This window comes from Streptomyces sp. NPDC050743, assembly GCF_044456925.1.
Classification (GTDB): Bacteria; Actinomycetota; Actinomycetes; order Streptomycetales; family Streptomycetaceae; genus Streptomyces.
Map to the genome: position 1 here is coordinate 1 of NZ_JBITGJ010000010.1, position 115,343 is coordinate 115,343.

92 protein-coding genes, 1 tRNA gene, 1 rRNA gene and 1 pseudogene (1 of these 95 running past the window's edge) are annotated in these 115,343 nt (G+C 71.2%); 63 read left to right on the forward strand and 32 right to left on the reverse strand.

Annotated elements, in window-relative coordinates:
• The 3 genes from rrf to ACIBJF_RS13315 all read left to right on the forward strand — a co-directional run.
• Positions 1–88 (forward strand): 5S ribosomal RNA (gene rrf / locus ACIBJF_RS13305); the annotation flags it as partial.
• A 116-nt stretch (positions 89–204) separates the two neighbouring features.
• The gene (locus ACIBJF_RS13310) at positions 205–867 is read left to right on the forward strand and encodes a DegT/DnrJ/EryC1/StrS family aminotransferase (RefSeq protein ID WP_356305285.1); all 663 of its coding nucleotides are present in this window, start codon (positions 205–207) and stop codon (positions 865–867) included.
• A gap of 84 nt (positions 868–951) precedes the next feature.
• Positions 952–1,027, forward strand: a tRNA-Thr gene (locus tag ACIBJF_RS13315).
• Positions 1,028–1,080: 53 nt separating this feature from the next.
• Here ACIBJF_RS13315 and ACIBJF_RS13320 read toward each other — a convergent pair.
• Positions 1,081–3,840 (reverse strand): SpoIIE family protein phosphatase, encoded by a 2,760-nt coding sequence (locus ACIBJF_RS13320; protein WP_399173822.1) that lies wholly within the window; start codon positions 3,838–3,840, stop codon positions 1,081–1,083.
• A 409-nt stretch (positions 3,841–4,249) separates the two neighbouring features.
• Here ACIBJF_RS13320 and ACIBJF_RS13325 point away from each other — a divergent pair, with 409 nt between their 5' ends.
• The 10 genes from ACIBJF_RS13325 (at position 4,250) to ACIBJF_RS13370 (ending at position 19,173) form a co-directional block, all read left to right on the forward strand.
• Complete coding sequence (locus tag ACIBJF_RS13325; protein ID WP_399173823.1) at positions 4,250–9,709, forward strand: HAMP domain-containing protein; 5,460 nt, start codon at positions 4,250–4,252, stop codon at positions 9,707–9,709.
• A gap of 299 nt (positions 9,710–10,008) precedes the next feature.
• Positions 10,009–10,689 (forward strand): two-component system response regulator, encoded by a 681-nt coding sequence (locus tag ACIBJF_RS13330; RefSeq protein ID WP_399173824.1) that lies wholly within the window; start codon positions 10,009–10,011, stop codon positions 10,687–10,689.
• Between the two features lie 124 nt (positions 10,690–10,813).
• Complete coding sequence (locus ACIBJF_RS13335; RefSeq protein ID WP_399173826.1) at positions 10,814–13,543, forward strand: DNA translocase FtsK; 2,730 nt, start codon at positions 10,814–10,816, stop codon at positions 13,541–13,543.
• A gap of 279 nt (positions 13,544–13,822) precedes the next feature.
• Complete coding sequence (locus ACIBJF_RS13340; RefSeq protein WP_399173827.1) at positions 13,823–14,668, forward strand: RodZ domain-containing protein; 846 nt, start codon at positions 13,823–13,825, stop codon at positions 14,666–14,668.
• Positions 14,669–14,763: 95 nt separating this feature from the next.
• Complete coding sequence (gene rimO / locus ACIBJF_RS13345; protein WP_399173828.1) at positions 14,764–16,236, forward strand: 30S ribosomal protein S12 methylthiotransferase RimO; 1,473 nt, start codon at positions 14,764–14,766, stop codon at positions 16,234–16,236.
• Positions 16,233–16,991, forward strand: coding sequence for a CDP-diacylglycerol--glycerol-3-phosphate 3-phosphatidyltransferase (pgsA, locus tag ACIBJF_RS13350; RefSeq protein ID WP_399173829.1), 759 nt, complete (start codon positions 16,233–16,235; stop codon positions 16,989–16,991). Before rimO ends, pgsA begins: the two co-directional genes overlap by 4 nt.
• Complete coding sequence (locus ACIBJF_RS13355; protein ID WP_399173830.1) at positions 16,988–17,533, forward strand: CinA family protein; 546 nt, start codon at positions 16,988–16,990, stop codon at positions 17,531–17,533. The genes pgsA and ACIBJF_RS13355 overlap by 4 nt, the downstream gene beginning before the upstream one ends.
• Positions 17,534–17,642: 109 nt before the next feature.
• Entirely contained in the window at positions 17,643–18,017 is a 375-nt protein-coding gene (locus tag ACIBJF_RS13360; protein ID WP_053666341.1) for a helix-turn-helix domain-containing protein, read from the forward strand.
• 195 nt (positions 18,018–18,212) lie between these two features.
• Entirely contained in the window at positions 18,213–18,683 is a 471-nt protein-coding gene (locus ACIBJF_RS13365) for a Dps family protein (protein ID WP_399173964.1), read from the forward strand.
• 211 nt (positions 18,684–18,894) lie between these two features.
• Positions 18,895–19,173 (forward strand): hypothetical protein, encoded by a 279-nt coding sequence (locus tag ACIBJF_RS13370; RefSeq protein WP_399173831.1) that lies wholly within the window; start codon positions 18,895–18,897, stop codon positions 19,171–19,173.
• Here ACIBJF_RS13370 and ACIBJF_RS13375 read toward each other — a convergent pair.
• From ACIBJF_RS13375 to ACIBJF_RS13385, 3 genes are all read right to left on the reverse strand, one after another.
• Positions 19,121–19,885 (reverse strand): SDR family NAD(P)-dependent oxidoreductase, encoded by a 765-nt coding sequence (locus ACIBJF_RS13375; protein ID WP_399173832.1) that lies wholly within the window; start codon positions 19,883–19,885, stop codon positions 19,121–19,123. The two genes, ACIBJF_RS13370 and ACIBJF_RS13375, sit on opposite strands and share 53 nt — an antisense overlap.
• A gap of 94 nt (positions 19,886–19,979) precedes the next feature.
• Positions 19,980–20,825 (reverse strand): Fpg/Nei family DNA glycosylase, encoded by an 846-nt coding sequence (locus tag ACIBJF_RS13380; RefSeq protein ID WP_399173833.1) that lies wholly within the window; start codon positions 20,823–20,825, stop codon positions 19,980–19,982.
• 81 nt (positions 20,826–20,906) lie between these two features.
• Positions 20,907–25,898, reverse strand: coding sequence for an ATP-dependent helicase (locus ACIBJF_RS13385; protein WP_399173834.1), 4,992 nt, complete (start codon positions 25,896–25,898; stop codon positions 20,907–20,909).
• Positions 25,899–26,066: 168 nt separating this feature from the next.
• On the opposite strand from ACIBJF_RS13385, the gene ACIBJF_RS13390 reads away from it, so the two are divergent.
• The 3 genes from ACIBJF_RS13390 to ACIBJF_RS13400 are packed head-to-tail and all read left to right on the forward strand — an operon-like array spanning position 26,067 to position 28,194.
• On the forward strand, positions 26,067–26,993 hold the full coding sequence (locus ACIBJF_RS13390; RefSeq protein ID WP_399173836.1) for an AraC family transcriptional regulator: 927 nt from the start codon (positions 26,067–26,069) through the stop codon (positions 26,991–26,993).
• Between the two features lie 50 nt (positions 26,994–27,043).
• On the forward strand, positions 27,044–27,889 hold the full coding sequence (locus ACIBJF_RS13395) for an AzlC family ABC transporter permease (protein WP_399173965.1): 846 nt from the start codon (positions 27,044–27,046) through the stop codon (positions 27,887–27,889).
• Positions 27,886–28,194, forward strand: a complete 309-nt coding sequence (locus ACIBJF_RS13400) for an AzlD domain-containing protein (protein WP_365333661.1) — start codon at positions 27,886–27,888, stop codon at positions 28,192–28,194. The genes ACIBJF_RS13395 and ACIBJF_RS13400 overlap by 4 nt, the downstream gene beginning before the upstream one ends.
• A 93-nt stretch (positions 28,195–28,287) precedes the next feature.
• On the opposite strand, the gene ACIBJF_RS13405 is transcribed toward ACIBJF_RS13400, so the two are convergent.
• Positions 28,288–29,232, reverse strand: coding sequence for a hypothetical protein (locus tag ACIBJF_RS13405; RefSeq protein WP_399173837.1), 945 nt, complete (start codon positions 29,230–29,232; stop codon positions 28,288–28,290).
• An 81-nt stretch (positions 29,233–29,313) separates the two neighbouring features.
• Between ACIBJF_RS13405 and ACIBJF_RS13410 the strand changes: the two genes are divergently transcribed.
• Positions 29,314–29,508, forward strand: coding sequence for a DUF3046 domain-containing protein (locus ACIBJF_RS13410; protein ID WP_351805807.1), 195 nt, complete (start codon positions 29,314–29,316; stop codon positions 29,506–29,508).
• 116 nt (positions 29,509–29,624) lie between these two features.
• Positions 29,625–30,872, forward strand: coding sequence for an AI-2E family transporter (locus ACIBJF_RS13415; RefSeq protein WP_399173838.1), 1,248 nt, complete (start codon positions 29,625–29,627; stop codon positions 30,870–30,872).
• Positions 30,873–30,992: 120 nt separating this feature from the next.
• On the opposite strand, the gene ACIBJF_RS13420 is transcribed toward ACIBJF_RS13415, so the two are convergent.
• On the reverse strand, positions 30,993–31,739 hold the full coding sequence (locus ACIBJF_RS13420) for a hypothetical protein (protein ID WP_399173839.1): 747 nt from the start codon (positions 31,737–31,739) through the stop codon (positions 30,993–30,995).
• Positions 31,740–32,051: 312 nt separating this feature from the next.
• On the opposite strand from ACIBJF_RS13420, the gene recA reads away from it, so the two are divergent.
• From recA to ACIBJF_RS13435, 3 genes are all read left to right on the forward strand, one after another.
• Positions 32,052–33,176 (forward strand): recombinase RecA, encoded by a 1,125-nt coding sequence (gene recA, locus ACIBJF_RS13425; RefSeq protein ID WP_399173840.1) that lies wholly within the window; start codon positions 32,052–32,054, stop codon positions 33,174–33,176.
• A gap of 3 nt (positions 33,177–33,179) precedes the next feature.
• Positions 33,180–34,019 carry a recombination regulator RecX gene (recX, locus tag ACIBJF_RS13430; RefSeq protein ID WP_399173841.1) on the forward strand — a complete coding sequence of 280 codons (840 nt, stop codon included), beginning with the start codon at positions 33,180–33,182 and terminating at the stop codon, positions 34,017–34,019.
• 215 nt (positions 34,020–34,234) lie between these two features.
• Positions 34,235–36,763, forward strand: coding sequence for an ABC transporter permease (locus ACIBJF_RS13435; protein ID WP_399173842.1), 2,529 nt, complete (start codon positions 34,235–34,237; stop codon positions 36,761–36,763).
• Positions 36,764–36,775: 12 nt separating this feature from the next.
• On the opposite strand, the gene ACIBJF_RS13440 is transcribed toward ACIBJF_RS13435, so the two are convergent.
• The 8 genes from ACIBJF_RS13440 to ACIBJF_RS13475 form a co-directional block, all read right to left on the reverse strand.
• On the reverse strand, positions 36,776–37,207 hold the full coding sequence (locus tag ACIBJF_RS13440) for a rhodanese-like domain-containing protein (protein ID WP_399173966.1): 432 nt from the start codon (positions 37,205–37,207) through the stop codon (positions 36,776–36,778).
• A 110-nt stretch (positions 37,208–37,317) separates the two neighbouring features.
• Positions 37,318–37,851 carry a cysteine dioxygenase gene (locus ACIBJF_RS13445; protein WP_399173843.1) on the reverse strand — a complete coding sequence of 178 codons (534 nt, stop codon included), beginning with the start codon at positions 37,849–37,851 and terminating at the stop codon, positions 37,318–37,320.
• 77 nt (positions 37,852–37,928) lie between these two features.
• Entirely contained in the window at positions 37,929–38,015 is an 87-nt protein-coding gene (locus ACIBJF_RS13450) for a putative leader peptide (RefSeq protein WP_313960178.1), read from the reverse strand.
• A gap of 76 nt (positions 38,016–38,091) precedes the next feature.
• Positions 38,092–39,699, reverse strand: a complete 1,608-nt coding sequence (locus ACIBJF_RS13455; protein ID WP_399173844.1) for an FAD-dependent monooxygenase — start codon at positions 39,697–39,699, stop codon at positions 38,092–38,094.
• Positions 39,700–39,875: 176 nt separating this feature from the next.
• A complete protein-coding gene (locus ACIBJF_RS13460; protein WP_399173846.1) occupies positions 39,876–40,838 on the reverse strand; it encodes an amino acid ABC transporter permease in 963 nt (320 codons plus the stop codon).
• Positions 40,835–41,500, reverse strand: coding sequence for an amino acid ABC transporter permease (locus ACIBJF_RS13465; protein WP_399173847.1), 666 nt, complete (start codon positions 41,498–41,500; stop codon positions 40,835–40,837). Before ACIBJF_RS13465 ends, ACIBJF_RS13460 begins: the two co-directional genes overlap by 4 nt.
• A 75-nt stretch (positions 41,501–41,575) precedes the next feature.
• Positions 41,576–42,412: a glutamate ABC transporter substrate-binding protein gene (locus ACIBJF_RS13470; RefSeq protein ID WP_399173848.1), complete on the reverse strand. Its 837-nt coding sequence runs from the start codon at positions 42,410–42,412 to the stop codon at positions 41,576–41,578.
• 74 nt (positions 42,413–42,486) lie between these two features.
• Complete coding sequence (locus ACIBJF_RS13475) at positions 42,487–43,263, reverse strand: amino acid ABC transporter ATP-binding protein (protein ID WP_399173849.1); 777 nt, start codon at positions 43,261–43,263, stop codon at positions 42,487–42,489.
• 289 nt (positions 43,264–43,552) lie between these two features.
• On the opposite strand from ACIBJF_RS13475, the gene ACIBJF_RS13480 reads away from it, so the two are divergent.
• Entirely contained in the window at positions 43,553–44,239 is a 687-nt protein-coding gene (locus tag ACIBJF_RS13480) for a response regulator transcription factor (protein ID WP_351805831.1), read from the forward strand.
• A gap of 9 nt (positions 44,240–44,248) precedes the next feature.
• The gene (locus tag ACIBJF_RS13485; protein WP_399173850.1) at positions 44,249–45,652 is read left to right on the forward strand and encodes an ATP-binding protein; all 1,404 of its coding nucleotides are present in this window, start codon (positions 44,249–44,251) and stop codon (positions 45,650–45,652) included.
• Positions 45,653–45,801: 149 nt separating this feature from the next.
• Here ACIBJF_RS13485 and ACIBJF_RS13490 read toward each other — a convergent pair whose 3' ends face one another.
• Positions 45,802–46,800 carry a TAXI family TRAP transporter solute-binding subunit gene (locus ACIBJF_RS13490; protein ID WP_399173851.1) on the reverse strand — a complete coding sequence of 333 codons (999 nt, stop codon included), beginning with the start codon at positions 46,798–46,800 and terminating at the stop codon, positions 45,802–45,804.
• 150 nt (positions 46,801–46,950) lie between these two features.
• Here ACIBJF_RS13490 and ACIBJF_RS13495 point away from each other — a divergent pair, with 150 nt between their 5' ends.
• Complete coding sequence (locus ACIBJF_RS13495) at positions 46,951–47,379, forward strand: MazG nucleotide pyrophosphohydrolase domain-containing protein (protein WP_399173852.1); 429 nt, start codon at positions 46,951–46,953, stop codon at positions 47,377–47,379.
• Here ACIBJF_RS13495 and ACIBJF_RS13500 read toward each other — a convergent pair.
• The 3 genes from ACIBJF_RS13500 to ACIBJF_RS13510 form a co-directional block, all read right to left on the reverse strand.
• Complete coding sequence (locus tag ACIBJF_RS13500; RefSeq protein WP_399173853.1) at positions 47,376–48,818, reverse strand: hypothetical protein; 1,443 nt, start codon at positions 48,816–48,818, stop codon at positions 47,376–47,378. The genes ACIBJF_RS13495 and ACIBJF_RS13500 overlap by 4 nt on opposite strands.
• 222 nt (positions 48,819–49,040) lie before the next feature.
• Positions 49,041–49,484: a MarR family winged helix-turn-helix transcriptional regulator gene (locus ACIBJF_RS13505; RefSeq protein ID WP_399173854.1), complete on the reverse strand. Its 444-nt coding sequence runs from the start codon at positions 49,482–49,484 to the stop codon at positions 49,041–49,043.
• Positions 49,485–49,554: 70 nt separating this feature from the next.
• The gene (locus ACIBJF_RS13510; RefSeq protein ID WP_399173855.1) at positions 49,555–49,914 is read right to left on the reverse strand and encodes a DUF6204 family protein; all 360 of its coding nucleotides are present in this window, start codon (positions 49,912–49,914) and stop codon (positions 49,555–49,557) included.
• Positions 49,915–50,155: 241 nt separating this feature from the next.
• Here ACIBJF_RS13510 and ACIBJF_RS13515 point away from each other — a divergent pair, with 241 nt between their 5' ends.
• Positions 50,156–50,905, forward strand: coding sequence for a PP2C family protein-serine/threonine phosphatase (locus tag ACIBJF_RS13515; RefSeq protein WP_399173856.1), 750 nt, complete (start codon positions 50,156–50,158; stop codon positions 50,903–50,905).
• Positions 50,906–50,923: 18 nt separating this feature from the next.
• Here ACIBJF_RS13515 and ACIBJF_RS13520 read toward each other — a convergent pair whose 3' ends face one another.
• A complete protein-coding gene (locus ACIBJF_RS13520) occupies positions 50,924–51,595 on the reverse strand; it encodes a protein-L-isoaspartate O-methyltransferase (RefSeq protein ID WP_399173857.1) in 672 nt (223 codons plus the stop codon).
• A 34-nt stretch (positions 51,596–51,629) separates the two neighbouring features.
• Between ACIBJF_RS13520 and ACIBJF_RS13525 the strand changes: the two genes are divergently transcribed.
• Positions 51,630–51,908 carry a hypothetical protein gene (locus ACIBJF_RS13525; protein WP_399173858.1) on the forward strand — a complete coding sequence of 93 codons (279 nt, stop codon included), beginning with the start codon at positions 51,630–51,632 and terminating at the stop codon, positions 51,906–51,908.
• Between the two features lie 46 nt (positions 51,909–51,954).
• Here the strand turns inward: ACIBJF_RS13525 and ACIBJF_RS13530 are convergent, their stop codons facing one another.
• On the reverse strand, positions 51,955–52,380 hold the full coding sequence (locus ACIBJF_RS13530) for an SRPBCC family protein (protein WP_399173859.1): 426 nt from the start codon (positions 52,378–52,380) through the stop codon (positions 51,955–51,957).
• 113 nt (positions 52,381–52,493) lie between these two features.
• On the opposite strand from ACIBJF_RS13530, the gene miaB reads away from it, so the two are divergent.
• Entirely contained in the window at positions 52,494–54,023 is a 1,530-nt protein-coding gene (miaB, locus tag ACIBJF_RS13535; protein WP_399173860.1) for a tRNA (N6-isopentenyl adenosine(37)-C2)-methylthiotransferase MiaB, read from the forward strand.
• A 139-nt stretch (positions 54,024–54,162) separates the two neighbouring features.
• Entirely contained in the window at positions 54,163–54,876 is a 714-nt protein-coding gene (locus tag ACIBJF_RS13540) for a class III extradiol dioxygenase subunit B-like domain-containing protein (RefSeq protein ID WP_399173861.1), read from the forward strand.
• Positions 54,877–55,048: 172 nt separating this feature from the next.
• Here the strand turns inward: ACIBJF_RS13540 and ACIBJF_RS13545 are convergent, their stop codons facing one another.
• Both ACIBJF_RS13545 and ACIBJF_RS13550 read right to left on the reverse strand, forming a co-directional pair.
• Complete coding sequence (locus ACIBJF_RS13545) at positions 55,049–55,342, reverse strand: antitoxin (RefSeq protein WP_399173862.1); 294 nt, start codon at positions 55,340–55,342, stop codon at positions 55,049–55,051.
• 24 nt (positions 55,343–55,366) lie between these two features.
• The gene (locus ACIBJF_RS13550) at positions 55,367–55,651 is read right to left on the reverse strand and encodes a hypothetical protein (protein ID WP_399173863.1); all 285 of its coding nucleotides are present in this window, start codon (positions 55,649–55,651) and stop codon (positions 55,367–55,369) included.
• Between the two features lie 182 nt (positions 55,652–55,833).
• Between ACIBJF_RS13550 and miaA the strand changes: the two genes are divergently transcribed.
• The 6 genes from miaA to hflX all read left to right on the forward strand — a co-directional run bounded on the left by miaA (position 55,834) and on the right by hflX (position 64,473).
• Positions 55,834–56,769, forward strand: coding sequence for a tRNA (adenosine(37)-N6)-dimethylallyltransferase MiaA (gene miaA / locus ACIBJF_RS13555; RefSeq protein WP_399173864.1), 936 nt, complete (start codon positions 55,834–55,836; stop codon positions 56,767–56,769).
• 266 nt (positions 56,770–57,035) lie between these two features.
• Positions 57,036–57,578 (forward strand): hypothetical protein, encoded by a 543-nt coding sequence (locus ACIBJF_RS13560; protein ID WP_399173967.1) that lies wholly within the window; start codon positions 57,036–57,038, stop codon positions 57,576–57,578.
• A 131-nt stretch (positions 57,579–57,709) separates the two neighbouring features.
• Positions 57,710–58,585 (forward strand): diaminopimelate epimerase, encoded by an 876-nt coding sequence (gene dapF / locus ACIBJF_RS13565; RefSeq protein WP_399173865.1) that lies wholly within the window; start codon positions 57,710–57,712, stop codon positions 58,583–58,585.
• A 282-nt stretch (positions 58,586–58,867) separates the two neighbouring features.
• Positions 58,868–61,123 carry a RelA/SpoT family protein gene (locus tag ACIBJF_RS13570; RefSeq protein WP_399173866.1) on the forward strand — a complete coding sequence of 752 codons (2,256 nt, stop codon included), beginning with the start codon at positions 58,868–58,870 and terminating at the stop codon, positions 61,121–61,123.
• A gap of 141 nt (positions 61,124–61,264) precedes the next feature.
• Positions 61,265–62,824: a M1 family metallopeptidase gene (locus tag ACIBJF_RS13575; protein WP_399173868.1), complete on the forward strand. Its 1,560-nt coding sequence runs from the start codon at positions 61,265–61,267 to the stop codon at positions 62,822–62,824.
• Between the two features lie 158 nt (positions 62,825–62,982).
• Positions 62,983–64,473, forward strand: coding sequence for a GTPase HflX (gene hflX, locus ACIBJF_RS13580; RefSeq protein ID WP_399173869.1), 1,491 nt, complete (start codon positions 62,983–62,985; stop codon positions 64,471–64,473).
• 174 nt (positions 64,474–64,647) lie between these two features.
• On the opposite strand, the gene ACIBJF_RS13585 is transcribed toward hflX, so the two are convergent.
• A complete protein-coding gene (locus ACIBJF_RS13585; RefSeq protein WP_399173871.1) occupies positions 64,648–65,871 on the reverse strand; it encodes a trypsin-like serine peptidase in 1,224 nt (407 codons plus the stop codon).
• A gap of 396 nt (positions 65,872–66,267) precedes the next feature.
• On the opposite strand from ACIBJF_RS13585, the gene ACIBJF_RS13590 reads away from it, so the two are divergent.
• From ACIBJF_RS13590 to ACIBJF_RS13605, 4 genes are all read left to right on the forward strand, one after another.
• On the forward strand, positions 66,268–67,704 hold the full coding sequence (locus ACIBJF_RS13590; RefSeq protein WP_399173968.1) for a diaminobutyrate--2-oxoglutarate transaminase family protein: 1,437 nt from the start codon (positions 66,268–66,270) through the stop codon (positions 67,702–67,704).
• Between the two features lie 281 nt (positions 67,705–67,985).
• Positions 67,986–69,941 carry an IucA/IucC family protein gene (locus ACIBJF_RS13595; protein ID WP_399173872.1) on the forward strand — a complete coding sequence of 652 codons (1,956 nt, stop codon included), beginning with the start codon at positions 67,986–67,988 and terminating at the stop codon, positions 69,939–69,941.
• A 68-nt stretch (positions 69,942–70,009) separates the two neighbouring features.
• Positions 70,010–70,810, forward strand: coding sequence for a GNAT family N-acetyltransferase (locus tag ACIBJF_RS13600; protein WP_399173873.1), 801 nt, complete (start codon positions 70,010–70,012; stop codon positions 70,808–70,810).
• Positions 70,811–71,040: 230 nt separating this feature from the next.
• Entirely contained in the window at positions 71,041–73,032 is a 1,992-nt protein-coding gene (locus ACIBJF_RS13605; protein WP_399173875.1) for an ATP-dependent DNA helicase, read from the forward strand.
• A gap of 114 nt (positions 73,033–73,146) precedes the next feature.
• On the opposite strand, the gene lexA is transcribed toward ACIBJF_RS13605, so the two are convergent.
• Positions 73,147–73,926 carry a transcriptional repressor LexA gene (lexA, locus tag ACIBJF_RS13610; RefSeq protein ID WP_399173876.1) on the reverse strand — a complete coding sequence of 260 codons (780 nt, stop codon included), beginning with the start codon at positions 73,924–73,926 and terminating at the stop codon, positions 73,147–73,149.
• A 565-nt stretch (positions 73,927–74,491) separates the two neighbouring features.
• On the opposite strand from lexA, the gene nrdR reads away from it, so the two are divergent.
• On the forward strand, positions 74,492–75,043 hold the full coding sequence (gene nrdR / locus ACIBJF_RS13615; protein WP_399173877.1) for a transcriptional regulator NrdR: 552 nt from the start codon (positions 74,492–74,494) through the stop codon (positions 75,041–75,043).
• A gap of 164 nt (positions 75,044–75,207) precedes the next feature.
• Entirely contained in the window at positions 75,208–78,096 is a 2,889-nt protein-coding gene (locus ACIBJF_RS13620; RefSeq protein WP_399173878.1) for a vitamin B12-dependent ribonucleotide reductase, read from the forward strand.
• A gap of 59 nt (positions 78,097–78,155) precedes the next feature.
• Here ACIBJF_RS13620 and ACIBJF_RS13625 read toward each other — a convergent pair whose 3' ends face one another.
• Complete coding sequence (locus tag ACIBJF_RS13625; protein ID WP_399173879.1) at positions 78,156–78,686, reverse strand: TerD family protein; 531 nt, start codon at positions 78,684–78,686, stop codon at positions 78,156–78,158.
• 152 nt (positions 78,687–78,838) lie between these two features.
• Here ACIBJF_RS13625 and ACIBJF_RS13630 point away from each other — a divergent pair, with 152 nt between their 5' ends.
• The 3 genes from ACIBJF_RS13630 to ACIBJF_RS13640 all read left to right on the forward strand — a co-directional run bounded on the left by ACIBJF_RS13630 (position 78,839) and on the right by ACIBJF_RS13640 (position 81,175).
• Positions 78,839–79,444: a YdbC family protein gene (locus ACIBJF_RS13630; protein WP_399173880.1), complete on the forward strand. Its 606-nt coding sequence runs from the start codon at positions 78,839–78,841 to the stop codon at positions 79,442–79,444.
• Positions 79,445–79,597: 153 nt separating this feature from the next.
• Positions 79,598–80,257 carry a histidine phosphatase family protein gene (locus ACIBJF_RS13635; RefSeq protein WP_399173882.1) on the forward strand — a complete coding sequence of 220 codons (660 nt, stop codon included), beginning with the start codon at positions 79,598–79,600 and terminating at the stop codon, positions 80,255–80,257.
• A 12-nt stretch (positions 80,258–80,269) separates the two neighbouring features.
• Positions 80,270–81,175: an ADP-ribosylglycohydrolase family protein gene (locus tag ACIBJF_RS13640; protein ID WP_399173884.1), complete on the forward strand. Its 906-nt coding sequence runs from the start codon at positions 80,270–80,272 to the stop codon at positions 81,173–81,175.
• A 370-nt stretch (positions 81,176–81,545) separates the two neighbouring features.
• On the opposite strand, the gene ACIBJF_RS13645 is transcribed toward ACIBJF_RS13640, so the two are convergent.
• Positions 81,546–83,093 carry an MFS transporter gene (locus ACIBJF_RS13645; RefSeq protein WP_399173885.1) on the reverse strand — a complete coding sequence of 516 codons (1,548 nt, stop codon included), beginning with the start codon at positions 83,091–83,093 and terminating at the stop codon, positions 81,546–81,548.
• 182 nt (positions 83,094–83,275) lie between these two features.
• On the opposite strand from ACIBJF_RS13645, the gene ACIBJF_RS13650 reads away from it, so the two are divergent.
• The 3 genes from ACIBJF_RS13650 (at position 83,276) to ACIBJF_RS13660 (ending at position 85,380) form a co-directional block, all read left to right on the forward strand.
• Positions 83,276–83,899, forward strand: a complete 624-nt coding sequence (locus ACIBJF_RS13650) for a TetR/AcrR family transcriptional regulator (protein ID WP_399173886.1) — start codon at positions 83,276–83,278, stop codon at positions 83,897–83,899.
• A gap of 81 nt (positions 83,900–83,980) precedes the next feature.
• Entirely contained in the window at positions 83,981–84,682 is a 702-nt protein-coding gene (locus ACIBJF_RS13655) for a ribonuclease HII (RefSeq protein ID WP_399173887.1), read from the forward strand.
• Positions 84,683–84,750: 68 nt separating this feature from the next.
• The gene (locus ACIBJF_RS13660; RefSeq protein WP_399173888.1) at positions 84,751–85,380 is read left to right on the forward strand and encodes a hypothetical protein; all 630 of its coding nucleotides are present in this window, start codon (positions 84,751–84,753) and stop codon (positions 85,378–85,380) included.
• 477 nt (positions 85,381–85,857) lie between these two features.
• Here the strand turns inward: ACIBJF_RS13660 and ACIBJF_RS13665 are convergent, their stop codons facing one another.
• Both ACIBJF_RS13665 and ACIBJF_RS13670 read right to left on the reverse strand, forming a co-directional pair.
• Positions 85,858–86,478, reverse strand: coding sequence for a hypothetical protein (locus tag ACIBJF_RS13665; RefSeq protein ID WP_399173889.1), 621 nt, complete (start codon positions 86,476–86,478; stop codon positions 85,858–85,860).
• A gap of 264 nt (positions 86,479–86,742) precedes the next feature.
• Positions 86,743–88,908: a RecQ family ATP-dependent DNA helicase gene (locus tag ACIBJF_RS13670; protein ID WP_399173890.1), complete on the reverse strand. Its 2,166-nt coding sequence runs from the start codon at positions 88,906–88,908 to the stop codon at positions 86,743–86,745.
• Positions 88,909–89,051: 143 nt separating this feature from the next.
• Between ACIBJF_RS13670 and ACIBJF_RS13675 the strand changes: the two genes are divergently transcribed.
• The 8 genes and pseudogenes from ACIBJF_RS13675 (at position 89,052) to ACIBJF_RS13710 (ending at position 101,285) form a co-directional block, all read left to right on the forward strand.
• Positions 89,052–90,614: a DUF4192 domain-containing protein gene (locus tag ACIBJF_RS13675; protein WP_399173891.1), complete on the forward strand. Its 1,563-nt coding sequence runs from the start codon at positions 89,052–89,054 to the stop codon at positions 90,612–90,614.
• Between the two features lie 533 nt (positions 90,615–91,147).
• Positions 91,148–92,368 (forward strand): RNA-guided endonuclease InsQ/TnpB family protein, encoded by a 1,221-nt coding sequence (locus ACIBJF_RS13680; protein ID WP_399173893.1) that lies wholly within the window; start codon positions 91,148–91,150, stop codon positions 92,366–92,368.
• A 511-nt stretch (positions 92,369–92,879) separates the two neighbouring features.
• Positions 92,880–93,563 (forward strand): annotated as a pseudogene (locus tag ACIBJF_RS13685) (glycogen debranching protein); the annotation flags it as partial.
• Between the two features lie 130 nt (positions 93,564–93,693).
• Entirely contained in the window at positions 93,694–94,452 is a 759-nt protein-coding gene (locus ACIBJF_RS13690; RefSeq protein WP_351208985.1) for an NUDIX hydrolase, read from the forward strand.
• Positions 94,453–94,616: 164 nt separating this feature from the next.
• Positions 94,617–97,184 (forward strand): ATP-binding cassette domain-containing protein, encoded by a 2,568-nt coding sequence (locus tag ACIBJF_RS13695; RefSeq protein ID WP_399173894.1) that lies wholly within the window; start codon positions 94,617–94,619, stop codon positions 97,182–97,184.
• Positions 97,185–97,346: 162 nt separating this feature from the next.
• Complete coding sequence (locus tag ACIBJF_RS13700) at positions 97,347–98,234, forward strand: FadR/GntR family transcriptional regulator (RefSeq protein ID WP_365724033.1); 888 nt, start codon at positions 97,347–97,349, stop codon at positions 98,232–98,234.
• Between the two features lie 520 nt (positions 98,235–98,754).
• On the forward strand, positions 98,755–100,302 hold the full coding sequence (locus tag ACIBJF_RS13705; protein ID WP_399173897.1) for an RNA polymerase sigma factor: 1,548 nt from the start codon (positions 98,755–98,757) through the stop codon (positions 100,300–100,302).
• Between the two features lie 122 nt (positions 100,303–100,424).
• A complete protein-coding gene (locus tag ACIBJF_RS13710) occupies positions 100,425–101,285 on the forward strand; it encodes a serine protease (protein WP_399173898.1) in 861 nt (286 codons plus the stop codon).
• Positions 101,286–101,386: 101 nt separating this feature from the next.
• Here the strand turns inward: ACIBJF_RS13710 and ACIBJF_RS13715 are convergent, their stop codons facing one another.
• Positions 101,387–101,617, reverse strand: coding sequence for a hypothetical protein (locus tag ACIBJF_RS13715; RefSeq protein WP_399173899.1), 231 nt, complete (start codon positions 101,615–101,617; stop codon positions 101,387–101,389).
• Between the two features lie 439 nt (positions 101,618–102,056).
• Here ACIBJF_RS13715 and ACIBJF_RS13720 point away from each other — a divergent pair, with 439 nt between their 5' ends.
• From ACIBJF_RS13720 to ACIBJF_RS13745, 6 genes are all read left to right on the forward strand, one after another.
• Entirely contained in the window at positions 102,057–104,180 is a 2,124-nt protein-coding gene (locus ACIBJF_RS13720; RefSeq protein WP_351805913.1) for a DNA topoisomerase IV subunit B, read from the forward strand.
• Positions 104,181–105,131: 951 nt separating this feature from the next.
• Positions 105,132–105,653, forward strand: a complete 522-nt coding sequence (locus ACIBJF_RS13725) for a DUF1453 domain-containing protein (protein ID WP_399173900.1) — start codon at positions 105,132–105,134, stop codon at positions 105,651–105,653.
• Positions 105,650–106,801, forward strand: a complete 1,152-nt coding sequence (locus ACIBJF_RS13730; RefSeq protein ID WP_399173901.1) for a sensor histidine kinase — start codon at positions 105,650–105,652, stop codon at positions 106,799–106,801. Before ACIBJF_RS13725 ends, ACIBJF_RS13730 begins: the two co-directional genes overlap by 4 nt.
• Entirely contained in the window at positions 106,798–107,487 is a 690-nt protein-coding gene (locus tag ACIBJF_RS13735; RefSeq protein WP_390680852.1) for a response regulator, read from the forward strand. The genes ACIBJF_RS13730 and ACIBJF_RS13735 overlap by 4 nt, the downstream gene beginning before the upstream one ends.
• A 69-nt stretch (positions 107,488–107,556) precedes the next feature.
• On the forward strand, positions 107,557–108,105 hold the full coding sequence (locus tag ACIBJF_RS13740; RefSeq protein WP_399173902.1) for a DUF485 domain-containing protein: 549 nt from the start codon (positions 107,557–107,559) through the stop codon (positions 108,103–108,105).
• Positions 108,102–109,694: a cation acetate symporter gene (locus tag ACIBJF_RS13745; RefSeq protein ID WP_399173903.1), complete on the forward strand. Its 1,593-nt coding sequence runs from the start codon at positions 108,102–108,104 to the stop codon at positions 109,692–109,694. Before ACIBJF_RS13740 ends, ACIBJF_RS13745 begins: the two co-directional genes overlap by 4 nt.
• Positions 109,695–109,721: 27 nt before the next feature.
• Here the strand turns inward: ACIBJF_RS13745 and ACIBJF_RS13750 are convergent, their stop codons facing one another.
• The gene (locus ACIBJF_RS13750; protein ID WP_399173904.1) at positions 109,722–110,414 is read right to left on the reverse strand and encodes a response regulator; all 693 of its coding nucleotides are present in this window, start codon (positions 110,412–110,414) and stop codon (positions 109,722–109,724) included.
• Positions 110,415–110,572: 158 nt separating this feature from the next.
• On the opposite strand from ACIBJF_RS13750, the gene ACIBJF_RS13755 reads away from it, so the two are divergent.
• The 3 genes from ACIBJF_RS13755 (at position 110,573) to ACIBJF_RS13765 (ending at position 113,448) form a co-directional block, all read left to right on the forward strand.
• Positions 110,573–111,388 carry an ABC transporter ATP-binding protein gene (locus tag ACIBJF_RS13755; RefSeq protein ID WP_399173905.1) on the forward strand — a complete coding sequence of 272 codons (816 nt, stop codon included), beginning with the start codon at positions 110,573–110,575 and terminating at the stop codon, positions 111,386–111,388.
• On the forward strand, positions 111,378–112,256 hold the full coding sequence (locus ACIBJF_RS13760) for an ABC transporter permease (RefSeq protein ID WP_399173906.1): 879 nt from the start codon (positions 111,378–111,380) through the stop codon (positions 112,254–112,256). Before ACIBJF_RS13755 ends, ACIBJF_RS13760 begins: the two co-directional genes overlap by 11 nt.
• A 133-nt stretch (positions 112,257–112,389) precedes the next feature.
• Entirely contained in the window at positions 112,390–113,448 is a 1,059-nt protein-coding gene (locus ACIBJF_RS13765; RefSeq protein ID WP_399173907.1) for an ABC transporter substrate-binding protein, read from the forward strand.
• A gap of 10 nt (positions 113,449–113,458) precedes the next feature.
• On the opposite strand, the gene ACIBJF_RS13770 is transcribed toward ACIBJF_RS13765, so the two are convergent.
• Positions 113,459–114,139 (reverse strand): response regulator, encoded by a 681-nt coding sequence (locus tag ACIBJF_RS13770; RefSeq protein ID WP_399173908.1) that lies wholly within the window; start codon positions 114,137–114,139, stop codon positions 113,459–113,461.
• On the reverse strand, positions 114,136–115,343 hold the 3' portion of the coding sequence (locus ACIBJF_RS13775) for an ATP-binding protein (RefSeq protein ID WP_399173909.1). It continues 472 nt past the right edge of the window; 1,208 of the gene's 1,680 nt are visible here — the last part of the coding sequence; its start codon lies beyond the right edge, outside the window; it ends in the stop codon at positions 114,136–114,138. The genes ACIBJF_RS13770 and ACIBJF_RS13775 overlap by 4 nt, the downstream gene beginning before the upstream one ends.

Below are 115,343 nucleotides of genomic sequence, written 5' to 3' on the forward strand. Positions count from 1 at the left end.
CGGTTACATTCCGAACCCGGAAGCTAAGCCTCACAGCGCCGATGGTACTGCAGGGGGGACCCTGTGGGAGAGTAGGACGCCGCCGAACAATTCTTATAAAAAGGTCGGATCCTGAACTTCGGTTCGGGGTCCGACCTTTTTACGTTTCGCTTAACGTGTCGTTCACCCTACGCGCCCAGCATCCAGCACATGGGAACTGCTGCAATGCTCAGGGCCGCCGGCGTCGGAGTCGGTGACGAGGTCGTCGTGCCTGCCTTCGGGAATGTCGAGGTCGCCGAGGCCGTGACCCTGGCCGGTGCGCTCCCGGTGTTCGCCGACATAGACCCGGTGACCTACTGCCTCGACCCCGGCGCTGTCGAGGCAGCCGTAACCCCGCGTACGGCTGCGGTCGTTGTCGTACACCGCTTCGGACGGCGGGCCGATGTGCGGCGGTTGCACGCGCTCGGGCAGCGGCACGAGGTGCTGGTGCTGGAGCAGGGCGAGTCCGAGGCGCCGTACGACGAGATAGCGCAGCGCAGGGAGCGCGCCGCCTACCTCGACGCCAAGCTCAGGGGCGTACGGACGCCGGACGGCGGGGACGGGCACACCTACCAGCAGTACGTCGTGCGGGTGCCGGGGAACGGCCGGCCGGACCGGGACGCCTTCGCGATGGCCTTGCGGGCCAAGGGAGTTGAGTGCCGGGTGCCGGTCAAGACGCCCGTGCACCGGCTGCCGGAGTTCCGTCGGTGCGTGTCCCTGCCGGAGACCGAGCTGGCTGCCGACGAGACGCTGACGCTGCCCGTGGACGCCGCGCTCACCAAGCGGGAGATGCAGCGGATCGTGTCGGCGTGCAACGCGCTCGGGGGACTGCTGCAGCCCGCCTACTGAGTGGGTTCCGAACGAATTTGGGAACTCGGGCCTGCTCGGGGTACAGTTTCGTCGTCGCCGCGAGGGAAACCTCGAAAACGACAAGCCCCTATAGCTCAGTCGGCAGAGCGTCTCCATGGTAAGGAGAAGGTCAACGGTTCGATTCCGTTTGGGGGCTCCAGCAGAAAAGGCCTCACCCTTCCGGGTGAGGCCTTTTTCGTGTCTGATGCCGGCTCAGGCGTCCTTGTGGATTCCCGGGACACGCATCGCCAAGATGGCCATGTCGTCCGACGGCGCGTCCGACGCGAAGCGTTCCACCGCGCGCATGATGCGTGCGGCGACCGCACCCGCTGTCAGACCCGTGCACGTCGTGAGGACGTCGGCGAGGCCGTCGTCGCCCAGCATGCGCGTGCCCTCACGGCGTTCCGTGACACCGTCCGTGACGCACAGGAGCACATCGCCGGGGTCGAGGGTGACGGTCTCCTCGTACAGCTCCAGGTCCTCGATCACGCCCAGCAGCGGCTGCGGTTCGGCGGCCGGCGTCACCGTGCCGTCCTGGCGCAGGCGCAGCGGGAGCGGATGGCCGGCGCAGACCACCTTCAGCTCGGCGCTGCCGTCCTCCTGCGGGCGCATCTCGCCGTAGAGCAGGGTCAGGAAGCGGCTGCGGTCGCCCTCGTCGAGGATCGCGGAGTTCAGGCGCTGCAGGACCGCCGGTCCGGACAGGCCCTCGCGGGCCAGCAGGCGCAGGGCGTGCCGGGCCAGGCCGGTGACCGCCGCCGCGTTCGGGCCCGTACCGCACACGTCGCCGATCGCGAAGCCGTAGGCGCCGTTGCCGATCGGGAAGAGGTCGTAGAAGTCGCCGCCGACCTCGTTGCCCTCGCCGGCCGCGCGGTAGATGACCTCCACCTCTACGCCGCCGATCTGCGGCAGGCCCGGCGGGAGCAGGCTGCGCTGGAGGGACTGGCTGATGGCCGTGCGCTCCGAGTACAGGCGGGCGTTGTCCAGGGCGAGCGCGGCCCGGCGGGAGAGGTCCTCGGCCAATTCCAGGATTTCCTGGCGGAAGTGTTCGTCGGTGGGCTTGCCGAGGGTCAGCATGCCGATGACGCGGTTGCGGGCCACGAGCGGCAGGACGACCGTCTCGCCGCCGACCGCGGCGGCCGTGGCGAGGGTCGGGCCGATGCCCGAGGAGATCTGGCGCGTGGGGCCGCCGGACAGGCCGAGGCTGCGCATGGAGGTGCGCAGGGCCGCCTGGTGGGCGACTTCGCCGGGGGTGGTCCAGACGCGGGCGCCGGGGGTTGGTACCGGGTCCGGCGGCGGGACCTTCGACAGCAACGACTTGATGCCGTCGATGAGTTCCTCGTCCTCGTGCAGGACGTACGACAGATACGGCTCGGAGGCCTGGTCGGCGATCGTGTAGACGGCGCACCAGGTGGCCAGCGTCGGGACCGTCATCTGGGCCATCAGGGCCATCGTCTGGTCGCGGTCCAGGGTGCCGGCCAGCAGGTCGGAGGCTTCGACCAGGAAGCTCAGGGAGCCGCGGCGCAGCCGCTCCAGCTCGCCCAGGCGGGCCGACTCGACGGCCAGGGCGATGCGGTCGGCCGCGAACTGCAGGCGCAGTGCCTCCTCGTTGGAGTACCGGCCCGGTGCCTCGGCCGCGACGCCGAGGGAGCCGGTGAGGCGGCCCTCGACCTTCAGCGGGACGGTGACGACCGAGCGCATGCCGGTGCCGGACAGCAGCGGTACGGCGCCGGGTACGGCGGTGAGGTCGTCGTGGACGGCCGGCATGCGTGCGGAGCCGTAGCGGCCGGGGCCGGCCTCGACGGGCACGCGCGCGAAGCGCTGGCGGGCGGAGGGCAGGCCCGTGGAGGCGCGGACCTCCAGTTCGGTCTCGTCGTCGGTGGCCAGCAGCAGGAACGCGGAGTCGCCGTCGAGCATGTCGCGGGCGCGCTCCACCGTGCGCTGCAGGAGGCCGTCGAGGTCGTCCGGGGCGGGGGAGCCGATGAAGACCTCGAAGGGGTCGGTGTTCTGGCCGTCGGAGGACGGGGCCTGGTCGCCGGCCGGGACGCGCGGCGGGCTCTGCAGCACGGCACGCTCGTCGTCGCGGACCAGGAGACAGACGGTGGAAGGTTCGCCGCCGGTGTCGCGGACCCTGAGGTGGGAGGCGTAGACCGTGGCCACCCGGCCGTCGGCGCCGCGGATGCCGTAGCTGCCCTCCCAGCGGGAGAGCTGCAGGGCCTCGGCCACGCCGGTGCTGGTGCCCGGGGTGTGCGGCCAGGCCGCCAGTTCGGTCAGGGGCCTGCCGATCACCTCGGCGGTCGAATAGCCGAACAGTTCTTCGGCGTCCTCGTTCCAGGAGGTGATCGAGCCCTTGCGGTCCACCTGGAGGACCGCGACGCGGACCCGGCCGTCGGCCAGCGGCAGCAGGTCGGCCGGCAGGCACGGGCCGGCGGTGCGGGTGCCGACCGAGCGTTCGGGGAGGTTGAGCTGGAACCAGACGTTCTTGTGGGTGGGCGAGTAGTCCACGCCCCAGCGGGTGGCCAGGGCCGCGCACAGCTGCAGGCCGCGGCCGCCCTCGCGGTCGGGGCTGCCCATGGAGACGGCGGAGTTCTGGAGGGGGACCTCGCGCTCGGGGTAGCGGTCCGAGACCTCGATGCGCACACCGTCCTCGGCGCGCAGGCACAGGACGTCCGCGTGCGTGCCCGCGTGGACGACCGCGTTGGTCACCAGCTCGCTGGTGAGGACCACGGCGTCGTCGACGATGTCGGCGAAGCCCCAGCCCTGGAGGGTGTCGCGGACGAAGGACCGGGCAGTCGCTACGGATCGCCCCACGGGCTCGAAGGTGGCGGCCGCGCGCGCGGTGATCACAGAACTCCTCGACCGGTTGTCTACGTGCAGGGCTGCGTGGCCGGCGGGCTCGCGCCGCTGCTGCGGCATCAGCTCGCCCGTCGGCTGTGGCTCCGGGGGCTGTTCCCCGGGGATGACTCCGGTGGTCATGGTCTGCGGCCGCCCCTCCGATGCCCGCTCGTTCTCGTGCCACCGCCCAAGCCGGTCGGACCGGTGCGGCTGGACAGCCGCATGCAAGGTTACTTACCTTCGCCGTCCGAGCGGATGCCGGTCGCCGGTGTTTACCCCCCATGGTGTGCGGACGATGTGCGAAGCTGCCGAACTGTTATGGCCTGGTTGGGCCGGGGTGAAACACTGGGCAAGCTTCTGATGAAGGTCGGGTCAGCCTGCGTGTGTTCCGTGTACGGCGGGCAGCAGCCTCTGGTGTGGCCGGATCTCGTCTGGCAGAAATACGCAGCAGTAACCGGTACGCGGAAGTAACCGGTATGCCGAAGACCGGCACGCCGGGCCGAAGCGGCCGAGCACAGCAGTAACGGTCTACCCCTCCGGGAGGGACACAGTGGAGTCTGGCGCGGCGACGCGTGGCACGAAGACGCGCGCGAAAGGCGGACCGTCCCTGGGCAAGCGCGGCGAGACCACCGCCGTGGACACGGCTGCCCTGAACCGGCTGCTGGCGGCTCTCGTCTCGATGCGCGACGGGAACTTCCGCAAGCGGCTCACCGTCTCCGGGGACGGTGTGATGTCGGAGATCGCGGCCGTCTTCAACGAGGTGGCCGACCGGAACCTGCATCTGACCGGTGAGCTGTCCCGGGTACGGCGCATGGTGGGCCGTGAGGGCAAACTCACGGAGCGGCTGGAGACGGGGGCCTGCGAGGGCTCCTGGGCGTCCGCGATCGACGCCTCCAACGCTCTGGTCGACGATCTCGTGTGGCCGGTGTCGGAGGTCGGCCGGGTGCTCACGGCGGTGGCCGAGGGTGATCTGTCGCCGCGGATGGAGCTGCGGACGCAGGCACTGGACGGCGGCACCGGGCACCCGCTGCGGGGTGAGTTCCTGAAGGTCGGCCGTACCGTCAACAACCTGGTCGACCAGCTGTCCACCTTCACGGACGAGGTCACGCGCGTGGCCAGCGAGGTCGGCACCGAGGGCAAGCTCGGCGGTCAGGCCAGGGTGCGCGGTATGTCCGGTTCGTGGAAGGACCTGACCGAGTCCGTCAACACCATGGCACGGCAGCTGACCGCCCAGGTGCGCGACATCGCCCTGGTGACGACGGCGGTGGCGCGGGGTGATCTGTCACGCAAGGTGACCGTGCAGGTCGCCGGCGAGATGCTGGAGCTGAAGAACACCGTCAACACGATGGTGGAGCAGCTGTCCTCCTTCTCCGTCGAGGTGACCCGGGTGGCCCGTGAGGTGGGCACCGAGGGCATTCTGGGCGGTCAGGCGCAGGTGCCGGGTGTGGCCGGCGTGTGGAAGGAGCTGACCGACTCCGTCAACACGATGGCGGGCAACCTGACCGCGCAGGTGCGAGGCATCTCGCAGGTCACGACCGCCGTCGCCAACGGCGATCTGTCGCAGAAGGTGACGGTTCCGGCGCGCGGCGAGGTCGCGCAGCTCGCCGAGACGATCAACCAGATGACCGAGACGCTGCGGATCTTCGCGGACGAGGTCACGCGCGTGGCGAACGAGGTCGGCGCGGAGGGCCGGCTCGGCGGGCAGGCGAACGTGCCGGGCGCCGCCGGTACGTGGAAGGACCTGACGGACTCCGTCAACACGGTCTTCCGGAACCTGACCACGCAGGTGCGGGACATCGCCACGGTGACGACGGCCGTGGCCAACGGTGACCTGTCGCAGAAGGTCACGGTCGACGTGGCCGGCGAGATGCTGGAGCTGAAGAACACCGTCAACGGGATGGTGGACCAGCTGTCGGCCTTCGGCGCCGAGGTGACGCGGGTCGCGCGGGAGATCGGTGTCGAGGGTGAGCTGGGCGGCCAGGCGCAGGTGCCGGGCGCGGCCGGTGCCTGGAAGGACCTGACCGACTCCGTCAACACCGCGTTCCGCAACCTCACCGGTCAGGTGCGCAACATCGCCCAGGTGACCACGGCGGTGGCCAACGGCGACCTCTCCCAGAAGGTCACCGTGGACGTCTCCGGCGAGATGCTGAAGCTGAAGAACACCGTGAACACGATGGTGGACCAGCTGTCGAGCTTCGCCGACCAGGTCACGCGGATGGCCCGGGACGTGGGTACGGAGGGCCGGCTGGGCGGCCAGGCCCGGGTGGACGGCGTGTCGGGCACGTGGAAGGAGTTGACGGACTCCGTCAACTTCATGGCCGGCAACCTGACCTCGCAGGTGCGGCAGATCGCGCAGGTGACGACGGCCGTGGCGCGCGGTGACCTGTCGCAGAAGATCGACGTCGACGCGCGCGGCGAGATCCTCGAGCTGAAGAACACGATCAACACGATGGTTGATCAGCTGTCCGCCTTCGCCGACCAGGTGACCCGGGTGGCCCGTGACGTGGGTACCGAGGGCCGCCTCGGCGGTCAGGCGCAGGTGCCCGGTGTGGCCGGTGTCTGGCGGGACCTGACCGACTCCGTGAACGGCATGGCCGGCAACCTGACGGCCCAGGTGCGCAACATCGCGCAGGTCGCGACGGCCGTGGCACGCGGTGACCTCTCCCAGAAGATCACCGTGGACGCGCGCGGGGAGATCCTGGAGCTGAAGAACACGCTGAACACGATGGTGGACCAGCTGTCGTCGTTCGCCCAGGAGGTCACGCGTGTGGCCCGTGAGGTGGGTACGGAGGGCATCCTCGGCGGTCAGGCCGAGGTGCAGGGTGTCTCCGGCACCTGGAAGGACCTCACGCAGTCCGTGAATTTCATGGCGAACAACCTGACGATCCAGGTGCGCAACATCGCCGAGGTCACGACCGCGGTCGCCAAGGGCGACCTGTCGAAGAAGATCACTGTTGACGCGAAGGGCGAGATCCTCGAGCTCGTCACGACGGTCAACACGATGGTTGATCAGCTGTCCAGTTTCGCCGAGCAGGTGACCCGGGTGGCCCGTGAGGTGGGCACCGAGGGCATCCTCGGCGGCCAGGCGCACGTGCCGGGTGTCACGGGCATCTGGAAGGACCTGAGCAACAACGTCAACCTGATGGCCAACAACCTGACCATGCAGGTGCGGAACATCTCCCAGGTCGCCTCGGCCGTCGCCAACGGCGACCTGACGCGTCAGGTGACGATCGAGGCGCGCGGCGAGGTCGCGCAGCTCGCCGACACCATCAACATCATGGTCAAGACGCTGAGTTCGTTCGCCGACCAGGTCACCAAGGTGGCCCGTGAGGTGGGCACGGACGGCATCCTGGGCGGCCAGGCGCACGTACCGGGTGTGGCCGGCACCTGGAAGGACCTCACCGAGTCCGTGAACCAGATGGCGTCCAACCTGACCGGTCAGGTGCGCAACATCGCGATGGTCACGACGGCGATCGCCAAGGGTGACCTGACGAAGAAGATCGACATCGACGCGCGCGGCGAGATCCTCGAGCTGAAGACGACGATCAACACCATGGTTGATCAGCTGTCCAGCTTCGCCGAGGAGGTCACGCGCGTGGCCCGCGAGGTGGGCACGGAGGGACAGCTCGGCGGCCAGGCACGCGTGCGTGACGTCGACGGCACCTGGCGGGACCTGACCGAGTCGGTGAACGAGATGGCCGGGAACCTGACCCGGCAGGTGCGTGCCATCGCGCGCGTGGCGACCGCGGTGACCCGCGGCGACCTGAACCTGAAGATCGACGTCGACGCGTCCGGCGAGATCCAGGAGCTGCAGGACTACATCAACAAGATGATCGCCAACCTGCGCGACACCACGATCGCCAACAAGGAGCAGGACTGGCTCAAGGGCAATCTGGCCCGTATCTCCGGCCTCATGCAGGGCCGCCGGGACCTGGAGGACGTGGCCTCGCTGATCATGAGCGAGCTGACGCCGGTCGTCTCCGCGCAGCACGGCGCGTTCTTCCTGACGATGCCGCTGATGGAGGGCAAGGACGTCGGCGACGGCGAGGACAACTACGAGCTGCGGATGCTGGGCTCGTACGGCTACTCGATGGGTTCCATGCCGACGTCGTTCCGGCCCGGTGAGGCGCTGGTCGGCACGGCCGCCCAGGAGAAACGCGCGATCCTGGTGGAGAACGCGCCCAGCGGCTATCTGAAGATCTCCTCCGGCCTCGGCGAGGCCCCGCCGGCGCAGGTGATCGTGCTGCCGGTGCTGTTCGAGGGCAATGTGCTCGGTGTGATCGAGCTCGCCTCCTTCACGCCGTTCACGCAGATCCAGAAGGACTTCCTCAACCAGATCGCCGAGATGATCGCGACGAGCGTCAACACCATCTCGGTCAACACCAAGACCGAGCAGCTGCTGAAGCAGTCTCAGGAGCTGACCGAGCAACTGAGGGAGCGCTCGGCCGAGTTGGAGAACCGGCAGAAGGCGCTGCAGGCCTCCAACGCCGAACTGGAGGAGAAGGCCGAGCTGCTGGCCCGGCAGAACCGCGACATCGAGGTGAAGAACACCGAGATCGAGGAGGCCCGGCAGGTCCTGGAGGAGCGCGCCGAGCAGCTCGCGGTGTCGATGCGCTACAAAAGCGAGTTCCTCGCCAACATGTCGCACGAGCTGCGTACGCCGCTCAACTCGCTGCTGATTCTGGCCAAGTTGCTCGCCGACAACGCCGAGGGCAACCTCTCGCCCAAGCAGGTGGAGTTCGCCGAGACCATCCACGGCGCCGGCTCCGACCTGCTTCAGCTGATCAACGACATCCTCGACCTGTCGAAGGTCGAGGCGGGCAAGATGGACGTCTCGCCGACGCGTATCGCGCTCGTGCAGCTCGTGGACTACGTGGAGGCCACCTTCCGTCCGCTGACCGCGGAGAAGGGCCTGGACCTGTCCGTACGGGTCTCCCCGGAGCTGCCCGCGACCCTGCACACCGACGAACAGCGGCTGCTGCAGGTGCTGCGCAACCTGCTGTCGAACGCGGTGAAGTTCACCGACTCCGGATCGGTGGAGCTGGTGATCAGGCCGGCCGGCGCCGACGTGCCGGTGGGCATCCGGGAGCAGCTGCTGGAGGCCGGCTCGCTGGCCGATCCGGACGGGCCGCTGATCGCGTTCTCGGTGACGGACACCGGCATCGGCATCGCGGCCAGCAAGATGCGGGTGATCTTCGAGGCGTTCAAGCAGGCGGACGGCACGACCAGCCGCAAGTACGGCGGCACCGGCCTCGGCCTGTCGATCTCCCGGGAGATCGCGCAGCTGCTCGGCGGTGAGATCCACGCGCAGAGCGAACCGGGCCGCGGCTCGACGTTCACGCTGTACCTGCCGCTGCACCCGAGCGAGCTGCCGCCGCAGGGCTACCAGCAGTCCGTGCCCGCGCTGGAGGCGGGCGAGCTGCTGGCCTCGGAGGCCGAGCGGTCCTCGGAGCTGTCCGCCGTGGAGATCGAGACCCCGGCCGAGGTGAAGTCCTACCGCGAGACGCAGAACGGTCCCGCGGCGCTCTTCCGGCGCCGGCGCCGGGGTCTGCCGCAGGGCGAGCAGCGGCCCGAGCCGTGGACGGCGGTGGCGGAGCAGGAGAGCGCGCCGCAGTCCGCGCGCGGGGTGCGGTTCGGCGGCGAGAAGGTGCTGATCGTCGACGACGACATCCGCAACGTGTTCGCGCTGACCAGCGTCCTGGAGCAGCACGGTCTGTCGGTGCTGTACGCCGAGAACGGCCGGGAGGGCATCGAGGTGCTGGAGCAGCACGACGACGTGGCGGTCGTGCTGATGGACATCATGATGCCGGAGATGGACGGGTACGCGACGACCACGGCGATCCGCAGGATGCCGCAGTTCGCCGGGCTGCCGATCATCGCGCTGACCGCGAAGGCGATGAAGGGCGACCGGGAGAAGGCGATCGAGTCCGGTGCCTCCGACTACGTGACCAAGCCGGTCGACCCGGATCATCTGCTGACCGTGATGCAGCAGTGGATGGGTGGAAAGTGACGAGATCGGCGCTCCGGGATGTGAACACCCGGGGAACCCTTGGCGTGGGTCGGGAGTTGTCCACTTGAGGTGAGGGCGAAGGTACGGCTTAAGGTGGCCTGCGAACGTATGGGAATGCCGGATTCCGGGAACCACCCCGGCCCCCGCCGCGTTTCCGGTATGTGCACAGTGACATCGCGGTGACAGGGTGTGGCGACGGGCGGGGTGCGGCTACGATGACCGGCACAAGGACGGGCGGCGAAAGGGAGTCGTCCCCTGGGGCGGCGCCCGGTGTACCGCCGGGGCGAGGAGGGCGGGCCATGGTGCAGAAGGCCAAGATCCTCCTGGTCGATGACCGGCCGGAGAATCTGCTGGCGCTGGAGGCGATCCTCTCTGCGCTCGATCAGACGCTGGTGCGGGCATCGTCCGGGGAGGAAGCGCTCAAGGCACTGCTCACGGACGATTTCGCGGTCATTCTGCTGGATGTCCAGATGCCGGGCATGGACGGATTCGAGACCGCCGCGCACATCAAGCGGCGCGAGCGGACCCGGGACATCCCGATCATCTTCCTCACGGCGATCAACCATGGCCCGCACCACACCTTCCGGGGCTATGCGGCGGGCGCGGTCGACTACATCTCCAAGCCCTTCGACCCGTGGGTCCTGCGCGCGAAGGTCTCGGTGTTCGTCGAGCTGTACATGAAGAACTGCCAGCTGCGGGAGCAGGCGGCGCTGCTGCGGCTGCAGTTGGAGGGCGGCGGCAAGGGCGCGGTCGGCGGCAAGGAGTCCGCCGGGCTGCTCGCCGAGCTGTCCGCGCGGCTCGCGGCCGTCGAGGAGCAGGCCGAGGCCCTGTCCAAGCAGCTGTACGACGATTCGGCGGACGCGGCCGCGGTGGCCACGGCGGCCCATCTGGAGCGCAAACTCACCGGGTTGCGGCGCGCGCTCGACGCCCTGGAGCCGGGCGCCGGCCCGGGCGGCTCTTCGGTGCCGGCGCAGAACTGACGTCCGCCCGGGCGGTGGTTGCCGATGAGCGTGCGTCAGTTCCGGTCTCCCGCAAGGGCGACACGAACGGGTGAAGCTGTGGGCACACGTGTCCGCTGTCGTCTCCCCCGGTAACCTCACACCCATGGCCTCACGTCCCTCCGCAGCCAAGAAGCAGCCCGCCAGGAAGGCGGCCGCTCCGGCGAAGGCTCCGGCGAAGAAGGCCGCAGCGAAGAAGGCCCCGGCCAAGAAGGCCCCGGCCAGAAAGGCCGCGCCGCCGAAGCCGGCGCCCAGCCCCACCGGGGGCGTGTACCGGCTCGTGCGCGCCCTCTGGCTGGGCCTCGCGCACGCCGTCGGCGCCGTCTTCCGCGGCATAGGGAAGGGCGCGAGGAACCTCGATCCGGCCCACCGCAAGGACGGCATCGCGCTGCTGCTGTTCGGCATCGCGCTGATCGTCGCCGCCGGCACCTGGGCCGACCTGAAGGGGCCCGTCGGCGATCTGGTGGAGATCCTCGTCACCGGCGCCTTCGGCCGGCTCGACCTGCTGGTGCCGATACTGCTCGCGGTGATCGCCGTACGGTTCATCCGGCACCCGGAGCAGCCCGAGGCCAACGGGCGGATCGTGATCGGCCTGTCCGCGCTCGTCATCGGCGTGCTCGGGCAGGTCCACATCGCCTGCGGTTCGCCCGCCCGCAGCGACGGCATGCAGGCCATAAGGGACGCCGGCGGACTCATCGGCTGGGCGGCGGCCACCCCGCTGACGTACTCCATGAGCGACGCGCTCGCCGTACCGCTGCTGGTGCTGCTGACGGTCTTCGGGCTGCTCGTGGTGACCGCCACCCCGGTCAACGCCGTCCCGCAGCGGCTGCGCGCGCTCGGCGTACGCCTGGGCGTGCTGCACGACCACGAGGCGGACGAGTTCACCGATGACGACGAGCGGTACGACGACCAGTGGCGCGAGGCGCTGCCCGCGCGCTCCCGTAAGCGCTCGTCCGCCCCCCGGGCGTACGACCCCGACAGCGCCGAGGAGGAGGCCCTCTCGCAGCGCCGTGGCCGCCCCAGGCGCTCCGCGGTGCCCCAGCCGGACCCACAGCGCCGGATGGACGCCGTGGACGTCGCCGCGGCCGCCGCCGCGGCGCTCGACGGCGCGGTGCTGCACGGCATGCCGCCCTCCCCGCTGGTCGCGGACCTCACCCAGGGCGTCAGCGTGGGCGACCGCGAGGAGACCACGCCGGTGCCCACCCCGGCGCCGGCCCCCGCGCCCGCCCCGACGCCGGTCCCGGCCGCGCGCCCCAAGCAGGAGAAGCTCAAGCTCGGGACCGTCCCCGACCTCACCAAGAAGGCCCCCGAGGAGCCGCGCGACCTGCCGCCGCGCGCGGAGCAGCTCCAGCTCTCCGGGGACGTCACCTACGCGCTGCCGGCGCTGGACCTGCTCACGCGCGGCGGCCCCGGCAAGGCGCGCAGCGCCGCGAACGACGCGGTCGTCGCCTCGCTCACCCAGGTCTTCACCGAGTTCAAGGTCGACGCGGCCGTCACCGGCTTCACCCGCGGCCCGACGGTCACCCGCTACGAGGTCGAGCTCGGTCCCGCCGTGAAGGTCGAGCGGATCACCGCGCTGACCAAGAACATCGCGTACGCCGTCGCCAGCCCGGACGTGCGGATCATCAGCCCGATCCCCGGCAAGTCCGCGGTCGGCATCGAGATCCCGAACACCGACCGGGAGATGGTCAACCTCGGCGACGTGCTGCGCCTCGCGGAGTCCGCCGAGGACGACGACCCGATGCTCGTCGCCTTCGGCAAGGACGTCGAGGGCGGGTACGTGATGCACTCGCTGGCGAAGATGCCGCACATGCTGGTCGCCGGTGCGACCGGCTCCGGCAAGTCGTCCTGCATCAACTGCCTGATCACCTCGGTCATGATGCGGGCGACACCGGAGGACGTCCGGATGATCCTGGTCGACCCCAAGCGCGTGGAGCTGACCGCCTACGAGGGCATCCCGCACCTGATCACGCCGATCATCACCAACCCCAAGCGGGCCGCCGAGGCGCTGCAGTGGGTCGTACGCGAGATGGACCTGCGCTACGACGACCTCGCGGCGTACGGCTACCGGCACATCGACGACTTCAACCAGGCCGTCCGCGACGGCAAGGTCAAGCCGCCCGAGGGCAGCGAGCGCGAGCTGCAGCCGTACCCGTACCTGCTGGTGATCGTGGACGAGCTGGCCGACCTGATGATGGTCGCCCCGCGCGACGTCGAGGACGCGATCGTGCGCATCACCCAGCTCGCGCGCGCGGCCGGCATCCATCTGGTGCTCGCCACCCAGCGCCCGTCGGTCGACGTGGTCACCGGCCTCATCAAGGCCAACGTGCCCTCCCGGCTCGCCTTCGCCACCTCCTCGCTCGCCGACTCCCGGGTCATCCTCGACCAGCCCGGCGCCGAGAAGCTGATCGGCAAGGGCGACGGCCTGTTCCTGCCGATGGGCGCGAACAAGCCGACCCGTATGCAGGGCGCGTTCGTCACCGAGGCCGAGGTCGCGGCCGTCGTACAGCACTGCAAGGACCAGATGGCGCCCGTCTTCAGGGAGGACGTCACGGTCGGCACCAAGCAGAAGAAGGAGATCGACGAGGACATCGGCGACGACCTGGACCTGCTGTGCCAGGCGGCCGAGCTGGTCGTCTCGACCCAGTTCGGGTCGACCTCCATGCTCCAGCGCAAGCTGCGCGTCGGCTTCGCCAAGGCCGGGCGGCTCATGGACCTCATGGAGTCCCGCAACATCGTGGGGCCGAGCGAGGGATCCAAGGCGCGTGACGTTCTTGTGAAGCCTGAGGAACTGGACGGCGTGCTCGCCATGATTCGCGGGGAGTCTGAGGAGTAGGGCGAAGGGCCGTCCGGCGGACGCCGGTCACACCGGGTGGCGGGCGCCGTCGTGATCCACCCGTTAGAGAGCGTCGAGCAACCGTTTCCCTTCGTCGTACGTCCAGTTGAGCGAAAGGACAGATGGGCGTCCCACCATGGGCTGCCCGCCTGTCGAATCATAGGAATGTCCGGCCATTCCTATGGTGGACAAGTAAGACCGCCCGGTTGCCCCACCCTTTCGTACCCCCCCTAGACTGAGCTTCCAGCACAGGTGGCTACACGCTCGAAAGGCGCCCCCGTGTCCATCGGCAACTCCCCTGAAGACGAGCGTCCGTTCCAAGACGAGTCCCAGGAAGCCCGTGTCTCCGTGGGCCGCGCCCTGCAGCAGGCGCGGATCGCGGCCGGGCTCACCGTGGACGACGTCAGCACCGCCACTCGTGTCCGTATCGCCATCATCCACGCCATCGAGGCGGACGACTTCGGCCCCTGTGGCGGCGATGTGTACGCCCGCGGACACCTCCGTACGCTGGCGAAGGCCGTCCACCTCGATCCCGCACCCCTGATCGCCCAGTACGACGCCGAGCACGGCGGCCGTCCCGCGCCCACCCCGGCAGCACCCCTGTTCGAGGCCGAACGGATCCGGCCGGAGCGGCGCGGGCCGAACTGGACCGCCGCCATGGTCGCCGCGATCGTCGTGGTGATCGGCTTCGTCGGCTTCACCGCGGTCAAGGGCGGCGACTCGGGCAACGACGCGAAGTCGCAGGTCGCCGGGGGCGGCGGCACGCCCGCGCCGAGCAAGTCCGCCTCGCCCACGCCGAAGAAGGACAAGCCCGCCACACCGACCCCCGAGCCCTCCGACAGCGCCATCGCCGCCGCGCCCCAGGACAAGGTGACCGTCCAGGTCAGCGCGCCCGACGGACGCAGCTGGATCTCGGCCAAGGACCACAACGGCCGGATGCTCTTCGACGGGCTGCTGAAGAAGGGCGAGTCCAAGACCTTCCAGGACAGCTCCAAGATCAACCTGATCCTCGGCGACGCCGGCGCGATCGAGCTGTACGTCAACGGCAAGAAGATCGACGACAACTTCCAGCCGGGCCAGGTGGAGCGCCTCACCTACACGAAGGGCGACCCGGTGGCGGGCTGAGCGGCCCTTGGGGGAGAGCGTGTGTGACGGGGTTGGCCAGGATCGGCCAACCCCGTCGACGTGGGCTGTCGGTGAGACGAAGTACTCTTGAGCCCATGCCTGAACGCCGTACCGTCGCACTCGTCACTCTCGGCTGCGCCCGTAACGAGGTGGACTCGGAGGAGCTCGCAGGCCGTTTGGAGGCGGACGGCTGGCAACTCGTCGCGGACGCCGCGGACGCCGACGTCGCCGTGGTCAACACGTGCGGCTTCGTCGAGGCCGCGAAGAAGGACTCCGTCGACGCCCTCCTGGAGGCCAACGACCTCAAGGACCATGGGAGAACCCAGGCCGTCGTGGCGGTGGGCTGCATGGCCGAGCGGTACGGCAAGGAGCTCGCCGAGGCGCTGCCCGAGGCCGACGGCGTGCTCGGCTTCGACGACTACGTGAACATCTCCGACCGCCTGCAGACCATCCTGTCCGGCGGCGTCCACGCCTCCCACACCCCGCGCGACCGCCGCAAGCTGCTCCCGATCAGCCCGGCCGAGCGGCAGGAATCCGCCGCGTCCGTCGCCCTGCCCGGGCACGGCCCTGCCGACCTGCCGGAGGGCGTGGCGCCCGCCTCCGGCCCCCGCGCGCCCCTGCGCCGCCGCCTCGACGGCTCCCCGGTCGCCTCGGTGAAGCTGGCCTCCGGCTGCGACCGGCGCTGCTCCTTCTGCGCCATCCCGTCCTTCCGCGGCTCCTTCATCTCCCGCCGCCCCAGCGACGTGCTGAACGAGACGCGGTGGCTGGCCGAACAGGGCGTGAAGGAGATCATGCTGGTCTCCGAGAACAACACCTCCTACGGCAAGGACCTGGGCGACATCCGCCTGCTGGAGTCCCTGCTGCCGGAGCTGGCCGACGTCGACGGCATCGAGCGGGTGCGGGTGAGCTATCTGCAGCCGGCCGAGATGCGTCCCGGCCTGATCGACGTGCTGGCCTCCACCCCGAAGGTCGCCCCGTACTTCGACCTGTCCTTCCAGCACTCCGCGCCCGGCGTGCTGCGCGCCATGCGCCGCTTCGGTGACACCGACCGCTTCCTGGAGCTGCTCGACACGATCCGCTCCAAGGCCCCCGAGGCCGGTGTGCGCTCCAACTTCATCGTCGGCTTCCCCGGCGAGAGCGAGGCGGACCTGGCCGAGCTGGAGCGCTTCCTGAACGGCGCCCGCCTGGACGCCATCGGCGTCTTCGGCTACTCCGACGAGGAGGGCACGGAGGCGGCGACGTACGACGACAAGCTCGACGCGGACGTCGTGGCCGAGCGCCTGGCCCGGGTGTCCCGGCTGGCCGAGGAACTCGTCTCGCAGCGCGCCGAGGAGCGCGTCGGCGCGACCGTGCACGTCCTGGTCGAGTCCGTCGACGAGGAAGAGGGCGTGTACGGCCGTGCCGCGCACCAGGCGCCCGAGACCGACGGCCAGGTTCTGCTCACGAGCGGCGCCGGCCTCGGCGTCGGACGTATGGTCGAGGCGAAGGTGGTCGGTACGGAGGGTGTCGACTTGGTTGCCGAGCCGCTGATCGGCTCGCTCGCGTGCGGTGAGGAGGCGGGCAGATGACCGGAGTCCCGGCATCCGCCGCGGGTGGCTCCTCCGGCGCGCACGGCGCCCGGGGTTCCGCCGCCGCTGCCGACGGCGCTCGGTCCGAGGTCTCCGGTTCTGCTCCAGGTCCCGACAACGGCGGCAGGCCCGCGCGCGGTGGGAAGATCGCGGCCGCGGCCGTCAACCAGGCGAGCGTCTGGAACGTGGCCAATCTCCTGACCATGCTCCGGCTGGTCCTGGTGCCCGGCTTCGTGGCACTGATGCTGGCGAACGGCGGCTACGACCCGGCCTGGCGCTCGCTGGCCTGGGCGGCCTTCGCGATCGCCATGATCACCGACCTGTTCGACGGGCATCTGGCGCGCACCTACAACCTGGTCACCGACTTCGGGAAGATCGCCGACCCCATCGCCGACAAGGCGATCATGGGGGCGGCGCTGATCTGTCTGTCGGCCCTGGGCGATCTGCCGTGGTGGGTGACGGCCGTCATCCTCGGCCGGGAACTCGGCATCACGCTGCTGCGTTTTCTGGTCATTCGCTACGGCGTGATCCCGGCCAGCCGTGGCGGCAAGCTCAAGACCCTCACCCAGGGGGTGGCGGTCGGGATGTATGTCCTGGCGCTGACGGGATGGCTGGCCACGCTGAGGTTCTGGGTGATGGCCGCGGCGGTCGTCCTCACCGTCGTCACCGGACTCGACTATGTGAGACAAGCCATCGTGCTGCGCAGGCAGGGAATCGCCGAGCGCGCGGCGGCGTTGGAGGAGAAGGAAGCGTGAGCTCGCCAGCCACCGAACTGGTGCGACTACTGACCGTGAGGGGCGAGACCCTCGCCGTCGCCGAGTCGCTCACCGGTGGCCTGGTGGCGGCGGAGATCACCTCGGTCCCCGGAGCGTCCAAGGTGTTCCGGGGTTCGGTCACCGCCTACGCCACCGAGCTGAAGCATGAGCTGCTGGGTGTCGACGCCACCCTGCTGGCGCAGCGAGGAGCGGTGGATCCGCAGGTCGCGAGCCAGATGGCAGCCGGAGTACGGAAGGTTTTGGGCGCCGACTGGGGCATCGCGACCACCGGAGTCGCTGGCCCCGAACCGCAGGACGGCCAACCCGTCGGGACGGTCTTCGTGGCCGTCGACGGGCCACTGACCGACCGCCCTGGTTCCGCCGGTGGCGGAAAAGTGGAAGCCCTGCGGTTGAACGGCAGTCGTGCGGAAATTCGTATGGAGAGTGTACGGAGCGTACTCGCAGTGCTCCTCGAGCAGCTTGCGGGCGAACAGACCGGTAATGAGCGGGCACAGGATACGGAACGGAACGGGGGGTTTTGATGTTTGCAGCCCTGAGTGAACACGACATCGCTCCCCGCACGGCCGCAGCGCGAGGCGGTACGGTGGGGCGAGAAGGATGCGGCTACGCGGTCCGAGGAGGGAGCCACCGATGATTCTGCTCCGTCGCCTGCTGGGTGACGTGCTGCGTCGGCAGCGCCAACGCCAGGGCCGTACTCTGCGCGAAGTCTCCTCGTCCGCCCGAGTCTCACTCGGCTATCTCTCCGAGGTGGAGCGGGGGCAGAAGGAGGCTTCCTCCGAGCTGCTCGCCGCCATCTGCGACGCGCTGGACGTACGGATGTCGGAACTCATGCGAGAAGTGAGCGACGAGCTGGCGCTCGCCGAACTGGCCCAGTCCGCCGCGGCCACCGAGCCCGTGCCCACGCCGGTCCGTCCGATGCTGGGTTCCGTCTCGGTGACCGGTGTGCCACCGGAACGGGTGACCATCAAGGCGCCCGCGGAGGCGGTGGACGTGGTCGCCGCGTGACGTACGCCCGCGCGGCTTAGCGAACGTGTGAAGCCCCGGCCGGGCTTCTCGGGACGAACCCGGGAAGCGAGGCCGGGGCTTTCTTTTTTGTCGGCCACAGGCGCGATGTGCGTCACTTTTGTGCCCGTTTGCCGGGCTCGGTCGGTGCGGTCATGGTGGAGGGACGTGACGGCGCCGAAGCACCGGAGGAAGCGGATGTACGTCGTGAAGAGCCCGCTGGCCGAGGGAGACCTGAAGACCGTGGCCGAGGCGCTGCAGGGCGCCCTCGTGGACCTGGTGGACCTCTCCCTGGTCGCCAAGCAGATCCACTGGAACATCGTCGGGCCCCGCTTCCGCTCCATCCACCTCCAGCTCGACGAGGTCGTCGCCTCCGCGCGCACCCACTCCGACACGGTCGCCGAGCGGGCCTCGGCCCTGGGCGTACCGCCGGACGGGCGCGCCGCCACGGTGGCCTCCGGCAGCGGCATCGGCACCACTCCGGCGGGCTGGATCAAGGACGGGGACGCCGTCGGGGCGATGGTGGACGCGCTCGGCGCGGTGATCGCCGCGATGCGGGTGCGGGTGGCGGCGACGGGGGAGCCGGATCCGGTGTCCCAGGACATCTTCATCGGGATCACGGCGGATCTGGAGAAGCATCACTGGATGTTCCAGGCGGAGCACGCCTAGGTGCGGTGGCCGGGGTGGGTGCCTGTGCCCGGTGGTTGCCCTCTGCTGGCCTCACCGTCCAGAGGCTGCCGGGCCCGGGCCCCCGGGCCTTCGGCCTTCGCCCTCGTCCTCGGACGCCGGACGGGCCGGTCCTGTGCACCGATGAGTCCGATGTGCGCCTCCCGCGCCGTGCGGGCCGCGCACTAGCGTCCCGCAGGAGGTGGTGACGGCCATGGTGGGGCGGATAGTGCGCTGGACGGTCGGGCTGGGGCTCACGGCCGTGTGGTGGTGGGCCGTGCTGCGGATCACCCTGGGGCAGGGCGCGGGCCTGCTGGAAGCCGCCGTCGCGGCCGGCGGCTGGGGGCTGAGCGTGCTGCCCGTGCACTGCGTCCCCAAGGGGCAGGCCGCGGGTGCGGTGCCGAAGGGGCGCTGGGTGGCCGCCTGGCGTGTGCGGGACGTTACCAGGGCATCGCCACGCCCCCGTTCGGGCGAAGTATCTGACCCGTCGTGAACGCCGAGGCGTCCGAGGCCAGGTACAGCACCGCGTGAGCGACGTCGTCCGGCTCACCGACCCGGCCCAGCGGCGCCATCCTGGCCATCACGCCCTCGGTGTGCGCCTGCGCCTCGCCGTCGTGACGGGCGGTCATCGGGGTGCGGATCCAGCCCGGCGCGATCGCGTTGACCCGGATGCCGTGCCGGCCGACCTCGGTGGCCAGCGTCCTGGTCAACTGGACCACGGCCGCCTTCGCCGCGCCGTAGCAGAGCAGCCCGGGCCCGCCGGTGTCGACCGCGCCGGAGGCCATGGTGACGATGCTGCCCCGCGTGTCATGGGCCAGCATCGAGCGGGCCGCCTCCTGGCAGGCGTACAGCACGCCCTTGAAGTTGACGTTCAGCACCCGGTCGAGATCCTCGTCGCGGGTCTCCAGCACGGCGCTGCTGTGCATGATCCCGGCGATCGCCGCCATCACGTCCAGGCGCCCGCAGGACTGGACGGCCTCGGCGACCCGCGCCCGGTCGGTGACGTCCAGGACACGGGTACGGGCCGTGCCGCCGCGCTTCTCGATCAGCTCCGCCGTGCCCCGCAGGCCGTCCGCGTCCCGGTCGGCGCAGTGCACCGTCGCGCCCGCCTCGGCGAGCAGCACGGCGGAGGCCCGGCCGATACCGCCGGCGGCTCCGGTGACGAAAGCGGTGCGTCCCGTGAGGTCGTACGCCGTGAGGGGCATGTACCGACGGTACGAGCGTTTCTGACGGTCCGTCAATTACTGGGCGGGATCGGCTTGGTGTGCGTGCCACGGGCCAGGGGTGCGGGGCGGGGCGTCAGGTGGTGCGGCGGGGCCGAAGGTCTTGTCGGTGCCGGGGTGAGCCGGGGGCCGGGGCGGGGCCCGCCTGGCAGGTGGGGCACCAGTAGGTGGGGCGTTCCCGGGAGCCGTCGCCCTGGTCGGCCACGCGGACCGGGGTGTGGCAGCGCAGGCAGGGGCGGGGTGCGCGGCCGTAGACGAACAGGTCGTGCCGGTGCAGGCCCGTGGTCTGGCGGACCGGGCGGTCGCGGTTCGCCTCCAGGAGTCTCTTGGCGAGCGCGGGCAGCTTCTCGGCGCGGTCCGCGGGCAGCGCGCCGATCGGCAGCCACGGCGTGACGCCCAGCAGGAAGCACAGCTCGCTCTTGTAGATGTTGCCGATGCCGGCGAGGTTGCACTGGTCGAGCAGGGCCTCGCCGAGCGGGCGGGCGGGGTCGGCGAGGAGGTTGGCGAGGGCGCGCTCGGAGTCCCAGTCCGGGCCGAGCAGATCGGGGCCCAGGTGGCCGACGACCCGCTGCTCCTCGCCCGTGCGCAGCAGCTCCAGGACCTGGAGCCGGTAGCCCACGGCCGTACGGTCGGCGGTGCCGAGGATCGCCCGGATCTGGTGTGCCGGACCGCCCCGCCAGCGCTCGCCGGTGCCGTACACCTTCCAGGCGCCCTCCATCCGCAGATGCGTGTGGAGGGTCAGGCCGCCCTCGAACCGGGTGAGCAGGTGTTTGCCGCGAGGGACCGTGCTGAGCACCGTACGACCCGTGAGGTCGACCGTCGCGTACTTCGGCACCCGGAAGTCGCTGCGGGTCAGCGCCTTGCCCGCGAGGGCCTCGTGCAGCCGCCTCGCGGCCTGCCAGACCGTGTCACCTTCGGGCATGCGTCAAGGGTGCCACGGCCGGGTGAGGCGGGCGTTCGCCGGCGGGGCGTTCATCGGCGCCGGCAGGGCGCTCGTCGGCGGTCATGCTCTCAGGCGCAGGCCGCGCGGTGTGGCCACGAAGCCCGCCGCTTCGAGCAGGGTGCCTATCGGCGAGGTCAGTGCCTGGGCGCCGTTGATCCGCTCGACCGTGACCGTACCCAGGGAGCCCGCGCGGGCCGCTGCGGCCAGCGCCTCGGCGGCCGTACGGAGCCGGGGGTCGTCCGGGGCCGCAGTGTCCGGGCCGGCGGGCCAGGCCAGCAGGGTCTTGCCGCCGCGCTCCATGTACAGCGTGAGCTCGCCCTCCACCAGGACGACCAGCGAGCCCGCCTTGCGGCCCGGCTTGTGCCCGGCACCGGTCGGCGGCTCGGGCCAGGACAAGGCCGCGCCGTACGAGTTGGCGGGATCGGCCGCGGCGAGGACCGCGGCACGCGGGTCGGGTGAGGTTGTGCCCGTACGACCGCCGCCGTACCCCCGGTGCGCCGGTGAGCCGTAGGCGCCGGCTCCGCCCCCGCGGGGGCCGCCGTAGCCGGGCGAGGTGAAGGGATCGGCGAGGTCGCGGGGCGAGACATAGTCGCCGGGGGCGGGCGGGGGGTCTGCCGGCGGCCAGGTGAAGTCGCCGTCGAGGCCGGGGTGGGCGAAACCGGCGTCCGACCCGTCGAAGGCGCCGGTGAAGGGGTGTTCGTGCGGCGCGCCGTCGCTTGCGCCGAAGTCGTTCGGGAACGCCGGTGCGGCAAAGCCGTTCGAGGGAGTCGGGAAGCCGTTGCCGGGGGCCGCGGCGGCCAGGCCGTCGCCGCGCTCGCGGGCGTTGGACACCGCGCGGAGCCGGTCCACCGCGCCGTCCATGGCGAACTGGGCCGCGCCCAGGCCCTCGACCACATAGCCGCGCCGCGCCTGGCCGCTGTCCTCGAACGCGGACAGCACCCGGTACACCGCCGAGAAACCGCCCTCGACCCCCTCCGCGGCGACCGCCCCGCGGGTGACCACGCCGTGCCGGTCCAGCAGGGTGCGGGCCAGCGCGTGCGCGCGCACGGTGGGGTCCGGCTCGGCCGCGGGCAGCAGTGACCAGCGGCCGGCGACCGTCGGCGGGCCGGTACGGGACGCGGTGCGTGCGGCGGCCGTCAGAGAGCCGTAGCGCCCGCGCGGCACGGCGCGCTTGGCGCGGTGGGCGGTCGAGCCCGCCGTACGGCCCGAGCCCAGCAGGGAGCGCATCGGCGCGAGGGTGTCGTTGGTGAGCCGGCCCGACCAGGCCAGATCCCACAGCGCGTCGGCCAGCTCAGGGTCGGTGACGTCGGGGTGGGTGGTGGCACGGACCTGGTCGGCGATCTGGCGGAAGAACAGGCCGTAGCCACCGGAGAGGGCATCCAGGACGGACTGGTGGAGCGCGGTCAGCTCCAGGGGGTGGGGCGGCGGGAGCAGCAGGGGAGCCGCGTCCGCCAGATAGAGGGAGACCCAGCCGTCCTTGCCGGGCAGGGCGCCCGCGCCGGACCACACCACTTCGCCCGCGGCGGTCAGCTCGTCGAGCATCGAGGGCGTGTAGTTCGCCACGCGGGAGGGCAGGACCAGCTTCTCCAGGGCGGAGGCGGGCACGGAGGCGCCCTGCAACTGCTCGATGGCGCGCACCAGTCCGTCGATGCCGCGCAGACTGTGGCCCTTGCCGATGTGCTGCCACTGGGGCAGGAACTCGGCGAGCGCGGCCGGTGGCACGGGCTCCAGCTCATGGCGCAGGGCCGCCAGGGAGCGGCGGCGCAGGCGGCGCAGTACGGCCGCGTCGCACCACTCCTGGCCGATGCCCGCCGGGTGGAACTCGCCCTGCACCACCCGGCCGTTCGCGGCGAGCGGTTGCAGGGCGCCATCGGTGACCGCCACGCCCAGGCCGAAGCGGGCCGCCGCCGTGGCCGACGTGAACGGGCCGTGGGTGCGGGCGTAACGGGCGAGGAGGTCGCCCAGCGGGTCCTTGACCGGCTCGGTGAAGGCCTCGGGCACGCCGACCGGCAGTGCCGTGCCGAGCGCGTCCCGCAGCCGGCCCGCGTCCTCGACCGCCGCCCAGTGGTCGGCGCCGGCGATGCGGACCTTGATGGCCCGGCGGGCGCCGGCCAGCTCGCGCGCCCACTGCTGGTCCGCGCCCCGCGCCACCAGCTCGGCGTCGGTCAGCGGACCGAGCAGCCGCAGCACGTCGGCCACGCCCTCCACGTCCTTGACCCGGCGGTCCTCGGTGAGCCACTGCAGCTCGCGTTCCAGCTCGGTCAGCACCTCGGCGTCGAGCAGTTCGCGCAGCTCCGCCTGGCCCAGCAGCTCGGCCAGCAGCCGGGAGTCCAGGGACAGCGCGGCGGCGCGGCGCTCGGCGAGCGGGGAGTCGCCCTCGTACAGGAACTGGGCGACGTACCCGAACAGCAGGGAGCGGGCGAACGGGGACGGCTCCGGGGTGGTGACCTCGACCAGGCGCACCTTGCGCGACTCGATGTCGCCCATCAGCTCCGCGAGCCCGGGGACGTCGAAGACGTCCTGAAGGCACTCGCGGACGGCCTCCAGGACGATCGGGAACGAGCCGAACTCGCTCGCCACCTGCAGCAGTTGGGCAGCGCGCTGGCGCTGCTGCCACAGCGGGGTGCGCTTGCCGGGGTTGCGGCGCGGCAGTAGCAGCGCGCGGGCGGCGCACTCACGGAACCGGGAGGCGAACAGGGCGGAGCCGCCGACCTGGTCGGTGACGATCTGGTCGACCTCGCCCTTGTCGAAGGCGACGTCCGCCGCGCCGACGGGTGCCTGGTCGCTGTCGTACACCGTGCCGGCCTTCATGGGCTCCTGGTCGAGCAGGTCCAGGCCCATCAGGTCGGCGTCGGGCAGGCGCAGCACGATGCCGTCGTCGGCGTGCATGACCTGCGCGTCCATGCCGTAACGCTCGGACAGGCGGGCGCCGAGCGCGAGGGCCCACGGGGCGTGCACCTGGGCGCCGAAGGGGGAGTGGACCACGACCCGCCAGTCGCCGAGCTCGTCGCGGAACCGCTCCACGACGATCGTGCGGTCGTCGGGGACGTGGCCGCAGGCCTCGCGCTGCTCGTCCAGGTAGGACAGCACGTTGTCCGCCGCCCAGGCGTCCAGACCCGCCGCCAGCAGCCGCAGCCGGGCGTCGTCCTTGGGCAGCGAGCCGACCTCGCGCAGGAACGCGCCCACCGCGCGGCCCAGTTCGAGCGGGCGGCCCAGCTGGTCGCCCTTCCAGAAGGGCAGCCGGCCCGGCACGCCGGGCGCGGGGGAGACCAGGACCCGGTCGCGGGTGATGTCCTCGATGCGCCAGGAACTCGTGCCCAGCGTGAAGACGTCGCCCACCCGGGACTCGTACACCATCTCCTCGTCGAGTTCGCCGACCCGGCCGCCGCCCTTCTTGGGGTCGGATCCGGCGAGGAAGACCCCGAAGAGGCCGCGGTCGGGGATCGTGCCGCCGGAGGTGACGGCGAGGCGCTGGGCGCCCGGGCGGCCGGTGATCTCGCCGGCCACGCGGTCCCACACCACGCGCGGGCGCAGCTCCGCGAATGCGTCGGACGGATAGCGGCCCGCGAGCATGTCGAGGACCGCTGTGAACGCCGACTCGGGCAGTGACGCGAAGGGCGCGGCACGGCGGACCACGGCGAGCAGGTCGTCGAACTGCCAGGTGTCCAGCGCCGTCATCGCGACCAGTTGCTGCGCGAGCACGTCGAGCGGGTTCGCGGGCACCTTCAGGGACTCGATCGAGCCCGAGCGCATCCGCTCGGTGACCACGGCCGCCTGGACCAGGTCGCCGCGGTACTTGGGGAAGACGACGCCGGTGGACACGGCGCCCACCTGGTGCCCCGCACGGCCGACGCGCTGCAGGCCGGAGGCGACCGAGGGCGGGGACTCGACCTGCACGACCAGGTCGACGGCGCCCATGTCGATACCCAGCTCCAGGCTCGACGTGGCGACCACGGCCGGGAGCCGGCCCGCCTTCAGGTCCTCCTCGACCAGGGCGCGCTGCTCCTTGGAGACCGAGCCGTGGTGGGCGCGGGCGATCACCGGGGGCGCGCCCTGCGCCGCGCCCGAGCCGCCCATCAGCTGGGCCGGGGAGTGGTGCTCGTCCAGCGTCTCGCCGGTCGCACGCTCGTAGGCGATCTCGTTGAGCCGGTTGCACAGCCGCTCGGCGAGGCGCCGGGAGTTGGCGAACACGATGGTGGAGCGGTGGGACTGGACCAGGTCGGCGATCCGCTCCTCCACATGCGGCCAGATCGACGGTTTCTCGCCGCCTTCGGCGGCGTCGGCCGCGGGGGAGCCGCCCAGCTCGCCCATGTCCTCGACCGGGACGACCACGGACAGGTCGAACTCCTTGCCGGACTCCGGCTGGACGATCTCCACCTTGCGGCGCGGCGAGAGATACCGGGCCACCTCGTCCACCGGGCGGACGGTCGCCGACAGGCCGATCCGGCGGGCCGGCTTCGGCAGCAGCTCGTCCAGCCGCTCCAGGGAGAGCGCCAGATGGGCACCGCGCTTGGTGCCCGCGACCGCGTGCACCTCGTCCAGGATCACCGTCTCCACGCCCGTCAGCGCGTCGCGCGTGGCCGAGGTCAGCATCAGGAACAGCGACTCGGGGGTGGTGATCAGGATGTCCGGCGGGCGGGTGGACAGGGCGCGCCGCTCGGCCGCCGGGGTGTCGCCGGAGCGGATGCCGACCCTGACCTCGGGCTCGGGCAGGCCCAGGCGCACGGACTCCTGGCGGATGCCCGTCAGCGGGCTGCGGAGGTTGCGCTCGACGTCGACCGCGAGGGCCTTCAGCGGGGACACGTAGAGCACCCGGCAGCGCTTCTTCGGATCGGCCGGGGGCGGGGTCGAGGCCAGCTGGTCCAGGGCGGCGAGGAACGCGGCCAGCGTCTTGCCCGAGCCGGTCGGGGCCACCACCAGCACGTCCGAGCCCGCACCGATGGCCTGCCACGCGCCGGCCTGGGCCGCGGTGGGCGCGGAGAACGCCCCCGTGAACCAGCCGCGGGTCGCGGGTGAGAAGCCGTCGAGGGCCCGGTGTGCGGAGCTGACCATGCGTCCATCCTGCACCCGGCCACTGACAATCGCGCTGACCTGGTCAAACGCCGTGCGGTGGGGAGCTGGCGGGGGCAGGTGCGGAAAGTGAGGCGGTGGCGGCTGCGAGGCAGGGGGCGGGGAGCGGGCCGAGGCCGGTCGCGGGCAGCGGGGACGGAGAATGGGCGTATGGCGGGTGCGGCTGGGCGGGGCGGGGAACGGACGGGCGGGGAGACCGGTGGGCGCCGGCCGGTGGAGCGGGCGCGGCACTGGCGGTACGACGACCTGCCGGGCGTGGACCTGCTGCGGGCCCGGTACATCCACAAGACCTTCGTCCGGCACACCCACGAGCACTTCGTGATCGCGGCCATAGCCGACGGCGTGGAGGTCTTCCACCACCGTGGCTCCGACGTGTCCGCGGGCGCGGGAGCCCTCGCGCTGGTCAACCCGGACACTCCGCACACGGGTCGCGCCGGCATCCCCGAGGGCTGGCGGTACGGCGCGGTCTACCCCTCCCCCGAGGTGGTCGCCGCGATCGCGGCCGAGACCACCACCCTCCGGGGCACACCTGGTTTCGTCAGCCCCGTCCTCGACGACCCCTACACCGTCCGCCTGGTCCACCAGGTGCTCCGCGCCGCCGACGAGGGCAACGCGCTGGCCGCCGACACCCTGCTGCGGATCGCCGTGACCAGGCTGCTGCGGCTGAACGGCGGACCGCTGCCGCAGCGGACGGTCCGCACCGCCGGAGCCGGTATCGCGGCACGCGCGCGTGCGGTGCTGGACGAGCGGATGGTCGACCCGCCGACCCTGGAACGGCTGGCAGCCGACCTCGGCACCAGCCCGTTCGCGCTGCTGCGGACGTTCCGTGACGCCTACGGCATGCCGCCGCACACCTGGCTGACCGACGCCCGCGTGCGCCGCGCGCGACTCCTGCTCGACGCGGGCTCGCCCCCTGCCGAGGCGGCGGTGGCCGTCGGCTTCGCCGACCAGCCGCATCTCAACCGGCACTTCACCCGTATCGTCGGCGTGCCTCCGGGGGCCTACCAGCGCGAGCGCAGGAACGCGGGCGAAACGAGGAACGTGCGCGGGCGCAAGAACGTACAAGACCCGGGGTGAGGGAACTCCGTACCGTCCGGGGCGTGGCACAGCAGACAGCACTCGCAGACATGACCGCCGACGGCGCGGACAAGCCCGACCGGGCCGTCGTACGGGACGCCCTCGGGGTCGGCGTCGCCGTCGGTCTGTCCGGATTCGCCTTCGGGGTGACCTCGGCCGGCAGCGGGCTCGGACTGCTCCAGACCTGCGCGCTCAGCCTCCTCGTCTTCACCGGCGCTTCCCAGTTCGCCCTGGTCGGAGCGCTCGCCGCCGGAGGAAATCCGTTCGCGGCGGCCGCCGGCGCCTTCTTCCTCGGCGTGCGCAACGCCTTCTACGGGCTGCGGCTGTCGCAGCTGCTCGCCCTTCCACGCGCGGTGCGGCCGTTCGCCGCCCAGTGGGTGATCGACGAGACCACTGCGGTCACCCTGGCGCAGCCGACCCGGCGTGCCCGGCGGATCGGCTTCACCGTCACCGGGCTCACGCTGTACGCGCTCTGGAACCTCACGACGCTGCTCGGCGCGCTCGGCGCCAAGGCCATCGGCGACACGCGCGCGTGGGGGCTGGACGCGGCCGGCACCGCCGTGTTCCTGGCGCTGCTCGCGCCGATGCTGAGGACGACCACCGAGCGCGCCGTCGCGGGCCTGGCGGTCCTGCTGGGCCTCGGCCTGCTGCCCGTCCTGCCGGCAGGCGTTCCGGTCCTGGTGGCGGCCCTGGCGGCACCGATCGCTCTCGTCGCCGAGGGGCGGCGCGAGGGGCGTGGCCGACAGGGTGTACGAGGCGGGCCTGGCCGGACGGGTGGACCGGCTGGACCGACCGGATCGGATGGAGTGGCCCAGATGGACCGAATCGACCAGGTTGACCGGATCAATGGAGTGGACGGACCGAACGGCGGCGCGGCAGCGGAGGAGGGCCGGTGAACACCTGGATCGCGATCGGCTTGACCGCCCTCGGCTGCTACGCCGTCAAGCTCGCCGGGCTGCTGGTGCCCGCGGGCGCCATGGAACGGCCGTTCGTACGGCGGCTCGCCGCCCTGCTGCCCGTCGCCCTCCTCGCCGCGCTCACGGCTCAGCAGACGTTCGCCGTCGGGCACGGGCTCGTGCTGGACGCACGGCTCGCGGGGCTCGGCGCGGCCGCCCTGGCACTCGTGCTGCGCGCGCCGTTCCTGCTGGTCGTCGCGGCGGCCGTGGTGGTGACGGCGGGCGTACGGGCGCTCGGCGGATGACGCGGGACCGACGTGGGCCGGCGCGGCTCACACGTCGGTTCCGCGCGCGACCCGTCGGGCCTGGCCGCCGGGCGGGCGGCATGCGGCACCGGTTCAGCCCACGAAACGGCCGTACGCCCGCAGGGTCCGCAGTGCCTCGATCGTCACCAAGGGGCGTGCCTCCAGCGCGGGGGCCGGTGCCCACCGGTGCCACCGGATCGGCCAGCCGCCGTCGTTCTGCTGCTCGGCGGCCAGGTGGTCCAGGGAACGTGCCATCTCGTCGTCCGTGAACCACGCGCGCGCCAGTGACTGCGGAGTCCTGGCGAAGTCGTGCGGGAAGCGGTGCTCCCCGGGGGCGTAGCCGGACGCGACCGGGTACGTGTCGAGCCGGTCCGGGTCCAGGGCCGCGAGCCGCTGCTCCCGCACCAGGCGGCCGAGCCGGTCCGCAGCGGCCTCCGCGCGCGAGCGGTCGGGAGCGGAGTCGAGGAAGGCCACGGCGGCCTCCACCTCGTACGGGTGGGACTTCTCCAGGGACTCCACGGCCTGCCAGCAGAAGTCGGTGGCCCGGAACAGCCAGGCGTGCCACACCTCGTTGCGATGCAGCAGCCCGACCACCGGTCCCGTGGCGAGCAGTTCGCTGGGCGGGTCGTCGACGACCGGGACGAACGGTGCCACCGGATATCCGCGCTGACTGGGATGGATCGCCGGCAGGGCGCCGTCCGCGGCGGAGATCGAGGTCAGATAGCGGCACACGCGCTCGACCCGCTGCCCGCCGCAACGCCCGATGGCGTCCAGGACGCGCAGCGCGTGCGCGGTGTGCAGCGGCTGGCTCACGGGGCCGCGCAGATCGGGCTCCAGCGCGTGCCCGTACCCGCCGTCCTCGTTGCGGTAGGCGTCCAGCGCCGCTTCCACCGCGTCCGGGGTGCCGTGCAGGAAGTGGTACGCGAAGAGGCGCTGCTCCAGCACGCGCGCGGTGAGCCACACGAACTGCTCGGCGCGGAAGAGCGGGGAGCGCGCCGGGGGCGTGGAAGGGAGTGGGGAAGCTCCTGTTTCGGCCATGGGTCAGACCGTAGGACGGAAAGCGGTCTCGGCAAGGGCTTCCCGGCCGGGGCCCACCCCCAGGGGCGGGATACTGGTGTCATGCGGTTGACGGTCTTCTGGCAGCGAATGGCGGAACACTTCGGTCCGGGGTACGCCGAAACCTTCGCGCGCGATCACGTCATGTCCGAGCTGGGCGGGCGCACGGTGCACGAGGCGCTGGACGCCGGCTGGGACGCGAAGGACGTGTGGCGCGTGGTCTGCACGGTCATGGAGGTGCCGGGCGAGCGACGCTGACGCGGCTGCCTGGAACATCCTGATTCGTCCGTGAGGAGATCGGCCGCACAGCACCGATCGGTCACGAAGATCGCAGGTGGGCGCCGGTTGTCGGTGGCGTGGGCGAGACTTGGCCCGTGGCACCCATTGACGAGGACAACGAGCCGCTGACCCAGGACGCGGCACCGAACGGCACGACACCACGCGAGCGGCCCCCGGCCCCCGGCGCCGTCGCCGCGGGCGGCCGCATGCCGCGCTGGCTGCCGCGTGCCATGGTGCTCGCGCTCGCGCTGATCGCCGCGTTCCAGCTCGGCAGCTGGGCCTTTCACCAGCTGACAGGGCTGTTGATCAACGTATTGATCGCGTTCTTCCTGGCCCTCGCGATCGAGCCCGCGGTGAGCCGGATGGCCGCGCGAGGCATGCGCAGAGGGCTCGCCACCTTCTTGGTCTTCCTCGGATTGACGATCGCTGTCGCCGGGTTCGTCACCCTGCTCGGCTCCATGCTGGCCGGGCAGATCATCAAGATGGTCGAGGGCTTCCCGGACTACCTTGACTCGCTCATCAACTGGATCAATGAGACCTTCCACACCGAGCTCCGGCGGGTCGACGTCCAGGAGGGCCTGCTCCATTCCGACTGGCTGCGCAAATACGCGCAGAACAGCGCCGCCGGTGTCCTGGACGTCTCCGCGCAGGTGCTCGGCGGGCTGTTCCAGCTGCTGACGGTGGGGCTGTTCTCGTTCTACTTCGCGGCCGACGGCCCCCGGCTGCGCCGCGCCCTGTGCTCCGTGCTGCCGCCGGCGCGCCAGGCGGAGGTGCTGCGCGCCTGGGAGATCGCCGTCGACAAGACGGGCGGCTATCTCTACTCGCGCGGCCTGATGGCGCTCATCTCCGGCGTCGCCCACTACATCCTGCTCCAGTCCCTCGGTGTGCCGTACGCGCCCGTGCTCGGCGTCTGGGTGGGCCTGGTCTCGCAGTTCATCCCGACCATCGGCACCTACCTCGCCGGTGCGCTGCCGATGCTGATCGCGTTCACCGTCGACCCCTGGTACGCGGTGTGGGTGCTGGTCTTCGTCGTGGTCTACCAGCAGTTCGAGAACTACATGCTCCAGCCCAAGCTGACCGCCAGGACGGTCGACATCCACCCCGCGGTCGCCTTCGGCTCGGTCATCGCCGGCACCGCACTGCTGGGCGCCGTCGGCGCGCTGATCGCCATCCCGGCGGTGGCTACCCTCCAGGCCTTCCTCGGGGCGTATGTGAAGCGCTACGCCGTCACGGACGACCCCAGGGTGCACGGGCACCGCGGCCGGAGCCCGGGCGGTCCCGGGCTGCTCGCGCGCATGCGCCGGCCGCGGGCCGGACAGCCCGAGCCGGAGGAGTCGTCGTAGACGGGCGCGCCCCGGAGGCGGACGTCGCGCGCCGGTGATGGGAGGGGAGCGTGGCGGGCCCGTGCCGCCGCGGGCCCGTCATCGGTACGCCAACGCCTGCCACCGGTACGTCAGCGTCTGTCATCGGTATGTCAGCACCGCCCACGCTCCCGCTCCCGCGACGGCTGCTGCGTAGCAGCCGACCGCCGTGGCCACGATCCGCCGCCGTGTCCGATCGCTCCAGGGCGAGCTGGACAGCAGCCAGGCCAGCGCGGGCAGGACGAGCACGGCGTGCAGGCTCACGCCGTGCAGGGGCTTGAGCGGGGCCGTCGAGTGATAGGCGGCCTCCTGGTGTCCGGTGCGGGTCAGTACGACCCCGCGCGCGATCATCGCCGCCCCGGAGGCCAGCGCCACCAGCAGGATCGCGAACCCGGAGCGGACCGCGAGCGGCATGCCGGCCGGGCCTGTCGGCCGGTGCCGGAAGGACGCGACGGCGAACACCGTGAGCAGGGCGACCAGGACACCGCCGCCCACCGCGAGCGTCATGGCCACCGCCGTGTCGAAGGGGGTCTCCATGTTCAGGTGCGAGGGCACCCGGCGCCAGGCCTGCAGGGTGATGCCGCCGACCTCCACCACGCAGTCGGCGGCGAAGACGAGCAGCAGGGCCGAGCGCAGCCGTGGGCCGACGCGCAGATACGAGGTGACCCATGTGATCGCGATCAGCGTCAGCCCGAAGGACAGCCCGAAGGTGACGGGCTTGCGCCAGGAGACGGGACCGTCCCACGGGCCACCGTCGACCGCGAACACCCCCAGGTGCACGAGACCGGACAGGACGAGGAGCAGCCCCGTCGCATGACAGAGGCGGTCGACGGCGCGCGGATTCTTCATGGGCCAAGGCTCCTGGGAGCGGCCCGCCCGGTCGTCGTCCGGCCGATGACACCCGCCGTACGCCGCCGGGAGTAGCGGCGCCGGGTGCCAGGGCACGGGTTCCGGGCACCGCGTGGCGCGCTTGACACCAAAATCGAACATCCATTCTCATGGAGGCTCAGGCGAGGCTTTGGGCGGTGGATTTCGCCCCGTTCTGCGGGAAGAAGTCCCGTGGTTATCCACAGGCTGGGCCTGCGTCGGGGCGCATTGTCAGTGGCAGGCGTTAGCGTCTTTGACGTGAAGCGATCGACTCAAGCAAACCGGGTGGAACCCATGGCAGGAACCGACCGCGAGAAGGCGCTCGACGCCGCGCTCGCACAGATTGAACGGCAATTCGGCAAGGGCGCGGTCATGCGCATGGGCGAGCGGTCGAAGGAGCCCATCGAGGTCATCCCGACCGGGTCGACCGCACTCGACGTCGCCCTCGGCGTCGGCGGCCTGCCGCGCGGCCGTGTGGTGGAGATCTACGGACCGGAGTCCTCCGGTAAGACGACCCTGACACTGCACGCCGTGGCCAATGCCCAGAAGGCCGGCGGCCAGGTGGCCTTCGTGGACGCCGAGCACGCCCTCGACCCCGAGTACGCGCGCAAGCTCGGCGTCGACATCGACAACCTGATCCTGTCCCAGCCGGACAACGGCGAGCAGGCCCTGGAGATCGTGGACATGCTGGTCCGCTCCGGCGCCCTCGACCTGATCGTCATCGACTCCGTCGCCGCGCTCGTCCCGCGCGCGGAGATCGAGGGCGAGATGGGCGACAGCCACGTCGGTCTGCAGGCCCGCCTGATGAGCCAGGCACTGCGGAAGATCACCAGCGCGCTCAACCAGTCCAAGACCACCGCGATCTTCATCAACCAGCTCCGCGAGAAGATCGGCGTGATGTTCGGCTCCCCGGAGACCACGACCGGTGGCCGCGCCCTGAAGTTCTACGCGTCGGTGCGCATCGACATCCGTCGCATCGAGACCCTGAAGGACGGCACCGAGGCGGTCGGCAACCGCACCCGCTGCAAGGTCGTCAAGAACAAGGTCGCCCCGCCCTTCAAGCAGGCCGAGTTCGACATCCTCTACGGCCAGGGCATCAGCCGCGAGGGCGGCCTGATCGACATGGGCGTCGAGCACGGCTTCGTCCGCAAGGCCGGCGCCTGGTACACGTACGAGGGCGACCAGCTCGGCCAGGGCAAGGAGAACGCGCGCAACTTCCTCAAGGACAACCCCGACCTGGCCAACGAGATCGAGAAGAAGATCAAGGAGAAGCTGGGCGTCGGTGTCCGCCCGGAGGAGCCCGCCGCCGAGCCGGGCGGGGACGCGGCGGTCACCGCTGCCGCCGAGGACGCCAAAACGGTGCCCGCCCCGGCAGCCGCCAAGGCCACCAAGCCCAAGGCCGCCGCAGCCAAGAGCTGACCCGTGACACGACGAACCGACTGGGCCGAGTACGAGTACGCCACCCCCGGTGCCCCACGGGGGAGGGGCACCGGGGGCCGCCCGGGCGGCGGCGGATACCCGGACGACGGTTGCGAGGGTCACGGCGGGCACGACGAGCACCGCGGCACCGGTGGCTACGGGGACACCGGCGGCGCCCACCCGGGCGCCACGGGCGACGAGCCGTACGGGGGAGGCGCGCCCGGCCTCGGCTCGCGCGGCGGCGTCGGCCCGCGGGGCGGCCGACGGCACGGCTTCGGGGACGCGCCCGGTGAGGACGAAGGCGCCCCTTCCTCGTCGAGGGCCGAGCGGGGGGAGTCTTCAGGGGACCCGGCTGAGCGGGCACGGGCGATCTGCCTGCGCCTGCTCACCGGGACCCCGCGCACCCGCAAGCAACTCGCGGACGCCCTGCGCAAGCGGGAGATCCCCGAGGAGGTGGCCGAGGAGGTGCTGTCCCGGTTCGAGGAGGTCGGGCTGATCGACGACAGCGCCTTCGCGGACGCCTGGGTCGAGTCCCGGCACCACGGCCGGGGGCTCGCCCGCCGGGCGCTGGCCCAGGAACTGCGCACCAAGGGGGTCGACTCGACGCTGATCGACGAGGCCGTCTCCCAGCTCGACTCCGAGCAGGAGGAGGCGACGGCCCGCGAGCTCGTGGCCCGCAAACTGCGTGCCACCCGTGGCCTCGACCGTGACAAACGGCTCCGCCGCCTCGCCGGCATGCTCGCCCGCAAGGGCTACCCCGAGGGCATGGCCCTCCGTGTCGTCCGCCAGGCCCTGGAGGAAGAGGGCGAGGACACGGAGTTCCTCGGCGAAGGAGACTTCTGAGCCTTCGGCGCGCAGGGCGGGGAGGCCGCCGGGTTCTCGGAACCCCGCGCCCGCACGGGGGGTTAACCCCCGCCGAAGACGCCGGGCCACCGCAGTGCTCTCCCCGCCGTGCGCGGGCGAGTCTGTACGCACGCTCCGGACCACGACACGCACAGCCGTAGTGGCCGACCGCGTACGACCCAGCCGACGCGTACAACAGAAGAGAGCCCCGCCCGATGATGCTGCGATACGCCCTCCAGACGGTCCGTGCCAGGAAGGCGGGCTTTCTCGGCGCCTTCCTCGCGCTGATGTGTGCGGCCGCCCTGATCACCGCCTGCGGCACCCTCCTCGGCACCGGCCTGCGCGGCACCATCCGCACCGAGCGCTACGCCGCCGCTCCCGTGGTGGTCTCCGGCGACCAGTACGTCCACCAGACCACCGTGAAACACAAGAAGGGCAAGACCAAGGTCAAGCACAAGGCGAAACCCATCGCCGAACGCGCCTGGCTCTCCGAGCGGCTGCGCGCCAGACTCGCCCACGTCCCCGGCGTGGCCCGGGTGGTGCCCGAACTGACCTTCCCCGCCCAGCCGTTGACTGCGGCCGGCACCAGCGGCCGTACCGCATACGGGCACGCCTGGGACTCCGCCGTGCTGACGCCGTACCGGCTGACCACGGGCGGCGCGCCCAGGTTCGACGGCGACCTGGTCATCGACAGCGACCTCGCCGCACGGGCCCGGCTGCGGCCCGGCGACCGGCTCACCGTGCAGTCCACGCGGGCCCCGCGTAGTTACCGCATCACCGGTATCGCCGCCCCCGCCACCGCCGTACACCACCAGACGTCCCTGTTCTTCTCCGCCGCCGAGGCCCGCCGGCTGGCCGCGCACCCGGGGCAGGTCAGTGCGTACGGTGTGCTGCCGGCCGAGGGAACCGACCCCGAGCAGGTGCGCAACGCCGTGGCGCGGGCGCTGCACGGCACCACGGCCCAGGTCAGCACGGGAGACGCCCGCGGGGCAGTCGAGTTCCTGGACGCGGCTGCCGCCCGCACCCGGCTGGTCAGCATGGGCGGCGCCATGGGCGGGACCTCGCTGCTCGTCGCGGTGCTCGTGGTCGTCGGCACCTTCGCGCTCACTGTGCAGCAGCGCCACCGCGAACTCGCCCTGCTCCGCGCCATCGCCGCCACCCGCGGACAGATCCGCAAGCTGCTCGGCCGGGAGGCGCTGATCGTCGGCGCGGCGGCGGGCGCCGTGGGTGCGCTGCTCGGGCTGCCGTTGGGGGGCTGGCTGTACTCCAGGTTCGTCGCCCTGGGCGCCGTACCCGCGACGCTCGAGCACACCGTCAGCGTCTTCCCTCCGCTCGCTGCCCTGGCCGCCACCCTGCTCGGTGCCTGGGCGGCGGCCCGGATCGCCTCCCGCAGGATCGTCCGGATTCGTCCGGCCGAGGCTCTGGCCGAGGCCAGGACCGAGCGGACTCGTCCCGCCTGGGGCAGGATCGTCGCCGGACTGCTGCTTCTGGCCGGCGGAGTCGTCCTCGTCGTCGTCCTCACCGCCCTGCGCACCGAGCCCGCCTCGACTCCCGTGACGTTCCTCGCCATCATCGTCCTGTCCAGCTCCGTCGCCCTGCTCGGTCCCCTGCTCGTCAGGGCGGCCGCGCTGCTGCTCACCGGCCCGCTCCGGCTCACCGGCCATGGCGGCCGCCTCGCCACCGCGAACCTGCGGGGCAACGCCGCCCGGATGGCCTCCGTCGTCACCCCCCTCACCCTGCTCGTCGGCATGACCTGCACCGTCCTGTTCGTCCAGTCCACCCTCGGCGACGCCGCCCGCCGACAGGCCCATGACGGCGTACGGGCCGACTGGGTCGTCGCCGCGCAGGGGCCCGGCGTCCCTGCTGAGGCGGCACAGCGCTTGCGCGCGCGGCACGACACCGTCACCGAAGTGGTCCGCACGACCGTCCGTGTCGGCCTCGACAAGTACCCCGCGCAGGGCGTCACCCCGGCAGGCCTGACCCGCACCTGGGACCCGCAGGTCACCGCCGGCTCCCTCGACCGACTTGCTCCCGGCACGGTCGCCGTCAGTCAACTGGCCGCCGACCAGCAACACTTGGCGCCCGGCAGCACTCTGAAGCTCACCCTCGGCGACGGGACGCCCGCCACGCTCACCGTCGCCGCCGTCTATGCCCGGGGTCTCGGCTTCGGCGACCTCACCTTCGCCCACGACCTCGTCGCCCGCCACGTCGACAACCCGCTCGCCTCCTCCGTCCTCGTCAGCACAACCCGTACACAGACACAACTCGCGGCTACCCTCCGTGAGTTCCCGGGCTTGCGGATTCTTTCACCGGCCGATGCCGACCTCCTGCGGGCCGAACGGCAGCAGACGAACGCCGAGGTCAACTACCTCGCCATGGGACTGGTGCTGGCCTTCACCGCCATCGCCGTCGTCAACACGCTGGCCATGTCGGTCGCGGAGCGTGTCCGTGAGTTCGCCCTGCTCCGCCTCGCCGGCGCGACCCGCCGTCAGGTGCTGCGCATGCTGCGCACCGAAGCGCTGTCCGTCCTGCTCCTCGCCACCTCGCTCGGCAGCGGTATCGCGCTCGCCGTGCTCACCGCGTTCAGCGTCGGGATGACGGGCCGGGCGGCGCCCTCGGTCACGCCCCTGCTCTACGTCACCGTCGTCGGGATCGCCGGTCTCCTCGCGCTCGTGGCCACCGCGGTTCCCGGACGCGCGGCACTGCGGGTCCGGGCGGTGACGGTGGCCACGGCGAAGGAGTAGCAGCAAGGAAGATCAAGTGGGTGAATCCCCGTGTCGGCGCGTCGCAGGCTCCACCGGGAGGCCCTCCGCCCGCCATGCCTGGAAGCCGCCCACGAGGTCCGTGGCCCGGTGCAGGCCCAGTTGCCGGAGGGAGGCGACCGCGAGGCTGGAGGCGTAGCCCTCGTTGCAGATCACCACGACGGGCAGGTCGTGGCCGGTGGCCTCGGGGACGCGGTGGCTGCCCTGCGGATCGAGGCGCCACTCCAGTTCGTTGCGCTCGATGACCAGGGCGCCGGGGATCAGCCCGTCCCGCTCGCGCAGGGCCGCGTACCGGATGTCGACCAGCAGCGCCTCGCCGGTCCGCGCCGCCTCGTGCGCCTCCCGCGCCTCGATGCGCCGGTAGCCCGCGCGCACCCGCTCCAGCACCTCGTCGATGCCGGCCGGCCGCTGACCCACTCCGGCCACCGCTCCCGCGCCACCCGCCGACTGCTCGCCCGCGCCGCCGCTCGCGCTGACCCCGATACCGCCCACCGCCGTCTCCTCCACGCTGCTCGCTGCCGTCTCCTGCGCGCCGCTCACTGCCAGTCCTCCGGGCGCTCGACCTGCTCGAGGCGGAGTACTTGACCCGTGCGGCTGTAGCGGCGGATGCCCGGCAGGGGCGGGTAGTAGGCGTGCACGGAGATCGCGTGCTCGTCGGGGGACTCGTTGAGGACCTCGTGGACATGGTGGCGACCGAAGGTACGGCCCTCGCCCGCGGGCAGGCGGCGTACGCGGTCCACGCCCTCGGCGAGTTCCAGGGTCTTCCAGCCGTCGGTCGGCAGCCGGGCGGCGAGCGAGTTCTCCTTGAGGACACCCGAGGCGGTGAGGAATGCGCCGACCGAGTCGGCGTGGTCGTGCCAGCCGGTGCCGGTGCCGGGCGGCCAGCCGATGAGCCAGGCCTCGCTGCCGCCCGGACCCTGCAGCCGCACCCAGGTGCGGCCCTCCGGGTCGAGTGGAAGGGAGGCGATCAGCTCGGCGTCGGCGGCCGTACGCCGGACGAAGTCGAGGAGGTCCGCCTGGGTGGGCGCCGAGCCGACGGCAGGGGACACGGGAGCGGGGGAGACAGACACGTACACCGTCCTGAAGCCTGAAGAGGGTTCGCGGAACGGGCGCACCGCGGCGCCCGGAAGGGAAGAGGGAGGCGAATTCAGCAGGACGGGCGACACACGCAGCCCGCGTAGCGGACGAGGTCCATGTGGACCCTCCGCCACAGGCGCACGCAGGTGTCTGTCATGGTCCGGAGTACAGCATGCCGGTGTACTCCGGTCAACTCACCGTCACGATGTGGACGGAGGGTGACGGGCTCGCGGTCAGCGGGCGCCGGAGGCCGCCCGGGCCGGCTCCTCCTCGGCCGCGCCGCCCACTGTCGCCTCCGCCGCCGCGTAGAGGTCGGCCGGCCGGACCCCGCTCAGCGCGGTGACCAGGTGGCCGTCGGGGCGCACGAGCAGCACGCTGTGCGCCGGCGCACCCGGGTAGCTCTCGGCGACCAGCAGTTCGGCGCGGTACGGCAGCGCGGTCACGGCCGCCGCGAGCCGGGGCATCACTCCGGCGGAGACCCAGTGCTTGCGGTCCCACACTCCCGTGCCGGGCGCGATCAGCACGACCAGGAGGGCGCCGCGGCCGAGCCGGTCGCGCAGTTGGACGAAGGAACCATCCTCCGCGGTGACCCGCACGTCGGTGACGGGTGCGCCGGGCGGGGTTCCGACCGGGATCTCGCCCTCCAGGCGGCGGGGCGCCAGGGGTGAGTCGGCGTACGCCCCCGGCGCACCGAGCGGCCCGCGCCCCAGGTGACCGTCCGTGAGCAGCGTGTCATGGCCGCGCGCCGCACGCGGGACGATCTGCCGCAGCCCGCCGGTGCCGCGCAGCACCGGCAGCACCTGGTCGGCGGCGCGCAGCCGGGCGGCGACCACCGCGCGCCGCTCGGCCTGATAGCTGTCCAGCAACGCCTCGTGCGGTCCGTGGTGCCAGGCCGGGGCCAGCTTCCAGGCGAGGTTGTCGGCGTCCCTGAGCCCCTCGTCCAGCCCCTGGGTGCCGAGCGCGCCGAGCAGATGGGCCGCGTCCCCGGCGAGGAAGACCCGGCCGACGCGCCATCGGCGGGCCAGCCGGTGGTGCACCGTGTGGACACCGGTGTCGAGCAGGTCGTACGCCGGTGTGGAGCCGTCCGTCCAGCCCGCGAGCGTCTCGCGGATCCGGGCCACCAGGATCTCGGGCGTGACCAGGTCCTTGCCCGGTGGCAGCAGCCAGTCCAGGCGCCACACGCCGTCCGGGAGGGGGCGGGCGGTGACCTCCCCGGCCGAGGGCCCGGACTGCCGCCACGGCGGCGTCCGATGGAGCAACGCCCGACTCCCCCATGGAAGTTCCGCGCGCAGTGCGGCGACCGCGTGCCGCTCCACCGCCGTACGGCCGGGGAAGCGGATGTCCTGGAGTTTGCGCACCGTCGAGCGCGGTCCGTCGCAGCCGACCAGGTAACTGCCGCGCCACCACGTGCCGTTCGGGCCCCGGGTGTGCGCGGTGACGCCGGAACGCTCCTGCTCGATGGAGTCCAGCCGGCTGTCCACGGCCACCTTCACCAGCGGCTCGTCGGCGATGGCCGCGCGCAGGGCGCCGGTGACGACGTGCTGGGCGATGTGCAGCGGGGCGGCGGGGTCCGTCTCCTCGAAGGTGATGTCGCTCATCACCTGCCTGCGCCTGACGGACCGCCAACCGGCCCAGCGCACCCCGTGTTCATCGAGCGCCACTCCGGTCAGCCGCTCCAGCAGGGCGGCCGTGTCCTCGCGCAGGACGACGGTGCGCGCCGGACGGGGTTCGTCCTTGCCGGGGCCCTCGTCCAGGACGACGCACGGCACCTCCTGGCGGGCCAGCGCCAGGGCGAGCGTAAGTCCGACCGGCCCCGCTCCGACGATGATCACCGGGTCCATGACGCGGCGCCCCCTGCCCGTGACGATGCCCTGACGGTGACAAGTGAACAGGAAGGGGGAGCGGGGTGCACGATCACAGAACGTATGCAACCCATTGGCGGAGTTTGCGTCAAGCGACCGAGGGCAGTGGCGATCACGCCACTGCCCCGGGATCTCTCATGTCACCTGAATGAGCGTCAGTTCCCGTGGCCCCCGCTGTGGTGCCCGCCGCCTCCGACGAACGGACCGCTGAGGTCCGCGGCGCCGGCGGCGCCTCCGGCTCCCGTCGCCGCCGTACCCGGGATGCCCGCGGCGTCCTGGGCGCCGAGCACCGCCCCGGTCGACTTCTTGCCGCGGCGCAGCCGGCCCTCCAGCCAGCTCGCGAACGAGGTCAGCGAGTAGTTGAGGATCACGAAGATCACGGCCACCACCGTGAAGGAGGCGATGGTGTTGGCGCCGTAGTAGCCGCTCATCGTGTTCGCCGACGCGAGCAGTTCGGGGAAGGTGAGGACGGCGCCGCCGAGCGCGGTGTCCTTCACGATGACCACCAGCTGGCTGACGATCGCCGGGAGCATGGCGGTGACCGCCTGCGGCAGCAGGATGAGCCGCATCACCTGGCCCTTGCGCAGGCCGATCGCCATGGCCGCCTCGGACTGGCCCTTCGGCAGGGCGAGGATGCCCGCGCGGACGATCTCCGCGAGCACGGACGCGTTGTACAGCACCAGGCCGGTGACGACCGCGTACAGCGGACGGTCGTCGGAACTGACGTTGGTGTACTGGCTGTACAGCTCGTTGCCGAAGATCATCAGGACGAGCACCGGAATCGCGCGGAAGAACTCGACCACGACCGTCGCCGGTATCCGCACCCAGGCATGGTCCGAGAGCCGGGCGATGCCGAAGACGGCGCCGAGCGGAAGCGCGATGACCATCGCCAGGGCCGCCGCCTTCAAGGTGTTCTGCAGACCCGGCCAGATGTACGTCGAGTACGCCTCGCCGCTGAAGAACGGCTTCCACAGCGCCCAGTCCAGCTGGCCCTTGTCGTCCAGGGCCTTGTACACCCACCACAGGACGGCCGCGAGGACGACGAGGAAGCCCGCCGTGTACAGGACGTTGCGCCGCTTGGCGCGAGGGCCCTGGGCGTCGTACAGGATCGAACTCATCGCTTCACCGCCACCTTCTTGCCCACCCATCCGAGGATCAGACCCGTCGGCAGGGTCAGGCAGCAGAAGCCGAAGGCGATGACCGCCGAGATCGGCAGCAACTGCGCCTCGTTCTCCACCATCTTCTTCATCAGGAGCGCCGCTTCCGCCACGCCGATCGCGGCTGCCACGGTCGTGTTCTTCGTCAACGCGATCAGGACGTTGGTCAGCGGGAGGACTGTCGCGCGGAAGGCCTGCGGCAGCACGATCAGGACCAGCACCTGGGTAAAGCTCAGGCCGATGGCCCGGGCGGCCTCCGCCTGGCCGACCGGCACCGTGTTGATGCCGGCACGGATCGCCTCGCACACGAAGGCCGACGTGTAGACGACCAGTCCGAGTACGGCCAGCCGGAAGTTGGTCGTGTCGACCTGCTTCGAGCCCATGTCGATGAGCAGCGTCTGGTTGAGCCCGAGCGAGGCGAACAGGATGATCACCGTGAGCGGGATGTTCCGCACGATGTTCACGTAGACGGTGCCGAAACCGCGCATCAGCGGCACCGGGCCCACCCGCATGGCGGCCAGCAGGGTGCCCCAGACCAGGGAGCCCACGGCCGAGAGCAGCGTGAGCTGCACCGTCGTCCAGAAGGCGCCCAGCACGTCGTACTTGTCAAGAAAGTCGAACACGATCTCCCGCGCTTCCGCGTGTAGGGATGCCCGGGTGCGCCGCCCTCAGGGACGGCGCACCCGCCGGGCGTTTCCTCAGCTCTTGATGTCGCCGATCTTCGGGGCCGGCTCGTTCTTGTAGTCGGCCGGGCCGAAGTTCTTCTTCACGGCCGCCTCCCAGGAACCGTCGGAGACCATCTCCTCAAGGGCCTTGTTGATCTTGTCCTTGAGGGCGCTGCCCTTCTTGACGCCGATGCCGTAGTTCTCGTTGGTCATCTTGAAGCCGCCGAGCTTGAACCTGCCCTTGAACTGGGACTGGGCGGCGTAGCCGGCGAGGATCGAGTCGTCCGTGGTCAGGGCGTCGATCGCCTTGCTCTGCAGACCGGTCAGGCACGCCGAGTACGTCGGGTACTGCTGGAGCTGCGCCTTGGGGGCCAGCTTGTCGTGCACGTTCTGCGCCGAGGTCGAGCCGGTCACCGAACACAGCTTCTTCTTGTTCAGGTCCGACGGCGACTTGATGGAGTTGTCGTCCGCGCGGATCAGCACGTCCTGGTGGGCCAGCAGGTACGGGCCGGCGAAGTCGACCTTCTGCTGACGCTCCGGGGTGATCGAGTAGGTGGCGGCGATGAAGTCGACGTCCCCGCGCTGCAGCATGGTCTCGCGGTCGGCGCTCTTCGACTCCTTCCACTCGATCTGGTCCGCGCTGTAACCGAGCTTCTTGGCGACATAGGTGGCCACGTCGACGTCGAAGCCCGCGTAGCCCTGCGGGGTCTTCTGGCCGAGGCCCGGCTGGTCGAACTTGATGCCGATGGTGATCTTCTGGCCGCCGCCGGAGGAGCCGTTGTCGTCCTTCTTGCCGCCGCCGCACGCGGTGGCGCCCACGGCGAGCGCGAGTACGGCGGCCGAGGCGGCGGTGACCTTGCGGAGCTTCATGGTGAACATCCTTTGATGGGGTGCGGAACGAGGTCCGTTTGAAAAGGCAACCCAGGGGCGCGGGGCGGCCTGCGTCAGTGGTGCAGGATCTTGGACAGGAAGTCCTTGGCCCGGTCGCTGCGCGGGTTGCTGAAGAACTGGTCGGGCGCAGCCTCTTCGACGATCCGGCCGTCGGCCATGAAGACCACACGGTTTGCAGCCGATCGTGCGAAGCCCATCTCGTGGGTGACGACGACCATCGTCATGCCCTCACGGGCGAGCTGCTGCATGACCTCGAGGACCTCGTTGATCATCTCGGGGTCGAGGGCGGAGGTCGGCTCGTCGAAGAGCATGACCTTCGGGTCCATCGCCAGCGCCCGCGCGATCGCGACGCGCTGCTGCTGGCCGCCGGACAGCTGGGCGGGGTACTTGTCGGCCTGGGTGCCCACGCCGACCCGGTCGAGCAGGGACCGGGCCTTCTCCTCGGCCTGCTTCTTGTCCGCCTTGCGGACCTTGAGCTGCCCGAGCATCACGTTCTCGAGCACGGTCTTGTGCGCGAAGAGGTTGAAGGACTGGAAGACCATCCCGACGTCCGCCCGCAGCCGGGCCAGCTCCCTGCCCTCCTGGGGCAGGGGCTTGCCGTCGATGGCGATGGTGCCCGAGTCGATCGTCTCCAGGCGGTTGATGGTGCGGCAGAGGGTCGACTTTCCGGACCCGGAGGGCCCGATGACCACGACGACCTCGCCGCGGGCGATCGTCAGGTCGATGTCCTGGAGCACGTGCAACGCGCCGAAGTGCTTGTTGACGCTCTTCAGGACGACCAGTTCGTCGGACGTGACCACGTCTTCCTTGGTCACCGATACATTGGCCATCGCTCTCGGGCTCCGTCCTCCTCGGTTTCGGTGGACAGTAGTGAGCGGCTGTGACCTGCGTCATCACATCTGAGGGAGATCTGAGCATCACGATCCGATAGCAATCGGACACGCGTCGTAGCACTTGCCGCGCCGGTGCGTATCGGGCGGATAACGGAAGCGACGGGCAACCGGAAGCCCCTTGACGCCGTCCTTGTCCATCGGCGTCACTGCCATGGTGCACGCGCGCGTGAGCTATACGGCGCACACGAACCGAGACCGTACGACCGCTGAACCGGAGGGGGCCGGGATGAGACTGCTGCTCGTCGAGGACGACAACCACGTCGCCGCCGCCCTGTCCGCCGTACTCGCGCGGCACGGTTTCGACGTCACCCACGCGCGCAGCGGCGAGGAGGCGCTGCAGGCGCTCGTCCCCGAGGGCAACGGTTTCGGCGTGGTCCTGCTCGACCTGGGCCTGCCCGACCAGGACGGCTACGAGGTCTGCGGCAAGATCCGCAAGCGCACCAGCACCCCGGTGATCATGGTGACGGCCCGCTCCGACGTCCGCTCCCGCATCCACGGGCTCAACCTGGGCGCCGACGACTACGTGGTGAAGCCCTACGACACCGGGGAACTGCTCGCCCGTATCCACGCCGTCAGCCGGCGCACCGTCCAGGAGGACCCGGCGACCGGCGGCGAGACGGCCCTGATCCTCGGTCCCGTACGCATCGAACTGCCCACCCGGCAGGTCACCGTCGACGGTTCGGTCGTCCAACTGACCCGCAAGGAGTTCGACCTGCTCGCCCTGCTCGCGCAGCGCCCCGGAGTGGTCTTCCGGCGCGAGCAGATCATCAGCGAGGTCTGGCGCACCAGTTGGGAGGGCACCGGCCGCACCCTGGAGGTGCACGTCGCCTCCCTGCGCGCCAAACTGCGGATGCCCGCGCTGATCGAGACCGTACGCGGCGTCGGCTACCGGCTCGTCGCCCCGGCCGCCTAGCGGGGACGGGTGCGCACACGGCTCCTGCCGCTGCTCATCGTCCTGATGGCGGCCGTCCTCCTCGCCCTCGGGCTCCCGCTGGCCATCAGCGTGGCCGCCGCACAGCAGCAGAAGGTCGTCGTCGACCGCATCGACGACACGGCACGCTTCGCGGCGCTCGCCCAGTTCGTGACCGACGGGCCCAGCGGATCGCGCCGCACCAGCACCGACGAGCGCCTGGAGGCGCTGCGCAGCGAACTCGGCAGCTACTACGGCGTCTACGGCATCCGCGCGGGCGTCTTCTACCGCAACGGCTCGGCGATGGCCAACGCCCCCGACGACTGGTTCGTACCGCGGAAGGGGGAGGTGCGGGACGCCTTCGAGGAGGCGCTGCTCAGCCGGCGCAGCCATGATCCGCGGCAGGTGTGGCCCTGGCAGCGCAGCCGGCTGATCGTGGCGTCACCGGTGATCCGGGACGGGGACGTCGTGGCGGTCGTGGTCACCGACTCGCCCACCGGGCAGATGCGTTCGCGGACCCTGCGCGGCTGGCTGATCATCGGGGCCGGCGAGATCGCGGCGATGCTGCTGGCCGTCGGCGCGGCCCTGCGGCTGACCGGCTGGGTGCTCAGACCGGTTCGGGTCCTGGACGCCACCACCCACGACATCGCCACCGGACGGCTGAAGTCGCGGGTCGCGGTCGGCGGCGGGCCGCCGGAACTCAGACGGCTCGCGCGTTCGTTCAACGAGATGGCGGACAACGTCGAGGATGTGCTGGAGCAGCAGCGCGCCTTCGTCGCGGACGCCTCGCACCAGCTGCGCAACCCGCTCGCGGCGCTGCTGCTGCGCATCGAACTGCTCGCCCTGGAACTCCCCGAGGGCAACGAGGAGATCGCCTCCGTCCGCACCGAGGGCAAGCGCCTCGCACAGGTCCTGGACGACCTGCTGGACCTGGCGCTGGCCGAGCACGCCGAGGCGGACCTGAAGCTGACCGACATCGGCGCCCTGGCCGAGGAGCGGGTCGCCGCCTGGTCGCCGGCCGCCGAGGCCAAGGGGGTCGGGCTGGCAGGGGACTGTCCGCCCACGACCGCCTGGGCGGACCCGATCACTCTGTCCAGCGCCCTGGACGCGGTGATCGACAACGCCGTGAAGTTCTCCCCCGAGGGCGGCACGGTGGAGGTCATCGTCGCCGCCGACGGCGACAGATCCACGGTCGTCGTCACCGACACGGGGCCCGGCCTCACGGACGAGGAACTCGCGCGCGTGGGCGACCGCTTCTGGCGCAGCGGCCGCCACCAGAACATCAAGGGCTCGGGCCTCGGCCTGTCCATCGTGCGGGCGTTGCTCACGGCGGGCGGAGGCTCGATCGACTACGCCCACCATGAGCCGCGGGGGCTGCGGGTGACGGTGACCGTGCCGAGGCAGAGGGAGACCTGATCGGGGCGGCACGGCTGGTGCCGGGTGCCTGGGTCCAGGGGCTGTGGGCGGGGGGACTCGGCGCGCTGGGCGCGGCGCCGGCCCGCGCGTGACGGCCCCGGCCCGCGCGTGACGGGCAGGCCCGCCAGGGTTCCAGGCTGCCCGCCGAGCTAGGGCTTCACCGAGCGGTAGTAGCGACGGGCGCCCTCCTGGAGGGGCAGCGGGTCCGTGTAGACGGCGGTGCGCAGATCGACCAGTTGGGCCGAGTGGACATGGGCGCCGATGTCGTCGCGGCTGTTGATGACGGTACGGGTCACCCATTCGGTGAGACGGGGGTCCATGTCCGTACGGGTCATCAGGAGGTTGGACACGGCGATCGTCGGGACCTCGTTGCCCTGCTGCACGGCCGGGTAGGCCGACTCCGGGATGTTGGTGGCCCGGTAGTAGCGCGCCTCCTCGCCCTGGTTGTGCAGCTTGGTGACCAGGTCGCCCTCGATCGGCACGAACTTGAAGGCGGACCTCTGGGCCAGCGCGACGAGTCCCTTGGTGGGCAGGCCGCCCGACCAGAAGAAGGCGTCGATCTTGTGCCGCTCCAGCCGGTCGGGCCCGGTGTCGATGCCGTCCGCGACCGGCGTGATGTCCTTACGGGAGTCGATGCCGGCGGCCTTGAGCACCCGGTCGGCGATCAGCCGCACCCCGGAGTCGGGCAGCCCGGTCGCCACCCGCTTGTGCCGCAGGTCCGCGACGTTCTTGATGTCCGAGTCACTGCGCACGACGAGATGGACGTAGTCGTCGTAGAGCCGGGCCACCCCGCGCAGCCGCCCGGCACCGCTGCCGTGCCGCAGCTCGTACGCCTCCACCGCGTCGGCCGCGGCGATGGTGAAGTCGGCCTGGCCGGTCGCCACCCGCTGCACGTTCTCCTGCGAGCCGGCGCTGTTCAGCAGCTTCACCTTCAGATCGGGCATGTCCTTGGCGAACTCGGCGCGCAGCCGCTCGCCGTACTCCTGGTAGACCCCCCGGGACGTCCCCGTGCTGAAGACGATCGTCCCGCTCGGCGGCTTGTCGCCGAGCGGCAGCAGCCACCACAGCAGCAGCCCGAGCACCACGGCACCGACGGCCGCGGCCGGCAGCGCCCGGTGCCTGCTGATACGGGGGAACACCTGGGACATGCGGCGATCCTGCCAGGCCGGGCGCGGCGCTGACCAGGGCAGGGGCACTCCGGAACGGGCAAGGAGCCCAAACCGGGACAGGAAGGGGGGTGCTCCGGGACGGGCAAGAGGGCCGCGGGCTGTGTCAGTGGTGGCCGTTAGAGTCGTCGCATGAGCACTTCGCCCGCCGACCTCGTCCGAGAGTTCCACCGCGCCTTCGGCCTCGACGCCCGCACCACGCCGACGGAGGTGGACCCCGAACTGGCCGCTCACCGTGGGGAACTGCTCGCCGAGGAAGCCGCGGAGGTCGCCGAGGTCGCGGTCGACGGCCCGCTGGACAAGCTCGCGCACGAACTGGCGGACGTGGTCTACGTGGCGTACGGCACGGCGCTGGTCCACGGCATCGACCTCGACCAGGTGATCGCCGAGATCCACCGCGCCAACATGAGCAAGCTCGGCCCGGACGGACAGGTCGCCCGCCGGGCCGACGGCAAGGTCCTCAAGGGCGAGCACTACCGGGCGCCGGACGTGTCGTCCGTCCTGCGCGGCCAGGGCTGGATACCGGCGGCTGAGGACAGTTCCTCGCAGGCGAGCGCCTAGAAGGTGCCGCCCGCCAGCCTCCACTCGCGGTTCAGGGCGCCCAGCGGAATGCTGCGCTGGATGACCGGTGTGCCGAAGACGGACAACTGGAGCCGCAGGGTCCCGGACAGATCGACCCCGCCGTACACGCCCCACGCGCCCGCGGCTCCCGCCCCGCCGCCGGTGGAGGCGGTGACCGTGCCGGAGGCCTCGCCCCGCAGGTACGGGGCCAGGTCGGCGGTGACGCCGACGGTGCCGTAGAGGCCCACCGAGGCCTCGGCGCCGAGTGCCGTCTTCACGTTCCCGGCGGTGGTGACGGAGGTGCGCACGGGCGTGCTCGTCATGTCCGAGGAGCTGACCGGCGTCCAGCCCCTGGCCGGGCCGAAGGTGCCGCCCGCCTTGAAGCCGCCCTTGAGGTTCTGCTCGACGTCGACGGTGACCCGCCCGTCGCCGCTGATCTGGACGTACGCGGTCAGGTCGAGGTTGACGACGACGGGGACCGGGCCGACCTGGAGGACGGGGTCCGCGTGCAGCTTGGCGAACGGGATCCGCAGCGGGGTGCCGGTGGCCGCGGCGGCCCTGCCCTCGACCGTCCAGCCGGAGGTCCAGTCGCCGGAGACGCCGAGGTAGGCGGATCCGGGCGGGGCGTCGCTGCCGGCGCCGCCGTAGGCGAAGTCGACCTGCGGGGCGACCTGGACGAAGCCGTGCACCGAGGCGGTGGCGGAGGCCGGGGCGTCCTGGGCCGTCGGTATGCCGGCGCTCACGTCGAGCCGGAGGCTGCCGAGCGGCACCGTGGCGCCCTTGGGGCCGGCGTGCGCGTGGCCGGTCGTCGCCCAGGACACCTTCACACCGGGCAGCAGCTTGTCCACGGCGAAGGAGGACGGGTCGACCGGTACGGCGCCCTTGGCCGTCTCGTCGCCGAGCAGTGCGTTGAGGGTGGCCGGTTCCGTCTGCACCTCGGTGCCGCCGTCCCTCTCGCCGATCACCTTGGTGACCTTGGCGAGCAGCCCGTCCGGTGCCCCGGGCGCGGGCGCACTGGCGATCACATCGCCGACGGCGGCCTTGTGCGGGGCGCCCGAGGGAGTGGGGGAGGCCGCCGGCGCAGAGGGGGAGGAGCTTCCGCGCGGAACCGGCCTGCCGGGCTTGTCCGGCCTGTTGGTGAGGATGGCCCGCCGGGTGCGGCTGTCGTACGAGCCGATGGCCAGCGCCGTCCTGTGGGCCCGCTGCCCGGAGCCGGCCGGCCCCGCCGTGGCGGACGCGGCGGTCGTCGTGGTGGCGGGCGCTGCGGCGACGGCGAGGGAGTGGTCCGTGCCGTCGGCGGGCCGGTCGGCGGCCTCGACTCGTCGGTCGTGCCCCGCGGTGGCCGACGGTTCGGCGTGCGAGGCGGTCGAGGAACAGGCCGCGACGAGGAAGAGGGTGGTCACGGTGAAGGCGGGCAGCAGGGCACGTCTGTGCCGCATGCGTCTGCGCATGGTCGGTCCTGTGTGGAGTGGGGGATGGCAGAGAGATACCGAACAGGTTGGCTACCTGTCGGTAGAACCGGTCGGTAACTCGTGATGAGCCATGAGCATGCCATGTCATCGAGCCGGGGCCCCTCACGATTCGGCCACATCTCAAGATGGCCTGGAACATGGTGAGTTCACGTCACCGCAGGGCCGCAAAGGAGGACGTGGAGGTGGGGCTCAGAGGCCGGCCAGGCCGGTGCTGCCGAGGCGGGTCAGCAGGGACGACAGCTGTGCGATGTCCTCGGCGTTCAACGCCGGGGCGGCGAAGACCTCGATGGCGGTCTCCTCGGCCGTCGCCAGCATCTCCTTCAGCCGCCGCCGGCCCGTCCCGGTCAGCGACGCGTAGGCCACGCGCGCGTCCCGGGTATCCGCCTCACGGGTCACCAGCCCGATCCGCTCAAGTGGCACCAGCCCGCGCGTGACCCCGGAGGCCGTCAGGCCCAGTGCCTCGGCGAGGTCGACCCGCCGCATGCGGCCGCCGGGCGCCTGGCTCAGCCGGAGCAGCAAGGTGAAGTCGGCGAGGCTCACGCCGTGCAGCCCGCTCAGCCGGGAGTCGAAGCGCCGCACGAGCGCCGCCTGGGCACGTACCAGTCGCAGTGCCGCGTCCAGGGCGTCACTCATGGCCGCTCACTGCCAGCTCCCGGTGTCCTCGCCGTACCTCACTCATTGCCAACTCCTTGAGTACTCAAGTTTATGCGCCGTTGGAACGCGCCGCGCGTCGCTGCCGCTTGCCCATCGGCGCCTGGGAGAGGTCGTCGGCGGTGGAGCGGAGGTTCTTGAAGCCGTAGCCGCGCTCGGTCAGCCAGGCCTTCGCCGCCTCCTCGGCTCGCTCGGTCGCCTCCAGGACGTCCTCCTCTTCCTCCCCGGTGTCGGAGAAACGGAAGACGAAAGCCGGCCGGGCGGCGATGTCGTAGGTGAGGTTGCCTTCGGGGGTGAACGCGGCGCGCAGTACGTCGTGTTCGGCGGCGTCGGCCAGCAGCGCGGCCCGCTGCGTGTCGGTGAGGCCGTCGAAGACGCCGCGGACGGTGATCCGGAAAGTGCGAGTGCTCATCCCGCGACCCTAGGCACAGCGGGCGCCGGACTCCACCGGGTTTCTGCAGGCGCCGGGACCTCCCTGGCACCGCCACTCACCTGAGCCGTCCATCGACCCGAACCGGACGGCCGAGGTTCGGCTGCCCAGGGCGGGGAAGCGCCGCGGCGCGGCTCGGCTCTTCCGGCGAGCGCCTACCCTGGAGCCGCAGGCAGCGAGCCGACCGACTGCCGTGGCCCGTCCGGGAAGGCGGTGGCGTTCCATGCGGTACGTGGCGGTGAGCGCGCTGAGCCATCCCGGGCTGCTCCGCGAACGGAACGAGGACAGCCTCGTGATCGGGCCCTGGACCCTGTGCGCCACGGTGACGGAGAGTCCGCAGACCCTGGTCTTCCCGCTCGGCACGCCCCTCGTCGTCGCCGTCGCCGACGGGCTCGGCGGCCATCCCGGCGGCGACGTGGCCAGCGCCCTGGTCGCCCGCCGGATCGCGTCCGTCGGCCCCGGCCTGAGCAGCGAGGACGCCGTCCGCGACGCGTTGAACGCGTGCAATCGCGCCGTGTACGCGGCCGCCGGCGGCGAGGAGGAGACCGAGCTCACCGCCATGGGGACGACGGTCGCCGGCATCGTCGTGCAGCCCGACTCGCTGCTGGCCTTCAACGTCGGCGACAGCCGCGTCTACGCGGCGTCCCGCGACGGGCTGCGCCAGGTGAGCGTCGACGACAACCCCCCGCTCGAACCCGGGCAGCACACCACGTCCATCGTCACCCAGTGCCTGGGCGGCAGCCCCTCGTACCGCGCCGTCCGACCCCATGTGACGGCCAAGGCCCTGTCTCCCGGCGACCGCTGGCTCATCTGCACCGACGGTCTGACCGATCCCCTGCCGGCGGATGTGCTCGACGAGGTGATGCGGGAGCACGACGACGGCCGCGCTGCCTTCGAGCTGTGGAAGGCCGCCATCGCCGCGGGCGGCCCCGACAACATCACGCTGGCTGTCGTACGCGTCTCCGACGAATAGCCCACGGCCGGGGAACACTCACGACGGGAACTCCCCCGACGAAAAGCCGTATCGACCCTGCAACCGCACGAAGCACGCCGAGGCCACAACCCGCAGCCGCGCCAGCCCCGACGCGGAGCGCTCGAAGCAGACCACCAGCTCATCGCCGCCCGGCCCGATCGGCTGCACCAGGCGGCCGCCCGGGCGCACCTGTGCGACCAGCGGCGCGGGCACCTCCGGGAACGCCGCCGACACGAGGACGGCGTCGTACGGAGCCCGGTCCGGCACACCGCCGCTGCCGTCGCCGACCCGCAGCTCCACGTTCCGCACGCCATGACGCGCGAGATTCACGCGCGCCCGGCGGGCTATGTCCGGCCGCATCTCGATGCTGACCACGTCCGCGGCCAGCCGGGCGAGCAGCGCGGTCTGGAAGCCCAGACCCGTACCGACCTCCAGGACGTGCTCCGACCCGTCCAGACCAAGACCCTCGATCATCATGGCGGAGAGCGAGGGCTGCGTGGTGACCTGCCCCTGACCGATGGCGACGGGTACGTCCCGGTAGGCGGCAGCCCGCTGATCGGCCGGGACGAATCCCGCCCGGGGCGTCGTCCGCACGGCCTCGAGCAGTCGCTCGTCCCCGACCCCGGCGGCCACGAGGGCCCGCACGAGATCGTCCGGTTCTCCGGGTACGGAGTTCACGGCCTGGTTCACCGCACCACCAGGTGGCGACGCCTACGGTGGAGACATGACCGAGATCGTCGTCTACGAACTCGACAGGCCTGTGGCAAAGCGCTCCACCACAGGACCGACGAGTGGCGCGGAACGGCACGTCCGCAAGGTGCACGCGGCACCGGCGGCACCCGGGTCGCACACGGCCGCGGGACCGCGGACCCTCTGCGGCAAGGACACCTTCGCCATGGAGACGACCGGCTGGAAGCCCTCCGAACACCCGGGTGCGCCCTGGTACCCCGAGGAGCACGCCTCGGTGGTCTGCCCGGACTGCGATGCCGTGATGGAGACCTGACCGGCGCACCGGCCGCCCGCCGCCGCGCCCACCGTGTTCCGGCCGCTCACCCGCGCTCCACGTACTCCTTGAAGTGCTCCAGATCGCTGCGGACGAGCCGTTCGATCGCGTTGGTCTGGGCGAACCCCTTCGGCCCGCCGAAGGTGTCGCGGAGCGTGCCGGGGTCGTACTCCAGCCGTGCCTGGATCCGGGTGTGGTTCTGGTCGATCGGCTGGACCGAGAAGGAACCCGTCAGCTCGGGAGCGCTCGTGGTGAGCCACTCCATCACGCGCTCACCGCGGTCGGTCACCTCGGCCTCGACCTCCCGGGCCCCGCCACCTGCCTCGACCTCCAGACGCGCTCGGCCCCCCGCCTCCGTACGCGCGTCCCGCAGGCCGTCCACGAAGCGGGGATAGTTCTCCACCCGGTGAAGGGTCTCCCAGGCCCTGTCGACCGGAACGTCGACGTCGACGTGCAGCTCAAGGGTGCTCATGGCTCACCTCCACGTGCAGCTCATGACGCATGGCCTTCCGCTTACAGTGTGCGCCCGGCAAGGCCGGACAGGAGCGGGGACAGGGCCCTTCCGGCAGCGCCTACCCTTGACGCATGACCAGCAGCAGCGACCGGAGCCCCGCAGTGGACGTTCAAGCACCCAAGACCTACGAAGTGCGCACCTACGGGTGCCAGATGAACGTCCACGATTCCGAGCGGTTGGCCGGCCTGCTCGAAGACGCCGGGTATGTGCGGGCCCCCGAGGGCTCCGACGGGGACGCGGACGTGGTCGTGTTCAACACCTGCGCCGTGCGGGAGAACGCCGACAACCGGCTGTACGGCAACCTCGGCCGGCTCGCGCCGAAGAAGGCCTCGCGGCCCGGCATGCAGATCGCGGTCGGCGGCTGCCTCGCGCAGAAGGACCGCGACACCATCGTGAAGAAGGCGCCCTGGGTGGACGTCGTCTTCGGTACGCACAACATCGGCAAGCTGCCGGTCCTGCTGGAGCGCGCCCGCGTGCAGGAGGAGGCGCAGGTCGAGATCGCCGAGTCGCTGGAGGCCTTCCCGTCCACCCTGCCGACCCGGCGCGAGAGCGCCTACGCGGCCTGGGTGTCGATCTCCGTCGGCTGCAACAACACCTGCACCTTCTGTATCGTCCCGGCCCTGCGCGGCAAGGAGAAGGACCGCCGGCCCGGCGACATCCTCGCCGAGGTGGAGGCGCTGGTCGCCGAGGGTGTCTCCGAGATCACGCTGCTCGGCCAGAACGTCAACGCCTACGGCTCCGACATCGGCGACCGCGAGGCCTTCAGCAAGCTGCTGCGCGCCTGCGGCAAGATCGAGGGCCTGGAGCGGGTCCGCTTCACCTCCCCGCACCCCCGTGACTTCACCGACGACGTCATCGCCGCCATGGCCGAGACCCCGAACGTGATGCCGCAGCTGCACATGCCGCTGCAGTCCGGCTCGGACACCGTCCTGAAGGCGATGCGCCGCTCCTACCGGCAGGAGCGCTACCTCGGGATCATCGAGAAGGTGCGGGCCGCCATCCCGCACGCTGCGATCACCACCGACATCATCGTGGGCTTCCCCGGCGAGACCGAGGAGGACTTCGAGCAGACCCTGCACGTGGTGCGCGAGGCGCGGTTCGCGCAGGCCTTCACCTTCCAGTACTCCAAGCGCCCTGGCACCCCGGCCGCCACCATGGAGAACCAGGTCCCGAAGGAGGTCGTCCAGGCGCGCTACGAGCGGCTCGTCGCCCTCCAGGAGGAGATCTCCTGGGAGGAGAACAAGAAGCAGGTCGGCCGCACCCTGGAGCTGATGGTCGCCGAGGGCGAGGGCCGCAAGGACGGCGCCACGCACCGGCTCTCCGGCCGTGCCCCCGACAACCGGCTCGTCCACTTCACCAAGCCGGAGCAGGAGGTACGCCCCGGTGACGTGGTCACCGTCGAGGTGACCTACGCCGCCCCGCACCACCTCCTCGCCGAGGGCCCCGTCCTCTCCGTGCGCCGCACGCGCGCGGGGGACGCCTGGGAGAAGCGCAACGCCGCCGAGGCCGCCAAGCCGGCCGGCGTCATGCTGGGCCTGCCGAAGATCGGGATGCCGGAGCCGCTGCCGGTCGCCACGGGAAGCGGCTGCGGCTGCGACTGAGGGCCGGGCGAGGAGCATCTCGTGCCGGCATGCCGAGTTGCGTCCCGGTGAGCGACCCGCGGCACGGGCTCGTCCCTCCCGGCGTGCTCATCGAGGACTGACTCCGCCGGCGGCGGTCGTACGGCGTACCCTGCCGATCATGCTTGTCGCCGCCGCAGTCTGTCCCTGCCCTCCGCTGCTCGTGCCCGAGGTGGCCGCGGGCGCCGCTCCCGAGATGGACGCCGCGCGCTCGGCCTGTACCGACGCGCTCGGTGTGCTCGCCGCCGCCCGCCCGGACCTCCTGGTGGTCGTCGGTCCCGCCGAGCAGAGCGGACGCGGATCGTTTCCGCAGGGCACTTCGGGGTCCTTCCGCGGCTTCGGGGTCGACGTGGAGGTACGCCTCGGCCCCGCCGAGGACACCGTCTCCGGGCGCGAGCTGCCGCCGTCGCTGGCCGTCGGCGCCTGGCTGCTGGAGCGGACCGGCTGGGCGGACGCCCCGATCGAAGGACTCGGTGTCGGGGAACCGCTCGCGTCCGAGCGGTGTATCGAAGCCGGAAGGGAGATCGGCGCCCGGGCCGGGCGGGTGGCGCTGCTGGTGATGGGGGACGCCAGCGCCTGCCGCACGGTCAAGGCGCCGGGTTACCTGGACGAGCGGGCGGCACCCTTCGACGCGGAGGTCGCGCGGGCGCTGGGCGCGGCGGACGTGGCGGCCGTCCAGGCGCTGGACGCCGAGCTGGCGTACGAACTGAAGGTCTCCGGCCGGGCCCCCTGGCAGGTCCTGGCCGGCGCCGCCGAGGGCGCGAACCTCGGCGGCGCACTGCTGTACGAGGACGCGCCGTACGGCGTGGGGTATGTGGTGGCCACCTGGTCCTAGTGGGGTGCCGGCCCCCGGGTCCTTGCGGGCCGGGGACTCCGGCGCTCGCGGAAACGGCGGACGGCCGGGAGCTGCCCTGCTCCACGGCCCTCCGCCGACCCGCCTGCCGTGCGGCCGCGTGCCCTTCGGGGGGGCTCGCCGCCTCCGCTCGGACCCATGCCGTCCAGGGGATTCAGGAAGCCGGAGGCGGGCCCTCCGGCGGGGTGGGCCGGGTGGGGGGCGTCGGATGGCCACCGGCCCTCTCCGGGCCGTGACCTTCCTTGTGCGCGAGTCGGTCGACCGCGTGCTTGGCCTTGCCGGTGCCCGCGTGGATCTTGTCGCTGTACTTGTGCTTGGTCCGCTCGTCCACGGCCTTCGCGGCCTTGTCGATCCCGTGCTGGACCTTGCCCCCGTGCTGTCGCGCGAGATCTGACACCTTGTCCCTGGCCGGGCCGAGCTTGGCCTTCATGTTGTCCATCAGACCCATGGTCCACCTTCCCTCGCGGGGCAGTTACCTGTGGGCGCCCTCGCTGTCGGCGGCCTCCTCGGCGGACTGCTGCTTGGGGATGCCGGAGCCGTCGGACGCGTCGTCCGCGGTGTCCTCCGACCGCGCCGCCGCGTCCTCGTTCCCGTCCCCGGCCGTCCCCGTCGCCTCCGCCGACCCGGCCGCCTTCGCCTCCGCCGAACCGGGTTCCTCCGCCTCGGCGCCCGGCTCCGCGCCGGCCTGCGCCTCGGCGGCCGCCGACACCTCCGGAGTCGTCTTCGACCTGCCGAGGAGTCGTGCAAAAACGCCCATATCCACTCCATACGGTACTCGTGCGGGCGAATTCCCGCGTTACCCGGTGCGTACGGTTGCGCCGCCCGGGTCACCGCCTCCGGCGGACCGGAGGCGGCACCTCGCCACGGGCAACGACCCGGGACCCCACCCGTCACGTAACTCGTTCGAGGCGCCGCCAGGAGGTTTGCGAGACTGGTGCGGTGAGCAGTCCATCCTCCCCTCGCGTCATCGCCGTCGTCGGACCCACCGCGGCCGGAAAGTCCGATCTCGGCGTCTTCCTGGCCCAGCAGCTCGGCGGGGAGGTCGTCAACGCGGACTCCATGCAGCTGTACCGGGGGATGGACATCGGCACCGCCAAGCTGACGCCCGAGGAGCGCGGCGGCATCCCGCACCACCTGCTGGACATCTGGGACGTGACGGTCACCGCCTCCGTCGCCGAGTACCAGAAGCTGGCCCGCGCCCGGATCGACGCACTGCTCGCCGAGGGCCGCTGGCCGATCCTGGTCGGCGGTTCCGGCCTGTACGTCCGCGGCGCCGTCGACAACCTGGAGTTCCCCGGCACCGACCCCGAGGTCCGCGCCCGCCTGGAGGAGGAGCTGGCGCTGCGCGGCTCGGGCGCGCTGCACGCCCGGCTGGCCGCCGCCGACCCGGAGGCCGCCCGCGCGATCCTGCCGAGCAACGGCCGCCGTATCGTCCGGGCGCTGGAAGTGATCGAGATCACCGGCCGGCCCTTCACCGCCAACCTGCCGGGCCACGACTCCGTGTACGACACCGTCCAGATCGGAGTCGACGTGGCTCGTCCGGAGCTGGACGAGCGCATCGCGCGCCGGGTCGACCGGATGTGGGAGGCGGGCCTCGTGGACGAGGTGCGCGCACTGGAGGCGGAGGGGTTGCGCGGGGGGCGCACGGCGTCGCGTGCGCTGGGTTACCAGCAGGTGCTCGCGGCAATCGCCGGGGAGTGCACGGAAGCGGAAGCGCGGGCCGAGACCGTACGGGCGACCAAGCGCTTCGCGCGCCGTCAGGATTCGTGGTTCAGGCGCGACCCCCGGGTGCACTGGTTGAGTGGGGCCGTGGCCGACCGCGGGGAACTTCCGCACCAGGCCCTGGCGTTGGTCGAACGACCGGTTACAGCCTGATCACGTCATGGCATCGGGATGCGCCGCGGGTCATCGCGGCCTTCGGTGCCGTGCCATCATCGAGCTTCGATCGACCAAGTGGAGCCTAGTTGGGAGGGCGCGTGGCGATGGAGGCCGGCCCTCGCGACACCGCACAAAGTGCCGAACATGTCACCACAGCGGGTGACGAACCGGAGCCGGGCGGCGGGCGTCTGACCGACGACTGCCTGGACGAGGACCGTCTGACCGAAGAGCGTCTGAACGGCGACCGCCTGGCCGGCCACCGGCTGCCCGAAGGCCGTCACATCGAGGACCGGCCGGCGGAGGCTGACGGTCGGCTGCCGGGGGACCGCTTCACCGACGACCGGCTCGACGACCGGCTTGCCGAAGATCGGCTCACGGCGGACCCGCTCACCGACGACGGCCTCGACGAGACGCCGGACGGCGTGACCGACGACGGGCCGGAGCCCGAGGAGATGTACGCGGGCGGTCCGGAGGTCGAGGTCGAACTGCGCCCGCAGCGCCGGCTCCGCCTCTGGCAGCTGGCTCCCATCGTGGGACTGTCCGCCGTCGGCTCCCTGATGTTCGCCTTCCCGCTCGCCTTCGACTTCGGCGACAGCGGCGCCGTCATCGCCATGCTCGGCCTGCTGATCTGCTCCTGCGCCGCCGGCTGGGGCATGATGGCCGCCCGCCGCGTGGGCTACACCTGGCCCGGCCTGCCGGCAAGGGGCTCCGGCCGCCGCCCGGACTGGCGGGTCGTACTCGGATACGTACTCCTGGTGGCCGTGGTCGTGATCCTCGCCGTCTGGCGGGTGGCAAGGCTCCGCTGAAGCGCCCCTGAAAGGGGCGCGGGGAACCGCGTGACCAACCACGGACAACCCGCGCCGTCCCACGCCTCGGCACCACCCCACCTCCCATCGGCCGAACCCGGCGGAGCGCTCCCGTCCCTTACGATCGAGGAATGAGCACGCGCACGCGGATCCCCTTCCTCAAGGGTCACGGCACCGAGAACGACTTCGTGATCGTCCCGGACCCGGAGAACGCCCTCGACCTGAGCCCGGCCGCCGTCGCCGCCCTGTGCGACCGCCGGGCCGGCATCGGCGGTGACGGGGTGCTGCACGTGGTGCGCTCCGCCGCGCACCCGGAGGCAGGGGCTATGGCGGCCGAGGCCGAGTGGTTCATGGACTACCGCAACGGCGACGGCTCGGTCGCCGAGATGTGCGGCAACGGAGTCCGTGTGTTCGCGCGCTACCTCCAGCACGCCGGACATGTGGGCGAAGGCGACCTCGCGATCGCCACGCGCGCGGGAGTGAAGACCGTCCACATCGCCAAGGACGGTGACATCACCGTCGGCATGGGCCGCGCCCGCCTGCCGGAGGGCGAGGTCACGGTGAGCGTCGGCGAGCACAGCTGGCCCGCGCGCAACGTGAACATGGGGAACCCGCACGCGGTCGCCTTCGTCGACGACCTCGCGCAGGCCGGCCACCTGTACGACCCGCCGCCGTTCAGCCCGGCCGCCGCCTACCCCGACGGGGTCAACGTCGAGTTCGTCGTCGACCGGGGCCCTCGCCATGTCGCCATGCGCGTGCACGAGCGCGGCTCCGGCGAGACCCGCTCGTGCGGCACGGGCGCATGCGCCGTCGCCGTGGCCGCCGCCCGGCGCGACGGCGCCGACCCGGCCGTCACGGGAACCCCGGCCACATACACCGTCGACCTGCCCGGCGGCCGTCTGGTCATCACCGAGCGGCCGGACGGCGAGATCGAGATGACCGGACCCGCCGTGATCGTCGCCGAGGGCGAGATCGACGGCGAATGGCTGGAAAACGCCGTCCGCTGAGCCGGCGTCACCACGACGAGGACGCCCCGCGGCTCCCGGATCAGCGGTTTCCGGTGCCCGGGGCGTTCGAAGTCCGAGAAGATCCCGTGGCAGTTGGCGCAAACCCCAAACCTCCTTTTCATCGCTCGAATGGGTGATCCGTTTCACGCTCGGCGAGAGGCGGTCGGTCGCACGTGGTGGGCTCGATAGCATCAAGCACCGGCACGGACGGGGGAACGTCGCCATCCCTGAGCCGCGTACGCCCTGGGGCCCCGTCCGCCGGTCCACGAGCCGGAGGTGCCCATGAGTGCGGAGGCCACGAACCCTGCGACCCCTGGCCCGGTAGCGCCCAAGGCGTCCGCGGCGGCCACCGCCCCCGCGGTGCCCAGGGCGGATCGCAGGAAGTCCCGGCCCCGGATCGACCTGCGCAGGCTCGGCCGGGCCGCGCTGCTCGGCCCCGCCGTCCGCGGCAAACTCCCCGACGCCATCAGCCATGTCGTGGAGGCGCACCGCGCCCATCACCCCGACGCGGACCTCGACCCGCTGCGCCGCGCCTACGTCCTCGCGGAGTCCTCGCACCGCGGCCAGATGCGCAAGAGCGGTGAACCGTACATCACCCATCCCCTCGCCGTGACCCTGATCCTCGCCGAACTCGGCGCCGAGACCACGACCTTGACCGCCTCCCTGCTCCACGACACGGTCGAGGACACCGATGTGACGCTCGACCAGGTACGGGAACAGTTCGGCGAGGAGGTTCGTTATCTCGTCGACGGCGTCACGAAACTGGAGAAGGTCGACTACGGAGCCGCCGCCGAACCGGAGACCTTCCGCAAGATGCTCGTCGCCACCGGCAGCGACGTGCGCGTGATGTCGATCAAACTCGCCGACCGCCTGCACAACATGCGCACCCTCGGCGTGATGCGCCCGGAGAAACAGGCGCGGATCGCCAAGGTCACCCGCGACGTCCTCATCCCGCTCGCCGAACGCCTCGGCGTGCAGGCACTGAAGACCGAGATGGAGGACCTAGTCTTCGCCATCCTGCACCCCGAGGAATACGAGCACACACGCGAACTCATCGCCGAGAACGCCGCCCGCCCCGACGACCCGCTCGCCGAGGTCGCCGACGAGATGCGCGGAGTGCTGCGCGAGGCGGGCATCCAGGCCGAAGTCCTCATCCGCCCGCGCCACTTCGTCTCCGTCCACCGCGTGGCCCGCAAACGCGGACAGCTGCGCGGCACCGACTTCGGCCGCCTGCTCGTGCTGGTGAGCGAGGACGCCGACTGCTACGGCGTCCTCGGGGAACTGCACACCTGTATGACGCCGGTCGTCTCGGAGTTCAAGGACTTCATCGCCGTACCGAAGTTCAACCTGTACCAGTCGCTGCACACCGCCGTCGCCCGTCCCGACGGCCAGGTCGTCGAAGTCCTCATCCGCACCCACCAGATGCACAAGGTCGCCGAGGCCGGCGTCGTCGCCCTCGGCAACCCGTACGCCCCCGCTTCCGACGCCCCGGCCTCCGACTCCTCCGCCTGCGACGCCCCCGCCGACGGTGAGCGCGCCGACCCCACCCGGCCCGGCTGGCTCTCCCGGCTCCTCGACTGGCAGCAGGCCGCCCCCGACCCCGACACCTTCTGGTCCACGCTGCGCGAGGACCTGGCCCAGGACCGCGAGATCACCGTCTTCCGCCCCGACGGCGGCACGCTCGGCCTGCCCGAGGGCGCCACCTGCGTGGACGCCGCGTACGCCCAGTACGGCGAGGACGCGCACGCCTGCATCGGCGCCCGCGTCAACGGCCGCCTGGCCACCCTCAGCACCGTCCTGAAGGACGGCGACACCGTCCAGCTCCTGATGGGACAGGACCCGGCCTCCGAGCCCTCCCGCGAATGGCTGGAGCACGCCCACACCCCGGCCGCCCGCATCGCCATCCAGCGCTGGCTGGCGACGCACCCCGGCGGCGGCACCGGTGCGCAGGACATGACCGGCACCCGCGCCGAGACCGCCGAGGACGCCGCCCCCGCGCGGCGCGCCGACGTCGCCCAGGGCACCGCCGCGTCCCGCCCGGCGGACGCGGCCGCCGCCGAGGGCACCCCCACGACCCGGTCGCGGCGCGCCGACGTCCTCGTGGACCGGCCGGGGGCCTCCGTACGGCTCGCCCGGTGCTGTACCCCCGTACCGCCCGACGAGATCACCGGCTTCGCGGTACGCGGGGGAGTGGTGACCGTGCACCGCGGGGAGTGCGCCGCGGTGGCGCACATGAAGGGCAAGGGGCGCGCGGAGATCGGCGTGCGCTGGGGGGACACCACCGAGTGCCGGGTCACCCTGGTCGCCGAATCGTTCGGTCGCCCCCATCTGCTCGCCGACCTCACCGAGGCCATCTCCTCGACGGGCGTCGACATCGTCTCGGCGACCGTGGAACCGCCCAGCCAGCAGCGGGTACGGCACACGTACACCCTCCTGCTCCCCGACGCGGCCCGCCTCCCGGCCCTGATGCGCGCCATGCGGGACGTCCCCGGCGTGTACGACGTGGCCCGCGCCCAGCATCAGGCTCCGGGCTCCTGAGGGCGCCCCACGGGACCGGCGCCGGAGCCGGATCGAGGGGCCGCCGCGCGTGGATCAGAAGGCCCCCGGAACCGAACCCGATCGGGTGGGCCGGGTGCGAGCCGCCGTCGGAGCGCGGGAACGCCCTGGTAGCGGTGGTGCATGCTGCTCAACCCCCGTGTCGGCCTTCGCGCCCGCTCCGCGTCCCGGACCCAGCCCAGGAACCAGTCCCGGACCCAGCCCAGGGTCTCCCGGCACCGGACGGCGGCCCTGCTCGCCTCCGCCGTCTCCGTCTGCCTCCTCGCCGCCGCGGCCCCGGCCGAGCCCTTCGGCATCGGCGACCGGCTCTACCCGGACCTCGGCAACCCGGGCTACGACGTGGCGTCGTACGACCTGTCCTTCACCTACCCCGGCACCAACGACAAGCCGCTCCAGGCCGTCACCACCATCGACGCCTGGACCACCGCCGACCTGGACCGGATCAACCTCGACTTCACCCACGGCACCGTGCGGTCCGTCGAGGTCGACGGGCGTCCCGCGACCTTCACCAGCGCCGGCGAGGACCTGGTCGTCACCCCGGCTCACGGCATCGCCGAGGGCAACTGGACTCGCATCACCGTGCGGCACACCAGCGATCCCGTCTCCGCCAAGGACCAGGAGGGCGGCTGGGTGCGCACCTCCGACGGCCTCGTCTTGGCCAACCAGGCCGACGCCGCCCACCTGGTCTTCCCGTGCAACGACCACCCGTCGGACAAGGCGATGTTCACCTTCCACATCACCGCCCCGAACGGCTACACGGCCGTGGCCAACGGTCTGCCCGCCGGAGCGGACCGGGTCGGCCGCACCACCACCTGGACCTACCGCACCCAGCACCCCATGGCCACCGAACTCGCCCAGGTGTCCATCGGCCGTTCCGCCGTGCTGCACCGCGAGGGACCGCACGGGTTGCCCATGCGCGACGTCGTGCCCGGCACCGACGCCAAGGCCCTCGAACCCTGGCTCGCCAAGACGCCCGGCCAGATCGCCTGGATGGAGAGCAAGGTCGGGAAGTACCCCTTCGAGACGTACGGCGTGCTCATGGCACAGGCCTCCACCGGGTTCGAACTGGAGACACAGACCCTCTCCCTCTTCGAGAAGAACCTGTTCACCGAGCCCGCCTACCCCAAGTGGTACGTCGAGTCGATCATGGTGCACGAGCTGTCCCACCAGTGGTTCGGCGACAGCGTCAGCCCCCGCACCTGGTCGGATGTCTGGCTGAACGAGGGCCACGCCACCTGGTACGAGGAGCTGTACGCCGAGGAGACCGCGCACCGGCCCATGAAGGACCGGATGAAGGCCGCCTACAGCGCCTCCGACCGCTGGCGCGAGGCCGGCGGCCCGCCCGCCCGGCCCAAGCCGCCCGCCCGCGGCCAGAAGATCGGCATCTTCCGGCCCAACGTGTACGACGGCGCCGCCCTGGTCCTCTACGCCCTGCGCCAGGAGATCGGCCGACCGGCCTTCGAGCGGCTGGAACGGACTTGGGTCCGCGAACACCGGGACTCCACCGCCACCACCGCCGACTTCGTCCAGCTGGCCTCGACCGTCTCCGGCCGCGACCTGAGCGGGTTCTTCAAGGCCTGGCTGTACGGCGAGAAGACCCCGCCGATGCCCGGCCACCCGGACTGGAAGCAGCAGGCACCGGCCAAGACCGCCGGGCGCAAGGCGCCGCGGAGCGCGCGATAACACGGTGACGAGACGGGCCGCCTCGTGCGACCATCTTCGGGTCGGCGCGAGACGGACCGGGAATCTCCCGGGGTACTCATACGTTGACTACACACGTGCGGTCCAGAAGGACCGCCCCACCCGACGCCGTAACGGCATCCCATCGACGTAAGGATCCAATGACCTCCTCTTCTTCCCCTTCCCAGGACGCCAAGCGCCTCGCGCACGCCTATCCCGAGGGTTTTCGGGCCGATGCCCTGATGGAAGAGGACGACGCCTGGAGCTACGAGATCGACGGCGAGCGGGACGGCGACCAGTTCGACCGCTCCGAGCGCGCGGCCCTGCGCCGTGTGGCGGGCCTGTCCACCGAGCTGGAGGACGTCACCGAGGTCGAGTACCGGCAGCTCCGCCTGGAGCGCGTCGTGCTCGTCGGGGTGTGGACCACCGGCACCGCGCAGGACGCCGAGAACTCCCTCGCGGAGCTGGCCGCCCTCGCGGAGACGGCGGGCGCGCTCGTGCTCGACGGCGTGATCCAGCGCCGCGACAAGCCCGACGCGGCCACCTACATCGGCTCCGGCAAGGCCCAGGAGCTGCGTGACATCGTCCTCGACAGCGGCGCCGACACGGTCATCTGCGACGGTGAGCTGAGCCCCGGCCAGCTGATCCAGCTGGAGGACGTCGTCAAGGTCAAGGTCATCGACCGTACGGCCCTGATCCTGGACATCTTCGCCCAGCACGCCAAGTCCCGAGAGGGCAAGGCGCAGGTCGCGCTCGCCCAGATGCAGTACATGCTGCCCAGGCTGCGCGGCTGGGGTCAGTCGCTGTCCCGGCAGATGGGTGGCGGCAGGGGCGGCCTCGCCACGCGCGGCCCCGGTGAGACCAAGATCGAGACGGACCGGCGACGGATCCGCGAGAAGATGGCGAAGATGCGCCGGGAGATCGCGGACATGAAGACCGGCCGCGAGATCAAGCGCCAGGAGCGCCGGCGCCACAAGGTGCCGTCCGTCGCCATCGCGGGCTACACCAACGCCGGCAAGTCCTCCCTGCTCAACCGCCTCACGGGCGCCGGCGTCCTGGTCGAGAACGCCCTGTTCGCGACCCTGGACCCGACCGTCCGCCGGGCGGAGACCCCGAGCGGCCGGCTCTACACGCTGGCGGACACCGTCGGCTTCGTACGCCACCTGCCGCACCACCTGGTCGAGGCGTTCCGCTCCACCATGGAGGAGGTCGGTGACGCCGACCTGATCCTGCACGTGGTGGACGGCTCGCACCCGAACCCGGAGGAGCAGCTCGCCGCCGTGCGTGAGGTGATCCGGGACGTCGGCGCCACCGACGTGCCCGAGATCGTCGTGATCAACAAGGCGGACGCGGCCGACCCGCTGGTCCTTCAGCGGCTGCTCAGGGTCGAGAAGCGCTCCATCGCCGTCTCGGCCCGCACCGGCCGGGGCATCCAGCAACTGCTCGCCCTGATCGACAACGATCTGCCGCGCCCGTCGGTCGAGATCGAGGTTCTCGTGCCGTACACGCACGGCAAGCTCGTCGCCCGCGCCCACACCGAGGGCGAGGTGATCTCCGAGGAGCACACCGCGGAGGGCACCCTGCTCAAGGTCCGGGTGCACGAGGAACTGGCAGCGGACCTGGCGCCCTACGCACCGGTCTCCGCGGCCTGATCCAAGGCCGCACCGCACAAAAGGCCCGCTCCCTCTCTTCGAGGGGCGGGCCTTTCAGCGCCCTGCGAGGGGCGGGGGCCGCATTGATATGGCTTCGCCGCGTGGGCGCGGGCAACCACCGACTACGGTCAGTCGCCGACGCGCCCCCTACGGCGAAGCGCGACGCTTGCGCCCTTACTGCCCGGCGAACTTCTTGCTCACCGACTCGTACACACCCTTGGCCACGGACCCCAGCCGCGGACCGGCCAGCCAGCCCGAGGTCACCGGGCCGATCGACGTGTTGGACACGAGCGCAGGCTTGCCGTCGGAACCCGTCTCCACCCAGCCACCGCCGGAGGAACCCGCGGTCATCGTGCAACCGATCCGATACATCGTCGGAGCCGACTGCTCGATGGACAGCCGGCCCGGCTTGTCCTCGCACTGGTAGAGCAGCTGACCGTCGAACGGAGCCGCCTCCGGGTAGCCGGACGCCGTGATGCCGTCGACCTTCGGCACCGCCGGAGCGTCGAAGTTCACCGGCAGCGCCCCGCCGACGGTCTCCTCCAGCGACCTGCCGCCGTTGCCCTGCTCCGGCGTCACATGGATCACCGCGAAGTCGTAAGGGGCGCCGTTGCCGCCGGTCTCACCGCCCTGGTCGATCCACTGCTGCGAGGTCCGCGCCGCATCGGCCCACCAGACACCGTACGGGGCGATCTCGGACCGGCTGGCGTTCTGCAGCTGAGCGACCGACTTGCCGGAGTTGTTGTACGACGGCACGAAGGCCATGTTGCGGTACCAGCCGCCGTTCTTGCCGGCGTGCACACAGTGACCCGCCGTCCAGACGAGGTTGGACTTGCCCGGGTGCGCCGGGTCCTCCACCACCGTGCCCGAGCACACCATGTGACCCTCGGGGGAGTCGAAGAACACCTTGCCCGAGGTGGCCGCGTTGGTGTGGTACGGCGGCGTGACCGCCTGGGCCTTCACCGGCTGCGGGGTCGGGTCCGTCACGCCCTGGTCACCGGAGATGTCGTTGTCGTCGACACCCTTGTTCGGGTCGTTGGCGTGGCGCATCCGGTCGGGGTCCCACAGGCCCTTGATGATCGGGTTGATGAAGTCGTTGGCCTCGCGCAGCCAGTCTTCCTTGTCCCAGTTCTTCCAGGCGCCGTTCTTCCACTTGTCGATGTCGATCCCGTGCTCCTTGAGCCTCTGCTTGAGGTCGTCCGGGATCCTGATCTTTCCGTCGCCGGCGCCGACCGCGGCCGCCGAGGCGGTCGGCTTGTCGTCGGCCTTGTCGCCGCCGTTGCAGGCGGTGGCGGTCAGTGCCAGCGCCGAGGCGAGGGCGACCGCCGCCAGGGCGGGGGAGGTGCGGCGGGAGCCCCTCCCTCGCCGAACAGTGAACGACGGCCGTATGGATCGCATGCTGTGATTCCCCCTGCTGTGAAGGTACTCGGCGCTTCGGCCGGGCCACCGGCCGGGAACTCATGGGGAGTTCATGCCGGTCTCCCGACCGTCTAGGAACGGCATCACACACTATGCGCTCGCTGTGGGGGACTTCCGACGGAACGGCAACGGTTCGGCCACAAGCCGTCTGACCAGGCCAACCATCCCAGGAGTGCCCGAATTGACGGCCGCTCACCGATACGGTCCACCGGGCTGCCGTCATCCCGTCCTGGGAACGATTTCGCGGAAAACCGTAACTCGTCGAACGGTCCGCGGTTGTAGCGGTGGGGGGCCAGCTGTCTGTATGCGGTCCCCGGGGATCAACTCGCCTCTGGACAGCGGGGAGGACAGCGAGCCGTGGCCGTTACGGAGTCGATGCCTGGGGGCATGCACGGGGAAACGCCTGCCGTGCACGAGGGAATCCTCAGACGTCAGTCGGCGCGTGAATCCTCCGCCCGCACCTACGCCCGGGCCCTGCCCATCGTCCCGGTCCGGGCACGGGGGCTCACCATCGAGGGCGCCGACGGCCGCCGCTATCTGGACTGTCTCTCCGGCGCCGGAACGCTCGCCCTCGGTCACAACCATCCGGTCGTACTGGAAGCCATCCGCGGGGTCCTCGACTCCGGCGCTCCTCTCTCCGTCCTCGATCTGGCGACCCCCGTCAAGGACGCCTTCATCACCGAGCTGTTCCGCACCCTCCCGCCCGGCCTCGCCGACCGCGCCCGTGTCCAGTTCTGCGGCCCGGCCGGTACCGACGCCGTCGAGGCCGCCCTCAAACTGGTCCGGGCCGCGACCGGCCGCACCGGCATCCTCGCCTTCACCGGCGCCTACCACGGCATGACCGCCGGCGCCCTGGCCGCCTCCGGTGGAGCCCATGACGTCCAGGTGGCCCGCCTGCCCTATCCGCAGGACTACCGCTGCCCCTTCGGCATCGGCGGACCGCGCGGCGCCGAACTCGCCGCCCGCTGGACCGAGTCCCTCCTCGACGATCCCAAGTCGGGCGTGCCACTTCCCGCCGGGATGATCCTCGAACCCGTCCAGGGCGAGGGCGGAGTGATTCCCGGCCCGGACGACTGGCTGCGCCGTATGCGCCGGCTCACGTCGGACCGGTCCATCCCACTGATCGCCGACGAGATCCAGACCGGGGTGGGCAGGACGGGCGTCTTCTGGGCCGTCGACCACAGTGGCATCACCCCCGACGTCATGGTTCTGTCCAAGGCCATCGGCGGCAGCCTCCCGCTGGCCGTGATCGTCTACCGCGACGATCTCGACGTCTGGCAGCCCGGCGCCCACGCGGGAACCTTCCGAGGCAACCAGCTCGCCATGGCCGCAGGCACCGCCACCCTCACCTTCGTACGGGAAAACGGGCTCGCCGAACGGGCGGCCGACCTCGGCTCCCGCATGCTCAGCCAACTCGGGGAACTGGCCGACACGTTCGCGTGCGTGGGCGAGGTGCGGGGGCGGGGGCTGATGATCGGGGTCGAGCTGGTGGACCCGGCGCGCGCCGGATCCGAGCCCGTCGACCACCACCCCGCGCCCCCGGGGCTGGAACCCGCCCACACCCCGTGTCCGGCCGCGCCCGAGCTCGCCGTGGCAGTACAGCGGGAGTGCCTCCAGCGCGGCTTGATCGTCGAACTCGGCGGCCGCCACTCGGCCGTGGTCCGGCTGCTTCCCCCGCTCACGATCAGCGAGGAGCAGGCGACAGCCGTCGTGGACCGCCTGTCGGACGCGGTGGCCGCGGTCGCCCGCAGTCACGAACAGCACGGCCCACACCCCGGCGGACACCACGGCCCTGGCCAACGCCCGGGCTGAGCCCGCACCCACACCACCCGCCCCTCGACGCCGGTACCGGCCTTCCGAAGCCCGACCCTTCTCATCCAACCGCACCCCCTTCCAAGGACGTTCAGGCCGAAACGGCCTCCCATGACACACCCACAGCCCTCTCGCCCGCCCTCGCCCCTCCCGCCGACCTGGCCCTCCGGCACGGCCAAGCCGACCGTCGACGCCGCCGAGGCAACTGTCGGCCACGCGGGAGCGGCGTCCGAGCGACGGCACGAGCCCAGCACCACCCCAGCCAGCCACGAGGAGCCGTCATGAACGCCACTCCCCCTCCCGACGGCAGCGCCGGCAATCCCGACGAACAGGGAGACTCCGGTACCCCGGCCTCGCCCGTGCCGCTCGTCGAGTCGGTCCCCCAGCAGAAGAGGCGCACCGCGGATCTCACCCGAGTGACCGAGCCCGGCGCCGACCTGCTGGAACATCCCGACCCGCACATCGCGGCCCAAGCCGCGGCCGTGGAGAACCTGCTGCGCTGCTGGGTACGCGAGACCGACCTCGCCGCCCCCACCGATGGCACTCTCCGCCTCCCGCTCCCGGCCAGCGGCATCTCCCTGCTCGTACCGGTCCGCTACTGGTCGCCGACCGGCACGCACCGCTTCGGCCCACCGCGCCTGACCGGCACCCGCGATGCCGCCCGGGCCGTCGACGCCGTCACCTTGGCGGCGCTGCTCGCCCGGGAGGCATCCGGTGACACGGCCGGCACCTCTCGGGTCCCGGACTCCAGTGCAGCCGGCCCCCACGACGACGGCGATCTCGTGGCCCGGGTGGCCGACTCGCTCCGCCGCACCGTGACCTTCATCCGCGACCGGCGCGAGCACCCCACCGACGGCCCCGACCTCTTCCTCTCCGCCGAGCAGGCCCTCCTCCTCGGACACCCCCTGCACCCGACCCCCAAGAGCCGGGAAGGCCTGACCGAGGCAGAAGCCCGCCGCTACTCACCAGAACTGCGCGGCTCCTTTCCCCTGCAATGGATGGCCGTCGCCCCCGCTCTCCTCGCAACCGACTCGGCCTGGACCGAGCGCGGTCGTCCCGTCCCCGCCGACCACCTCACCCGGCGCCTCGCCGAAACCGCCCTTCCCCTGCCCGACGGCCATGCCGCCCTGCCCCTGCACCCGTGGCAGGCCCGCGACCTGCGCCATCGCGAACCCGTCGCCGCCCTGCTCGACTCCGGTCTCCTCCGTGACCTCGGTCCCCTCGGCCCCGCCTGGCAGCCCACCTCCTCCGTGCGCACGGTCCACCGGTCCGGTGCTCCCGCGATGCTCAAGCTGTCGCTGGGTCTGCGCATCACCAACTCCCGCCGGGAGAACCTGCGCAAGGAACTCCATCGGGGAGTCGAGGTGCACCGGCTGCTGCGCACCGGCCTGTGCAAGCAGTGGCAGGCCGTACACCCCGGCTTCGACATCGTCCGCGACCCGGCCTGGCTCGCCGTCGACGACCCGCACGGCCGGCCCGTGCCCGGACTCGACGTGGTGATCAGGCACAACCCGTTCGGCCCGACCGACAACGTCGGCTGTGTCGCCGGACTCGTCTCGCCCCGGTTCCTTCCCGACCCGGAGAGCAACCCCTCGATCCAGCAGTCGACGTGGCCCATGCGCTCCCGGCTGGCCCAGCTCGTCGCCGCCCTTGCCGCACGCACCGGGCGGCCCGTGGGAGCCGTCGCGGCGGAGTGGTTCCTCCGCTACCTCGAGCAGGTCGTCCGTCCCGTGCTCTGGCTGGACAGCGAGGCCGGCATCGCCCTCGAAGCCCACCAGCAGAACACCCTGCTGCTGCTCGACGGCCACGGCTGGCCCGCCGGCGGCTACTACCGCGACAACCAGGGCTACTACTTCCGCGAGTCCCGGCGCACCGAACTGGATGCCCGGCTGCCCGGCATCGGTGAGCGCACCGACACCTTCGTCTGCGACGAGGTCGCCGACGAACGCTTCGCCTACTACCTCGCCGTCAACAACGTGCTGGGTCTGATCGGCACGTTCGGCTCCCAACGCCTGGCCGACGAGCGACTCCTCCTCGCGGCCTTCCGCCGCTTTCTCACCGACGTCGCCACAGGACCCGACGCACTGCGCACCTCCCTGCCCCGCCACCTGCTCGACTCGCCCGTGCTGCGCTGCAAGGCCAACCTGCTGACCCGGCTGCACGGCCTCGATGAACTCGTCGGCCCGGTCCACACCCAGTCCGTCTACGTCACCATCGCCAACCCCCTTCACTCCTGAGCGAATCGGACCTTCGCCCCGCACTTCCGAGGACCATGACCCACCTCGACTCCTGAGAGGAGCGCACCTTGCCTCCCACCGACGCGAACGCCGGCCCGAGCCCTGTCCACCCGGGCGACCCCGCCCACACCGGCGCCCCCGCCCACGCGCGCATCGTCGGTCCCCGAGCGCACAGCATGGGTGTCCGGAGTGCCCCGTTCACCGGGTTCGCCATCGATGACGACGACGGGGACTGCGAGGACACGCTGGACCTGCATCTGCCCGCGGAGTTCCTCGCACTCTTCACCGGAGGCACGGCCTACCTCCTGGACCAGCTCCCCACCTGGGGCCCGGTGGCCACTCGCGTCGGCTCCTTCCAACTGGTTCCCGTCCGCATCGATGAAGACCTGCCGCTCATCCATCACTGGATGAACGACCCCGCCGTCGCGGAATTCTGGAAGCTGGCCGGGCCCCGGAACCGGACGGAGGACCACCTGCGCGCTCAACTCGACGGCGACGGACGCAGCCTGCCGTGTCTCGGCATGCTGGACGGCACACCGATGAGCTACTGGGAGATCTACCGGGCGGACCTGGATCCGCTGGCCCGCCACTACCCTGCCCGTCCGCATGACACCGGGATCCACCTCCTCGTCGGCGATGCCGCCGATCGAGGGCGAGGGCTGGGATCCACCCTGGTCCGAGCCGTGGCCGACCTGATCCTCGACCGGCGGCCCGGGTGCTCACGGGTCGTAGCGGAACCCGATCTCGGCAACACCCCCTCCGTCGCGGCGTTCCTGAGCGCCGGCTTCCGGTACGCGGACGAGGTCGACCTGCCCGGCAAGCGGGCCGCCCTCATGATCCGGGACCGAGTCCTGCGCGATGTGCTGTAGCGCCCAGTGACGACGCGTTGACATTCGGTACACGGCTCGGGGTGCCACCAACCTGTCCGTCCGTCCCGAACCGTCCCCTTGAGCCGCCACCACTGTCCGAGCCATCGGCCCTGCCCAGCTCTCCCTCGCCCTCCGCCGCCCACGCCACTCAGGAGCCCGGCCGTGATCCCGCCCTCCCTGCCCGTCGTGATCGCCCGTTTGTCAGTGCCGGGTCGTAGGGTGGTCGGGCTATGACGAAGCCCTCACTCCCCGAACTCCTGCATGCCGCTGTCGCCGCTGTCGGCGGCACGGAGCGCCCCGGCCAGGTGACCATGGCCGAAGCGGTCGCCGAGGCGATCGACGACGGATCCCACCTGCTGGTCCAGGCCGGCACCGGCACCGGTAAGTCGCTCGGCTATCTCGTGCCCGCGCTGGCGCACGGGGAGAGGGTGGTCGTCGCGACGGCCACTCTGGCGCTGCAGCGCCAGCTCGTGGAGCGCGACCTGCCCCGTACGGTCGAGGCCCTGCACCCGCTGCTGCGCCGCCGCCCGGAGTTCGCCATGCTCAAGGGCCGGTCGAACTATCTCTGTCTGCACCGCCTGCACGAGGGCATGCCGCAGGACGAGGAGGACGGCCTCTTCGACCAGTTCGAGGCCGCCGCGCCCACCAGCAAGCTGGGCCAGGACCTCCTGCGGCTGCGGGACTGGTCGGACGAGACGGAGACCGGCGACCGGGACGACCTCACTCCGGGTGTGTCGGACCGCGCCTGGGCGCAGGTGTCGGTGTCGTCGCGAGAGTGTCTGGGCGCGTCGAAGTGCGCCTACGGCGCCGAGTGCTTCGCGGAGATGGCCCGCGAGCGTGCCAAGCTCGCCGAAGTCGTGGTCACGAACCACGCACTGCTCGCCATCGACGCCATCGAGGGCGCGCCGGTGCTGCCGCAGCACGAGGTGCTGATCGTGGACGAGGCTCATGAACTCGTCTCGCGGGTCACCGGCGTCGCGACCGGCGAGCTCACGCCCGGCCAGGTCAACCGAGCGGTGCGCCGCGCCGCCAAGCTGGTGAACGAGAAGGCCGCCGATCAGCTCCAGACCGCCGCCGAGGGCTTCGAGCGGCTGATGGAGCTGGCCCTGCCCGGTCGTCTGGAGGAGATCCCGGAAGACCTCGGTTACGCCCTGATGGCGCTGCGGGACGCCGCCCGGACGGTCATCTCCGCGATCGGCGCGACGCGCGACAAGTCGGTGCAGGACGAGGACGCGGTCCGCAAGCAGGCGCTGGCCTCGGTGGAGACGGTGCACGACGTGGCGGAGCGGGTCCTGAACGGCTCGGAGTGGGACGTCGTCTGGTACGAGCGCCACGACCGCTTCGGTGCGTCCCTGCGGGTCGCTCCCATGTCGGTGTCGGGCCTGCTCAGGGAGAAGCTCTTCGCCGACCGCGCCGTCGTCCTCACCTCCGCGACCCTCAAGCTGGGCGGCGACTTCAACGGCGTCGGTGCGTCCCTGGGCCTCGGTCCCGAGGGCGTCGAGGGCGAGGACATGCCGAAGTGGACGGGCGTCGACGTCGGCTCGCCCTTCGACTACCGCAGGCAGGGCATCCTCTATGTCGCGAAGCATCTCTCACGGCCCGCGCGGGACGGCGAGCGTTCCGACATGCTCGACGAGCTGACCGAACTCATCCAGGCGGCCGGTGGCCGCACCCTCGGGCTGTTCTCGTCCATGCGGGCCGCGCAGCTCGCGGCGGAGGAGCTGCGCTCCCGGATTCCCGAGTTCCCGATCCTGCTCCAGGGCGAGGAGACCCTGGGCGAACTGATCAAGAACTTCGCGGCCGCCCCGAAGACCTGCCTGTTCGGCACCCTGTCCCTGTGGCAGGGCGTCGATGTCCCCGGCCCGAGCTGTCAGCTGGTCGTGATGGACAAGATCCCGTTCCCTCGTCCCGACGATCCGCTGATGAGTGCCCGGCAGAAGGCGGTGGAGGACGCGGGCGGCAACGGCTTCATGGCGGTGGCCGCCACCCACGCCGCGTTGCTCATGGCCCAGGGCGCCGGCCGGCTCGTCCGCGCGTCGGGGGACCGGGGCGTCGTCGCCGTACTGGACCAGCGGCTGGCCACGGCACGGTACGGCGGCTATCTCAAGGCGTCACTGCCGGACTTCTGGTACACCACGGACCGTAACCAGGTGCGCAAGTCGCTCGCGGCGATCGACGCGGCGGCGAAGGTGGTGGAAGCGCAGCAGGCCGAGGCGAACTGAGCGTGGGCTGACACGGGCGCATGTCCTGGAGACAGCAGGGCCCCGGAACCGGCGCAGGGGTTCCGGGGCCCGGTCAGGGGGCGAGCCGACCGTAGGGCCCGCCCGCCGCAGGCGTCACACGCGCCGCAGCACCGCGACGACCTTGCCCAGGATGGTCGCGTCGTCGCCGGGGATCGGTTCGTAGGCCGCGTTGTGCGGGAGGAGCCAGACGTGGCCGTCCTCGCGCTTGAAGCGCTTGACGGTGGCTTCGCCGTCGAGCATCGCCGCCACGATGTCGCCGTTCTCGGCGACCGGCTGGCGGCGGACGGTGACCCAGTCGCCGTCGCAGATCGCGGCCTCGATCATGGAGTCGCCGACGACCTTGAGGACGAACAGTTCACCGTCGCCGACGAGCTGGCGGGGGAGAGGGAAGACGTCCTCGACGGATTCCTCCGCGAGGATGGGGCCACCGGCGGCGATGCGGCCGACCAGCGGGACGTACGACGCGGCGGGCTTGCCGGCGGTGTCCGTGGGCTGCACGGTCACGGCCTGGTCCGAGCCGCGGACCTCGTACGCCCGCGGGCGGTGCGGGTCGCGGCGCAGGAAGCCCTTGCGCTCCAGCGCCATCAGCTGGTGCGCGACCGAGGAGGTGCTCGAGAGGCCGACGGCCTGGCCGATCTCCCGCATCGACGGCGGGTAACCGCGCCGCTGTACCGAGTCCCGGATGACCTCGATCACCCGGCGCTGCCGGTCGGTGAGTCCCGAGCTGTCCGCCCGGATACCTGGAGGTCGGCCCGGCAGGGAGCGCTTGTGCCCCTCTGGGTTCGTGGCTTCGTTCATCACGTGTACCGGCTCGACTCGTCCCTGGGAGCGGTCCTGGGCGGTGATGGTGGCATTGTCTGCGGTGGTGGTCACGTCGGCCCCTCTCGATGGTCTCCCTGCTGGACAACGGTAGTTGCTTTCGAAAGGTTGCGCCAAACACACGTTCGAGTGAAAAAGTGCGATTCACCTGACGCGATCATGTGCCTGGGTGTATTGCTGACGCGCCACCTGGCGGGCAAAAGCGCCCATTGTTGTACTCTTCACCGCTGGATTGCCGACCTTGTGGGCCGCCACCCCAGTCTGCCATCCGGAACCTGCTCGTCCGGGCTCCGGGTTCCTTCTGTGCCGGAGTCCCACGCGTCCTCCGTGCGGCGCCCACGGTATCCCCGTAAGCCTCACATCGATACGGCTCTGCACCCGCGTGTCTCCGTGCGCCCCTCCGCGGACCCCGTGTCCGCCTCCGTTCCTCGCGACACGCGAGTTGGCCTCAATGTATGAGCCAATCCCCACATCTAGTGGTTGGATGGCTACGCCAGCCCAGAAGTTGTGGTCCCCCGGGTCTGAGACGGCTCCGCGATCGCCTATGCTTAGGGCTGCTTCGCGGGGCTCCTGTGGCCCGGTGAGGTTTTTGAGTCTGCTGTGAGGAGGGTTGGAGATCATGCACTGCCCCTTCTGCAGGCACCCCGACAGCCGCGTGGTCGACAGTCGTACGACCGACGACGGCACGTCGATCCGCAGGCGCCGCCAGTGCCCCGACTGCTCCCGTCGTTTCACGACCGTGGAGACGTGCTCGCTCATGGTGATCAAGCGGTCCGGGGTCACCGAGCCTTTCAGTCGTACCAAGGTCATCAACGGCGTGCGCAAGGCATGCCAGGGACGGCCTGTCACCGAGGACGCGCTCGCGCAGCTCGGCCAGCGGGTCGAGGAGGCGCTGCGAGCCACCGGAAGCGCCGAGCTGACCACCCATGACGTGGGGCTGGCCATACTCGGCCCGTTGCAGGAGCTCGACCTCGTCGCCTATCTGCGATTCGCCTCGGTCTACCGGGCGTTCGACTCGCTCGAGGACTTCGAGGCCGCCATCGCGGAGCTGAGGGAGGCGACGCGGGGCCCCGCCGCGGACGACGAAGACGCGGGAGCGGGGAGTCAGGAAGACGACTGCGGGCCCGGCGGGACCACTCAGGTCCGCGTGCCCGCCCACGCCGCCGACTGACCGGCGGGCCGGAATCCGGAGGAGAGCCGGTTTCCGGCCGGGAGGCGGCGACCGAAGACCTGTTGCGGGCGGCAGCTGAGGGTGCCCGCGACACAAGACAGAACACCGTGCCACGGGAACAAACGTGGCACTTCAGGGCGTTTTTGCCCGTACAGGGAGGCGGCATGACAGAGACGGCGAGCGGTCCGGCACGAGGTTCCCGAGCCAAGGGCGCCAAGGCCACCAAGGGGCTGCGTGTCGAGCGCATCCACACCACCCCCGGCGTGCACCCGTACGACGAGGTGTCGTGGGAGCGCCGTGACGTCGTCATGACCAACTGGCGCGACGGCTCGGTCAATTTCGAGCAGCGTGGCGTCGAGTTCCCCGACTTCTGGTCGGTGAACGCGGTCAACATCGTCACCAGCAAGTACTTCCGCGGTGCCGTCGGCACCCCGCAGCGCGAGACCAGCCTCAGGCAGCTGATCGACCGCATCGTGAAGACGTACCGGAAGGCCGGCGAGGACTACAAGTACTTCGCCTCGCCCGCCGACGCCGAGATCTTCGAGCACGAGCTGGCCTACGCCCTCCTGCACCAGATCTTCAGCTTCAACAGCCCCGTCTGGTTCAACGTGGGCACCCCGCAGCCCCAGCAGGTCTCCGCCTGCTTCATCCTGTCCGTCGACGACTCCATGGAGTCGATCCTCGACTGGTACAAGGAAGAGGGCATGATCTTCAAGGGCGGCTCCGGCGCCGGCCTGAACCTCTCCCGCATCCGCTCCTCCAAGGAGCTGCTGTCCTCCGGCGGCAACGCCTCCGGTCCGGTCTCCTTCATGCGGGGCGCCGACGCTTCCGCCGGCACCATCAAGTCCGGTGGCGCCACCCGGCGCGCCGCCAAGATGGTCGTGCTCGACGTCGACCACCCCGACATCGAGGACTTCATCGAGACCAAGGTCAAGGAAGAGGAGAAGATCCGCGTCCTGCGCGACGCGGGCTTCGACATGGACCTGGGCGGCGACGACATCACGTCCGTCCAGTACCAGAACGCCAACAACTCGGTCCGTGTGAACGACGAGTTCATGAAGGCCGTCGAGGAGGGCGGCAAGTTCGGCCTGCGCGCCCGGATGACCGGTGAGGTCATCGAGGAGGTCGAAGCCAAGGCGCTGTTCCGCAAGATCGCCGAGGCCGCCTGGGCCTGCGCCGACCCGGGCATCCAGTACGACGACACCATCAACAACTGGCACACCTGCCCCGAGTCCGGCCGGATCACCGCGTCGAACCCGTGCAGCGAGTACATGCACCTGGACAACACGTCCTGCAACCTGGCCTCGCTGAACCTGATGAAGTTCCTGAAGGACGACGGCAAGGGCAACCAGTCCTTCGAGACCGAGCGCTTCCAGAAGGTCGTCGAGCTGGTCATCACCGCGATGGACATCTCGATCTGCTTCGCGGACTTCCCGACCCAGAAGATCGGCGAGAACACGCGCGCGTTCCGCCAGCTCGGCATCGGCTACGCCAACCTCGGCGCCCTGCTGATGGCCACCGGCCACGCCTACGACTCCGACGGCGGCCGCGCCCTCGCCGGCGCCATCACCTCCCTGATGACGGGTACGGCCTACCGCCGCTCCGCCGAGCTGGCCGCGGTCGTCGGCACGTACGACGGCTACGCCCGCAACGCCGACGCCCACAAGCGCGTCATGGCGCAGCACGCCGACGCCAACGGCAAGGCCGTCCGCATGGACGACCTGGACACCTCCGTCTGGGCCGCCGCCACGGAGGCCTGGCAGGACGTCGTCCGTCTCGGTGAGAAGAACGGTTTCCGTAACTCCCAGGCGTCCGTCCTCGCCCCGACCGGCACCATCGGTCTCGCGATGTCCTGCGACACCACCGGTGTCGAGCCCGACCTGGCGCTCGTGAAGTTCAAGAAGCTGGTCGGCGGCGGCTCGATGCAGATCGTCAACGGCACCGTCCCGCAGGCCCTGCGCCGCCTGGGCTACCAGGAGGAGCAGATCGAGGCGATCGTCGCCCACATCGCCGAGCACGGCAACGTGATCGACGCCCCCGGCCTGAAGCACGAGCACTACGAGGTGTTCGACTGCGCCATGGGCGAGCGCGCCATCTCCCCGATGGGCCACGTCCGCATGATGGCCGCGATCCAGCCGTGGATCTCCGGCGCCATCTCCAAGACGGTCAACATGCCGGAGACGGCGACCGTCGAGGAGGTCGAGGAGATCTACTTCGAGGCCTGGAAGCTGGGCGTCAAGGCGCTCGCGATCTACCGCGACAACTGCAAGGTCGGCCAGCCGCTGTCGGCCAAGAAGAAGGAGACCGAGGAGAAGAAGGCCGAGGAGCCCGCGGCCGTCGAGGCCAAGGTCGAGAAGGTCGTCGAGTACCGCCCGGTCCGCAAGCGCCTTCCCAAGGGCCGCCCGGGGATCACCACGTCCTTCACGGTCGGCGGCGCCGAGGGCTACATGACCGCCAACTCCTACCCGGACGACGGTCTCGGCGAGGTCTTCCTGAAGATGTCCAAGCAGGGCTCGACGCTGGCGGGCATGATGGACGCCTTCTCCATCGCGGTCTCCGTCGGCCTCCAGTACGGCGTGCCGCTGGAGACGTACGTCTCGAAGTTCACCAACATGCGCTTCGAGCCGGCCGGCATGACGGACGACCCGGACGTGCGGATGGCGCAGTCGATCGTCGACTACATCTTCCGCCGCCTGGCGCTGGACTTCCTGCCCTTCGAGACCCGCTCCGCGCTCGGCATCCACTCCGCCGAGGAGCGTCAGCGGCACCTCGAGACCGGTTCCTACGAGCCGGCCGAGGACGAGGTCGACGTCGAGGGCCTGGCCCAGTCGGCGCCCCGCGCCCAGGAGTTGAAGGCGGTTGCCACGCCGAAGGCAGAGGTCGAGGCGGCCAAGCCCGCCCCGAAGCAGGCCCACACCAGCGCCGAGCTGGTCGAGATGCAGCTGGGCATCCAGGCCGACGCCCCGCTGTGCTTCTCCTGCGGTACGAAGATGCAGCGGGCCGGCTCCTGCTACATCTGCGAGGGCTGCGGCTCGACCAGCGGCTGCAGCTGACGGCACGCGGCTTCTGAAGTGAAGTGAGGGGCGCCGGCCATGGCCGGCGCCCCTCACCGCTAGTGGGCCCTGCCCATGACCCGGGTGAAGGTCGCCGGGTCCTCCTCGAAGCCGTGCACGCCGGGACGGAAGGACCACTCCCCGGAGTCGTCACGGACGAATTCCGCGATCGTGGCCGCCGTCGCCCCGAGGACCGAGCCGAAGTCGTCCTGGGCGAGCACGGTGTAGCGGTCCACCCGGATGCGCATGGCCGGATTCAGCACGTTGACGAACGTCTTGTGGCCGAACCGCTGTTGGATGACGACACCGACCACCACGCGCGCGTACCGGCCGTCGAGCCGGTCCAGTTCCAGCGTCATGACCTCGTCCCAGCCGAAGCCCCTGCCGTCGGTGCTGTCGCGGTTGAGGAAGATCGTGCCGTCCGGAGAGCGGCTGTCGAAGTGCACCAGATAGGCCGGGGTCCCGTACGGGTCGTCCGACAGGAACGTTGCGGCGACGAGGTCGAGATCCGTGGGCGGCCGGCCCGCGGGACTGGGGTCCCACTTGAGCCCGACCTCGACCTTGCCGAATCCCTTGCTGAAGCCGGTCAACAGGCCTCCCCTTCCCCCGATGGCTGCCGCACTCCCCAACTCGGGTGTAGTCAGGGCTTTTTCTCCATCGTGCCACGTGCGCGGGGCGCACGCGCGGGCGATCTCCGCCGGAGCGTGACCGACGCCACGCCCGGTGGCCTTACGATGGCGCGGTGCTGGTCAAGTGGATTCGCTGCACCGTGGTGGACCGCCGCGGCTTCGAGCGGGGGCAGCGGAAATGGGCGGGGCTTCCGGGAGAGCCGGGTTTCCGTGGGCAGGGTGGGGGCTGGAGCCGGCGGCGGCCGGGGGTGGCGCACCTCTTCGCCTTCTGGGAGAGCCGTGCCTTCTACGACTCCTTCATGGCCCGCTCGCACGACCGCCTGGCGGCCGCCCAGTCCGGAACGTTCAAGGACGCGCAGGTCAAGCTGTTCGAGTACCGCTTCGATGTGAAGACGGGCTTCGAGCCGCGGTTCACCGACGCCGATCTGATCCGTGTGGCCCTGTGCCAGGTCCACGAGGAGCGTGTCGAGCACTTCACGCTCATGCAGGAGAAGGTCTGGAACCCGGCGATGGCGGGTTCGCCCGGCATGATCCGCGGCATGTTCGGCGAGGCGCCGGGGCAGGAGTTCCTGGTCCTGTCGATGTGGCGGTCGGCGGCCGAGCACGGCAAGTACCGCACCGAGCGCGTGGAGCGTCTCGCGCTGCGTGCCCAGACCGAGGCCGACGTCGCGGCGCTCTCCGGTGACATCGTGGAGCTGGAGCCGTCCTGGACGGTCTGAGACCGCCGTCGTACGTTTGAATACCAAACTCACCTCCCGAAAGTGCGGCTCAGCGTGCCCGGAAGCGGCTTCGGAGGCGGGATTCGTGTGACCTACGCCGTATGGAGCCCGTACGGGTGCTCGACTTCACCTCGTTCGATCTAGGGTTTCGGCATGGCACGACCACGGCGCATCGTCCTTGTCCGGCACGGCGAGTCAACGGGCAACGTCGACGACTCCGTGTACGAGCGCGAGCCGGACCACGCTCTCGCGCTGACCGAGCGCGGCCGGCGGCAGGCGGAGGAGACCGGCAAGGAGCTCCGGGAGCTCTTCGGCAGGGAACGCGTGAGCGTGTACGTCTCCCCGTACCGCCGGACGCACGAGACACTCCGCGCCTTCCACCTCGACCCCGATCTCATACGGGTCCGGGAGGAGCCCAGGCTGCGCGAACAGGACTGGGGCAACTGGCAGGACCGGGACGACGTGCGCCTGCAGAAGGCCTACCGCGACGCCTACGGCCACTTCTTCTTCCGGTTCCCGCAGGGCGAGTCCGGCGCCGACGTCTACGACCGGGTCGGCGGCTTCCTGGAGAGCCTCTTCCGCAGCTTCGAGGCCCCTGACCACCCGCCGAACGTCCTGCTGGTGACCCACGGACTCGCGATGCGACTGTTCTGCATGCGCTGGTTCCACTGGACGGTCGCGGAATTCGAGTCGCTGTCGAACCCCGGGAACGCCGAGGTGCGGATGCTCGTTCTCGGGGACAACGGCAAGTACACGCTCGACCGGCCTTTTGAGCGCTGGCGGGAACCGATCCCGTACTGGGTGAACGGATAGAGTGGCAGAGCGATGACCGCTGACTCCTCTTCCTCCGGGCGCCTGGAGCGCGCCCTGGCGAGCCTGCGCGGACTGGCCGTGGGGGACGCCCTGGGCTCCCAGTTCTTCGTCCCGGTGAACTATCCCCTGCTGAAGCGACGCGAGCTGCCCGCGGGGCCCTGGCAGTGGACGGACGACACCGAGATGGCCTGCTCCGTGGTCGCCGTCCTCGCCGCGCACGGGCGCGTCGACCAGGACGCACTGGCCCGCTCCTTCGCCGAGCACCACGACTTCGACCGGGGCTACGGCCCCGCGGTCAACCGGCTGCTGAGACTCGTCCGGGAGGGCGAGGACTGGCGTGAGCTGGCCGCCGGGCTGTTCGCCGGACGGGGGTCCTGGGGCAACGGAGCGGCCATGCGGATCGCCCCACTGGGCGCCTGGTACGCGGACGATCCGGAGCAGGCGACTCATCAGGCGGAGATCTCGGCCTACACCACCCACCAGCACCGTGAGGCCGTCGTCGGCGCCATGGCCGTGGCCGCCGCGGCGGCGCTGGCCGGCTCACCGGACGGCCCGCCCAGCCCCGAGGCGCTCCTCGACGGCGTCATCGCCCTGGTACCGAAGAGCGCCGTCGGCCAGGGACTCGTGCGTGCCCGGGACATGCTCGACTACGGCGACGCGGTCACCGTCGCGGCGGTGCTGGGCTGCGGACGCCGTACGACCGCCCACGACACCGTTCCCTTCGCCCTCTGGTCGGCCGCGCGCAGCCTGGGCGACTTCGAGGCGGCGTTCTGGACGACGGCCGGGGTCGGGGGCGATGTGGACACCACGTGCGCGATCGTCGGCGGTGTGCTCGCCTCCGGCAAGGCGGGGACACCGCCCGCCGAGTGGGTGGAACGCTCCGAAGCGCTGCCGGACTGGGTGCCGACTGGGCTCTGAAGGATTCGGCGATCGATGCCGGAGCGGTCACTCGGTCGTGATCCCGGGCCGCGCCGGTGGTTGTTGCTTCGGAGCAGGCGAACTCGGAAACTCTCCGTGTCCGCCGGGAACTCTCTGTGACCGCCGCCCGTTCCTCTCATGTCCGTCGTTCGCTGCCGCGAGGCGCGGCAGCGAACGACGGACGGGCAGAGCGCGATGGTCGGAGGGGGGTGTGGAGATGGCCTGCGTGCTGCCGGTGCCGGTGGTGGTTCCCGTACTGGTTCTCATGCGGGCGCTGGTGACCGGGGTGCGGCAGGCCGGACCGTCGCATGTGCCGTCCGTCCCCGGGCGGCGGTCCGGCCGACTGCGGCTCCGCGTGGCCCGGCCCCGGTCAGCCGACGCCCGGGCCCGCCACGCCGGCGAGGGAGTCGAGATCGCTCTTGCGGACCCTGATCACCAGCCAGGAGGTGAGGAACGCGATCCCGGCCATCGCGGCAGCCGGCACGAAGGCGGTGGAGATGCCGTGGGCGAGCACCTCGTGGCCCCAGGGCGCGGGCAGCTGGTGCGTCTTGGCGAAGTGGGCCTGCTGCTCCGGCGAGCCGTTGGCGAGGAACTTCGGCAACTGCTTCTTCGTCTCGTCCTTGGCGGCCGAGCCGAACACGGTCGTCAAGATAGACAGTCCGAGCGAACCGCCCACCTGCTGCATAGCGTTGAGGAGTCCCGACGCGGCACCCGCCTCGTGCTGGGCGACGCCGGACACGGCCGTGACCGTGGCCGTCACGAAGTTCAGGCCCATGCCGAAACCGAACACCAGCATCGGCCCCAGCACGCCGCCGAGGTAGGAGCTGTCCGGCCGGATGAAGGTCTGCCAGACCAGTCCGATCACCACGAGCCCCGTGCCGGCCATCATGAACGGCCGCGGGCCGAGGGCCGGCAGGAAGCGCTGAGACAGGCCGGCACCGACCGCGATCGCGACCGTCACAGGCAGGAAGGCCAGACCGGCCCTGATCGCGCTGTAGCCGAGTACGTCCTGCACGAACAGCACGATGTAGAAGAACATGCCGAACATCGCCGCGGCGAGACTCAGCATGATCACGTATGTGCCCCAACGGTTGCGGTCGCCGAACATCCGGAGCGGGGTGATCGGCTCCTTCGCCCGCATCTCGGTGAGGACGAAGGCGAGCAGCAGCACCAGGGCAGCGCCGAACGAGCCGAGGGTGAGGCCGTCCCGCCAGCCGTTCTCCGAGGCACGGATGAACCCGTAGACGAGCGAGGCCATGCCAGCCGTCGAGGTCAGCGCACCCGTGATGTCGAAGCGCCCGGGATGCCGCTGGGACTCGTTGATGTAGAGCGGCGCGAGCGAGGCGATCAGCACACCGATCGGCACGTTGACGAACAGTACCCATCGCCAGTCGAGCCAGTCCGTGAGCATGCCGCCCGCCAGCAGGCCGATGGCGCCGCCGCCCGCGGACACGGCGGCGAACACACCGAAGGCCCGGTTGCGTTCCGGGCCTTCGGGGAACGTCGTGGTGATCAGTGCCAGCGACGTGGGCGAGGCGATCGCGCCTCCCACACCCTGCAGGGCTCGTGCGGCCAGCAGCTGCCAGGGCTCCTGGGCGAGACCGCCCAGCAGGGAGGCGAAGGTGAACAGCAGGATGCCGGTCATGAAGACCCGGCGACGGCCGAGGATGTCGCCGGCCCGCGCACCGAGCAGCAGCAGGCCGCCGAAGGTGAGCGTGTAGGCGCTGACCACCCAAGTCAGATCGGTGGTGCTGAACTTGAGCGCATCTTGAATGTGCGGGAGCGCGATGTTCACAATCGTCGCGTCGAGTACCACCATGAGTTGGCAGGCCGCGATGACGGTGAGTGCGATGCCGGGATGCCCCTCCCGGCGGGCCACGCCCGGTTTTGGCTCCTGAAGCAGCTGAGAGGTCGTCACTATGGGTCCCCCCTAAGAGTATTAGTGAACGCTCGCGTTCACTGTCGCGCCCACGGTAGTGAGCCCCAACAGTGAACGCAAGCGTTCACTTAATCCTGCGCCCCGCTTCGCGTCCCCCTGTTGCTGCGGCGTGGCGCACCCCTTTCCCCGGAATCCCCGCTTCCCTTGTTGGAGAGACACAGATGGTTACCTCGCGCTGGACGGCCGCTCCCGATCGGGCGGCTTCCCCTCGTCGGCGCGGCGTGGTGCTGGAGCGCGCGATCCTCGATGCCGCGCTGGAGCAGCTCGGCGAGGTCGGCTGGAAAGGCCTGACCATGGAGGGAGTCGCCGCCGGCGCGCAGACCGGCAAGGCCGCGGTGTATCGCCGCTGGACCTCCAAGGAGGACCTCGTGGCGGATGCGCTGGTGGCCGGACTGCCTCGGGTCGAGACGGCCCCGGACCTCGGCAGCGTGCGCGAGGACCTCCTCGCTCTGTGCCGCGAGGTACGGCAGATCATGTTCTCACCCCCGGGTGTCGCGCTGCGCTCGGTGATTCACGAGTGCGACCAGACTCAGGCGGAGCGCTTCCAGGAGGTGATCGTCGGAGGGGTGGTGGAACCGACCGTCAAGCTCCTCGGCGAGGTCATCACGCGTGGAATAGAGCGGGGCGAGGTGCGTTCGGACGCGGCCAGCGGCTATGTCTTCGACGCCATTCCGGCCATGATGATGTACCGCTCGAAAATGTGCGCCAGCGAATGGAGCGATCAAGATCTCGAAGAGATGATCGACCAGCTGATGCTCCCGCTGCTGCGGCCCTACGGAAGGTGATCGCGCGCGACGGCGATCCGTGTGGCGGTGGGCCGACCGGGGTGTCGGGTGACGACCCCGGCGGCGTACCCTAAGGGCGCCATGCCGTACGAACCACCCACTCACACCGTCGAGCGCTCCCTGCGCGCCACGACCGGAGCCAAGGTCATTGCCGGTATCGACGAGGTGGGGCGCGGCGCCTGGGCCGGACCTGTCACCGTCTGCGCCGCGATCACCGGACTTCGCCGCCCGCCCGAGGGGCTGACCGATTCCAAGCTGCTGACGATCAAGCGGCGCACGGAACTGGCGGAGATCCTGCAGACGTGGGTGACGGCCTATGCGCTGGGGCATGCTTCCCCCGAGGAGATCGACGACCTGGGGATGACGGCCGCGCTGCGGCTCGCCGCGGTCCGCGCCCTGGACGACCTGCCGATCCGCCCCGACGCCGTGATCCTCGACGGGAAGCACGACTACCTCGGCGCCCCCTGGCGGGTGCGCACGGTGATCAAGGGCGATCAGTCGTGTGTGGCCGTCGCGGCGGCGTCGGTGATCGCCAAGGTTCGGCGCGACAAAATGATGGCCGAACTGGGTGTCGACCATGCAGACTTTGGATTTGCGGACAACGCCGGGTATCCGTCGCCCGTGCACAAGGCCGCACTGGAGGAGTGGGGGCCCACCCCGCTCCACCGCTTGTCGTGGGCGTATCTTGATGCGTTGCCTCAGTGGCGGCACCTCAAGAAGGTCCGCAGCTGGGCGGACGGAAGCGTTCCGGAAATCGAGGGCCAGCTCGGCTTCGATTTCTGACGGTTCCGCTCGCACTCATGTGCCACCCGGTCGCCCACGCCGCACCAACGTTTGATAAATATCAGCTCATGCCTCTCATTCCCGAGGAGCCTCAGATTCACGAGAGTGCCCAGGGTCCCCGCGCGACTCCGGCCAGCGGCCGTACCGCGCCGACCCCCCGCCCCGTACCCGGCCCCCGCCCCGCGGCTCCGTCCCGCCCCGGTCGTCCCGGTCCTCCGCGGCCGGCGCCGCCGGTGCAGCGCACGCCGCGTGACGTGACTCCGGCCAAGCCGGGCCCGTCCGGCCCGGCCGCTCCCGCCGCGGCGGCCTCCCCGCAGATCCAGCTGATCCCGGCCTCGGCCGAGGGCGCGCTCGACGCCGCCGAGGAGGCGGTGGACCTGCTGCTGGACTCGGGCCGTGCCCCCGGCGACGTGCTCGTGATCACCACCGGGTCCCAGCACCCGTGGGCGGAGCACGAACTGTCCTTCGGTGAAGCTTCCTACTGGGCGCAGCACGACGCCGGTGACGACGTCTTCTACGCGGACGCCGCCGTCGCCTCCCGCGCCGCGTCCCGTCCCGTGGTCGTCGTGGCCGTCAACGGAGGCCCCGCTTCCGCTGCTGCCTCGGCCCTTCCGCTGGCCCACACCCGGGCCGGTGCCCTGCTGATCGTCTGCGGCGACCCGCAGCAGATCAACTCGGTGCTGGGCGCAGGCGTCTGAGCCTTCTCCGGCACCTCGGGGCACCGGGGTGACAAGGGAACCGCTCCGGTGGAACCCGCACGGCGTGGCCTTTGGCATGCCCGCACACCCGCACATCGGGCGGCCGTTCCGCGTGCGGACGGCTTTCCGGCATACACCAAGACGCCGGGCGCGGAGCAGCGGTTGCGGGGTGGACGCCGGATCCCCGGCCCACGCTGCTGGGCCTGCCGAGGCCGGACCGCCCCGAGGAACGCAAAAGCCGATCGTCCCCAGAGGAACGCAGAGGGCGATCGTGCCCGGAGCGACGTGAAGGCCATACCGCGCAAGGCGGAAACGGCCTGTGCCGTGTCGAGCAGGCCGACGCCCACCCGGCGCGGCCTCGTGCGGCGCGGTGTCGTGTCCCGGCGGCCGAGCGGTCGGTGGTCGGCTCGCCGTCCGTGCGGGCAGGGCGGCGGCCGGAAGACGGTCGGGCACTAGCCTGACCTCCTGCCGTGCCCTTCAGCGAGCCGCCGCGCGGCGCAGGACCTCGGAGACCGGGCCGCCGGTGCGCGGCGCGAGCGGCGGGGTCTCGGACGTGGCGAAGGGTTCGGGTGCGGAGTCGGCGTTGGGGCGGCGGCCGCTGCGTCCTTCGCCGAGCACATGCCAGCCGTCGTGGGTCAGCGTGACGTACGCCCCGCACCGCAGCCCGTGCAGCGTGCAGGCGTCACGCAGGCCCCACATCCAGGCGCCGTCCTCCTCCGTCCAACCCGCGTCGCCCTCGCGGCAGTAGATGAGGATGGCCGTGCGCACCGGGGTCCGGCGTCTCAGGTCGTGCGGAATCACCCGGCGCAGCTGCGCGAGCAGCGCGTTGCGGAACATCCAGCCGTCGGCCGGGGCCGGACGACGCGTGAACGACGCGCTGGCGCACAGCCGCTCGTCCGGATCCAGCACTGCCACGATCGCCGTGGAGGGCCTCGGCCGATGGCGGGCGTGCAGCCCGCTGACGACCTCACGGGGGTTGCGCAGCAGAGGGATCCCGGCGGCGGCCCATTCGGCCGGCTCGAGCAGGCGACTGGCGGAAACGGCGGACGCGGAGGTCGACAACGAGGCCGCCGAGGACGAGGCGAATCCGAAGGTCACGTTCCTCCCTTCGGCTACGCGCCCACACTGCGGGCGAGGTCGGATTCGAGGGACCGCGCACCGCAGCAGAGCCCGACCGATCACGGACGAGCCGCGCGGGGAGCGGACCTCAATTCTTCCTGCCGAACTTGGATGCGGCAACGAGCAATTGGGCCACCGACTGTTATCTGGTGGTGCGTGGCTTATATCCCTACCCAAAGGTAAGCCCGATGACGCCTGAGGTGTCAGGCCGTGCCCATACGGTTGCCGACGCGGGGTGCCGGGTCAACCCTGCACGGCCAGGACCAGCGGCAACACCGCTCGTGCGCCTGACTTTCTGAGCAGACGTGCCGCGACCGCGAGGGTCCAGCCCGTCTCTGTGAAGTCGTCGACCAGCAGCACCGGGCCGTCGGCCGCAGTGAGCGCCGAAGCGAGGGCGGGCGGTACCGTCAGCGCACCGTCGAGGGCCTTCAGCCGCTGCGCGCTGTTGCTGCGCGACACCCGCGGCACGTCCTCGGCGTACTCCACGGAGCCGAGCAGCGGCAGGCGGCCGACCTCGGCGATCCGGGCGCCCAGGGAGTGGATCAGCGAGGGCCGGGTTCGCGAGGCGACGGTGACGACACCCACCGGCCGGTCCTGGGCGCCGGCCACACCGGAGGCCCAGCCGCCGGGGCCCTTCGCCCAGTCGGCCAGGACACCGACCACCGCACCTGCCACATCGTCCGGCACAGCGGTGTCCGGCGCCTGGGGCGCGAGGAGCGGACGCAGCCGGTTGCCCCAGCCGATGTCCGAGAGCCGACCCAGAGCCCGCCCCGAAGCGGCCTGTTCACCGGCTGGAATGCGTCCCTTGAGATCGATGCCGATGGCCGGCAGGCCGGTCGGCCACATGCGGCGGGGCTCCACCTCGACGCCGGCCCGGCCCAGGTCACTGCGCGCGGCGTCCACCGCCGCCGTGGATGTGTCGGCGGTGAAGCGGGGTCCGGCGCAGTTGTCGCAGCGGCCGCAGGGCTTGGCGCCCTCGTCGTCCAGCTGGCGCTGCAGGAACTCCATCCGGCACTCGGTGGTGGACGCGTAGGCGCGCATAGCCTCCTGCTCGGCCGCCCGCTGCCGGGCCACCCAGTCGTAGCGCTCGGTGTCGTACGACCAGGGCCGCCCGGTGGCGATCCAGCCGCCCTTGACGCGGCGGACCGCTCCGTCCACGTCCAGGACCTTCAGCATGGTCTCCAGCCGGGAGCGGCGCAGCTCGACCAGGGGCTCCAGCGCGGGCAGCGACACGGGGCCGTCCGCCCGGGCGAGGACGTCCAGGGTGCGCCGGACCAGCTCCTCGGAGGGGAAGGCGAGCGATGCGAAGTACTGCCAGATCGCTTCGTCCTCCTTGCCCGGCAGCAGCAGTACCTCGGCGTGTTCGACACCGCGGCCCGCCCGGCCGACCTGCTGGTAGTAGGCGATGGGGGAGGAGGGGGAGCCGAGGTGGACCACGAAACCGAGATCCGGCTTGTCGAAGCCCATGCCGAGCGCCGAGGTGGCGACCAGCGCCTTCACCCGGTTGGCCAGCAGATCGTCCTCGGCCTGCTGACGTTCGGCGTTCTCCGTCTTGCCCGTGTACGAGGCGACCGTGTGCCCGCGCTGCCGCAGGAACGCGGTGACCTCCTCGGCGGCGGCGACCGTGAGCGTGTAGATGATGCCGGAGCCCGGCAGATCGTCGAGGTGGTCGGCGAGCCAGGCCATCCGGTGCGCGGCGTCCGGCAGCCGCAGCACGCCGAGGCTGAGGCTCTCCCGGTCCAGCGGCCCGCGCAGCACCAGGGCGTCCGAGGTGCCGCCGGTGCCCAGCTGCTCGGCGACATCCGCGGTCACCCGGGCGTTGGCCGTGGCGGTGGTGGCCAGCACGGGGACACCGGGCGGGAGGTCGCCGAGCATGGTGCGCAGCCGCCGGTAGTCGGGACGGAAGTCGTGACCCCAGTCGGAGATGCAGTGGGCCTCGTCCACGACCAGCAGGCCGGTCGCGGCGGACAGTTTGGGCAGCACCTGGTCGCGGAAGTCCGGGTTGTTGAGCCGCTCCGGGCTGACGAGCAGGACATCGACCTCGCCGGCCGCGATCCCGGCCTGGACGGCGTCCCACTCCTCGGTGTTGGAGGAGTTGATGGTGCGGGCGTGGATGCCGGCCCGGGCCGCGGCCTCCACCTGGTTGCGCATGAGCGCGAGCAGGGGTGAGACGATCACCGTGGGTCCGCTGCCTCTGGCCCGCAGCAACGAGGTCGCCACGAAATACACCGCGGACTTGCCCCACCCCGTGCGCTGCACGACCAGGGCCCGGCGCCGCTCGGCGACCAGCGCCTCGATCGCCCGCCACTGGTCCTCGCGCAGCCGGGCCGCGCCCGTGGCATCCCCGACGAGCCGGGCGAGGACGGCGTCCGCCTGCGCCCGGAGATCCGCGTTGCTCGTGTGCTCCATGGGTCCCATACAACAGGACGGGACCGACAAGCGGGCGGACCACTGCCCCGGGCTGTGGACAACCCGGACGGTCTTGTCGTGTCCCTGATCCGACTTGTCCACAGGCTCAACCGGAATCTCAAGATCCGCGAGATCGTCGGCGCATGACGAATCACAGCGAAACCACCGGACCGTTCGAAAACAGCGACATCCCGGGACAGGAGCCGCTCACCGGTCCGTCCGCGCACGACACACAGGTCACGCTGCGCACCCCCGCCGAGCTGGCCGACGCCCTGCCCTACCTCCTCGGCTACCGGCCGGAGGACAGCATGGTGCTGGTGGCCCTGCTCGACAAGGAAGGCCGGGGCAGGTTCGGAGGCCGGGCCCGGCTCGGCATCCCGGCGAACGAGGAGGACTGGGAGGCGGCCGCACGCCAGCTGGCCCACGGACTGGTCACCGGCAGTGCACGGCGCGGAGCCCGGCCCGAACAGATGGTGGCCTACGTCTGCCAGGAACCGGCCCCGGGAGAGTCCGGCCGCGACGTCAAACGCCGGCTCGAGCGGCTGGCCCACCTGCTGCGCACCCAGTGCGGCGAACTCGACGTGCCGGTCATCGAGGCACTGTGCATCTCCGACGGCCGTTTCTGGTCGTACTGCTGCCCGATCGAGAGCTGCTGCCCCGAGGACGGCTCGCCGATGGGCCTGCCCGGCATCTCCGTCCTGGCCGCCGCGGCCACCTACGCCGGCATCCAGGTGCGCGGCACACTCAGGGAGTTGCGTGCCAGGCTGCAGCCCTGGGAGACGACCGCGGCCCTGGAGCAGGAGCTCGCGCTGGACGCGGCCGGTATGAGCCTGGTGCCCCGCATTCTCGACGAGGCGTCCCGCGCGCAGGTGGCGGAGGAGACCCTGGACCTCGCCGAGCGGATCATCCACCGCTTCGCCGTCGCGGCACCGGTGTCCGGCACGCATCCGGCGGACCTGCGCGACGACCGCCTGCTCGCGCACGACGAGGCGGCGACTCTGATCCTCGGGCTCCAGGACCGTACGACCCGCGACCGCGCGGCCGCGTGGATGGAGGGCGACGAGGCGGGGCCGGCCCTCCGGCTCTGGCGGGCCCTGGCCCGCCGCTGCGTCGGACCCTACGGCGAGCACGCCGCGGCCCCGCTGACCCTGGCCGGCTGGGTCGCCTGGTCGACAGGTGACGAGTTGGAGGCCCGTGAGGCGCTGGCCATGGCGCTGGGCGCGGATCCCGACTACCTGTTCGCCCGGCTGTTGCACCAGGCCTGCAACGAAGGCCTCGACCCGGAAGCGATCCGCCGCTGCCTGCGCGCGGACCGTGCGGATCGTGCGAGCTGTACGCCGGTGGAGACCGGCTCACCGTCGCACGCGGAGGAGACGACGGCGCGGGCCGAACTCCCGGCAGGCGAAGACGCGACAGCGACCGCCCGAGCGGACGACCAGATGGGAGCCGAAGTGGGCCGAGGGACGGGCACGCGTCGACGGCGCCGTATGCGGCCTGCCGACGGCGGCGATGCCCCTCGCCCGGCCAGGACGGGCGGACGACGGAGGCCGGCCGGTTCCCATCCCGGCCCGTCGACGGCCGAATCCTCGAGCCCGGGCAGTCGGGCCCTGGGCAGCGCGCGCACGCGTGCGGCGGAACCGGGCGGCACCACGACCGGCGCAGCCCTGTCGAAGAACGACCGGCGCAAGCCCGAAGGGGAGGGGTGATGGCTGTGTGGGGGAGCGCGGGCGGCGGTCCCTGGCGAGCAGGTCCGCCCGAGGAAGACGCCTGGCGTAGCGACGGAAGCTGCGGGAAGCGGCACCCACCCCCGGAGGCCGTTCCGGAACCGACCTCGCGCGAGTCGATGCGACCGCCTTGGTGGTGACGCACTTCTGGGCCGCTTGGCCGGCCGGGTCCATCGGCCGTCCCCGACCGCTCGGGGCGCCTGCGAGGGCCCACCTCGCGTCCCTTGGTGGAAGCGGCTCCTGATCGGCCTGAGCGGCAGCACTCCAACCTCGCGCCGCCATTCGGTCGGCTTCCCCCAGGCGAGCCGTGACCTGGACGAGTGCCGCTCCGTTCACCGGGTTCCTCCGAGGATGCCCCGGCCTTCGGGCCGGGGAGGAATCGGACTCCTGCGGAGCAGGGCAGGGATGGCCGGATCGCCGTCGGGGCGGTCCGGCGTCCACCCCGCACGGCGGTGATGCCGCCCACGATGATCGAGAGCTCTCGACTGTCAGTGCTCTCAGATAGGTTCGGATGCATGACGACAGAGGCGACCACGAAGGACACCGGGCATGCCCGGTACACCTTCCGTGTGCGCCTGTCGAACACGGCCAGGGGCCGGCTCGAAGCCGAGTGGGATCGCTGCCGCTGGATCTGGAATGAGTGCGTCGCGAAGTCCCGGCAGGTCCACGCGCAGAGCCGGGCGACGGGCGAGAAGCTGACGTGTGGTCCGGCTCAGCTCGACAAGATGCTGACCGAGGCACGCAGGGCGACGCCATGGCTGGCTGAGGGCGCGAGCGTGCCTCAGCAGCAGGTGATTCGGGACTTCGCCAGGTCGAGGGCGAAAGCGCTGAAGGACATCAAGGATCGGTTGCCGATGCACCGGCGGGCCGGGATGCCCCGCTTCAAGAAGAAGCGGGAGGCGCGGCCCAGCCTCAACTACACCAGGCGCGGTTTCCGCCTCAAGGACGGCCGCCTGCACCTTGCGGGCCGGATCGTGCTGAGGGTGGTGTGGTCGCGGGACCTGCCGGCCGACCCGTCGAGTGTGCGCGTGTACCAGGACAGCCTTGGCCACTGGTATGTGTCCTTCGTCGTTGCCGCGCAGAGCGAACCGCTCGCCCCCACGGGGCGCGTGCTCGGGGTGGACTGGGGTGTGAAGGAGACCGCCGCCACCACCGACGACGCCTACGATCTGCCGCATGCCGAGCACGGCAGGCGGGCCGCGCAGCGGCTGGCGAGGTATCAGCGGATGATGGCCCGGCGGCGCCGTCCGAAGGGACAGCCCGCATCCGCCGGGTACCGCAAGGCCCAGGCACAGGCGGCGAAGCTGCACAAGAAGGTGGCGAGGCAGCGGGAGGACACCGCCCGCACGTGGGCCAAGTCCGTGATGCGCGGCCACGACGGGGTTGCGGTGGAGGACTTCAGGCCGAGGTTCCTGGCGAAGACCACCATGGCCCGCAAGGCGGCCGATGCCGCCATCGCCGCGACGAAGCGTGCCCTGGTCGAGACGGGCCGCAAGCACGCACGGGACGTCCGTCTCGTGCACCCGGCGCACACCACGATGGACTGTGCCAAGTGCGAAGCGAGAACCAAGCACGCACTGCCTCTGTCGATGAGAACGTATGCCTGCACCGTGTGCGGAGCCGTGTCCCCCAGGGACAAGAACTCCGCCCGCGTGATGCTGGTCCGGGCAGGTTGGAACCCGGACGGTGCCGAGGGCGTAAGACCACCGGAGCCGCCGGCTCCGGCGGCGGCCTGAGCCGTAAATCCCCGCACAGCCCTGGAGGGCGACCGCATCCACTCCCTTCAGGGAGGGGAGCCTTCAACTGAGTGGCGGAACGCCTGGACAGGCCCTGCCGCCGTACGACCCTTGTCCGACGGGGCGTCCCAGGGGCGCCCAGCACGTTCGAGGCGCCGCGAGCGCAGAGGAAGCCACCCCATGCACCAGCAGCCGACTCCGCCCTCCACCGCCGAGGACCAACGCCGGCCCTGGGACAGGCGCGAGTGCTTGCCTCTCGACGGTGCAGACGTCACCGCACGGCAGATCATCGCCGCCCCACCGTCACCCAGGGACCTCGGGGCGAACCCGGTCACAGGCCACGACAGGCCAGCGGCGCCGGATCCAGGATCATGCCAGGTCAGGACACCGGCACCGACTCCGATCCCAGGCCAGGTCCGATCATCGGCATCGGCCCCGGTTCCTGCCCAGGTCAGGTCGCCGGCGCTTGCCCCCGCCGAGGCCCGCCGCTGACGACGCGACGCCGGCCCGGGTCGAGGACCACGGCGGCGGACGTCCGGCCTCGGCCCTGGCACCGGACGGCCGACCCGTGCCGCACCTGAGCTCCGCCGCCGTCCACCTCCTCGACACCGGCCTGCTCGGTTCCGGTCGGCTCGCCCCCGGCCTGCTCGACTCCGTACAGACCGACCACCTCGCTCGGCTGCTCGGCGCCCCGGCCATGGATGCGGGCTGGGGACTGCGGGGCCTTGGTGCCAAGGAGGTGGGACACAACCCGTTCGGTCACTGGACCGGAGCCGTCCGGGTCCACGACACGGCATTCGCCGTCGCCGGACTGGCCGCCGCCGGCTACGAGAAGGAAGCCGGCGGCCTGCTGAGAGGACTGCTGGAAGCGGCGGAACACTTCGGCCACCGGCTGCCGGAGATGTTTGCCGGCACACAGCGCTCCACCGGGAGCGCTCCCCTCCCGCACCCGGCGGCCTGCCGGCCGGCGGCCACCGCGGCGGCGTCCGCGATCATGCTGCTCACCTCGCTCGCGGGCATCCGCCCCGACACCCCCGCCCGAACGGTCACCCTGAGACCCGTGCGCAGCGCGCCGCTCGGTGAACTCGGCCTGATCGGGCTGCGCGTCGCCGGCGCCCCGTTCGCCGTGCGCATCAGTCGGCTCGGGCTGGCCATGGTCGAGGAGGCGGCGGACGGCCTGCAACTGGGAGTCTGACCTCGTACGACCCCACGGAAGCGAGGAACAGGAGCCGGTCCTGCGCCCCACATCAGAACGAAGCGGAACCACCGTCGATGCGCCCGGGGAAGGGAGTGTTTATCGTCAGGAAGACGACTATGATCGCGGCATGCCCTACGACCCGTCAGCCTTTCCGCCCTTTGCCGTCACCGTGGACCTGGTCGTGCTGACCGTGCGCCGCCATGCCCTGTGCGCGCTGGCGGTCCGCAGGGGCGAGCCTCCGTTCCAAGGACGCTGGGCGCTGCCCGGAGGTTTCGTACGGGCCGACGAGGACCTCTCCCAGGCGGCGGCGCGCGAGCTCGCCGAGGAGACCGGGCTGTGCGCACACGACCCCTCCGCCCCCGCCCAGGACAACGGGGCGCATCTCGAGCAGCTCGCCACCTACGGGGACCCCAAGCGGGACCCGCGCATGCGCGTGGTGAGCGTCGCGCACCTCGCGCTCGCGCCCGACCTGCCCGCCCCGCGTGCGGGAGGCGACGCCAGCAACGCGCGCTGGGCACCTGTCGAGGAACTGCTCCAGCAGGGCGGATACGGCCGTGACGGCGAGCCCGTGGCGCCGCTCGCCTTCGACCACGCCCAGATCCTCGCCGACGGGGTCGAGCGGGCCCGGTCCAAGATCGAGTACTCGTCGCTGGCCACCGCGTTCTGCCCGAGCGAGTTCACCGTCGGCGAGTTGCGCCGGGTGTACGAGGCGGTGTGGGGGGTGGCCCTGGACCCGCGCAACTTCCACCGCAAGGTCACCGGAACCCCCGGATTCCTCGTCCCCACCGGAGGAACGACCACGCGCCAGGGCGGTCGGCCGGCGCAGCTCTTCCGGGCGGGCGGTGCCACCCTGCTCAACCCGCCGATGCTGCGCCCCGAGGTCTGAGGCGCGCGGGCGCCCGGCCGCCCGGACGATCAGGTGGGCCGATCGTGCGGGCGGGGTGCCGATTCCCCCGAACGGCGGACGTTATCCGGGTCGATCGGCACCACGTGTGGTAGGGAACCGGGTGATACCCGAAAAAGAGGACATCACGCGCTATCTTGCTGCAGGTGATCCAGGCCTTCGGACTGACCAGCAATCCCCGCAAGGCGCACCCGCCCGCCCTCGACGACGTCTCCTTCGAAGCGCGCCCGGGGCATGTCACCGTGCTCCTCGGAGGCGCCGGCGCGGGCAAGACGACTGCGCTCAGACTGATGCTCGAGCTTCAGCCGGGGCGTGGCATCACCTACTTCAGAGGGCGGCCGTTGCATCGGATCGCCCACCCCGCGCGGGAGGTCGGCGTGCTCCTCGGTGACGTGCCGGGGCATCCGGCCCGCTCGGTGCGCGGACATCTGCGCATGTTGTGCGCGGCGTCGGGACTTCCGGCGCGACGGGCCGACGAGGTCCTCGAAGTGCTCGGCCTCGTCAGCCTTCGTGAGGAACGCCTCGGCACGCTCTCGCGCGGGGTGGACCGCAGACTCGGCCTGGCCTGCGCCCTGCTGCCCGATCCGCACACGCTCGTCCTGGACGAGCCCGCCGACGGTCTCTCCGTCCGTGAGGCGCAATGGCTGCACGGCACGCTGCGAGCCCACGCCGGCCAGGGTGGCACGGTGCTTTTCACCACGGCCGATCCCAAGGAGGCCGCGCGCACGGCCGACCGGGTCGTGACCCTCGACGGCGGCAGACTCGTCGCCGACCAGGCGGCCAGCGAGTTCGCCCGCACCCGGCTGCGTCCGCGGGTGGCCGTCCGCAGTCCGCACGCAGCACGCCTCGCGGCCCTGCTCGCCAAGGAGGCCCGTACCACGCGCCGGTCCGTCGAGGTCGTACGGGAGGGCGGCAATCGCCTTTCGGTGTACGGATCGACGACCGCCGATGTCGGCGAGACGGCCTTCCGCCATGGCATCCCCGTGCACCAACTCGCCGACGAGATCGCCGACATGGGGCCGGGATCCGGTGCCGGGATCGATTTCTCGTCCGGGGTGGCGACCGCCGAGGCGGCGAACGAGTCATACGCGGAGTTGGAACACGCCGGGACCGGTTGCTCGCCCGCGGAGGCCGAGCCGACGGTGCGCGGTTTGCCGACGGTGGAGCCGGGTGCCTCGGGGGTCGTCCTCGCGGCGTCCGTGTCCGGCATCCCGGCGCCCGGTTCGTCGTCGGCCGAACTCGCCGCGTTGGCATTGGACGCGTCCGTGTCCGGGCAGGCCGCTGTGGCGTCTGGCCTCTCGTCGGGCGAGCCGGGCGCCACGGCGTCGGGTTCCGCGGGGAGGGATCGCGTCACCCTGCCGTTCGGCTTCTCGGTGGGAGAGCGGGCGAACGCCCCGGCGGACACGCCGGCGCCGCGGCGGGCCGTGCCCGGCGTTGCCTCGGGCGAGGAACCGTCGGCGGGCGAGCGGGCCCAGGCCCCCAGCGGTGAACAGCCGTCGCTCGGCGAGACGTCCGAGGCCGGGGCGGGAACGGAGCACAGGCAGTCCACCCAGCGCGTACCGGCCGAGGCCGTGCCGCCGGACGACGCGGCCCCGGGAACCGGCGGGACGGCACACGGCGAGATCGGTCCCGTTGGCGAGGACGCGCTCGACGGAGGTGCCGGAGTGGTGCCCGCCGAGGTGCTCGCGGGAGTCGACGGTGGTCGCACCGCCGACACGACGGTCACCACGGACGCCGGGCGCGATGGGGCCTCGGCGGCCCGGGAATCGCAGACCGGGGGCGTGAGCGCTGTTGCAGCGGGCATCTCCGCCCTGCGCACCCGCCTCCCCGGCGCCAGGAACCCCGGCACCGGTCAGCCGCAGGCCACCCCCGCTGCCCGCCCCGACGGTGTACGTTCCCCCGATCCCCTGTCCCCCCTCCCGCCCCCCATCTCCGTCCGCCCCGCCCCCAGCCCCCTGCGCCCCCTTCGTTACGAGATCCGGCGCGCCACCGGCATCGGCGTCGGCTTCGTCACCTGCGGTGCCGTACTGGCGGTGTCCGCGCTCACCGCCGTAGTGCTGGCCAGGATCGGGCACACGCCGCAGGCGCGGCTGTTCGCCGCGTGGCCGCGGGAGTTGCCGCTGCCGCCCGCGGCGCTCGCGGCGGGGCTCCTGGGTGCGCTGGCCTTCGGGGACGAGTTCCGCCACCCCGCCCTCGCCGCGGACCGCGGTACCGTGCCCCGCCGACTGGGACTGCTCACCGCGAAACTGCTCGTCTCCGGAGCCACCGCTGCCATGTTGGCCTTCCTCACCGTGGGCTGCGACGCCGAAGCGCTCTACATCGTCTACGGTCGGGAGCTCACGCAAGTTCCCCCGGACTGGCTCTCGTTGGCCGCGAGTTGGTTCTGTCTGGTCGTCGGTTGCGCATGGGCGGGTGTGCTGGCGGCCGGCGTGTTCCGGTCCACCACGGGAGGCCTCGCCGCCGTACTCGCCGTACCCGTTGTCGTCGTCCCCCTCGTGCACGAAGCGATGCAGGGGCCCGTCCTGCGCCTGGCAGCCGGATTTCCGGTGCGGATGCGCGAGATCTTCCTTCCCCAGTGGCCCTTCGGCGGCGATCGCTACCTGCTCGGGATGGCGCGGGTGCTCGCCCAACCCGTGGGCGGCGCACTGGCGTTGTCGCTGTCGGCGCTGCTGTGCGCCTATCTGTACACGACACTGCGCACCCGGCTCCGGTGACGAGCGTGCGTCCACTTCCGATCCCGCCGTGTGCGCAACTCCATGTGGAAAGCCCATTCCTTTCCGATAAGGCGTCAATTGCGACGGCGTGAGCGATCACCCTTTCGTGTGCTTTTCACCAAAGACCTCAAGGGAGTTGGAGGCGACGCCGACAAAGGATCCGTGAGTACCCTTGCGCACACCATGATGACCGCCGCCCGCTCCACCGACTCCGGTCTGGCCGGCCCGGGCGAACTCGACCGCTATCCCTACGCAGAGCCCCAGGTGGCCGATCGCGTCGGAGCGCCCTCCTGGGAGGGCGCGGATCCCGAGCTGGGCCGCGTCGGCCGGCGTGCCGCGGGCAGCCGCGGACGCGGCCTGCACGGCCAACTCGTTCAACAGCTGGGACAGATGATCGTCTCCGGCGACCTGGGTGCGGACCGCCCGCTTGTGCCCGAGGAGATCGGCCAGCGCTTCGAGGTCTCCCGCACCGTCGTCCGCGAGTCCCTCCGAGTCCTCGAGGCCAAGGGCCTGGTCAGTGCCCGCCCGAACGTCGGCACCCGCGTGCGTCCCGTCAGCGACTGGAACCTGCTCGATCCGGACATCATCGAGTGGCGGGCCTTCGGGCCCCAGCGCGACGATCAGCGCCGCGAGCTGAGCGAGCTGCGCTGGACGATCGAGCCGCTCGCCGCCCGCCTTGCCGCCGGCCACGGACGGGAGGACGTGCAGCAGCGCCTCTGTGACATGGTCGAGATCATGAGCCATGCCATGGCACAGGGCGACGCGCTGACGTACTCGCGCGCCGACAACGAGTTCCACTCGCTGCTCATCCAGATCGCCGGCAACCGCATGCTGGAGCACCTCTCCGGGATCGTCTCGGCGGCCCTCCAGGTCTCCGGCGGTCCGGTCACGGGTTGTGACCGCCCGAACGAGGCGTCGCTCGCGCAGCACGCGCGGATCGTCGACGCGCTGGGCACCGGCGACGGCGCGGCCGCCGAGACGGCCATGCGTCAACTGCTCACGGTCCACCCCGAGGTCGAGCGCGTGGTGCCCGCCCCGCGCGAGCACTGACCCGCACGGTCAGGGCGGTGCGGTCGCCGGTGTGCGGGGTCAACCCGGTTCTCGTGGCACTCGTGTCGGCGCCGGGCTCATTGCCGGCCGCCGCGGGGGCCCCCCCCCCCCCGGGGGGGGGCGGGGGGGGCGCCCCCCGGGGGGGGGCGGCGGGGGGGGCCCCCCCCCCGCCCCCCCCCGCCCGGGGGGGGGGCGGGGGGGGCCCCGCGCCGCGACGGGCCGCCGGGGTCATGCGCGCGACCGGGCGGGACGGCAATGGTGATCTCATCCGCCCGCATTTGACAGCTTTTGACCGCTTACGGGGTGTGACTCGGGCCACGCAGATTGGGCGTAACGCTCGGGGAAACAGCGCGATGACCTAAGAGGTGACAGCCGCGGAGGGAATACGGACGCCATCACAGGCGCTGTGCATCTTCCCGGCCCCCGCCCGCGCCGTCGGCCCATCCCCAGGCCGGTGGTCGGCTCCTGTCCGCAGTGGACGGTGCCGGAAGCCGTTTTCCAACGTTCCGAGAGGTTGTTCGTGTCGGCCAGCACATCCCGTACGCTCCCGCCGGAGATCGCCGAGTCCGTCTCTGTCATGGCGCTCATTGAGCGGGGAAAGGCTGAGGGGCAGATCGCCGGCGACGATGTGCGTCGGGCCTTCGAAGCTGACCAGATTCCGGCCACTCAGTGGAAGAACGTACTGCGCAGCCTCAACCAGATTCTTGAGGAAGAGGGTGTGACGCTGATGGTCAGTGCCGCAGAGCCCAAGCGCACCCGCAAGAGCGTCGCAGCGAAGAGCCCGGCGAAGCGCACCGCCACCAAGACGGTCGCGGCGAAGACGGTGACGACGACGAGGAAGGCGACCGCCACCACGGACGCCCCCGCGGCGCCCGTCGCTCCGGCCGCGGCCGATTCCGCCGAGGAAGCCGCACCCGCCAAGAAGGCCGCGGCCAAGAAGACGACCGCCAAGAAGGCGGCCGTCAAGAAGACCGTCGCCAAGAAGACGGCGCCGGTCAAGAAGACCACGGCCAAGAAGGACGACGTCGAGCTTCTCGAGGACGAGGTTCTCGAGGACACCAAGGTCGCCGACGAGCCTGAGGGCACCGAGAACGCCGGCTTCGTCCTGTCCGACGAGGACGAGGACGACGCGCCCGCGCAGCAGGTCGCCGCGGCCGGCGCCACCGCCGACCCGGTCAAGGACTACCTGAAGCAGATCGGCAAGGTCCCCCTGCTCAACGCCGAGCAGGAGGTGGAGCTGGCCAAGCGCATCGAGGCGGGTCTGTTCGCCGAGGACAAGCTGGCCAACGCCGACAAGCTGGCGCCGAAGCTCAAGCGCGAGCTGGAGATCATCGCCGAGGACGGCCGCCGCGCCAAGAACCACCTCCTGGAGGCCAACCTCCGTCTGGTGGTCTCCCTGGCCAAGCGCTACACCGGCCGCGGCATGCTCTTCCTGGACCTCATCCAGGAGGGCAACCTCGGTCTGATCCGCGCGGTCGAGAAGTTCGACTACACCAAGGGCTACAAGTTCTCCACGTACGCCACCTGGTGGATCCGTCAGGCGATCACCCGCGCCATGGCCGACCAGGCCCGCACCATCCGTATCCCGGTGCACATGGTCGAGGTCATCAACAAGCTTGCGCGCGTGCAGCGCCAGATGCTCCAAGACCTGGGCCGCGAGCCCACCCCGGAGGAGCTGGCCAAGGAGCTCGACATGACCCCGGAGAAGGTCATCGAGGTCCAGAAGTACGGCCGCGAGCCCATTTCGCTGCACACCCCGCTGGGTGAGGACGGCGACAGCGAGTTCGGTGACCTCATCGAGGACTCCGAGGCCGTCGTCCCTGCCGACGCCGTCAGCTTCACGCTCCTGCAGGAGCAGCTGCACTCGGTTCTGGACACCCTGTCCGAGCGCGAGGCCGGTGTCGTCTCCATGCGGTTCGGTCTCACCGACGGTCAGCCGAAGACCCTCGACGAGATCGGCAAGGTGTACGGCGTGACGCGTGAGCGCATCCGCCAGATCGAGTCCAAGACCATGTCGAAGCTGCGCCACCCGTCGCGTTCCCAGGTGCTGCGCGACTACCTCGACTAGGTCACGGTCGTACGACGGCGAAGGCCCGGCTCCCCTCGCGGGAGCCGGGCCTTCGTGCTGCGCGCGAGCCCGAAGTGGATCACTCTGGGTGTTCCGGCATCACCCGAGAGTGAGGAGACTGCATGCGCCGTACCGTTGCCCAGGCACTGATCCGGCCACTGGCCCTGGCGGCCGCCGTGGCCGCCATACCCCTGGTGAGCGCGGTTCCCGTGGCCGCCGACAGCGTCGTGGTCGGCGGCTTTCCGATAGACGTCTCCCAGGCCCCGTGGACGGTCGCCCTGTCCAGCCGTGACCGTTTCGGAGGTACCCGGGCGGGCCAGTTCTGCGGCGGCGTGGCGGTAGCGCGTACGGCGGTGCTCACCGCGGCCCACTGTCTGGCCGAGGACGTCCTCGGGGGGCCCCCGAACCGCGTGCGCGACTTCCGGGTCATCGCGGGCCGCACCGATCTGCTGTCGGGTGAGGGGCAGGAGGTCTCCGTACGCGACGCATGGGTCAATCCGGGGTACGACACCGGCACCAACGCCGGCGACTTCGCCGTACTCACCCTCGCCAAGCCGCTGCCGCAGAGCGCGGTCATCGGCATGGCCGGCGCAGGCGATCCGGCCTACACGCCGGGCACGCAGGCCACGGTCGCCGGATGGGGTGACACGACCGGCGGGGGCGGCTATGCGCGCCGGCTCCATGCCGCACACATGCGCGTGCTGCCCGACGACCTCTGCGCCCGCGCCTATCCGGGCGGTCCCGACGGCACCTACCGGCCCGAGAGCATGCTCTGCGCCGGGGAGACCGGCGGGGGCCCGGACGCCTGCCAGGGAGACAGCGGCGGGCCGCTGGTGGCACAAGGACGGCTGATCGGCCTCGTGTCATGGGGGAGCGGCTGTGGCAGGCCGGGCAGCCCTGGCGTGTACACGCGCGTCTCCGGCGTCGTGAGAGCGCTGGAGGCGGCCTCACAGAGCCGCGAGGCGCCCCACGGACGCTCCTGACGCGCTCGCATCGGGATATGAGCACGGGCGGCCGCTCCTGGACAGGAGCGGCCGCCCGTTCACCGGCCTGTACCGGGGCTGGCTCGTCGTGTGTGCGAGATTCAGCGCTCTTCTTCGGAATCGGGGCTCGGAGCGGACGTCAGCCGCTCCGTCTCGTCCTGTATCTCAGCGGCGATCTTCTTGAGTTCCGGCTCGAACTTGCGACCGTGGTGGGCGCAGAAGAGCAGTTCTCCGCCGCTGAGCAGGACGACGCGCAGGTATGCCTGGGCGCCGCAGCGGTCGCAGCGATCGGCGGCCGTCAACGGGCTCGCGGGGGTCAGAACAGTAGTCACGTCGCCTCTTCTCTAGCTCGACGAGCTGTCGTACCAGGGTCAACATCCAACCAGCCCGAAAACGTTCCCGCTCGTGGCTTTTCCTGGAAAAAATCTTCCGGGGCGGCTGTCTGCTGCCGGTTGGCGGCGAATGTGCCGTAGTGCGTCTCTTGTAGTGCTTACGGTTTCGCGCAGTGTTGTGTTTCGGTCCTCCAGGCCGGGTTGCCTGTTGTTCAGGAGGACGTGCCCGGAGCCTAAATGGTTCATGCCTCGAAGGGAACGTGATATGTACTTCACTCCATCGAGGGATCGAACATGTATGCGAGCCTGGACTAGTCTGAGTTCACGACGAGGGTGGCGTTACACCGGCCCTACCAGGCCTCGGTACCCTCTGAGCGGCGACCGAAGCCGTCCCCTACCCAGTAGGGGGCCAACTGAAATTCAGCGAGGAGCGAACCGCGTGACCGCCGACACGTCCGTGCCGTCCACAGCGCTGCTGGCAGGAGCAGACCGGGACGGTTCCAACTACACCGCGCGGCACCTGCTCGTCCTCGAGGGCCTCGAGGCCGTGCGCAAGCGCCCGGGCATGTACATCGGCTCGACCGACAGCCGCGGTCTGATGCACTGCCTGTGGGAGATCATCGACAACTCCGTGGACGAGGCCCTCGCGGGCGTCTGCGACCGCATCGAGGTGATCCTCCACGACGACGGTTCCGTGGAGGTGCGCGACAACGGCCGCGGCATCCCCGTGGACGTCGAGCCCAGGACCGGCCTGTCCGGCGTCGAGGTCGTCATGACCAAGCTGCACGCCGGCGGCAAGTTCGGCGGCGGTTCGTACGCCGCCTCCGGCGGTCTGCACGGCGTCGGCGCCTCCGTGGTCAACGCCCTCTCCGCCCGCCTCGACGTCGAGGTGGACCGCGGTGGCCACACGCACTCCGTCAGCTTCCGCCGTGGCGTGCCCGGCGCCTTCGCGGCCGACGGCGCCGACGCGAAGTTCGAGGCCAAGAGCGGCCTGCGCAAGACCAAGAAGATCCCCAAGACCCGTACCGGCACGCGCGTGCGGTACTGGGCCGACCGGCAGATCTTCCTCAAGGACGCCAAGCTCTCCCTGGAGAACCTGCACCAGCGCGCCCGGCAGACCGCCTTCCTGGTACCGGGTCTGACGATCATCGTGCGCGACGAGTTCGGCCTGGGCGAGGGTGGCAGCAAGGGCGAGGAGTCCTTCCGCTTCGACGGCGGCATCAGCGAGTTCTGCGAGTACCTGGCGGGCGACAAGCCCGTCTGCGACATCCTCCGCTTCTCGGGCAAGGGCACCTTCAAGGAGACCGTCCCCGTCCTCGACGAGCACGGCCAGATGACCCCGACCGAGGTCACCCGTGAACTGGGCGTCGACATCGCGCTGCGCTGGGGCACCGGCTACGACACCACCATCCGGTCCTTCGTCAACATCATCGCCACCCCCAAGGGCGGCACCCACGTCTCCGGCTTCGAACAGTCCGTGACGGGTGTGTTCAACGACGTGCTGCGCGCCAAGAAGCTGCTGCGGGTGGCCGAGGACAACATCGTCAAGGACGACGCCCTCGAGGGCCTCACCGCCGTCGTGACCGTGCGTCTGGCCGAGCCGCAGTTCGAGGGCCAGACCAAGGAGGTCCTGGGCACCTCGGCGGCCCGCCGCATCGTGAACAACGTGGTCACCAAGGAGCTCAAGGCCTTCCTGACCAGCACGAAGCGGGACGCCGCCGCGCAGGCCCGGGTCGTCATGGAGAAGGTGGTGGCCGCCGCCCGCACGCGCGTCGCGGCCCGCCAGCACAAGGACGCCCAGCGCCGGAAGACCGCCCTGGAGTCCTCGTCCCTGCCGGCGAAGCTCGCCGACTGCCGCAGCGACGACGTCGACCGCAGCGAGCTGTTCATCGTCGAGGGCGACTCCGCGCTCGGTACGGCCAAGCTGGCCCGGAACTCCGAGTTCCAGGCGCTGCTGCCGATCCGGGGCAAGATCCTCAACGTGCAGCGGTCGTCGGTGACGGACATGCTCAAGAACGCCGAGTGCGGCGCGATCATCCAGGTCATAGGAGCGGGCTCGGGCCGCACCTTCGACATCGACCAGGCCCGCTACGGCAAGATCATCATGATGACCGACGCCGATGTGGACGGCTCCCACATCCGCTGCCTGCTGCTCACGCTGTTCCAGCGCTACATGCGGCCGATGGTCGAGGCCGGCAGGGTCTTCGCCGCCGTGCCGCCGCTGCACCGCATCGAGATCGTCCAGCCGAAGAAGGGCCAGGACAAGTACGTCTACACGTACTCCGACCGCGAGCTGCGGGACAAGCTGATGGAGTTCCAGAGCAAGGGCATCCGGTACAAGGACTCCATCCAGCGGTACAAGGGTCTGGGTGAGATGGACGCCGATCAGCTGGCCGAGACCACGATGGACCCGCGTCACCGCACGCTGCGCAGGATCAACCTGTCCGACCTCGAGGCCGCCGAGCAGGTCTTCGACCTGCTGATGGGCAACGACGTGGCGCCGCGCAAGGAGTTCATCTCCAGCTCCGCTGCGACGCTGGACCGGTCGCGCATCGACGCGTAGCCGCTGCGCTGGGCCTCGGCCGATTCGGTCGGCCTGGGGCGGGCTGACCCGGGGGGCCGGGGCGGGCGACGGGGATTGGTGGCCGGCGGAGGGGGACAGTGGTCTGCCTCCGCCGGCCGTGTGCTCCCGGTCGGCCGGGCGGTATTTTGCCGTCGCCCGCGGGCTTCTGCGGTGGCCTGTGGGCTCCGGGGTCAGTCAGCTGGGCTTTCGCCGCCTGGCGGATGGACTACTTCGCCGGTCGCTTGCGGCGGCCGATGGGCCGCGGTCGGGACGCGGCAGACCACGCCTTCGACCGCGACGGCCGGTCGCTGATCGCCGACGCCACATCCTGGCGCCCACCGGCGACGCCGGCTTCACTGTCGACGTGCGTGGGCCGATCGTGCTGGGCCTGGCGGGGCGTGATCCTGCCGGGTCGGACAAGCCCTGTTTCCGCCGGTCGGACAGCCCTGTTCCTGCCGGGTCGGGCAGACCCTGTTCCTGCCGGGCCGGACATGGCCTGATCCCGTCGGGCCGGACAAGGCTTGGTCCGGCCGGGTGCGGTCGGGGCTCCTGGGCGCTCGCGGACGCTTGCGTCGGCTCTCTCCATTCCCGGTATCCCATGCCTCCCAGGCCGAGTCGTCGTGAGCTTTGGGTGGCCCGACGCTTTTGACGGGTACCCGCCAAGCGCGGTGCCGGGCTCCGCGGCCACCCCGTCACCGGCACTGTCTGCCAGGAGCCCGCGCCGCTCCCAGTCAGTGGGCGAAACCCCTGCCCCGACCGACCTCCGCCTCCGCCTCCGCTCCGGCGCGGTATCCACCCGCGGGATCTACACCCGTGGGTGGAGAAGAGCCGTTCCGGGTTTCCACCCGTGATCCACCCCGGCTCCGATCTCCCGACCTGCGCTTTTCCGTAGCTTCGTAGGTGTCGGCAGTACCCGCTCCCGAGGGGACCTTCTCGCTCACGGAGGCTTTCATGTCCGGGCTCGTCAACGCGCTGGCGATCGTGGCCGTCGCCGCCATAGTGATCGTGCGGCAGTTCCGCGCCCGCGCGATCAACACCGACCGGCGCTGGTGGCTGATCCCCGTGGTCCTCGCCGTCTTGGCGCTGCGCGAGCCCGGCATCCTCGACGTCCACCACCGTGCGGAATCCGCCGTGCTGCTCGCCGTGGAGCTGTTCATCGGTGTGGCCATGGGCGCCGGCTGGGCATGGACGACCCGCATCTGGACGGAACCGGACGGCGTCGTGTGGACCACGAGCACCAAGGCGAGCGTTGCGGTATGGATCGTGGGCATAGCTCTGCGCATCGGTGTCTACGCCGTCGGCGCCGCGCTCGGCCTGCGCCAGGACAGCTCCGCCCTGATGTGCGCTCTCGCAGCCACTCTGCTGGTCCGCGGCGGAATTCTGGTCTGGCGGGCGCAGTCCCTCGGCACCGCGAGCCACCCCGCCCCGGCGTACGGTGACGGCATGCGGTCGGTCAGGAGGGAGCGCGCGTGAAGGAGAACGCCTGGACGCGCTGGCCGTCACGGGAGGCGCTCGGCCGCGAGGGAATCTCCCGGCCCCGGCGTTTGATCGCCTGGTCCATAAGGTGCCTGGTGATCGGCATGCTCCTGTGGGGCGCGTACAACCAGAGACACGTCGGCCTCTGGGGCGGACTCGCTGCGATGGCCGGGGTCCTCGTCGCTGCTCTCCTTGCCTGGTCCTTCTTCAGGACCACCTACCAGCACCGGCTGGTGCCCTCCCTGATGCTGATGGGCGCACTCGCGGGCATGGCGGTCGCCGCCGAGGCCACGGGGTTCAGAGGACCGGCCCTCGTGATCTGGTGCGGCTGTGGGATCGCCGCCCTGGAACGGCTGCCGCTCGCGGCCGCGACTCCGGTGACCACGGTGGGCCTGGCCGCATACGCCGCTTTCAGCAACGACGTCTGGCTGACCACGGCCGCCTCGGTCGCGGGCATGGCCCTCGCCGGCTACGTCCTGCGGCTGGACGCCGAAGCCCGCGGCCACGCGCAGCAACTGCTCGCCCAGGAGCGCGCCGCCCGGGCCGCCGAGGCGGAGTCCGCGGCGCTGGCCGAGCGTGCCCGCATCGCACGGGAGATCCATGACGTGCTGGCCCACAGCCTCTCGGCGCAGCTGGTGCACCTGGAGGCGGCCCGGCTGCTGATCGAGAAGGGCGCGGACCGTGACCGCATCCTGGAGCGGGTGGTGGCCGCCCGGGGCATGGCCCGCGACGGACTCGCCGAGACCCGGCAGGCCCTGTCCGCGCTGCGAGGCGAGCTGACCCCGCTGGAGGACTTCCTGAGCGAACTCGTCAGCGGGGCCGACGGCGCCGAGGTCACCGTGACGGGTGAGCGCAGACCCCTGCCGGCCGAGGCCTCCCAGGCCGTGCGCAGGGTCGCGCAGGAGGCGCTGACGAACGTCCGCAAGCACGCTCACGGCGCCAAGGTGCACCTGCGGCTCGACTACAGCGAGCACGAAGTGACGCTGGACGTTCGGGACACGGGCGGGCGGCCGGGCGAACTCACGGGATCCGGAGCCGGGTACGGTCTGCTGGGTATGCGCGAGCGGGCCGAGCTCCTGGGCGGCTCACTGGACGCGCGGCCCGAGGAGGAGGGGTTCGTGGTGACGCTGAAGGTACCTGTATGACGGAGACGGAGGGGGAGAAGAAGCCCGCACGTGTGGTGGTCGCCGACGACCAGACCGTCGTCCGGGAGGGCATCGTGATGCTGCTCGGGCTGCTGCCCGGGGTGGAGGTCGTGGGTGCCGCGGGAGACGGTGAGGAGGCGGTGCGGCTGGTCGGGGAACTGGCCCCGGACGTGGTCCTGATGGATCTCAGGATGCCCCGCTGCGACGGTGTGGAGGCCACCCGGCGGATCCGGGCGCAGTACCCCGGGACCCAGGTCGTGGTGCTCACCACGTACGCGGACGACGAGTCGCTGTTCCCCGCGCTGCGCGCCGGCGCCCGGGGGTATCTGACCAAGGACGCGGGCGGTGACGAGATCGTGCGTGCCGTGGAGAGCGTGCTGTCGGGGGAAGCAGGTCTGGCGCCCAGTGTCCAGCGCCGGTTGCTGGAGCGGCTGTCACAGCCCGAGCCCGGCCCGCCGGCGACCGTCGAGGCGCCGCCCGACGGTCTGACCGCGCGGGAGACCGAGGTGCTGCTGCTGATCGCCGAAGGACTCAGCAATCAGGAGATCGCCCGCAAGCTGCATGTGTCGACCGCGACCGTGAAGACACACATCAACAACCTCTTCTCCAAAACGGGCCTCAAGGACCGGGCGCAGGCGGTGCGTTACGCCTACAGCAAGGGGCTGGTACGGCCGCCCACGCAGTGACTCACCTGATGGGGTGAAGAGCCGGAGGAAGAAGAGTCAGGGATCTTCCCGATCTGTCCATCCTTGGGCATGCAGTCAAGCAATGGCCGTGCCCGTGGCATGGGGGGCGGCCCCGAGAGTTCGTCCGAGAACCGGCAAGACCACGGCGCGCCCGCCCGCGACGTGACGTACGAAGACCCTTGGTACGACGCACTGGCCTCCGGCTGGGGCGAGCTGGAAGGCACCGGCGTTTCGGCGCCGGCGGTGCCACCCGCTCGCCGGGAGGGGAGCGCAGCGGCGGTTCGGGCACGCGATGTGTACGTCGAGGTGCAGCGCAGCGCGGCCTTTCAGGAGGTGCGCACCAGGTACCGGCGGTTCGTCGTGCCGGGAGTCGCCGCCTTTCTCGCCTGGTACGTGGGCTATGTGGTCACCGCCACGACCGCACCGAGGCTCATGGCGCGGCCCGTGGCGGGAGCGGTGAACATGGCCATGCTGGCCGGGCTCGGACAGTTCCTCACCACGTTCCTGCTGACCTGGGCCTATGCCCGGCACGCGCGGCTGCGCCGGGACCGGGCGGCGCTGGAACTGCGCTGGGACACCCAGGAACTGACCCGCGAAGCGCGGGGAGGCGCCTTGTGACCGGCGATCATCAGACGCTGGCGCTGCTGTTGTTCAGCGGTTTCGTGGCCGTCACCCTCGGGATCACGACGTGGGTGAGCCGTCGCCGGCGTGGTTCGGCGGAGGAGTTCTACGCCGGAGGGCGGCTGTTCTCTCCCATGGAGAATGGTTTTGCCATCGCGGGTGACTACATGTCGGCCGCCTCCTTCCTCGGGGTCACCGGACTCATCGCGCTGTACGGGTACGACGGGATGCTGTACGTCGTGGGATTCCTGGTGGCCTGGCTGGTCGTGCTGTTCCTGGTGGCCGAACTGGTGCGCAACTGCGGGCGGTTCACCCTGGCCGACGTGGTGGCCGCGCGGATGAGCGAGCGGCCGGTGCGGATCGCCGCGGGAACTTCCTCGGTCACGGTGTCCGTTCTGTATCTGGTGGCGCAAATGGTCGGCGCGGGCAGTCTGGTGGCGCTGCTGCTGGGGCGGACGAGCGGGGCTGCTCAGGCGTGGGCGGTCATCGGGGTCGGCGCGCTCATGGTGATCTACGTGTCGTTGGGAGGGATGCGGGCCACCACCTGGATCCAGATCGTGAAGGCGGTCCTGCTGCTGAGCGGCACGATCGCGCTGACCGTCCTCGTCCTGCTCCGCTTCCACGGCGACGTCGACCGCCTGCTGCTCACGGCCGCGGACCGCAGCGGTCACGGAAGGGCGTTCCTGGCGCCGGGCCTGAAGTACGGCGGGACCTGGACCGCCCGCCTCGACTTCATCAGCCTGGGACTCGCTCTCGTACTGGGCACCGCGGGACTGCCGCACATCCTGTCCCGCTTCTACACCGTGCCCACCGCGCGGGCCGCCCGCCGTTCCGCCGTGTGGTCCATCGGGCTGATCGGCGGCTTCTACCTGATGACGATCGTCCTCGGCTTCGGGGCGGCCGCGGTGGTGGGGACGGATGCGGTGCGCGGTTCGAACGCGGCCGGGAACACGGCGGTACCGCTGCTCGCTCTCGATCTGGGCGGTGGCGCGGGGTCCACCGGGGGCACGGTGCTGTTCGCGGTCGTCGCCGCCGTCGCCTTCGCCACGATCCTCGCCGTGGTCGCGGGTATCACCCTCGCCTCCTCGGCGTCGGTGGCGCACGACCTGTACGCGTCGCTGCGGCGCTCGGGCGGCAAGGCGCGCAGCGAGGTGGCGGTGGCGCGCTGGGCGGCGGTCGGCATCGGCGTCGTGGCGATCGCGCTCGGTCTGCTGGCCCGTGACCTCAATGTCGCCTTCCTCGTCGGCCTCGCCTTCGCCGTCGCCGCCTCGGCGAACCTCCCGGTGCTGCTCTACTCGTTGTTCTGGCGCGGCTTCACCACCCGGGGCGCGGTGTGGGCCGTATACGGCGGGCTGATCCCGGCGCTCGGACTGGTGCTGCTCTCCCCGGTGGTGTCCGGCAGCCCCACCTCGCTGTTCCCGGACGTCGACTTCCAGTACTTCCCGCTGCAGAACCCGGGCATCGTCTCCATCCCGGTCGGCTTCCTCGCCGGCTGGCTCGGCACCGTCACCTCAGAGGAGGTCGCGGACGAGGCCAGGTACGCGGAGACGGAGGTTCGGTCGCTGACCGGCGCCGGTGCCGTGTAGCCGGTCACCAGCGGCTCGTACGGGTCGCTACGGCGCCACCCAGGCGTACCGGTGTTCCGGTCGGCCGGTGTCGCCGTACTTCAGAGAGAGCCGGAGCCGGCCGGCCTGTTCCAGGTGGCGGAGATAGCGCTGGGCCGTGGAGCGGCTCAGGCCGGTCCTGGCGGCCACCTCGTGGGCGGACAGCGGCTGGTCGGCGCGGTGCAGGACGCCGCAGATCAGATCGGTCGTGGGCTCCGAGTGGCCGCTCGGCAGGCCGGGCGCGGACGGTGCGGGTGACGTCCGCAGCGCACCGAAGATCCGGTCCACCTGCTCCTGCCCCGCCAGGCCGCGGCCGCCGACCCGGTCCACCGTGCGCCGCAGCGCGGCATAGGAGTCCAGGCGGGTGCGCAGGGCGGCGAAGGTGAAGGGTTTGACCAGGTAGTGCAGGGCGCCCAGGCGCATCGCCTGCTGGACGGTCGTCACATCGCTGGCCGCTGTGATCATGATGACGTCGGTGCCGTGGCCCTGCTCGCGCATGCGGTGCACGAGGTCGAGACCCGTCTGGTCCGGCAGATAGTGGTCGAGCAGGACCAGGTCGATGGTGCCTCGTTCGACGGCAGCCAGGGCCTGGGCAGCGCTGTGCGCGCGGGCGGTCACCCGGAAGCCGGGAACCTTCCCCACGTACTTGGCGTTTATCTCGGCGACGCGGAAGTCGTCGTCCACGACCAGGACGTCAATCATCAGGCCTCTCCTCCAAGGCCGCCGGGCGTTAAGCCCGTGTTTCGGCTCCGCAGTTGTAGCGCGAGCAAAAAGAGCACAACAGGCTCTTGCGAGCAAAAGAACGGCTTGCGCTCACAAGACTCCTGCTGTGGCCGGGGCCACACCTACCGTCCCGGGCCATGAGCGCACACACCAGCCCCGCCATCGAGCTGCGGGGCGCGAGCAAGATCTTCAGAACCCCGTCAGGGGGACTGCACACAGCCGTGCGCGGTCTGGACCTCACCGTCGAGCGCGGCGAGTTCGTGGCCGTGGTCGGCCCGACCGGCTGCGGCAAGTCCACCACGCTGACGCTGGTCAGCGGCCTGGAGGAGCCCACCGAGGGCGAGGTGCTGGTGGCCGGCGAGCCGGTCGAGGGCGTCGGCGACAAGGTCGGCTTCGTCTTCCAGCAGGACGCCACCTTCCCCTGGCGCACGGTCCTGTCCAACGTCATGGCCGGCCCCCGCTTCCGGGGCGTGCCGAAGGCCGAGGCCAGGCAGAAGGCCCGGGAATGGCTGGCCCGTGTCGGCCTCGCCGCCTTCGAGGACCGTTACCCGCACCAGCTCTCCGGCGGTCAGCGCAAGCGCGTGGCGCTCGCCGCCACGTTCGTCAACGACCCCGAGATCCTGCTGATGGACGAGCCGTTCTCGGCGCTGGACGTGCAGACCCGGGCACTGATGTCGGACGAACTGCTGGAACTGTGGGAGGGCACGGGCGCCTCCGTCGTCTTCGTCACCCACGACCTGGAGGAGTCCATCGCGCTCGCCGACAAGGTCGTCGTGATGACCGCCGGACCCGCGACCGTCAAGCAGGTCTTCGAGATCGACCTGCCCCGGCCGCGCAAGGTGGAGTCGGTGCGCCTGGAGCCGCGGTTCATCGAGATCTACCGCGAGATCTGGGAGTCCCTCGGCGAAGAGGTCCGCATCACCCGCGAGAGGGGTGCCGCCCGTGTCGCCTGACGTCATGCCCGAGGCCCGGGCCGCACTGGCCAGGACCGAGCCCGTCGACAAGACGAACCGCGCGCAGACCCGCGCCCAGGCCGCCCGCCGCCGCAAGGCCCTCGTCGTCACCGTGCGTGTGCTGCTGCTGGTGGCCGTCCTCGGGCTGTGGGAGGGGCTGTCCCGGGCGAAGATCATCGATCCGTTCAACTTCTCGATGCCGTCGAAGATCTGGGACCAGATCTCGACCTGGGTGATGCACGGAACCGCGCTCGGCTCGCTGGGCGAGCAGATCTGGTACACGCTCTACGAGGCACTGCTCGGCTGGGTCATCGGTGTGGTCGCCGGTGTGCTCCTCGGTATCGCACTCGGGCGGATCAGGTTGCTCGCCGAGGTTCTTGGTCCATACATCAAGGTGCTCAACTCGATCCCCAGGATCGTCCTGGCGCCCATCTTCCTGATCTGGTTCGGGCTCGGCCCGTCCTCAAAGGTGGCCTCCGCCGTCGTGCTCGTGTTCTTCCCGGTGTTCTTCAACGCCTTCCAGGGCGCCCGTGAGGTGGACCGCAACCTGGTGGCCAACGCCCGCATCCTGGGCGCCAGCGACCGCCGGGTGACGCTCCAGGTGGTCATCCCCTCGGCCACCTCGTGGATCTTCACCAGCCTCCACGTCAGCTTCGGTTTCGCCCTGATCGGCGCCATCGTCGGCGAGTACATCGGCGCGACCAAGGGCATCGGCCTGCTCGTCGCGCAGTCGCAGAACACCTTCAACGCGGCCGGCGTCTACGCCGCGATGGTCATCCTCGCCGTCGTCGCCCTCGCCGCCGAGGGACTGCTCACCTTCGCCGAGCGCCGCATCTTCCGCTGGAAGCCCACCGGTTCCGACAGCTGACCGGCCCTTCACCGCCCTCAGCGACCCCACCACCCCTCACCGGGCATCCCCGGCCCCGCCCTGGGCCATCCCCGGCCCCCGGACCAGCCCCCCACGCCTTCCCCGTACCGCCTCTCACAAGGACGTGAACCGCATGCGCAACACCGCCAGATACGCCTCCCTCGCCGCCGCAGGCCTGCTCGCGCTCTCCTCCCTCACCGCCTGTGCCAACGACGCGGCGAGCTCCACGACCGACACCGGGAGCGACTCGGGCGGCGGCAAGGGCGAGACCGTCAAGATCATGGTCGGTGGCCTGGACAAGGTCATCTACCTGCCCGCGATGCTCACCCAGCGCCTCGGCTACTTCCAGGCGGAGGGTCTGAACGTCCAACTCCTCAGCGAGCCCGCCGGTGTCCAGGCCGAGACCGCGCTCGTCTCCGGCCAGGTGCAGGGGGCGGTCGGCTTCTACGACCACACCCTCGACCTGCAGACCAAGGGCAAGTCCGTGGAGTCGGTCGTGCAGTTCTCGCACGCGCCCGGCGAGGTCGAGGTGGTCTCGAACAAGGCGGCCGGCGACCTCACGTCGCCCAAGGACTTCAAGGGCCGGAAGCTGGGCGTGACCGGGCTAGGTTCCTCCACCGACTTCCTCACCAAGTACCTCGCGGTCAAGAACGGCGTGCAGGTCAACGAGTTCAGCCCCGTCGCCGTAGGGGCCGGGCCGACGTTCATCGCGGCCCTCCAGAAGGGGGCGATCGACGGCGGCATGACCACCGACCCGACCGTCGCGACGATCCTGGACAAGAAGGTGGGCAAGGTCCTCATCGACATGCGCACCCCCGAGGGCTCGCAGAAGGCGCTGGGCGGGCCGTACCCGTCGTCGAGTCTGTACATGCAGACGGACTGGGTGAACGGACACAAGGACACCGTCCAGAAGTTGGTCAACGCATTCGTCAAGACGCTCAAGTGGATGTCCACCCACAGCGCCGACGAGATCGCCGCCAAGATGCCCGCCGACTACTCCCAGGGCAGCAAGACGCTCTACGCGCAGGCCATCAAGAGCACGCTGCCGATGTTCACCGACGACGGCGTGATGCCGCAGGGCGGCCCGGAGACCGTCGAGAAGGTCCTCAAGTCGTTCAACCCCAACATCAAGAACGCCAAGGTCGACTTGAGCAAGACGTACACGACCGAATTCGTCGACGCTGCCAAGTAGACGAGTCCGCTCAGACGCGGGTCGCCCACACGTAACGGTGTTCGGGGCGGCCCGCGTCGCCGTACTTGAGGGTCAGCCGCGCCCGCCCGGTGCGCTCCAGGAGCTTCAGATACCGCTGGGCCGTCTGCCGGCTGACCCCCGTCCGCTCGGCGATCTCCTGGGCGGACAGCGGACCCTCGGCGTTCATCAGCGCCTGGCGCACCAGCTCGGCCGTCGTGGGGGAGTGCCCCTTGGGCAGCCCGGGCTCCGACGGCGCGGAGAGGGCGCCGAAGATGCGGTCCACCTCCGCCTGTTCGGCCTCGCCGCCGCCGTCCAGCGTGCGCCGCAGCTGTGCGTACGCCTCCAGCTTGGCGCGCAGACCGGCGAAGGCGAACGGTTTCACCAGGTACTGCAGCGCCCCCTGCCGCATCGCGGCCTGGACGGTCGACACGTCCCGCGCCGCCGTCACCATGATCACATCGGCCTGATGGCCGCGCCGGCGCATCTCCCGGACGACCGCGAGACCGGTGTCGTCGGGCAGGTAGTGGTCCATGAGGACCAGGTCCAGCCGGGGCAGCGTCTCCACCTGCCGCAGCGCCTCGGCGGCGCTGTGTGCCTCGCCGGCCACATGGAAACCCGGCACCTTCTCCACGTACGCGGCGTTGACCCGGGCGACGCGGGCGTCGTCGTCCACGACCAGGACCTCGATCATCGGGTCTCCTCCTCGGTGACGGCAGCGGGCTCGAGGGACTTCTCCAGCACCGCGGGTCGAAGCTCCGGCTCGGTCAGCGCCTCCGGCAGGACCACGGTGAACTCCGCGCCGCCGCCCGCCGCCTCGCCCACCGTCGCGCTTCCGCCCTGCCGTTGGGCGAGCCGGCTCACCAGCGAGAGCCCGAGGCCCCGTTTGCCGTGCGCGGGCGGCTTCTTGGTGGACCACCCCTCCGTGAAGATCAGCTCCCGCTGGTCCGCCGGGATCCCGGGGCCCGTGTCCCGCACCCTGAGGACGACCGTACGGCCCTCGGTGCGCAACTCGACCTCCACGCGCGCGTGCAGTGTGCCGGCGACCGCGTCGAGGGCGTTGTCCACCAGGTTGCCCACGACCGTGACCAGACCCCGCGGATCGATGAGCCGGTCGGGCAGCCTGGTGTGCTCGGACACCCACAGCGCGACTCCGCGCTCGGCGGCGACGGTCGCCTTGCCGACCAGCAGCGCGGCGAGCAGGGGATCCTGGATCTTCTCGGTGACCTGCTCGGCGGTGGCCCGGTGGTCGCCGACCACCTCGCCGACGAACTCCACGGCGTCGTCGTACATCTCCAGTTCCAGCAGTCCGAGCAGGGTGTGCATGCGGTTGGCGTGCTCGTGGTCCTGGGCGCGCAGGGCGTCGATCAGCCCGCGCGTGGAGTCGAGTTCCCGCCCCAGCTGCTCCAGTTCGGTGCGGTCGCGCAGGGTGGCCACGGCGCCGCCGTCGCCGGTGGGCATACGGTTGGCGACCAGCACGCGCTGGCCGCGCACGGTGAGCAGATCGGTGCCGGTCACCCGGCCGGCCAGCACGTCCGTCGTACGGCCCGCGCCGAGCGCCTCGTCCGGGGTCCGCCCGACCGCCTCGTCGCCGATGCCGAGCAGCCGCCGCGCCTCGTCGTTGAGCAGGCGGATACGACCGCCGCGGTCGAGGGCGACCACGCCCTCCCGGATGCCGTGCAGCATCGCCTCGCGCTCCGCGAGCAGCGCCGAGATGTCGGAGAAGGCCAGGTCCCGGGTCTGCCGCTGGACCCGCCGGGAGATCAGCCAGGCGGCCAGCGCGCCCACCGCGAGAGCGCCGCCGGCGTACGCGAACAGGCCCGGGATCGCGCTGATCAGCCGCGCCCGCACGCTGTCGTAGGCGATACCGACCGAGACCGCCCCGATGATCCGGTGAT

What these genes read in the sequence shown, in the direction of transcription:
- ACIBJF_RS13310 (WP_356305285.1), top strand. Translation starts at nt 205, where the DNA reads ATGCTCAGGGCCGCCGGCGTCGGAGTCGGTGACGAGGTCGTCGTGCCT.
- ACIBJF_RS13320 (WP_399173822.1), bottom strand. Translation starts at nt 3,840, where the DNA reads ATGACCACCGGAGTCATCCCCGGGGAACAGCCCCCGGAGCCACAGCCG.
- ACIBJF_RS13330 (WP_399173824.1), top strand. Translation starts at nt 10,009, where the DNA reads ATGGTGCAGAAGGCCAAGATCCTCCTGGTCGATGACCGGCCGGAGAAT.
- ACIBJF_RS13335 (WP_399173826.1), top strand. Translation starts at nt 10,814, where the DNA reads ATGGCCTCACGTCCCTCCGCAGCCAAGAAGCAGCCCGCCAGGAAGGCG.
- rimO (WP_399173828.1), top strand. Translation starts at nt 14,764, where the DNA reads ATGCCTGAACGCCGTACCGTCGCACTCGTCACTCTCGGCTGCGCCCGT.
- pgsA (WP_399173829.1), top strand. Translation starts at nt 16,233, where the DNA reads ATGACCGGAGTCCCGGCATCCGCCGCGGGTGGCTCCTCCGGCGCGCAC.
- ACIBJF_RS13360 (WP_053666341.1), top strand. Translation starts at nt 17,643, where the DNA reads ATGATTCTGCTCCGTCGCCTGCTGGGTGACGTGCTGCGTCGGCAGCGC.
- ACIBJF_RS13365 (WP_399173964.1), top strand. Translation starts at nt 18,213, where the DNA reads ATGTACGTCGTGAAGAGCCCGCTGGCCGAGGGAGACCTGAAGACCGTG.
- ACIBJF_RS13370 (WP_399173831.1), top strand. Translation starts at nt 18,895, where the DNA reads ATGGTGGGGCGGATAGTGCGCTGGACGGTCGGGCTGGGGCTCACGGCC.
- ACIBJF_RS13375 (WP_399173832.1), bottom strand. Translation starts at nt 19,885, where the DNA reads ATGCCCCTCACGGCGTACGACCTCACGGGACGCACCGCTTTCGTCACC.
- ACIBJF_RS13380 (WP_399173833.1), bottom strand. Translation starts at nt 20,825, where the DNA reads ATGCCCGAAGGTGACACGGTCTGGCAGGCCGCGAGGCGGCTGCACGAG.
- ACIBJF_RS13385 (WP_399173834.1), bottom strand. Translation starts at nt 25,898, where the DNA reads ATGGTCAGCTCCGCACACCGGGCCCTCGACGGCTTCTCACCCGCGACC.
- ACIBJF_RS13390 (WP_399173836.1), top strand. Translation starts at nt 26,067, where the DNA reads ATGGCGGGTGCGGCTGGGCGGGGCGGGGAACGGACGGGCGGGGAGACC.
- ACIBJF_RS13395 (WP_399173965.1), top strand. Translation starts at nt 27,044, where the DNA reads ATGACCGCCGACGGCGCGGACAAGCCCGACCGGGCCGTCGTACGGGAC.
- ACIBJF_RS13405 (WP_399173837.1), bottom strand. Translation starts at nt 29,232, where the DNA reads ATGGCCGAAACAGGAGCTTCCCCACTCCCTTCCACGCCCCCGGCGCGC.
- ACIBJF_RS13410 (WP_351805807.1), top strand. Translation starts at nt 29,314, where the DNA reads ATGCGGTTGACGGTCTTCTGGCAGCGAATGGCGGAACACTTCGGTCCG.
- ACIBJF_RS13420 (WP_399173839.1), bottom strand. Translation starts at nt 31,739, where the DNA reads ATGAAGAATCCGCGCGCCGTCGACCGCCTCTGTCATGCGACGGGGCTG.
- recA (WP_399173840.1), top strand. Translation starts at nt 32,052, where the DNA reads ATGGCAGGAACCGACCGCGAGAAGGCGCTCGACGCCGCGCTCGCACAG.
- ACIBJF_RS13435 (WP_399173842.1), top strand. Translation starts at nt 34,235, where the DNA reads ATGATGCTGCGATACGCCCTCCAGACGGTCCGTGCCAGGAAGGCGGGC.
- ACIBJF_RS13450 (WP_313960178.1), bottom strand. Translation starts at nt 38,015, where the DNA reads ATGACAGACACCTGCGTGCGCCTGTGGCGGAGGGTCCACATGGACCTC.
- ACIBJF_RS13455 (WP_399173844.1), bottom strand. Translation starts at nt 39,699, where the DNA reads ATGGACCCGGTGATCATCGTCGGAGCGGGGCCGGTCGGACTTACGCTC.
- ACIBJF_RS13460 (WP_399173846.1), bottom strand. Translation starts at nt 40,838, where the DNA reads ATGAGTTCGATCCTGTACGACGCCCAGGGCCCTCGCGCCAAGCGGCGC.
- ACIBJF_RS13470 (WP_399173848.1), bottom strand. Translation starts at nt 42,412, where the DNA reads ATGAAGCTCCGCAAGGTCACCGCCGCCTCGGCCGCCGTACTCGCGCTC.
- ACIBJF_RS13475 (WP_399173849.1), bottom strand. Translation starts at nt 43,263, where the DNA reads ATGGCCAATGTATCGGTGACCAAGGAAGACGTGGTCACGTCCGACGAA.
- ACIBJF_RS13480 (WP_351805831.1), top strand. Translation starts at nt 43,553, where the DNA reads ATGAGACTGCTGCTCGTCGAGGACGACAACCACGTCGCCGCCGCCCTG.
- ACIBJF_RS13490 (WP_399173851.1), bottom strand. Translation starts at nt 46,800, where the DNA reads ATGTCCCAGGTGTTCCCCCGTATCAGCAGGCACCGGGCGCTGCCGGCC.
- ACIBJF_RS13495 (WP_399173852.1), top strand. Translation starts at nt 46,951, where the DNA reads ATGAGCACTTCGCCCGCCGACCTCGTCCGAGAGTTCCACCGCGCCTTC.
- ACIBJF_RS13500 (WP_399173853.1), bottom strand. Translation starts at nt 48,818, where the DNA reads ATGCGGCACAGACGTGCCCTGCTGCCCGCCTTCACCGTGACCACCCTC.
- ACIBJF_RS13505 (WP_399173854.1), bottom strand. Translation starts at nt 49,484, where the DNA reads ATGAGTGACGCCCTGGACGCGGCACTGCGACTGGTACGTGCCCAGGCG.
- ACIBJF_RS13510 (WP_399173855.1), bottom strand. Translation starts at nt 49,914, where the DNA reads ATGAGCACTCGCACTTTCCGGATCACCGTCCGCGGCGTCTTCGACGGC.
- ACIBJF_RS13515 (WP_399173856.1), top strand. Translation starts at nt 50,156, where the DNA reads ATGCGGTACGTGGCGGTGAGCGCGCTGAGCCATCCCGGGCTGCTCCGC.
- ACIBJF_RS13525 (WP_399173858.1), top strand. Translation starts at nt 51,630, where the DNA reads ATGACCGAGATCGTCGTCTACGAACTCGACAGGCCTGTGGCAAAGCGC.
- ACIBJF_RS13530 (WP_399173859.1), bottom strand. Translation starts at nt 52,380, where the DNA reads ATGAGCACCCTTGAGCTGCACGTCGACGTCGACGTTCCGGTCGACAGG.
- miaB (WP_399173860.1), top strand. Translation starts at nt 52,494, where the DNA reads ATGACCAGCAGCAGCGACCGGAGCCCCGCAGTGGACGTTCAAGCACCC.
- ACIBJF_RS13540 (WP_399173861.1), top strand. Translation starts at nt 54,163, where the DNA reads ATGCTTGTCGCCGCCGCAGTCTGTCCCTGCCCTCCGCTGCTCGTGCCC.
- ACIBJF_RS13545 (WP_399173862.1), bottom strand. Translation starts at nt 55,342, where the DNA reads ATGGGTCTGATGGACAACATGAAGGCCAAGCTCGGCCCGGCCAGGGAC.
- ACIBJF_RS13550 (WP_399173863.1), bottom strand. Translation starts at nt 55,651, where the DNA reads ATGGGCGTTTTTGCACGACTCCTCGGCAGGTCGAAGACGACTCCGGAG.
- dapF (WP_399173865.1), top strand. Translation starts at nt 57,710, where the DNA reads ATGAGCACGCGCACGCGGATCCCCTTCCTCAAGGGTCACGGCACCGAG.
- ACIBJF_RS13570 (WP_399173866.1), top strand. Translation starts at nt 58,868, where the DNA reads ATGAGTGCGGAGGCCACGAACCCTGCGACCCCTGGCCCGGTAGCGCCC.
- ACIBJF_RS13575 (WP_399173868.1), top strand. Translation starts at nt 61,265, where the DNA reads ATGCTGCTCAACCCCCGTGTCGGCCTTCGCGCCCGCTCCGCGTCCCGG.
- hflX (WP_399173869.1), top strand. Translation starts at nt 62,983, where the DNA reads ATGACCTCCTCTTCTTCCCCTTCCCAGGACGCCAAGCGCCTCGCGCAC.
- ACIBJF_RS13585 (WP_399173871.1), bottom strand. Translation starts at nt 65,871, where the DNA reads ATGCGATCCATACGGCCGTCGTTCACTGTTCGGCGAGGGAGGGGCTCC.
- ACIBJF_RS13590 (WP_399173968.1), top strand. Translation starts at nt 66,268, where the DNA reads ATGCCTGGGGGCATGCACGGGGAAACGCCTGCCGTGCACGAGGGAATC.
- ACIBJF_RS13595 (WP_399173872.1), top strand. Translation starts at nt 67,986, where the DNA reads ATGAACGCCACTCCCCCTCCCGACGGCAGCGCCGGCAATCCCGACGAA.
- ACIBJF_RS13605 (WP_399173875.1), top strand. Translation starts at nt 71,041, where the DNA reads ATGACGAAGCCCTCACTCCCCGAACTCCTGCATGCCGCTGTCGCCGCT.
- nrdR (WP_399173877.1), top strand. Translation starts at nt 74,492, where the DNA reads ATGCACTGCCCCTTCTGCAGGCACCCCGACAGCCGCGTGGTCGACAGT.
- ACIBJF_RS13620 (WP_399173878.1), top strand. Translation starts at nt 75,208, where the DNA reads ATGACAGAGACGGCGAGCGGTCCGGCACGAGGTTCCCGAGCCAAGGGC.
- ACIBJF_RS13635 (WP_399173882.1), top strand. Translation starts at nt 79,598, where the DNA reads ATGGCACGACCACGGCGCATCGTCCTTGTCCGGCACGGCGAGTCAACG.
- ACIBJF_RS13640 (WP_399173884.1), top strand. Translation starts at nt 80,270, where the DNA reads ATGACCGCTGACTCCTCTTCCTCCGGGCGCCTGGAGCGCGCCCTGGCG.
- ACIBJF_RS13650 (WP_399173886.1), top strand. Translation starts at nt 83,276, where the DNA reads ATGGTTACCTCGCGCTGGACGGCCGCTCCCGATCGGGCGGCTTCCCCT.
- ACIBJF_RS13655 (WP_399173887.1), top strand. Translation starts at nt 83,981, where the DNA reads ATGCCGTACGAACCACCCACTCACACCGTCGAGCGCTCCCTGCGCGCC.
- ACIBJF_RS13660 (WP_399173888.1), top strand. Translation starts at nt 84,751, where the DNA reads ATGCCTCTCATTCCCGAGGAGCCTCAGATTCACGAGAGTGCCCAGGGT.
- ACIBJF_RS13670 (WP_399173890.1), bottom strand. Translation starts at nt 88,908, where the DNA reads ATGGAGCACACGAGCAACGCGGATCTCCGGGCGCAGGCGGACGCCGTC.
- ACIBJF_RS13675 (WP_399173891.1), top strand. Translation starts at nt 89,052, where the DNA reads ATGACGAATCACAGCGAAACCACCGGACCGTTCGAAAACAGCGACATC.
- ACIBJF_RS13680 (WP_399173893.1), top strand. Translation starts at nt 91,148, where the DNA reads ATGACGACAGAGGCGACCACGAAGGACACCGGGCATGCCCGGTACACC.
- ACIBJF_RS13690 (WP_351208985.1), top strand. Translation starts at nt 93,694, where the DNA reads ATGCCCTACGACCCGTCAGCCTTTCCGCCCTTTGCCGTCACCGTGGAC.
- ACIBJF_RS13710 (WP_399173898.1), top strand. Translation starts at nt 100,425, where the DNA reads ATGCGCCGTACCGTTGCCCAGGCACTGATCCGGCCACTGGCCCTGGCG.
- ACIBJF_RS13725 (WP_399173900.1), top strand. Translation starts at nt 105,132, where the DNA reads ATGTCCGGGCTCGTCAACGCGCTGGCGATCGTGGCCGTCGCCGCCATA.
- ACIBJF_RS13735 (WP_390680852.1), top strand. Translation starts at nt 106,798, where the DNA reads ATGACGGAGACGGAGGGGGAGAAGAAGCCCGCACGTGTGGTGGTCGCC.
- ACIBJF_RS13740 (WP_399173902.1), top strand. Translation starts at nt 107,557, where the DNA reads ATGCAGTCAAGCAATGGCCGTGCCCGTGGCATGGGGGGCGGCCCCGAG.
- ACIBJF_RS13750 (WP_399173904.1), bottom strand. Translation starts at nt 110,414, where the DNA reads ATGATTGACGTCCTGGTCGTGGACGACGACTTCCGCGTCGCCGAGATA.
- ACIBJF_RS13755 (WP_399173905.1), top strand. Translation starts at nt 110,573, where the DNA reads ATGAGCGCACACACCAGCCCCGCCATCGAGCTGCGGGGCGCGAGCAAG.
- ACIBJF_RS13765 (WP_399173907.1), top strand. Translation starts at nt 112,390, where the DNA reads ATGCGCAACACCGCCAGATACGCCTCCCTCGCCGCCGCAGGCCTGCTC.
- ACIBJF_RS13770 (WP_399173908.1), bottom strand. Translation starts at nt 114,139, where the DNA reads ATGATCGAGGTCCTGGTCGTGGACGACGACGCCCGCGTCGCCCGGGTC.